The organism is Microbacterium sp. NPDC006705 (assembly GCF_044903545.1).
GTDB classification, from domain to species: domain Bacteria; phylum Actinomycetota; class Actinomycetes; order Actinomycetales; family Microbacteriaceae; genus Microbacterium; species Microbacterium plantarum.
In genome coordinates, this window is the sequence record NZ_JBJDQQ010000001.1 from 168,793 (window position 1) to 284,135 (window position 115,343).

Consider the following 115,343-nt stretch of genomic DNA (forward strand, 5'->3'; position numbering starts at 1 on the left):
CGACCGTGACCGGCTCACCTTCGAAGATCTGACCCGATCCGGCGTGGTGTCCGATGCACGTCTGGGCTCCGTGGGCGACGATCATGCCCGCGTCTTCGCAGCCGTTGCGGAGGAAGACCGACCGGATGCGGTCCTTGAGGTCCTCGCAGGTCAGCGGCGTGCCGTCGAGCAGAAGGCCGCCGTCGGCGTCGACGGTGGCGCGGTGCATGGCATCGGCGACGAGCGAGACGCCCGCCTCAGCGGCGACCTGCGCGCGGCGGATGCCGGCGAGCTCGTGCGGAGTCTTCACGCGACGGCGCTGCACGAACAGGTCGCGGTCCACGCGGACCTCCACCCCGTTGGCGCGCAGGTGGTCGGCCACCTCGAGGGGGAAGGTGGGCGGCACTGCGGCGTGTGTCACGCCGAGCTTGCGGCAGGCGGCGACGAGAGTGGAGAGCTCCGCGAGGTCGGGGTCCTGGCCTGCGGCGCGGAAGTCGTCGAAGCCGAGCTCGTCGAGGGGGAACACGGTCATACCCGGCACATCGCGCATGCGCGCCGCCTCGAGCGACTTGATGGCCACGTGCGGCGCGCCGTCGACCTCGATGTAGAGGAACGGGTCGTGCACGTCGTGGGGGATGACGTGGCGCATGTCGGCGGCCAGCGTGCTCGCGTAGATGAGGATGGCGTCGTCCACCACAGCGGCTCTCCTTCGGTCGTGAGTTCCGGCGGGATCCGGGACGACTCGACCTTACATCAGAGAGGTGGTCGCGCCCGTTCACCTTCATATCCAAAGCTTACGTGGGCGCTCGCGAGTGAAGTGGAAGGTTCCCGCGGGTGGTCGCGATCGGGTGGCTGGCAGCCCGGTTGACGCACCGCCCAGAGGGCGAGGCTCACCCGGTGCACGATGACAACCCCACGGGCGCGATTGTTGCCGACATGTAACGGTTTGGGCCTGGATGCGGTCACAGGGCGGGAGCGCGCTTATCGTCGGGGGTATATCCCGTGCTCCGGACACCGGTGTGTCTTCGCCGCCGTCGACCGTGAGCGCGTACCCGTCACCCAGGAGGAAACATGTCGAGACGACGTTGGGGAGTCGGCGCGATCGCGCTGGTGTCCGCCGTCACGCTCACGCTGGCCGGTTGCTCGGCCGGCGGCGACAGCAACACGGGCGGGGGCTCCAACGCCTCCGCGATCATCACCACGAACGGCACCGAGCCGCAGAACCCGCTGCTGACCTTCGGCACCACCGAGACCGGCGGCGGCCGCATCCTCACCTCGATGTACGCGGGCCTGGTCAGCTACAAGGCCGACGGCACGATCGAGAACGAGGTCGCTTCCTCGATCGAGAGCGACGACAACGTCGTCTGGACGATCACCGTCGCCGACGGCTGGAAGTTCACCAACGGTGAGGAGATCACCGCTCAGACGTTCGTCGACACCTGGACCGCGGGCGCGCAGGATGAGAACGGCGCGTACTGGTTCTACACGATCGAAGGCGCGTCCGACGACGGCAGCACCGCCCCGAGCGGCCTCGCTGTCGTCGACGACATGACCTTCACGGTCACGCTCAAGGCTCCCGACGCGGACTTCCCGCTGCGCCTCGGCTACACGGCTTACATGCCGCTGCCGTCCGTCGCGTTCGAGGACCTCGAGGCGTTCGGTGAGAACCCCGTGGGCAACGGCCCGTACATGCTCGACGGCGAGGGCGCATGGCGCCACAACGAGGGCATCAACCTCGTTCCGAACCCCGACTACAAGGGTGTGCGCGAGGTCAAGAACGACGGTCTGAACATCGTCTTCTACACCTCCCTCGAGTCGGCCTACGCCGACGCGCAGGGCGGCAACCTCGACGTGCTCGACACCGTTCCCGACACGGCTTTCGCGACCTACGAGACGGACTTCCCGGAGCGTTCGGTCAACCAGCCCGCGGCGATCTTCCAGGGCTTCAACATCCCCTTCTACCTGCCGAACTTCGGCAACGACGAAGAGGGTCAGCTGCGTCGCGCGGCGATCTCGATGGCGATCAACCGCGAGGAGATCACGGACACGATCTTCCAGGGCACCCGCACGCCGGCCACCGACTTCACGTCGCCGGTCGTCGAGGGCTGGAGCGACGACCTGCCCGGCTCCGAGGTCCTCGAGTACAACCCCGAAGAGGCGAAGGCGAAGTGGGCCGAGGCCGAGGCGATCAGCCCGTACGCCGGACCGTTCACCATCACGTACAACTCCGACGGTGGCCACCAGGCCTGGGTGGATGCTGTCGCGAACAGCATCGCCAACACGCTCGGCATCGAGGCGGTCGGCTCACCGCAGCCGACGTTCGCCGCTGCGCTCGACCTGCGCACGACCGGCACCCTGACCGGCGCCACCCGCGCCGGATGGCAGGCGGACTACCCGTCGCAGGGTAACTTCCTGTCGGCGCAGTACAGCACCGGCGCAAGCTCGAACTACGAGGGCTACACCAACCCGGAGTTCGACCAGCTGCTGACGCAGGCCGCATCGGCTCCGTCCATCGAGGACGCTGCCGGCCTGTACGAGCAGGCTCAGGAGATCCTGATGCGCGATCTGCCTAGCGTTCCGCTGTGGTACCAGAACGCCGTCGGTGTCTGGGGCGAGGGCGTCGACAACGTCGTCTTCGGCTGGGACTCGGTGCCGCTCTACAACCAGGTCACCAAGGGCTGAGTTCGGCTCCAGGCGATCATCGAGTACGGTGTCCGGGGCGCATTCGCGTCCCGGACACCGTGCTGACCGGGGCCCTCTCGCCCTCACTACCCGAACCCATTTAGGAACTATTCGTCGATGCTCTGGTTCATCGGTCGACGGCTGCTGCAGCTGATCCCCGTCTTCTTCGGGGCGACCCTTCTCATCTACGCCCTCGTCTTCCTCTTGCCGGGAGACCCGATCGCCGCCCTGTACGGCGAGCGTCAGCCGTCTCCCGCCGTCATCGAGGCGGTGAGGGCGCAGTACAACCTCGACAAGCCGTTCATCGTGCAGTACTTCCTGTACATCGGGGCGCTGCTGCAGGGTGACTGGGGCACGACGTTCTCGGGCCGCCCCGTCATCGACGTCATGGCTCAGGCGTTCCCCATCACGCTGCGACTGGCGGTCCTCGCCCTCGCGATCGAAGCGTTCTTCGGCATCGTCGTCGGTCTCATCGCGGGCCTGCGCAAGGGCAAGCTCTTCGACGCCACCGCTCTGGTCGTCAGCCTGCTCCTCATCTCCGTGCCGACCTTCGTCATCGGTTTCGTTCTGCAGTACATCCTCGGCATCCAGCTCGGCTGGTTCCGCACCACCGTCAGTGCGGGTGCGCCCTGGAACGAGCTCCTCCTGCCGGCGATCGTGCTCGCGACGGTCTCGTTCGCGTACATCGTCCGGCTCACCCGCTCTTCCGTCGCGGAGAACCTCTCCGCTGACTTCGTCCGCACGGCGACGGCCAAGGGCCTCAGCCGCCGTCGCGTCGTCACGGTGCACGTCCTGCGCAACTCGCTCGTCCCCGTGGTGACCTACCTGGGCGTGGATCTCGGATCGCTGATGGTCGGCGCGATCGTGACCGAGAGCATCTTCAACATCAACGGCGTCGGCGGCACGATCTATCGCGCCATCACGATCGGTGAGGGACCCACGGTCGTGTCCTTCGTCGCCATCATGGTGATCATCATCATGCTGGCGAACCTGCTCGTCGATCTCCTGTACGCCTGGCTCGACCCGAGGATCCGCTATGCCAAGTAATCTCCGCCGGAATCAGGAACACTTCGTCGCTCCCGAGGAGGAGACGCCGCTCCAGGCGATCGACGCCGTCTCGACCGACGACAAGCCGCGCACCGTCTGGAGCGACGCGTGGCAGTCGATGCGCCGCCGGCCCATGTTCTGGGTCTCCGCCGTGCTCATCGTGCTGATCCTCGTCGTCGCGATGTTCCCCGGGCTCTTCTCGCCCGTGTCGCCGACCGCGAACTGTCAGCTGGCCGACAGCAACGCCGGTCCGCGTGCCGGACACATCTTCGGATTCACCCGCCAGGGCTGCGACGTCTACGCCCGCGTGATCTACGGCACGCAGTCGTCGGTCATGGTCGGCTTCATCGCGACGCTCATGGTGACGATCTTCGGCTCGATCGTCGGCGCCCTCGCCGGATACTACGGCGGCATCCTCGACGCGATCCTGTCGCGCGTGGCGGACATCTTCTTCGCCATCCCGACCGTGCTCGGCGCCATCGTCTTCATGTCGGTCGTGCCCGACCGGACGCCGCTCGTCGTCGCCCTCGTGATCGCGGTCTTCGCGTGGCCGCAGATCGCTCGCATCATGCGCGGCGCGGTCCTGACGGCGAAGCAGGCCGACTACGTCGTGGCGTCCATCGCGCTCGGCGTCTCGCGCTGGCGCGTGCTGCTGCGTCACGTGCTGCCCAACGCGATCGCACCCGTCATCGCCGTGGCCACGGTGTCGCTCGGAACCTTCATCGTCGCCGAGGCGACCCTGTCGTTCCTCGGCATCGGCCTGCCCGGGACGGTGATGAGCTGGGGCAACGACATCAACTCCGCGCGCCAGTCGCTCACCACGAGCCCCATGGTGCTGATCTACCCCGCCGCCGCCCTGTCGGTGACGGTCCTGTCCTTCCTCATGCTGGGTGACGTCGTGCGCGATGCCCTCGACCCGAAGGAGCGTGCGCGCCGATGAGCGACACCACGTCCTCGGATGCCACGCCGCTGCTGGACATCCGCAACCTCCACGTCGGGTTCCAGACGAAGGCCGGACTCGTCCCGGCCGTCCGCGGCGTCGACCTGACGATCTACCCGCGCCAGTCGGTCGCGATCGTCGGCGAGTCCGGTTCCGGTAAGTCCACGACGGCTCAGGCGATCATCCGGCTGCTCCCGGGCACCGGGCGGATCACGGACGGCCAGATCATGTTCGAGGGCCGCGACCTCGCGGCGCTGTCGAACCGCGAGCTGCAGGCCGTGCGCGGGGCGCAGATCGGCTACGTCCCGCAGGATCCCATGTCGAACCTCAACCCGGTGCTGACCGTCGGGTTCCAGGTGCGCGAGGCTGTCCGCTCGAACCGCAGCGCGACCGGTCGCGCCGCGGTCCGCGATCGTGCCGTCGAGGTCCTCACCGAGGCAGGGCTGCCCGACGCTGCCGACCGGATGCGGCAGTACCCGCACCAGTTCTCCGGTGGTATGCGTCAGCGTGCGCTCATCGGGATCGGTCTGTCGGCGCGTCCGAAGCTCCTCATCGCCGATGAGCCGACGTCGGCTCTGGACGTCACCGTGCAGCGCCAGATCCTCGACCACCTCGGCACGCTCACGACGGACTTCGGCACGTCGGTGCTGTTCATCACCCACGACCTCGGCCTGGCGGCCGAGCGCGCCGAGCACCTCGTCGTGATGTACCGCGGTCGCGTGGTCGAGTCGGGCCCGTCGCAGGAGATCCTCGCCGATCCGAAGCATCCCTACACGAAGCGACTCGTGTCCGCGGCCCCGAGCCTCGCCTCACGTCGCATCCAGGCGGTGCGCCACCACGAGGACGTCGACGTCTTCGGCGCGGGGGAGCAGTTCCTCGCACGCGCCGAGGAACGCGAGGCCGAGGCAGAGGCGGTCGCTGCGCGCAGTGACTTCATCGACATCCGCAACGCGCGGCGTGTCTACAAGGTGCGCACCGGCGGCCTCTCGTCGAAGCAGATCGTCGCCGTCGACGACGTCAGCATCCAGGTGGCGAAGGGAACGACGACCGCGATCGTCGGCGAGTCGGGGTCGGGCAAGTCCACGCTCGCCAAGCTCTTCCTGCAGCTGGAGCAGCTGACGTCGGGTGAGATCCGCTTCGACGGCAAGAAGCTCGGCGGGCTCAGCCGCGCCGAGGAGCTCGCTTTCCGCCGCCGGGTCCAGCCGGTCTTCCAGGACCCGTACGGCACCCTCGACCCGCAGTACAGCGTCGGCGACACGATCGCCGAGCCCATGCGGGTGCACAAGTTCGGCACCCAGAAGGAGCGGTCGGCGCGGGTACGCGAGCTGCTCGACCAGGTGTCGCTGCCGGCAGCGGCGAAGGATCGCTATCCGAGCGAGCTCTCGGGCGGGCAGCGTCAGCGCGTCGCGATCGCCCGTGCCCTCGCGCTCAAGCCCGACGTGCTCGTCCTCGACGAGGCCGTCTCGGCGCTCGATGTGCTCGTGCAGGGTCAGATCCTGAACCTGCTGACGGAGTTGCAGACGGAGCTCGACCTGACCTATCTGTTCATCACCCACGACCTCGCGGTCGTGCGTCTCGTGGCCGACAACGTCTCGGTCATGCGACGGGGTCGCCTGGTGGAGTCGGCGACGACCGACGAGGTCTTCGACCACTCGACCGAGGAATACACGCGCGAACTGCTCGCGGCCATTCCCGGCGCCGGATTCCAGTTCGGCGTCTGAGCCTCCGCAGTATGCGCAAGACCTACCGGCCGGCGTCGGCGACCATCGCGGTCGCCGGCGCCGGTCTGCTCGGTGCGTTCCTCCTCGGTGACGCCTTCGTCCGGGGCGGCGTCGTGCAGGGTCTGCTGCTGGCCCCCTGGGTCCTCCTGGCGGTCTGGATCATCTACACGCTGCTCTACGCGCCGTTCATCGCGACCGACGAGAACGCGATCGTCATAGCGAACCCGCTCCGGGTGACGCGTGTGCCCTGGCCGTCCGTCACCGACATCCGATTGCGCTGGCAGGTCACCGTCGACACGGCCGACGGCCGCTCCATCGCCGCCTTCGGCGGTCCGTCGCCGAGCCGGCCGTCCCGGGTCGGCCGTGGTGCGTGGTCCAGCGTCCGCCAAGAGGCGGAGCGGATGCCGGCCGCCGTCCGCGAGCTCGAGGAGATCCGCTCGGCGTGGGAAGAGCACGTCCCCGAAGCGCCGGATGAGGCGGTCTCCGTCACGTGGAACCGCGCGGTTCTGTTCCCCCTCGCCGTCATCGTGCTCTGGGCGGCTCTCGCCCTCGCTTTCGGCGGCTGAGGTCGACCGGGGGCCGCTCCTGGCTATGTGCTCAGCCGCCGCGCGCCGCGATGAGCAAGGCGTGCGCCGACGGCGGCATGCGTAGGACACATTTTGCTAACGAACTCGTTTCGCGCAACACGTTGGAAACGAACGCACGCAAGGGTAGTGGTCATCTGAACTCGGCGGCGGTGTCGCCGAGCGGGGAGCGGAAAGGTCTTCCGTCGCCCGGATCATCAAGAGAACAGGAGTGGGAATGCGTTTCACGCGTATCTCCATGGCGGGCGCGAGCGCCGCTGCCCTGGCGCTCGTCGTCGCCGGCTGTGCGCCGGCGGACGGCGGCGAACAGGAGACGACGACGGCGAGCCAGTCCATCGCCGTTTCGGTCGGTCCGAACGACTTCATCAGCTACAACGGCTTCACGCCCGAGACGTACTCGACGTACAACTCGGCGATCGTGGACCGGCTCCTCGCGGGCTTCAGCTACTTCGACGAGGTCGGCGCCATCCAGCCGAACACCGATCTGGGCTCGTACGAGCTGATCTCGGAAGACCCGATGGTCATCGAGTACACCATCGCCGATGACGCCAAGTGGTCCGATGGCACGCCTATCACGGTCGCCGACGCCGTTCTCGCCTGGGGCGTGCAGAACCCCAACCTCGCCGGAGCCGAAGGCCCGCTGTTCAACTCGGTCTCGCAGGACCTCGGCGACACCGTTCCCGCCGGCCCGCAGGGCGACGCCGACGCCAAGTCGTTCACGGTCGAGTTCGCGGCGCCGGACCCCGACTGGCAGATCCAGACCTGGATGATCAGCCCGGCGCACGTCGTGGCCGAGCAGGGCGGCCTGTCCACGGAGGAGCTCGTCGAGGCGATCCGCGGTGGCGACGCCGCTGCCCTCGCCGACGCGGCCGACTTCTGGAACACCGGATGGAACACCGCCCCCGGCACGCTGCCCGACGAGGCGCTCATCCCCAGCTCCGGCCCGTACGTCCTCTCGTCGTGGGAGGCCGGCCAGTCGGTGACCCTCAAGCGCAACGAGAACTACTACGGCACGCCGGCAGCCAATGACGAGCTCGTCATCCGCTTCGTCGCACAGGACGCGATGGTCCAGGCGCTGCAAAACGGTGACCTCGACGTCATCGCCCCCCAGCCCACGGTCGACACCGTCTCGCAGATCGAGGAGCTCGGCGACGCCGCTCAGCTGCTCACCGGCCAGACCCTCACCTGGGAGCACCTCGACTTCAACTTCAAGGGCAACGCGTCGCTCGCGAACAGCCTCGAGCTGCGTCAGGCGTTCGCGATGTGCGTGCCGCGCCAGCAGATCGTCGACAACCTCATCAAGCCCGTCAGCTCCGACGCCGAGGTCATGAACGCCCGCGAGGTGTTCCCCTTCCAGGAGAACTACGACGAGGTCGTCTCGGCCGCGTACGACGGCCGCTACGACGAGCCCAACCTCGAAGAGGCCAAGGCCCTCGTCGACGCCGCCGGCGCTGCCGGCACCGTCGTTCGCGTCGGCTACTCGGCTCCGAACCCGCGCCGTGCCGACGAGGTCGCCCTCATCAAGTCGTCCTGCGACCAGGCCGGCTTCGAGATCCAGGACGTCGGCAACGCCGACTTCTTCCAGCCCGGTGGCACGCAGGAGCGCGGCGACTACGACGTGGCGCTGTTCGCCTGGGCGGGTTCCGGCCAGATCACCTCGGGCCAGAACATCTACGCCACCGACAAGCCGCAGAACTACGGCGGCTACTCGAGCCCGGTCGTCGACCAGGCATGGGAGACGCTCGCGACGAGCCTCGACGAGTCGGTTCACCTCGAGCAGACGAAGATCATCGAGAAGCAGCTGTGGGACGACCTGTTCGGCATCCCGCTGTTCGCTCACCCCGGTGTCGACGCCGCTGCTGCCGACATCGAGAACGCTCAGCACTCGGTGGGCCAGAGCGGCATCATGTGGAACGCCGAGAAGTGGTCGCGCGCAGAATAAACGTATTCTGTCTCTGACACGACCAGAGTGTGGGCCGTCGCTGCGGTGACGGCCCACACTCCCGTGAGGGGCACATGTGTGCCCCGCGTACGACCAAGGGACCTCGACTTCCGTGCTGAAATTCATCATCCGCCGTCTGGCGGCAGCGGTGGGCATCATGCTCGCCGCATCCCTCTTGATGTACGTCCTGACGATCAACTCCGGCGACCCGCTCGCCGATCTGCGAGAGAGCAACGCGGACAACCGCGAGCAGTTGATCGCTCGGCGTATCGAATACATGAACCTCGATCAGCCCTGGTTCCAGCGCTACCTCAGCTGGCTCCTGGGCGCGAGCAAGTGCCTGATCGGCCAGTGCGATCTCGGACTCACCCGGCAGGGCGTCGAGGTCACCACGCTCGTGGGACAGGCGGCGGCCTCGACGCTGAGGCTCGTCCTGCTCGCCACGATCCTGGCGCTGATCATCGGTATCGCGATCGGCATCATCACCGCCATCCGGCAGTACTCGGGCCTGGACTACGCCGTCACGTTCCTCACGTTCCTCTTCTTCTCGCTGCCGGTCTTCTGGGCCGCGGTGCTCTTCAAGGAGTACCTCGCGATCGGGTATAACGACTGGATCCGTGATCCTGAGCTGACGCCGATACAGATCATCGTCATCGCCGTCGTCATCGGGTTCGTCGTGCAGGTGCTCGGCGGTGGCTCGATGAAGCGACGGGCCATCACCTTCGCCGTCACCGCCGCGGTCCTGGGGGCAGCGCTGCCCCTCATGCTCGCGACCAACGCGTTCCGCGAGCCGCGACTCACCATCATCGGTGTGGCCGTGCTCACGGTCCTCCTCGCGCTCAGCGCGACAGTGGCGTCCGTGGGGCTGCACAACCGGCGGGTGCTCGTCGTCGGTCTGGCCAGTGCGGGACTCGTGATCGTCATGCACCTGGCGCTGACGAACGTGTTCATCTACTACATGAACTGGGGCGTGCTCGCCGGCGGTGCGCTGCTGGCGATGATCGTGCCGTTCCTCATCGGACGGTTCTTCGGTGGGCGCTTCCGGGGCCCGGCGACGGTCGTCGCGTTCGTCACGATCTTCGGCGGTGCCCTCTTGACGGTCGTGGACTCGCTCTTCCGCGTGTGGCCGTCGTTCCTGCAGCGCAAGCCGCGTCCCATCTCCACGATCGGCGCGCAGACGCCGAACTTCGACGGGACGTTCTGGCAGACCTTCCTCGACATCGGCACGCAGATGCTGCTGCCGACGCTGCTGCTGACCGTGATCTCGTTGGCGTCGTACAGCCGCTACACGCGGACGTCGATGCTCGAGGTGGGCAACCAGGACTTCATCCGCACGGCGCGGGCGAAGGGCGTGCCGGAGCGGCTGGTCATCTTCCGCCACGCGTTCCGCAACGCCCTCATCCCCATCGCGACGATCGCAGCGTTCGACTTCGCCGGACTCATCGGCGGCGCCGTGGTCACCGAGCAGGTGTTCGGGTGGAAGGGCATGGGCGACCTGTTCGCGACCGGACTGCGCGAGGTCGACCCGAATCCCGTGATGGCCTTCTTCCTCGTGACCGGCCTCGCCGCGATCGTCTTCAACATGCTGGCGGACATCTTCTACGCCGTCATCGACCCGAGGATCCGAGTATGACGAACCCGAACGACAACGTGCCGACCACGACGTCGGTCCTCTCGGTCGCGGAGGCCGAGGACGCTGCGCTCGCGAAGAGCACGGCCGCGCCCCGCTCACAGGCCCGTATCGTCTGGGGACGCTTCCTGCGGCACCGCGCGGCGACGATCTCCGCGGTGATCCTGATCTTCCTGACGCTGCTGAGCTTCACCTCCGTCGGCTTCTTCGGCATTCCGGGATGGTGGCCGCACGACTACCGCGCCGCGGGCGATGTGGTCAACGGGGGCGCCCCGACGCTGAGCCTGATTCCCGAGTGGCTCGGTGGCGACGGCATTCGGATCGGCGACCACCCGTTCGGGCAGGAGAACACCGGCAAGGACTTCTTCGCGCTGACGATGATGGGGACGCAGCGCTCGATCCTGCTCGGCCTCGTGCTCGGAATCTCATCGACTGTCATCGGAAGCATCATCGGCGCCGTCGCCGGCTACTACCGTGGCTGGGTCGACTCGGTGCTGATGCGCATCACGGATCTGTTCATCGTCATCCCGCTGCTCGCCCTCGCTGCCGTCGTGGGTCAGATCGCCGGGAACATCGGCAAGAATCCGATCGTGCTGGCGTTCATGCTGTCGCTCCTGACGTGGACCGGTCTCGCGCGTCTCGTGCGTGGTGAGGTGCTCTCGCTCCGCGAGCGCGACTTCGTTCTCGCCGCCCGCGCATCGGGCGCCGGGGGAGCGCGCATCATCTTCCGTCATCTCATGCCGAACGTCGTGGGCGTCATCGCCGTCAACGCCACGTTCGCGATCGCCGGCGCCATCCTGCTCGAGAGCTCGCTGTCGTACCTCGGATTCGGCGTCGTCCCCCCGGAGACGTCGCTGGGCCTGCTGATCAGTCAGTATCAGGGCAGCTTCACCAGCAGGCCGTGGCTGTTCTGGTGGCCGGGCATGATGATCCTCGCGATCGCCCTGTCCATCAACTTCCTGGGCGACGGCATCCGCGACGCGTACGACCCGCGCCAGTCGCGCAGCGTGCGTCGGGAGATCAAGAGGAGGAACCGCGCATGAGCGTCACAGCCACGCGTACCGCACTGAAGTTCACCGACCTTTCGGTCACGTTCCTCACCGGCTCGGGCGACGTCAACGCCGTCAAGGGCATCTCGCTCGAGGTGCGCCCGGGCGAGGTCGTCGCGGTGGTCGGCGAGTCGGGCTCCGGCAAGTCGGTGACCTCTCTCGCCGCGATGGGCCTCCTCGCCGAGAACGCAATCACCCGCGGATCCATCACAGTCGGCGAGACCGAGGTGATCGGGCTTCCGAACGAGCGCATGCGCAAGCTCCGCGCCAGCGAGATCGCGATGATCTTCCAGGAGCCGATGACGGCGCTCAACCCGGTGCTCACGATCGAGCGTCAGCTCACCGAGATCTTCGAGCTTCACGACGTCGCCTACGGCGAAGACGCGCGGGACCGGTCGATCGGCCTGTTGCGTGACGTCGGCATCCCCGAGCCGGAGCGGCGCATCAAGCAGTACCCGCACCAGTTCTCGGGTGGTCAGCGTCAGCGCATCGTCATCGCGATGGCGATCGCGCTGGATCCGAAGGTCATCATCGCGGACGAGCCGACCACCGCCCTCGACGTCACGGTTCAGGCGGAGATCCTCGATCTGCTGCGGCGGCTCAAGGACCACCGCGATGCGGGCATCCTGCTGATCACGCACAACATGGGCGTCGTCGCCGACATCGCCGATCGCGTCGCTGTGATGTACCGCGGTGACCTGGTCGAGGTCGGCGACGTGGAGGACGTCCTCACCCGGCCCCAGCATCCCTATACGAAGAAGCTGCTCGCCGCCGTTCCCCGCCTCGACCCCGAGCTCACCTCGCGAGCTGCAGGCGGCGCCACGCGCGACGTGGTGCTGGAGGCGAAGGGACTCGTCCTCGAGTACGCCGGGCGCGGCAAGACGTTCCGCGCCGTCGAGGACGTCTCGTTCGACCTCGCCGCCGGCGAGGTGCTCGGCATCGTCGGCGAGTCCGGTTCGGGCAAGTCGACGATCGCGCGCGCAGTGCTCGGGCTGATGCCGGTCGCGGACGGGACGCTGAGCCTCGGCGGACGGGATCTCGCGAAGCTGCGCGGGCGCAAGGCGAAGAATGTACGGCGCGAGATCGGCGTCGTCTTCCAGGACCCCGCGGCATCCCTCGACCCGCGGTTCCCGATCGGCGACTGCATCATCGAGCCGATGGCCATCCACCGTGTCGGCACCAAGGCGGAGCGGCTCGACCGGGCCCGCGAGCTGCTCGACGCCGTGCGGCTGCCGCGCGACGTGCTCGAGCGCTACCCGCACGAGCTGTCGGGCGGTCAGCGTCAGCGCGTCTCGATCGCGCGGGCTCTCACGCTGCGGCCGAAGCTCTTCGTCGCCGACGAGCCGACGTCGGCGCTCGACGTGTCGGTCCAGGCCGCGGTGCTCGACATGCTGAAGGAACTGCAGGAGACGTACTCGTTCGCCTGCATCCTCGTCAGCCACGACCTCGCCGTGGTCGACCAGCTGTCGGACCAGATCCTCGTGCTCAAGTCGGGGCGAACGGTCGAGCAGGGGCCGACGTCGCGGGTGCTGCTGCAGCCTCGCGAGTCGTATACCCGCGAACTGCTGGCCGCCTCGCCGGTGCCGGATCCGATCGAGCAGCGCCGGCGCCGCGAGGAACGCCGGGCCGCTCTCGACGCGTCCTGAGGGTCGGACTCCGACCTTCTCGCAGGCGCCCCGCGAACTCGCAGGGCGCCTGCGTTAAACTGTCCCGTCGGCATCCCGGCGTTTTCCCTTCATCCTGAGGACCCCCTTCATGGCGCATGCCCTTCGTCCTGACCTCCGCAACGTCGCGATCGTCGCGCACGTCGACCACGGCAAGACGACGCTCGTCGATGCCATGCTCCGCCAGACCGGCTCGTTCGGCGACCACGCGCACGTCGAGGAACGTGCCATGGACTCGAACGATCTCGAGCGTGAGAAGGGCATCACGATCCTCGCCAAGAACACGGCGATCACCTACAACGGCGTCCACACCGACGTGCCCGTGACGATCAACGTCATCGACACCCCGGGTCACGCCGACTTCGGCGGAGAGGTCGAGCGCGGCCTGTCGATGGTCGATGGTGTCGTGCTGCTCGTCGACGCGTCGGAGGGTCCGCTGCCGCAGACCCGTTTCGTGCTGCGCAAGGCGCTCGAGGCCAAGCTCCCCGTCATCCTGCTCGTCAACAAGACCGACCGCCCCGACGCCCGCATCGCGGAGGTCGAGGAGGAGGCCCACGACCTGCTGCTGGGCCTCGCCGGCGACCTCGTCGATGATGTGCCCGACCTCGACGTCGACGCGCTGCTCGACGTGCCGGTCGTGTACGCCTCGGGCCGCGCAGGCGCGGCGTCGCGCAACCGTCCCGACAACGGCGAGCTCCCCGACAACGAAGACCTCGAGCCGCTCTTCGAGGCGATCCTCGAGCACGTGCCGGCGCCGTCCTACGACGACGAGGCGCCGCTGCAGGCCTGGGTGACCAACCTCGACTCGAGCCCGTTCCTCGGACGCCTCGCCCTGCTCCGCGTCTTCAACGGCACCCTCAAGAAGGGCCAGACCGTCGCGTGGGTCCGCCACGACGGTTCCCACTCGAACGCGCGTATCACCGAGCTCCTCAAGACGAAGGCCCTGGATCGTTTCCCGGCCGAGTCCGCCGGCCCGGGCGACATCGTCGCGATCGCGGGTATCGAGGACATCACGATCGGTGAGACCATCGCCGATCCCGAGGACGTCCGGCCGCTCCCGGCGATCACCGTCGACGACCCGGCCATCTCGATGACGATCGGCACGAACACCTCGCCGCTGATGGGCAAGGTCAAGGGTCACAAGCTCACCGCGCGCATGGTCAAGGACCGGCTCGACCGCGAGCTCATCGGCAACGTCTCGCTCAAGGTCGTCGACATCGGACGCCCCGACGCATGGGAGGTGCAGGGTCGAGGCGAGCTCGCGCTGGCGATCCTCGTCGAGAACATGCGCCGCGAAGGCTTCGAGCTGACCGTCGGCAAGCCGCAGGTCGTGACGCGCCGCGACGAGAACGGCAAGCTCACCGAGCCGTTCGAGCACCTGACCATCGACGCCCCCGAGGAGCACCTCGGCGCGATCACGCAGCTGATGGCAGCTCGCAAGGGTCGGATGGACACGATGACGAACCACGGCACCGGCTGGGTCCGCATGGAGTTCGTCGTTCCGTCGCGTGGCCTGATCGGGTTCCGCAGCGAGTTCCTCACGATCACGCGCGGCACCGGTATCGCGAATGCCATCTCGCACGGCTATGACGAGTGGGCGGGCGCGATCTCGACCCGTCAGAACGGCTCGATCGTCGCCGACCGCTCCGGCGTTGTCACTCCCTTCGCGATGATCGCCCTCCAGGAGCGCATGAGCTTCTTCGTCCAGCCCACCGAAGAGGTCTACGAGGGCATGGTCATCGGCGAGAACTCGCGCGCCGACGACATGGACGTCAACATCACGAAGGAGAAGAAGCTCACGAACATGCGTTCGTCGACCTCGGACTCCTTCGAGTCGATGACGCCCCCGCGCGTGCTGACTCTGGAGGAGTCGCTCGAGTTCGCGCGCGACGACGAATGCGTCGAGGTCACCCCCGAGAAGGTGCGCATCCGCAAGGTCGTGCTGGATGCGACCGAGCGCGGCCGCGCCGCGTCGCGCGCGAAGCGCCAGGACGCCAACGCCTGATCCGGCTCCCCGAAGCCCGCCACGACCCCGGAGCGCCGATCCTCGGGCTCCGGGGTCGTGGCATTCGCGGCGGCCTCCGGTTCGGCGGGTCGATAGCATCGGAGCGATGGAGCAGGATGCCGCGACGCGGCGCGCGTGGCGCGATGGAATCGGCGTATCCGTCGCGACGAGCGCCTACGGCGTGTCGTTCGGCGCGCTCGGCGTCGCCGCAGGGCTCGATGTCTGGCAGACCTGCGTGCTCAGTCTCCTCATGTTCACGGGCGGCTCGCAGTTCGCCTTCGTCGGCGTCGTCGCGACGGGTGGCTGGGCGGCGCTGCCCGCGGCCATCGCGTCCGCGGCGCTCCTGGGCGTTCGCAACGTCGCCTACGGTCTTCGCATGGCACCGGTGGTCGGCGGAGGCATCGCCCGGCGGCTGAGCGCATTCCCGTTCACGATCGACGAGTCGACGGCGGTCGCCCTCGCGCAGTCGGGGCCCCGCGCGCGCCGCATCGGCTTCTGGGTGACCGGGGTGGGCATCTATATCGGATGGAACCTCTTCACACTCCTCGGCGCGCTGCTCGGCGACGTCCTCGGCGACCCCCGGGCTTATGGACTCGACGCGGCCGCCGCGGCAGCCTTCCTCGCGCTGCTGTGGCCGCGGCTCCGCCGGCTGGACGCGGTCGTCGTCGGAGTGGCCGCCGGAGTCGTCGCCGGTGTCGCGACGCCCCTCACGATGCCCGGGATCCCCGTCCTCATCGCCGGCGTCGTGGCCATCGTGGTCGCCGCGGCCATGCCGGGCCGGCGTTCGTCGCGGGGCGATGACGCGAAGACGACGGGGGAGGCCCGATGAGCCCGTGGACCGGCATCCTCGTCGCCTCGATCATCTGCGTGGCGCTGAAGGCGCTGGGATACCTCCTTCCGCCGCGATGGTTCGACGGGGAACGCGCGCAGCGCATCATCGACCAGCTGACGATCGCTTTGCTCTCCGCGCTGGTCGTCGTGCAGACGCTCGGCGCGGGCGCCGCGATCGTGGTGGACGCGCGCCTGCCTGCCGTGGCGGTGGCCGCCGTCCTGCTCGCCGCGCGCGCCCCCTTCCTCGTGGTCGTGGCGGGGGCGGCGCTGGTGGCGGCGGTGCTTCGGGCGTGCGGATGGGCCGCTTAGACTGGCTCGGTGAATCAGACCTGGACCCGCTTCGCCGGGTGGCTCGTCGCCGCGATCGCGGGAGCCGTCTACGGTGTCGCGGGGACGATCACCCAGGCGTACTCCTGGGGTGTGCTGCCGGTGGGGCTCATCGTCGCTGTCGCCGGCGTGACCGCCCTCGTCGCGGGGCTGCGGCTGCTCACCGACGACCGGTGGACGGCGCTGGCCTGCGGGCTGGGCGCTCTCGTCGCAACCGTCGTCTTCTCCGGACGCGGGCCCGGCGGCTCGGTCGTCGTGCCTGCCCCGCCGGACGGGCAGCTGAGCACCGGGCTGATCTGGACGTTCGCTGTGCCGGTCATGGTGGCCGTCGTGGTCGGTTGGCCCTCGTTCGCGGGAGCACGCCGGGCGGCCGCGTCCGATCGCACGAACTAGACTCGTCATGTGACTTATGTGATCGCCCTCCCGTGCGTGGACGTGAAGGACCGCGCCTGCATCGACGAATGCCCCGTGGACTGCATCTACGAGGGTGAGCGCTCGCTCTACATCCACCCGGATGAATGCGTCGACTGCGGCGCATGCGAGCCGGTGTGCCCGGTCGAGGCGATCTACTACGAAGACGACCTGCCGGACGAGTGGCAGGACTACTACACCGCGAACGTCGAGTTCTTCGACGACCTGGGATCTCCCGGAGGTGCCGCGAAGGTCGGCGTCATCGCGAAGGACCACCCCCTCGTGGCCGCGCTGCCGCCGCAGGGGGAGGGGCATTGAGCGTCCGCGACCTCGCCGACTACCCCTGGGACGCCGTAGCGCCCTACGCCGAGAAGGCCCGCCGCCACCCGGGCGGCATCGTCGACCTGTCCATCGGGTCGCCGGTCGACCCGACGCCTGAGGTCGTCGCCCGCGCCCTGCGCGAAGCGACCGACGCGCATGCGTACCCGCAGACCGTCGGCACCCCCGCGCTTCGGGAGGCCATCGTGCGGTGGTACGAGCGTCGCCGCGGTGTCACCGGTCTGGCCCCCGACAGTGTGCTGCCGACGATCGGGTCGAAGGAGCTCGTCGCGCTCCTCCCGCTGCTGCTCGGCCTCGGTGCCGGCGATGTCGTCGTGCATCCCCGCGCCGCCTACCCGACGTACGAGGTCGGCGCCCGCCTGGTCGGTGCGACGCCGGCAGCCGCAGACGACCCGGCCGACTACCCGGAGGGCACCCGACTCGTCTGGGTCAACTCGCCCGGAAACCCCGACGGACGCGTGCTGGACGTCGCGGAGCTGCGGCGGATCGTCGCCCGCGCACGCGAGCTCGGCGCCGTCGTCGTCTCGGACGAATGCTACGCCGAGCTCGGCTGGGACGGGCCCTGGGCGAGCGAGACGGTGCCGAGCGTGCTCGACCCGCGGGTGAGCGAAAGCGACGTCAGCGGTCTGCTGTCGGTGTACTCGCTCAGCAAGCAGTCGAACCTCGCAGGTTATCGGGCGGCGTTCCTGGCCGGCGACCCGACGATCGTGGCCCGGCTTCTCACCGCGCGGAAGCACCTGGGACTGATGCAGCCCCTGCCCGTGCAGCAGGCGATGGTCGCAGCCCTGGGCGACGACGGTCACGTCGCCCGACAGAAGGACCTGTACCGCCGCCGTCGCGATGTGCTCCGACCGGCGCTCGAGCGCGCGGGCTTCCGTATCGATCACAGCGAAGCGGGACTCTATCTGTGGGCGACGGCGCAAGAGGACGCGTGGAAGACGCTCGGCCGGCTCGCCGAACTCGGCATCCTCGCGGGCCCCGGCCACTTCTACGGAACGCAGTTCCCGCAGCACGTTCGCTTCTCGCTGACCGCGTCGCAGGAGCGGATCGACGCCGCTGCCGCACGCCTGACGGGTTCGTAGGTTCTCTCCTACCGATCCGCTGATCCTTTGGCGCCGTACGGAGTAGGCCCGTGCGCCCGATAGGCTGTAATGACCGCACCGGACGATCGCAAGGAGGCTTCGTGAACGACACGGGCACCCCGCAGAAGGCCACCGTCACCATCGGTGACCGCACCGCCGAATTGCCGGTGCTGCACGGAACCGACGGAGTTCCGAGCGTCGATTTCTCGACGTTCACCAAGCAGACGGGCCACACGAGCCTCGACTACGGCTTCGTCAACACCGCGGCCACGCGGTCCGCCATCACCTACATCGATGGTGACCAGGGCATCCTGCGTTACCGCGGCTACCCGATCGAGCAGATCGCCAAGCACTCGACCTACCTCGAAGTGGCCTGGCTCCTGCTCTACGGCGACCTGCCCACGGCTGACGAGCTGGCGGACTTCGACGACCGCATCCGTCGTCACACGCTGCTGCACGAAGACCTCAAGCGCTTCTTCTCGTCCCTACCGCACACCGCGCACCCGATGTCGGTGCTGTCCGCCGCCACCGCCGCCCTGTCGACGTATTACGAGGACCAGTCCGACCCGAACAACCCCGAGCACGTCGAGCTCAACACGATCCGGCTCCTCGCGAAGCTGCCCGTGATCGCCGCGTACGCGCACAAGAAGAGCGTCGGGCAGGCCTTCCTCTACCCCGACAACTCGCTGAGCTTCGTCGACAACTTCCTGCGCCTGAACTTCGGCGTCCTCGCCGAGAACTACGAGGTCAACCCGGTCGTCTCGCGCGCGCTCGAGCGTCTGCTCATCCTGCACGAGGACCACGAGCAGAATGCCTCGACCTCGACCGTGCGCCTGGTCGGGTCGACCGGTGCGAATCAGTTCTCCTCGATCTCGGCCGGTATCAACGCGCTCTACGGGCCGTTGCACGGCGGCGCGAACGAGGCCGTCCTCGACATGCTGGCCCGCATCCGCGACTCCGGCGAGAGCGTCGAGCGCTTCGTCGCCCGCGTGAAGAACAAGGAAGACGGCGTGAAGCTCATGGGCTTCGGGCACCGGGTCTACAAGAACTACGACCCGCGCGCGAAGCTCGTCAAGGAGTCCGCGGACGAGGTCCTCAACGAGCTCGGCGTCGTCGACCCGTTGCTCGATCTTGCGAAGGAGCTCGAGGAGATCGCCCTGAGTGACGACTACTTCCGCGAGCGTCGCCTGTACCCGAACGTCGACTTCTACACGGGCGTCATCTACAAGGCGATGGGCTTCCCCACGCGCATGTTCACGCCGCTGTTCGCGATCGGTCGGCTGCCCGGCTGGCTCGCGCACTGGCGCGAGATGCAGAACGACCCGCAGACGAAGATCGGGCGTCCGCAGCAGCTGTACGTCGGCTCGGCGGAGCGGGACTACCCCACCTCCTGAACAGCGCTCGACGATCACGAGAGGCCGGCACATCACAGCGATGTGCCGGCCTCTCCCATGCGGTCGCGGATCGCGCCACGTTACCTCGACGTCCGCGGGGTGCCGCTGGACCGGGGCACCCCGTGTGTCACTTGTCGATCAGTGTCGCCGCGTAGTCGGGGACGTATCCGTCGAGCTGCTGCGGCGGGCGGTCGTAACCCCCGGATGGCGGGCGCGGTGGGATCTCGATCTCAGGCCGCTCGACCACTTCGTAGGGGATCTGTCCGAGCAGATGGTGGATCATGTTGATCCGGCCTCGGCGCTTGTCCTCGTTGTCGACCTCGTGCCAGCGCGCCTCCGGGATGTCGGTGTGCACGAACATCGTGTCCTTCGCGCGCGAGTAGTCCTCCCACTTGGTGATCGAGAGCACGTCGTTGGGGGAGAGCTTCCACCGCCGCATCGGATCCTCGTTGCGCGACCGGAATCTCTTCTCCTGCTCGACATCCGACACACTGAACCAGTACTTCAGCAGCAGGATGCCGTCCTCGACGAGCATCCGCTCGAAGATCGGCGCCTGATGCAGGAACCGGTGGTACTCCTCGTTGGTGCAGTAGCCCATGACCCGCTCGACCCCGGCGCGGTTGTACCAGGACCGGTCCATGAGGACGATCTCGCCGGCGGCCGGCAGATGCGCGACGTATCGCTGGAAGTACCACTGCGAGCGTTCGCGCTCGGTCGGCGCGGGAAGCGCGACGATGCGCGCGACCCGAGGATTGAGATACTCGGCGACGCGCTTGATCGTGGATCCCTTGCCCGCGGCGTCGCGCCCCTCGAAGATCACCACGATGCGGGCGCCGGTGGCCTGCACCCAGGCCTGCATGTCGACGAGCTGCGCCTGCAGCCGCCGCAACTCGGCTTCGTACACCTTCTTCGGCAAGCGATCGGCCATCGAGCCACCTCCTGACGCGAGCATACGCCCCCCCCTCGCGCGGGTGTGCGGCCCGGTCTAGGGTGGGCCGCACGCACGAGCAGGGGAGCGAAGCATGTGGATGCAGACGACCGATCCGCTCGGCTCGCTGGCGCTGTCGGCACTCGTCGCCGCCATTCCGATCATCGTCTTCCTCGTCGCGCTCGTCGGACTTCGCCTCAGCGGCATCCTCGCCGGTCTCATCGCGCTCGTCGCGCAGCTGCTGGTGGCCGCACTCGGATTCGGGATGCCGCTCACGGCAGTCGGGGGTGCGGGCCTGCTGGGCCTGCTCACGGCGGTCTGGCCGATCGCCTACATCATCGTGATGGCGGTGTGGCTCTACAAGCTCGCTGTCGCGAGCGGTCGCTTCGACGTCATTCGTTCATCGATCGGGGGCATCTCGAAAGATCAGCGGATCCAGGTGCTGCTCATCAGCTTCTCCTTCGGTGCCTTCCTGGAGGGCGCCGCCGGGTTCGGCGTGCCCATCGCCATCTGCGCCGCGCTCTTGGTGCAGCTCGGGTTCCGCCCGCTGCGGGCGGCCATGATCTCGCTCGTCGCCAACGCGGCGGCGGGAGCATACGGCGCCATCGGCATCCCCGTGATCGTGGGTGCGCAGGTCAGCGGCCTCGAGGTGCAGGAGCTGTCGCGTGCAATGGTGCTGGTGCTGCAGCCCCTGACGCTGCTCATCCCGTTCTTGCTCGTGGTCATCCTGGACGGTTTCCGCGGGCTGCGTGAGACGTGGCCGGCCACGCTGCTGGTCACCATCGTCTTCAGCGGCGTGCAGGCGGGCGTGCTGTGGTTCCTCGGCCCCGAGCTCGCCGACCTCGGTGCAGGCCTGGCTGCGATGGTCGCGCTCTTCCTCCTCGGCCGGGTCTGGCAGCCTCGGCGGGTCCATCGTGAAGTCGGCGCGCCCGAGCCGGAGCCGCACAGCGCCAAAGTACGTGAGGTGATCGCGGCATGGAGCCCGTTCTACATCCTGACGGCGGTCATCCTGGTCTGGAGCCTGCCGGTGTTCAAGAACCTGTTCGCCGCGGGCGGGCCCTTGGCCGCGCTGGTGTTCGCGGTTCCGATGCCCGGGCTCACCGGCAGCGTGCAGACCCCCGGCGGTGATGTCGTCACGGCGACGTGGGGCTTCACTCCCATCAACGCGACGGGCACGGCGATCCTGCTGGCGGTGATCGTGTCGTTCTGGACGACGCCGCGCCTGCGCGCGGCCGACCTGGTGTGGACACTGGTGGAGACGGTGCGCGGCCTCTGGCGCGCGTTGCTGCTCATCGCGATCATTCTCGTCCTGGCCAACGTCGCGAACTACTCGGGCGGCTCGGCCTCGATGGGCACGGCTCTGGCGGCGGTCGGGCCGCTCTTCCCGTTGCTCGCACCGATCATCGGCTGGATCGGCGTCTTCCTGACGGGGTCGGTCGTCAACAACAACACGCTGTTCGCGCCCCTCCAGGTCGCCACCGCCGAGCAGATCTCCGTCGACCCCGGGTTACTCGTCGCTGCGAACACGGCAGGCGGCACAGCCGCCAAGGTCATCTCGCCTCAGTCGATCGCGATCGCGGCCGGTGCGGTCGGACTCGCCGGACGCGAGTCGGAGATCCTCCGGGCGTCGCTCTGGTACAGCCTCGGCATGCTCGCCGTGGTGTGCCTGTGGGGCGGTCTGCTCTCGGCGCTCCTGCTCTGAGCGCCGCCCGGATCACGCGACGCGATCAGGCGTGCAGAGCCTCGTTGAGCGTGACTCCGACGCCCGCGCGGCGAACAGCCTCGATCGCGCCGGTCAGCGAATTCCGGCGGAACAGGATGCCGTCGCGCCCGGACAGCTCTGCGCCCTTGACGCTCGGACGCGCACCCGAGGCCGTGGCGGGCTCGTCGGCGAGGACGATCTTCGACCCTGCCGTGACGTAGAGCCCGGCCTCGACCACGCAGTCGTCGCCGAGCGAGATGCCGATGCCGGCGTTGGCGCCGAGCAGCGTGCGACGGCCGATCGACACCCGGTGGCTGCCGCCGCCGGACAGCGTGCCCATGATCGAGGCGCCGCCCCCGATGTCGCTCCCGTCACCGACCACGACGCCCTGCGAGATGCGACCCTCCACCATGGAGGCGCCGAGCGTGCCGGCGTTGAAGTTCACGAAGCCCTCGTGCATCACGGTGGTGCCCGGTGCGAGGTGCGCGCCCAGGCGGACGCGGGAGGCGTCGGCGATGCGCACTCCGGGGGGAGTGACGTAGTCGAGCAGACGGGGGAACTTGTCGAGGCTGTGCACCTGGATGCCGTCGCGCTGGAGCAACGGCCGACGGCGCGTCGCGTCATCCGGGTGCATCGGGCCCGCGGTCGTCCAGGCGACGATCGGGAGGTGCCCGAAGATCCCGTCGAGATTGACGGTGTTCGGTGCGGCGAGGCGGTGTGAGAGCACGTGCAGGCGGAGGTACGCATCCGGGGTCGACGCCGGCGCGGCATCGAGGTCGATCGAGATGGTGGCGGCCTCGACCGTCACGCTCCGGCGCTCGTCGTCCGCTGCGAGCGGCGCCCAGGTCACCATCGCGGCGGCGGACTCGGCGGCCGCCGGTGTCCCGAGCGCGGGCTCCGGGAACCAGGTGTCGAGTGTCGTGCCATCGCTGCTCGAGGTCGCGAGTCCCACGCCCCATGCCCACCGTTCGCTCATGGCTCCAGGTTATCGGTGCGGTCGCCGCCGATAGAATCGCCGCATGCCCGAGCTCGATCTGACCGTGTCCAGCGCCGATCTGACTCGGGCGGTGTGCGACATCCCCAGCGTGTCGGACGACGAGACGGCCCTCGCCGACGCCATCTTCGCCGCCGTATCGCCGTTGGCGCACCTCGAGGTCATCCGCGACGGCGACACGATCGTCGCGCGCACGCAGCTCGGTCGCGCGCAGCGCGTCGTCATCGCCGGTCACATCGACACCGTTCCCATCAACGCGAACCTGCCCGTTCGCTCGATGGTCGAGGACGGCCAGGAGTTCCTGTGGGGGAGAGGGACCGTCGACATGAAGGCGGGCGTCGCGGTGCAGCTGAAGCTCGCGGCGGAGCTCGTCGACCCGCGCGTCGACATCACGTGGATGTGGTACGACCACGAGGAGGTCGCCGCCGAGCTCAACGGCCTGACGCGGCTCGCGGCGAACCGTCCCGACCTGTTCGCGGGCGACTTCGCGATCCTCGGCGAGCCCTCCAACGGTCAGGTCGAGGGCGGCTGCAACGGCAATCTGCGCGCGATCGTGCGGACGCACGGGGTGCGTTCCCACAGCGCCCGCGCGTGGATCGGCGACAACGCCATCCACCACGCGGCCCCGATCCTCCACCGACTGTCGGAGCACACGCCCGCGGACGTCGAGGTGGAAGGACTCGTCTATCGCGAGGGGCTCAACGCCGTCCGCATCTCGGGCGGGATCGCCGGGAACGTCATCCCCGACCTCTGCGAGGTCGAGGTCAACTACCGCTTCGCGCCGAGCCGTTCGCCCGAAGAGGCCGTCGCGATCGTCCGCGAGTTCTTCGACGGCTTCGAGGTGGAGGTGGTCGACCTCGCCGGAGGTGCACGACCGGGCCTGGATGCGCCGCTCGCCCAGGAGTTCGTCGCCGCGGTGGGAGCCGAGCCTCGCCCCAAGTACGGCTGGACGGATGTCGCCCGGTTCTCGGCGTTGGGAGTGCCCGCCGTCAACTACGGCCCGGGCGACCCCTCGCTCGCGCACCACGACCAGGAGCGGGTGCCGGTCGAGCAGATCGACGCCGTCGAGCGCGGCCTGCGCACCTGGCTCTCGAACCGGTGACCCGGCGCGCATGAGGTCGCTGCGTCGCGCCGCGATCGCGCTGCCGCCCGCGGTTGCGATCGCGCTGATGTACCTGCTCTCGCGCGCTGTCACGACGGGCTTCCTGCTCGGAGCGGCCGAGCTGAGCGGACCCCGGTCCCGCTTCGGCGTCGACGCGACTCTGGGCACTCTGACGATGGGGTGGGACGCGCAGTGGTACTGGCTCATCGCGTTCAGCGGATATCCCGCCGAGCTGCCGCTCGACGCGGCGGGCCACGTCGCCCAGAACGCGTGGGCGTTCATGCCGGTCTACCCCGTCATCACAGGCGCCGTGGGGTGGGTCGTCGGCGGATTCCCGGTCGCTGCGCCCCTGGTGTCGGCAACGGCCGGCTATCTCGCGTGTCTCGTCCTCTTCGCTCTGCTGCGCCGCCGCATCGGCCGCGCGGCAGCGATGTGGGCGGTCGCCTTCTTCAGCTTCGCGGGCCCGATGGCCGCGCTGTTCCAGCTCGGCTACGCGGAATCGCTTTTCCAGCTCTGGCTGCTCCTCGCGCTCCTCGCCGTGGAGCGCCGCCGGTGGTGGTGGCTGTACCTGTGGATCCCGCTCATGGCTTTCACGCGGCCCGGTGTCCTCGCCTTCTCGCTGATGCTCGCGCTGTACGGGATCTGGCGGTGGTTGCGGCGTCAGCGCGACGACCTGCAACCGCGGGAGATCGCCCACGTCGTCGCGAGCGGGCTGCTGGCGGCCGCCTGCGGATTCGCTTGGCCCGTCATCACCGGCATCGTGACGGGTGATCCCGGGGCCTACCTGCAGACGGAACTCGCGTGGCGACGATCCTGGATCGGGGATCACGGGGGGTTCGTGCCCTTCGACGGCACAATGCAGGCCGCCGTGCTGTGGTCTGGAATCTGGGGGATTCCGGCGTGGGTGTGTCTCGCGGGGCTTGCGGCGATCGTGGTTCTCGCCACGCTCCTGCTCGTCGCTGATCGCCGCGTGCGTCGCCTCGGTGTTCCGATACGTCTGTGGTCGGCCGCGTACGTCCTCTACCTGCTGGCGGTCTTCTTCCCCCAGTCGAGCACGTTCCGACTGCTAGTCCTGCTGTCACCGCTCTGGGGCGCCGTCGCGCTGCCCCGCGCGCTCTGGTGGCGCATCAGCGTGCTGGTGCTCGGTATAGCCGCGCAGTGGTGGTGGATCCACACGATGTATGCGCTCGGAAGCACCTTCGCTCAGATTCCCTGAGGGACGTGTCCGCGCTGTGCCTGCGCTGCACGATAAACTCTTCAGGTAGTCCTCATGACGAAAGGGAGCCGCGATGGCAGCCATGAAGCCGCGAACCGGAGACGGACCGATGGAGGCCGTGAAGGAGGGGCGCCTGATCATCGTGCGTGTCCCCCTCGAAGGCGGAGGGCGTCTGGTCGTCTCGGTCAATGATGAAGAGGCCAAGGAACTCCACAGCGTGCTGAGCGGAGTCGTCGGCGCAGCCTGACGATGCTGCACGGAAACGGCCGGTCCCTCCGGGGCCGGCCGTTTCCGTCTCTGCCGCTGAGCCGCCGTCAGGCGGTGGCTGCCGTCGTGAGTTGCAACAGTCCCTCTCCGACGATCGACAGCGCACCGAGCACCGCCGGCGACGACTGCGTCTCGTGGATGAGCGAGCGGTAGGCGCGGGTGATGTCGTCGCGGCGGACGGGGTCGGCGACGGCCCCACCTGCCAGCACACGGGGCACGAGGACCATCCCGCCCGGGCGTACGAGCCGAAGCCCATGCTCGACGTACTCGATGACACCGTCGGGGTCGGCGTCCACCAGCACGATGTCGTACGAGGCCTCATTCATGCGGGGGAGCACATCAGCCGCGCGGCCCGTGATGAAGCGGGCACGAGCCGGAGGGATCCTCGCTTCGGTGAAGGACTGCCGGGCGACGGCCAGATGCTCGGGCTCGATGTCGATCGTGGTCAGCGTGGCGCGTGGCGCCCCATGGAGCAGCCAGAGCGCGGAGACGCCGCCGCCGGTACCGATCTCGACGATGTTGAGTGCGCCCGTCGCGGCGGCGAGCACAGCGCATTGCGCGCCCACCGGCGCACTGATCGGCGCGGCTCCGATCTCGAGGGCGTGTGCACGCGCGCGAGAGATGTGCTCCGATTCCACCGTCGCCTCCATCGCGAACCTGCGGATCGCTTCCTGATCACCCATGCATTCCTCCTTGTTCCAGCGTAGGCGCGCGGATGGCTCCGGCCGCTGAGGCGCACGGGTAATCTGGGGTCATGTTCTTCGGCCTAGACGGGGACAAGCTCATCCTCATCGGGGTCGCCGCTGTCCTGCTCCTCGGACCCGAGCGCCTTCCGCAGCTCGCCGAGATGCTCGCGCGTTTCACCGTCCGGGCACGTGATTGGGTCAACGGCGCGAAGGACCGCGTCAAGGACGAGATGGGAGAGGACTTCTCCGACGTCGAATGGCGCAAGCTCGACCCTCGGCAGTACGACCCGCGTCGCATCATCCGCGACGCTCTCCTCGAGGACGCCCCCGTACCGACGGTGCGCGCGGCCGCCGCGGGTGCGGCGATCAGCACGGCGACCGCCGTCGGGATGGATGCTGCGGGCGAGGCGGCGAAGCGATTCGAGCGCGGTGCCGACGTTCCGTTCGACGACGAAGCGACCTGATCAGCCCACACGCAGAGGCAGCGGGCGGCCGCGGAGATCGCGTCCGGTGCCTGCGATGGTGTCGGCGATGCGCGCGATCGCCTCGGCGGCGGCGTCGTCGGGATGCGCGACGACGACCGGGACTCCGCTGTCGGCGTCGCTGCGCAGAGCCGGGCTGAGCGGCACGGAGCCGAGCATCGGCACCGGCTGGTCGGTCGACAGGGCCTCGGCGACCCGCATCCCGCCGCCGCTGCCGAACAGGCCGAGCGATGTCCCGTCGGGAAGCGTCATCGCCGACATGTTCTCGATGACCCCGATCACGCGCTGGCCGGTCTGCCGGGCGACGAGGCCGCTGCGCACCGCGACGTCGGCGGCGGCCGTCTGCGGAGTCGTAACGACCACGACGTCGGCGTGCGGGAGCAGCTGACCCACGCTGATGGCCACGTCGCCGGTGCCGGGGGGCATGTCGATCAGGAGGACGTCGATGTCGCCGAAGAACACGTCGGTCAGGAACTGCGAGACCGTGCGATGCAGCATCGGCCCGCGCCAGGCGACTGCGCCGGAGCTCTTCTGATCGCGCGGCAGGAACATGCCGATCGAGATCGTCCGGACCTCGTGCGCGATGGGCGGGATCATGAGCCCGTCGATACGCGTCGGCTGCGGTGGCAGGCCGTCGGCATCGACGAGACCGAGCAGCGCGGGAATCGAGAAACCGTGCACATCGGCGTCGATCAGCCCGACGGCGAGGCCGCGCTGCGCGAGGGCGACAGCGAGGTTCGCGGTGAGGGTCGACTTGCCGACGCCCCCCTTGCCGCTCGTGATGGCGATGACGCGTGTGAGCGAGTCCGGACCGAACGGGTTCTCGCGGGCGGCCTTCCCACCGCGTAGCCGCTCGGTGAGTGCGGCGCGCTCCGCCGGGGTCATCACCCCGACCTCGACCGAGACCGTCTCGATGCCCGGGGCGGACAGCGCGGCATCCCGGACGTCGCGCTCGATCCGATCGGCTGCAGGGCAGCCGACGATGGTCAGCGCGATGCCGACACGAGCGTGGGCGCCATCCACGGCGATGTCGCGCACCATGTCGAGCTCGCCCAGGGGCTTGCGCAACTCGGGATCGCGCACCGCCGCGACGGCCGCGCGGACGGCGTCCGTGCTCATCGCGTGTCCGGGCGCTCGTCGGAGTCGAGGCGGTCGAGCGCGGTACGCAGCTCGGCGCGCAGCGTCTCTTTGGTGACGAGTCCGTCGGTCAGGTCGGAGATCGCCATGCGCAGGGCGACGACCTCGCGTGCCAGGTACTCCGTGTCGGCCAGGTTCCGCTCGGCACGCTGACGGTCCTGCTCGATCTGCACGCGGTCGCGGTCGTCCTGCCGGTTCTGCGCGAGCAGGATCAGGGGCGCGGCGTACGACGCCTGCAGCGAGAGCATGAGCGTCAACGCCGTGAAGCCGTTGGCCGCGGAGTCGAACCGGAGCTCGACGGGCATGAGCGTGTTCCAGGCGAGCCACGCCGCACAGAACAGCGAGAGCGCGACGAGGAAGCCGGGCGTGCCCATCGCCCGGGCGATCCACTCGGTGAACCGACCGAACCGGTCGCGGGACGGCTGCGACGTCCGCTGACCGAGCACACCGCTGACACCGCTGCGCCGTCCACGGGGCGCCTCGAGCGAGGGGGTCTTCGACGAGCGGGCCATCAGCGGCGCCCCCGCATCGCAGCGGCATCCTGGGGCTCGACGTCTTGCGACCGCCAGTCGTCCGGAAGCAGATGATCGAGCACATCGTCGACGCTCACGACGCCGACGAGCCGGCGGGCCTGGTCGACGACGGGAACCGAGACCAGGTTGTAGCTGGCCAGCATGCGTGCGACCTCGGCCGCGGACGACGACGCCGCGACCGGGTCGACGGTGTCGTCGATGATCGCGCCGAGTCGCTCGTGAGGCGGGTAGCGCAGCATCCGCTGGAAGTGCACGGTGCCCAGAAGTCGCCCCGTCGGCGTCTCGTACGGGGGGAGCGTCACGAAGACGGATGCGGCGAGGGCCGGATGCAGCTCGTGTCGGCGGATGAGCGCGAGCGCCTCAGCCACCGTCGCCTCCGCCGACAGCACGATCGGGTCGCTCGTCATGAGGCCGCCCGCGGTGTCGGGACCGTACTCGAGGAGGGCGCGGACGTCCTCGGCCTCCTCCGGCTCCATGAGGTCGAGCAGCTGCTCGATGCGGCCTTCGGGGAGCTGACCGAGCAGGTCCGCCGCGTCGTCGGGCTCCATGGCGTCGAGGATGTCGGCGGCGCGCTCGTCGCCGAGCCGCTCGAGGATGTGGACCTGCTCATCCTCGGGCATCTCCTCGAGCGCGTCGGCGAGGCGCTCGTCGGGGAGTTCCTCGGCGACTTCGAGCAGGCGCTCCTCCGGAAGGTCGAGCAGCGTGTTGGCGAGGTCTGCGGGCTTGAGCTCCGAATAGGTCGCGACCAGCTGCTCGGCGGACTGGGCGGCGCCCGAGGACTGGTCCTCGCGCACGTCTTTCCAGGCCGCGAAGGTCGTCGGCCCCTTGGCGAACGGCGACGCACTCGTCTTGGGACGGCGGAGGAAGAGCTGGCCGATGTCCCATTCGCCGAGCCGGTTGCGCTCGATCGCGACATCCTCGATCACTGCGCCGCCCGACCCGTCGCGCAGGTAGACCTTCCGACCTAGGAGCTCGGCCATGACCCGCACCTCACCGCCGCGTTGCTGGAAGCGCCGCACGTTGATGAGACCGGTGGTGATCACCTGGCCGGTCGCGATCGAGGTGACACGGCCGATGGAGAGGAAGACGTTGCGTCTGCCCGGGATCTCGACGACGAGGCCGATGACTCGCGGAGGGTCCGATTTACGGAAGATCACGACCACGTCGCGGACCTTGCCGAGACGGTCGCCTGCGGGATCGAACACGACGCACCCGACCAGGCGCGCGACGAAAACCCTCTGCGTACTCACCGCTCCAGCGTAGTCGGCGACCGCGAAGGTGGCCGTGACACAATGACGGAATGAGCATGATGGGCGGGACGCCCGCGGTCACGGGTGAGAAGGTCGCCGAGTACGCAACGTACGAGGCCGCGCAGAAGGCGGTGTCGACTCTCATCTCGGCCGACATCCCGGCCCGTGAGATCGCCATCGTCGGCTACGGACTGCGGTCGGTCGAGACGGTCACCGGCCGGCTCGGATATGCGACGGCGGCGCGGACGGGTGCGATCAACGGCATCCTCCTGGGGCTGATCTTCTCGCTGATCTTCGTCTTCGGCACTCCTGACGCCGCCATTCAGCTTTTCCTCGGCGTGATGCTGGTCGGCGTCGCGATCGGCATGATGATGAGCCTCGTCATGTTCGCTCTCGTGCGCCGTCGTCGCGACTTCGCATCGGTGACGCAGGTCGTCGCCGACCACTACGAGGTGACCGTGCAGGCGAGCAGCATCCATCGCGCCCGTGGCGCGCTGAACGTCGCGCCGGCCCGGCCCGCGGCGCCGGCCACGCCGGTGCCGGACGGGCCGCCCCGGTACGGCGAGCGCATCGACCCCGTGCCCGCTCCGTCGGGCGATCGGCCCGCCCCCGGTCCGGCGGCACCCGCGGGCAACCCGATCGCGCCGCCGTCGGGATCGCCCGCCCCCGGCCCCGCCGACGCCCCGCTGCCGCCGGCCGTGGGCCCGGTGCCCGGCGGCGAGGCCCCCGGCCCGCAGACTCCGGGTACGCTCGAGCCCCCGGCGACCGATCCGCAGCGATGATTGACGCGGTGCCGGTCGACATCGCGGCCGGGACCGTCGACCTGCCGCTGACGTACGACCGCGCTGAGCGTGCGGACGCTGTGATGATCCTCGCTCATGGCGCGGGCGCCGGACCCGAGCATCCGTTCCTCGGCGGTTTCGCGCATGCCGGCGCGGCGGCCGGGATCGATGTCGTGCGCTTTCCGTTCCCCTATGTGGTGGCGGGCCGCCGACTGCCCGGCGCCGCCGGTGACGCCATCGCGTCGTGGGCGGCAGTCTTCCGCGCCATCGCCGACGCGCACGCCGGGGTGCCCATCGTCGCGGCGGGGAAGTCGTACGGCGGCCGGATGGCATCGATGGCGGCCGCTTCCGGAGCGATCGACCCGGCTCTGCTCGTCTACCTCGGGTACCCGCTGCATGCGCCCGGTCGGCCCGACCGTCCGCGTGCGGCTCATCTGCCGGAGGTCACGTCGCCTCAGCTGTTCGTGTCCGGGACCCGCGATCCGTTCGTCGACCCGGTGACCGACCTCGAGAGCGTCGTCGCCGGATGCGCCGACGCGGAGTTGCTCCGGGTCGAGGGCGGCCGCCACTCCTTCGAGGTCGCGGGACGCAAACGGGATGCCGAGGAGGTCGGCGGCGCCGTGGCCGAGCTGGTCGCGCCGTGGTGCCACCGCCGGTTGTCGCAATGAGGGCGGGCGCTCCGCTTCAGCGACCGGCCGCGTAGCCCTGCATCCCGCGCGGGTTCGACGCCGCCCAGAGCAGTCCCCGCGAGCGGTCGATGCCGACGGCCGAGAGACGTCCGAGGCTCCACGGCCCGACCACGGTGACGTCGTGCCCCCGCGCGCGCAGGCCCGAGGCGACCTCGTCGCCGAGCCGGTCTTCCATCACCACTCCTGCGGGCGTCCAGGTGCGCGGCCAGAACGAGTCGATCATCGCGGTCGTGTGAAGCGTCGGCGCATCGATCGCCGATTGCGCGTCCCAGCCCCCGACCAGCATGCGCAGCAGCATCGGCAGCTGCCACTGGTCCTGCTGGTCGCCTCCGGGCGTCCCCATCGCGATGTCGGCCCGGTCGCCGGTCATGACGAGGGTCGGGGAGAGGGTCGTGCGCGGGCGGGCGCCCGGGCGGAGTGCGGCGGGCGACGTCTCGTCGAGCCAGGTCATCTGCAGGCGCGTGCCTAGCGCGAAACCGAGTTCCGGGATCGCGGGGGACGACTGCAGCCAGCCGCCGGACGGCGTCACCGAGATGATGTTGCCCCACCCGTCGACGACGTCGATGTGACAGGTGTCGCCGCGCGTCTCGCCCGCTCGCCCGACCGTCGGTTCGCCTGTGCCGGCGACGCTCGTCCCGTCGGGACGCACGAGCGGCGGACGATGCGGTGCGCGCCCCGCCACGGTACCCGGGCGCCATTCGTGCGAGGCATCCGGGAGCAGCTGCGCACGACGCGCGGCGAGGAAGGCGGGGTCGAGGAGCTCGCTGACCACGCTGTCGTGGCCGAAGTGCGCGTCGCGGTCCGCGAGGGCCAGCTTGAAGGCCTCGACGATCGTGTGCGCGCCCTCCGGAGTCGCGGGGTCGAGGCGCTCATCGGGCAGCGGATCGAGCAGGGCGAGCGCCTCGAGCAGTGCGGGACCCTGCGTCCACGCGCCGGCCTTGACCACGGTCCGTCCGCGGAAGGTCGTCGTGAGAGGCTCCTCGTACCCTGCGGAGAAGTCGGCGAAATCGGCCTCCGTGATCACCCCGGCGTGGTGGCCTCCGGTCGAGTGTCGATGGGGTCGGGCCGCGAACGCGGCCGTCGCGTGCGCGACCGTGCCCGTCCGCCACTCGGTGCGAGCAGCCTCGATGCGCGCGGCCCGGTCTGCGGCGTCTCGTCCCGCCGCCACGAGACCCTCGAACACCGCGGCGAGCGCGGGGTTCCGGAACACATCGCCGGCCCGCGGCACGGTGCCCCCGGGCAGCCACAGATCGGCCGAGGACGGCCATTCGTCGCGGAAGAGCTGCGCGACGCGTGCAATGGTCGCTGACGCGGACGCGAGCAGAGGGTGCCCGTCGCGGGCGTAGCCGATCGCGAAAGCGAGGACGTCGGCGAGCTCCCACGTGCCGTAGTCGCGCAGCAGGACGAGCCAGGCGTCGACTGCTCCCGGCACCGCGGCCGCGAGGGCGCCGGCGCCCGGCACGGTCTCGAGCCCCTCCGCGCGGTAGTGCTCGATCGTCGCGCCGCGAGGCGCCGGCCCCTGGCCCATGAGCACGCGGGGCCGCGGATCCTCGGCCGCCTGGAAGAGGCCGACGAGATCGCCCCCGGGCCCGTTGAGGTGGGGTTCGACGACCTGCAGGACGAAGCCGCCCGCTGCGGCGGCGTCGAAGGCGTTGCCCCCGCGTTCGAGCACAGCCTGGGCCGTGGCGGTGGCGAGCCAATGGGTCGCCGCAGCCATCCCGAACGTGCCGGTCAGCAGCGGGCGCGTCGTCTGATCGGGCGGCGGCGAGAACCGATCGGTCACGAGGTCGCGCGTGCGATCCAGGCTTCGACCTCGTCAGCTGTGCGCGGGATGTCCGCAGAAAGGTTGACGGGTCCGCTCTCGGTCATGAGGATGTCGTCCTCGATCCGGACCCCGATACCGCGGTACTCCTCGGGCACGGTGAGATCGTCGATCTGGAAGTACAGACCGGGCTCGATCGTGAACACCATGCCGGGCTCGAGGATGCCGTCGTAGTACATCTCGCGGCGCGCCTGCGCGCAGTCGTGCACGTCGATCCCGAGGTGGTGGCTCGTGCCGTGGACCATGTAGCGCCGGTGCTGGCCGCCCCGGTCGGCGTCGAGCGCCTCGTCCGCCGTGACGGGGAGCAGACCCCACTCCGCGACGCGGGCGGCGATGACCGTCATGGCGGCCTCGTGGATCGAGCGGAACGTCACACCGGGCCGGGCAGCGGCGAACGCGGTGTCGGCCGCCTCGCGAACGGTCTCGTAGATGCGGCGCTGGATCTCGGTGAAGCGTCCCGACACGGGCAGCGTGCGCGTGATGTCGGCGGTGTAGAGGCTGTCGACCTCGACGCCGGCATCGACGAGGATGAGGTCGCCGGGCACCACGGGCCCGTCGTTGCGCGTCCAGTGCAGGTAGCAGGCGTGAGGTCCGGAGGCGGCGATCGTGTCGTAGCCCTCGCCGTTGCCGTCCGTGCGCGCGCGCAGGTGGAACACGCCCTCGACGACGCGCTCGCCCCGGGGGGTGGCGATGATGCGGGGGAGGTCGGCCACGATGTCGTCGAAACCACGTGCGGTCGCCGCGACAGCGAGACGCATCTGCTCGATCTCGTACTCGTCCTTCGTCAGCCGCAGCTCGGACACGGCCCGCGTCAGGTCGGGATCTGCTGCGACGACCAGGTCATCGGCGCGTAGCTCGATATCCGCGAGATGCGCGGTCGCAACACCGAGATCGGCGGCGACGTCGGCGAGCGCCGGGCGCGGTCCGATCCAGAACTCGCCGACCGAGGCGTCGGCGTAGAACTCGGCCGTGGTGCGATCGGCTCGGTCGCGGAGGTACAGGGTGACATCGTGTCCCTCGGCGGTGGGCTCGAAGACGAGCACCGAGTCGGGTACGGCGTCGCTGCCCCAGCCCGTCAGATGCGAGAACGCTGAGTGCGCGCGGAAGGGGTAGTCGGTGTCGTTCGAGCGCTGCTTGAGAGAGCCCGCGGGGATGACGAGGCGCCGACCGCGGAACTCGCGTGAGAGCCGTTCGCGGCGAGCGGCGGCGAAGCGCGCCGCGTCGCGGGGCGGCGTCGTCGTCTCGGGCCGCGATCCCCAGCCCTCGGAGATCGTGTCGAGGAAGCCCTGCGGGAACGGCTGACGCCGGTTGGTGTTCTCGGCGGACGCTTCGGTCTCGGCGGTCGCGGTTCCGATCGTGTCGGTTGCGGTCGGCTCGGTCTCGCTCGTGGTCATGCCTCCAGTCTCGCACCCGGAGGCGGCCGCCGCGACGGTTCAGCGCCGCGTGTACTGCACGACGAGCGGGCGATGGTCGCTGCCGGAATGATCGAGCGACGAGATGACGACCGAGCCTTCGGGCTTCCAGGACGCGGTTGCCATGACGTGGTCGATCGGCGCTCCGAGCGGAGCCGGCAGGTCGGTCGGCCAGGTCCCGATACCGCCGTTGCCGGTGGACCGGGCGGCGTCGTGGCAGCGACCCAGATCGGCGTCGTCGACTCCGAGACGCGCCATGTGGTCGAGCGTCGCGTTGAAGTCACCGGCCATGATGACATCGTCCGTGGCGCACTGGTCGGCCAGCCACTGGAGGTCGCTGCGCCAGCTCGCCATCTCCTCCGGCCGCGGGGCGACCGCGTGCACCGCCACCACCACGGGGCCGTCGCCGTCGACGGGCATGGCGACGGCGCTCGGGACGATGGTGGTGTTGGACGTACCGGCTGCCTCGGACTCGATGACCGCGTAGTCGCCGAGCTCGGGTGAGATCAGCAGGGCCGTCGAGTTCGCGTCCCAGCTGTCCGGCCCCTCGTAGCTGTCCACGTGCGCCCACATCGGGCGCCCGCGCTCGCGCATCGCCACCGCGACCGCGCGTCCGGTGTCCATCGTCGTCTCGGGCAGCGCCACGACGTCGGCCTGCATCGCTACGGCGGTCTCGGCGATGGTCTGCGCATCGGTCGCGGGACCGGCGGTGTTCCAGGTCATGACGCGGATGCTGTCCTCCGTCTTCGGCGGCAGCGTCTCCGCGCCGAGCCCCCTCACCGCCAGGGTTCCCGCGCCGCCGATGGCGACGACCACGGAGACGAGCACGACCCACAGGCAGAAGGCACGGATGCGGCGGCCGAGCGAGAGGACGAGGAAGATCAGGGCGATCGCGACAAAGGCGCCGATCAGGAACGGACGCAGCGCGACCGCCTGCGCGAACGGGAACTCGCGTTCGAGGCGGAGAAGCTCCGGCCAGGTGGCCACGATGGCCCCCGCTGCGAACAGGGCCACCACGAGGGCTCCGAACACGCGCTTCACGCCTCGACTCTAAGAGAGCGAGCCTGGACGATCGCCGGGCACGGCTACGCTGTGGAGGATGGGTACGGCAGAGCGCGCGCACGGCTTCCACGGCCCCAGCGATCTGCATCTGCACTCGGTCCGCTCCGACGGGACGGAGCCTCCTGCCGGAGTCGTGCAAGCCGCCCACCGTTCGGGTGTGCGAACGATGGCGCTCACCGACCACGACACGACGGCCGGCTGGGCCGAAGCGGCCGAGGCCACGGCGTCGCTCGACATGACCTTCCTCCCGGGGATGGAACTCAGCGCCCGCCACGAGTGGCGAACCGTGCACCTGCTCGCGTACCTCTTCGATCCCGACCATCCGCGGTTGCGCGCGGAGATGGAACGCATCCGCGAGGACCGCATCGGCCGGGCCGAACGGATCGTCCGCAGCATCGCCCGTTCGCACGACCTGACGTGGGACGACGTGCTCGCGCAGACCGGTGCCGGCGCCACGGTGGGACGGCCCCACATCGCCGACGCTCTCGTCGCGCGCGGCCTCGCCGTCGATCGCGCGGCGGCGTTCGCCGGCATCCTGCACCCCAGTCAGGGGCATTTCACGCCGCACTACGCTCCCGACCCCGTCACCGCGGTGAAGCTCGTCGTCGCCGCCGGGGGAGTGCCGATCCTCGCGCATCCGTCGCCGAGCGGACGTGAGCGGATGATGCCGCCCGCGGTGCTCCGCGAGCTCGTCGCCCACGGCCTCGCGGGCTTCGAGGTCGGGCACCGCGAGAACACAGCGGACGGCAAGCGCGTCCTGCGTGCTCTCGCCGCAGAGCTCGACCTCATCGTGACGGGATCGAGCGACTACCACGGTCTCGGCAAGCCGAATCAGCCCGGTGAGAACACGACCGACGATGACATGGTCGCGCGCATCATCGCCCGGGCAAGCGGAACGGCGCCCGTCTACGCGTAGTCGGGCGCCGCTGCGCGTGAGATGGCCGTATCAGCCTGCGGCGGGAGCGGTCGAGCCCGCCGCGCCGGATCCCGATCCGCCACGACGACGGCGACGCCGGCGGGGGGAGGTCTTGCCATCGCGGTGCTCGGATCCGCCACCATCGTGCGTGCCCGTCCCGGCATCCGTCGACGCGGCCGCCGAGCCCTCAGCGGCCGCCGCACCGTCGCCCGAGCCGCGCGAGCGGCGGCGACGGGGACGCTTCGCATCGCCCTCGGACGATTCCGTCGAGACCGTCTTGACGCTCTGCGTCGTGGGCAGCTTGCGGAGGCGTCCCTTGGTTCCCGCGGGGATGTTCAGGTCCTCGAAGAGGTGCGGGCTCGACGAGTAGGTCTCGACGGGCTCGGGCTGACCGAATTCGAGCGCTCGGTTGATGAGGGCCCACTTGTGCAGGTCTTCCCAATCGACGAAGGTGACCGCGATGCCGGTGCGGCCGGCGCGACCGGTGCGGCCCGCGCGGTGCAGGTATGTCTTCTCGTCGTCGGGGATGGTGTGGTTGATGACGTGGGTGACGTCGTCGACGTCGATGCCGCGCGCGGCGACGTCGGTCGCGATCAGGACGTCCTTCTTGCCGGCCTTGAACCCGGCCATCGAGCGCTCCCGCGCTTCCTGGCTCATGTCGCCGTGGACCGCGCCGGCGTTGAAGCCGCGGTCGTTCAGCTCGTCGACGAGCTTCTGGGCCGCGCGCTTGGTGCGCGTGAAGATGACGGTCTTGCCGCGGCCTTCGGCCTGGAGGATGCGGGCGATGACCTCGTCCTTGTCGAGCGAGTGCGCGCGGTAGACGAGGTGCTTGATGTTCGCCTGGGTCAGGCCCTCGTCGGGGTCGGTCGCGCGGATGTGGATCGGGTTCGACATGAACCGGCGCGCCAGCGCGAGGATCGGTCCCGGCATCGTCGCCGAGTAGAGCATCGTGTGACGGACGGGAGCGACCTTCTGGAAGATCTTCTCGATGTCGGGGAGGAAGCCGAGGTCGAGCATCTTGTCGGCCTCGTCCAGCACGACCTCCGTCGCGTTGGACAGGTCGAGCAGACGCTGGCCCGCGAGGTCGATCAGGCGGCCCGGGGTGCCGACGACGATCTGCGCTCCGGCCTTCAGCTGGTCGATCTGGCCCTCGTAGGCCTTTCCGCCGTAAATGGCCACGACACTCGTGGACCGGTTGCGGGTGAGCATGTCCATGTCCTCGAACACCTGGACGGCGAGCTCGCGGGTGGGGACGACGATGAGGGCCTTCACGCCGGGCGCGGGGTCGAGACCCAGGCGCTGCACGACGGGGACGCCGAAACCGAAGGTCTTGCCGGTGCCGGTCTTGGCCTGGCCGATGATGTCCTGGCCGGGCAGGCCCAGCGGGATCGTCTGCTCCTGGATGGGGAAGGCGTCGACGATGCCCTTGTCGGCGAGGGCGTCGACGATGTCCTGGTCGACGCCGAGGTCAGCGAATGTGGTCATGGGTGACGTGCCTGTCTGGCGGTGAGAAGCCGCCGGTGATGTGGGTCCACGCCCTTCACTCAGCCACAGGCGCGGGGCCCCGGTCCGATGCCGGGGCGCATCCAGCCTACCGCGACCCTAGGCTGGACCCGTGGTGAGCTGGTTCTTCAAGCGCAAGCGTCCTGTCGGTCGCACCCTGCGGCTGCGATCCCGAGGCGACTACGGGGATGTCCGTCGCGTCGATTTCGAGGAGCTCGCTCCCGATGTCGACACCTTCCTCGGTCAGGCCGCGTATCTGCAGCTCGGCTACTTCGAGACGCTGAGCGACCTGATCGCCTCGACCCCCGAGCTGTCGCAGAAGGAGTCGCTGTCGTTGGCGGCGGGCACAGCCCTGCTCAAGCACCGCGAGCTCGTCGGCGTGATCCGCGATCGCGGCGCCGATCCGCTCGAGCTGATGCTGCCCTTCCGTGAGCCGCTCGATGCCTTCCGCCGCGCGACGCACGGCGCACGGCCACTCGAGACGATGCTCTCGGTGCACCTGACGGCCGGCATGCTCGACGACTTCTACCTCGCGCTGTCGGCGAGCTACGGCGACACCGGACGGCAGGTCGCCGTCATCCTGCGGGCGCACGACGACCGCAGTGCTCTGGTGCGCATCATCACCGATGCCATCGCCGCGGACGAGCAGTGGCGGGGACTGCTGTCGCTCTGGGGCCGCCGCCTCGTCGGGGACACCCTGCTGATCGCCCGGGCGGCGCTGCGGTCGACATCGCTGCAGCCTGCGGACGAGAAGAGGGTCGAGCCCACCTACGCCGACGTGATGGCCGCGCATTCGCGCCGCATGGCCGCGATGGGCCTCGAGGCCTGACGCCTCGGGCGGTCAGCCGATCCGGAGGCGACGACGCTCAGCGGCATCCGTCCGGGCCCGCGAGCGCGTCAGCAGCAGGAGGACAGCGGGCACCAGCACAGCCGGAGTCACGATGGCGACGACCCAGATGACGGGGTTGTCGACCGCGAGACCGGCCCAGGTCATCACTGCCCACGCGACGCCGCCGATGACGGCGCCGAGAACAGGCGCGAGCGCGGCACCACGGGCCTCGCGCCCGCGAATCGCGAACTCGGCGGCGAGGCCGATCGCGGCGCCCATGATCAGCGCCAGGACGATCTGCACGGTCAGGCCACGAAGCCCACGCGGCGGGTCTGGTCGGTGCCGACCTCGACGAATGCGATGCCCGCGGTCGGCACGATGTAGGAGCTGCCCTTCGCGTCGCTGAGCTCGACGAAGGGAGCGCCGGAGGTGAGAGCCTCGGAAACGGTCGCCCGAACGGCGTCCGCCGACTCGTTGGATTCGAGGCTGAGCTCGCGGCCGGTGTTCGCGATGCCGATACGGATCTCCACGGATACATCCTCCTCCGCGCCCGTGCGTCGGGCGCTCTTCGACTCTACGACACCGGTCGGACCGGGATGCCGGCCGGGTCACGCCCTGGGCGAACGCCGACGGCGAACCGGTGTCGGCGGTGCCGGTTAGCGTGGAAGACATGGGTCAGGTCTCCGTCGGCGTCGTGCCCGACGCCGCGCAGTCGCGCGCGCTCGAGCTCCCGGCCGAGGCGAGCGCCGTCGTCGTCGGCGCGCCGGGCACAGGTAAGACGCGGACCATCGTCGAACGGGTGCGACGGCTGGTCGTCGACGGACTCGACCCCGACGCGCTCGTCGTCCTGACGGCCACGCGCCAGGCGGCCACGGACCTGCGCGACGACCTCGGCGTCGCCGTCGGCGTGGCGACGGCCGGCCCCCTGGCCCGGTCGGTTCCGGCCTTCGCCTTCCAGATCGTGCGTGCCGAAGCCGTCAGACGCGGCGTCGAACCGCCGCGTCTGCTGACGGGCGGCGACGAGGACGCGATCATCCGCGACCTTCTCGACGGCGACGCGGAGGACGAGCGCGACGGGCGGGCGCTGTGGCCGGACGAGCTTCCCGCGCACGTGCGCGACTCGCGCGGCTTCCGCGCCGAACTGCGCGCTTTCATCGCGGAGTGCACGGCCTCGGGCATCGACCCGAGCACTCTCGCCGCCCGCGCCGTTCGCGAGGGGCGACCGGCCTGGCGGGCCGCGGCGTCCTTCATGTCCGAGTACTTCGCGGTCCGCGACGCCATGCGCGGCGCCCACCGTGACGCGGCCGGGCTGATCCGTGAGGCGGTCGAGATCGTCTCCCATCGGGGGATCCCGCAGCTGCGGGTCGTGCTCGTCGACGACGCGCAGGAGCTGACCGCCGGCGGTGTCGACCTCCTCCAGGCTTGTCGCGCTCGCGACATCGCCGTCGTCGCGTTCGGTGACCCCGATGTGGGCTCCGGTGCGTTCCGAGGCGCGACGCCCGAGAACTTCGCCCGTCTCGCCGCGGGCCGTGACGTCGTCGTGCTCGACACGGTCCACCGGGCCGAGGCCCGCCACGCCCCGCTCGTCTCCGCCATCACCGCCCGCATCGGCGCGGTCGGGCTGGTGGCGCATCGACGGGCTCCAGAACCGGATGCTCCCATGGTCGGTGTCCGGGCGCTGGCGCTGCGATCGCGCTCGGAGGAATTCGACGCCGTGGCGCGGCTGCTTCGCGAGCGGCACGTGCACCACGGAGTGCCGTGGGAGGAGTGCGCGGTCATCGCCCACGACAGTCGTCAGGTCACCGCGCTCGAGGCCGAACTGGCTGCGCGCGACGTCCCGACGGCGACCTCCGGCACCGGTACCTCGCTCGGGGAATCGCCCGTCGTCCGCGACCTGCTGCGGCTCGTCGATCTGGCGGCACGTCCGGGTGAGACCTGGGAGCGCGACGAGGTCATCGCCGCACTCTCCGGCGCCGGGCTCGACGCCGTCGACCAGCGCCGGCTCCGGTCTGCGCTCCGTCAGGCGTTCCCGCCGCGCGAGGGCGAGCCGGTGTCGGCGTGGGAGCTGCTGCGCTCAGCGATGCTCCACCCCGCCGAGCTCGCACTGCTCGATCTGCGTGAGGCGCGTCGGGCGGCGCGTGTTGCGGACACTCTGAGGACCGTCGCCGACCTCATCGCCGACGGTGCGACGGCACACGAGCTGCTCTGGGCGTCGTGGGAGGGGTCAGGCCGGGAACGAGCCCTGCGCGAAGCCGCTCGCGGCCACGGGCCGCTGGCCGCGCAGGCGGATCGAGATCTCGACGCGGTCGTCGCCCTGTTCCAAGCCGCCAAACGCCACGGCGAGCGCGAGGACGGCACGACCCCCGTCGTCTTCCTGCGGGGCATCCTCGACGCAGACGTCGGCGACGACCGATTCGTTCCGCCGCCGGTGAGCGGAGCGGTGCGGGTGCTGACACCGGCCGCGGCTCTGGGCACCGAGTTCGACACCGTCGTGGTGGCCGGAGTTCAGGAGGGCATCTGGCCGAACCTTCGCGTGCGCGGCGGACTGCTCGACACCTGGCGGCTGCCCTTCGTCGACCCCGCGGTCGCGGACGCGCTCGATCGCCGTCGCGGTGTCCTGCACGACGAGCTGCGGCTTTTCGCGCGTGCGGTCTCGCGAGCACGCGAGCTCGTCGTGGTCACCGCCGTCGATGACGACGACACGGGACCGAGTCCGTTCTTCGAGTTGCTGCCCGAGGCGGAAGGGGCCCCGCCGGAGGCGGCGCACCCGCTGACCCTGCGCGGTCTCGTCGCACGGCACCGACGTGCCCTCACGGATCCGCGCACCGCGGAGAACGACCGCCGACGCGCGGCCGGGCAGCTCGCGCTCCTGGCCGATGCGGGTGTCGCGGGCGCCGATCCCGACGAGTGGTTCGGCATCCGTCCGCCGACCACGACGGCGCCGCTGCGCGACCGCGAGGTCGAGACGATCCGCGTCTCGCCCTCACGCCTCGAGACCCTCGAGGAGTGTCAGCTGAACTGGGTGATCGCCGACCTCGGCGGTGACGCGTCGAGCGCCACAGCCGGTATCGGCACGATCGTGCACAGCGCCCTCGAGATCGCGTCTCCCGACGAGGAGTCGCTCTGGCGGGCCGTGTCGGCGCGGTGGAGCGAGCTCGAGTTCGAGTCCGCCTGGCGCGAGCGCGCGGAACGGATGCGCGCCCGTGATCTCGTGCGACGGCTCGCCCGCTATCTCCGGGATTTCGAACGCGACGGCGGCCGTCTGCTGGGGGCCGAGCCGCGTTTCGAGGTGGAGCTCGCCCATGACGACGCCGACGGGCGCATCGTCCTCAGCGGCGCGGTTGATCGCGTGGAGCTGCGTGCCGACGGCAGCGTCGTCATCGTCGATCTCAAGACCGGGAAGCGCGAGCCGCAGACCGACCGTGCCGTGACCCATCACGCGCAGCTCGCGGCGTACCAGCTCGCACACGAGCACGGTGCGATCCCCGCAGCCGCGGGCCTGCCCCCCGGGGGTGCGATGCTGCTCGTGCTGCGACCGACGGCCGCGACGAAGGACTACGCCGCGCCTCGCCAGCCGCCCTTCGGCGACGACGAGCGCGTCGCCTTTCTCGGCCGCGTGCGCGGCGCCGCACGCGTCATGGCCGGGAGCAGCTTCGAGGCTCCGTTCGAGGAGCATTGCCGGGACGATCATTCGTTCGGGCTCTGCCGCATCCACACGATCGCGGCGGTGAGTGCGACATGATCGTCTCGCCTGCAGCCCTGGCGTCCGCCCTCGGTCAGTTCCCACCGACCCCGGAGCAGAGCGCGGTGATCGCCGCGCCGCTCGCGCCGGCGCTCGTCGTCGCCGGCGCCGGCAGCGGCAAGACCGAGACGATGGCGGGCCGCGTCGTGTGGCTCGTCGCGAACGGACACGTCCCGCGCTCCGGCATCCTCGGCCTCACCTTCACCCGTAAGGCGGCAGGCGAGCTGAGCGAACGCATCCGGCGGCGACTCGATCGCCTCGCGGAGTTCGAGGACGCGGGCCTGCTGCCGCATCTCGACGCGCTGCACCGACGAGGAGCACTGGACGTCTTCGGCGAACTCGAGCGAGCGGGCGACCCGGGCGGCGCGCGACGTCACGCCGCGCAGCGCCGCCTCGTCGACGACACCGGTGCGCGCACGCTCGGACCCGCGACGGACTCGCTGCTCGAGCGCCCGACGGTGTCGACCTACAACAGCTTCGCCGACGGCATCGTGCGCGAGAACGCGGTACGTATCGGGCGCGACCCCGAGGCGGCTGTGCTCAGTGAATCCGCCGCGTGGCTGCTGATGCGGCGCGTCGTGCTCGAGTCGGATGACGAGCGTCTCGAGACGCGGGAGAACGCGCTTCGCAGCATCATCGACGGGGCTCTCCGCATCGCGCGCGACGGCGTCGACAACCTCGTCGACTTCGACGAGCTCGCGCGTTTCGGGGCGGCGTTCCAGGATGTCCTGGAACGCCCGTCGACCCGCAGCGGCACGACCGTCTACGCCGATGTCGCGCGGGCGGCGGAGCAGGTGTCGGGTCTGCCGCTGCTCGCCGACCTCGCGGTGGAGTACCAGCGTCGCAAGCTCCGCTCGGGTGTCATCGACTTCTCCGACCAGGTGGCCGGGGCGCTGACGATCGTCCGCGCCCACGCAACGGTCTCCGCCGACCTCCGCGCGCGGTATCCCGTCGTCCTCCTCGACGAGTATCAGGACACTTCCGTCGTCCAGACCGAGCTGTTGAGCGCCGTGTTCGCCGGTACGTCGGTGATGGCGGTCGGCGACCCGCACCAGTCGATCTACGGCTGGCGCGGCGCGAGCGCCGGCAACCTGGGCGACTTCGCGGCCGCCTTCGCGCCCGGCGGCGGCTCGGGCAGGTACTCGCTCGCGACGAGCTGGCGGAACAGCGAGCGCATCCTGGATGCCGCCAACGCCGTGCTCGCCCCCCTCGCCCAGCGATCGCCGGTGCCGGTCGACCGGCTGCGGCCGCGGCCGAATGCCCCCGCAGGCGGGGTCGACATCGTCTTCGAGACCGATCTCGACGCCGAGACCGAGCGCGTCGCGGCATGGTTCGAGGAAGTGAGAGCGGACCGGCAGCGGCGCGGTCTTCCCACGAGCGCGGCGATCCTGCTGCGCAGCAAGAAGCACATGGTGCGCTTCGCCGACGCCCTCGCGCGGCGCGGCATCCCGCACCGCATCCTCGGACTGGGCGGGCTGCTGAGCACCCCCGAGGTCGTCGACGTCGTCTCGGCCCTGCGTGTCATCAGCGATCCGACGGCAGGGTCGGCATTGCTCCGACTGCTCGGCGGGCCGCGCTGGTCGATCGGTCTTCGCGACCTGCGTTCGCTCGCTGAGCTCGGGCGCCGACTCGCGCGTTCCGACGTCGGGTTGCAGCCGCTGGCTGCTGAGCACGCGACGGAAGAGAACGCGTCGCTGATCGACGCGCTCGACTTCTTCGTGCGCGTCGGCCCCGATCACGGTTGGCTGGCTGACTTCAGCGCACCCGGCCGTGAGCGTCTCCGCGAGGCGGCGGCCACGTTCGCCGGGCTGCGGCGCGCGTCGTCGATGCCCATCCCGGAACTCGTGCGACTGATCGAGGCGGAACTGCGCCTCGACGTCGAACTCGCCGCGAACGAGAGCCGGGGCCCCGCTCGGGTCGCCTCCGATCAGCTGCGTGCCTTCGTCGACGAGCTGCAGGGTTTCCTCGCGACCGATGAGTCAGGATCGCTGCCGAGCCTGCTCGCCTGGCTCGACCACGCCGAGCGGCAGGACGAGTTCGCCCCGCGCACCGAGCCCCCCGAGGATGACGTCGTGCAGATCCTCACGATCCACGGATCGAAGGGACTGGAGTGGGATGCTGTCGCCGTCGGCCGGGTCGTCGCCGACGAACTCCCCGCTCGGCCGCGCGACAAGCAAGGGTGGCTCGGATTCGGAGTCTTGCCGTACGCCTTCCGGGGTGATGCGCGCTGGCTGCCCGACCTCGGGTGGGAGGCGCACGTGGCGCCGAGCCAGCAGGACCTCAAGGCAGCGCTCGCGAGATTCGCCGAAGACAACGCCGATCGACAGCGCGAAGAGGAGCGTCGTCTGGCATATGTCGCCGTGACCCGCGCTCGCGACGCGCTTCTGCTCAGTGGGTCACCGTGGTCGGGCACTCGCAACCCCCGCGGTCCGAGCCCGTTCCTGCGCGAGATCGCGACCGCGCTCGAACACGACCTCGCCGATGCCGAACCGGGGGAGAACCCCTACCTCGATCGTCGTCAGACGATGCAGTGGCCGCTGGATCCCCTGGGCGCGCGGCGCGCGCGGGTCGAGGCGGCTGCGCAGCGTGTGCGCGACGCCTGCGACGCGGGCGGGCGGGATCAGCCCGAGCGCGACCTCGCCCTCTTGCTGGCGGAACGTGAGGAGAGGGCCGGAGGCGTCCGACGGGTCGCCCCCATCCGCATCCCCGCGTCGCGCTTCAAAGACTTCGCCGCCGATTACGACTCCGCCGTGGAGGCGACTCTGCGGCCGATGCCGGAGCGTCCATACCGTGAGACGCGGCTGGGTACGCGCTTCCACGCCTGGGTCGAGCAGCGGTCCGGTCTCACCGCACGGGGGCCGCAACCCGATGCGCCGCTGTGGGAGGTCGATGACCCCGCCGATGACTCGGGCGGTGGCGCGGACGACGATCTGAGCCGTCTGCAGGAGAACTTCCTGCGCTCTGAATGGGCCGAGCTGCAGCCGATCGAGGTCGAGACCGAGATCGACTTCGCCGACGACCGGATGCTGGGCGACGGCCGCCCGCACGTCATCATCTGCAAGCTCGACGCGGTCTACCGCCGTGCCGACCGAGATGGGCGCATCGAGATCGTCGACTGGAAGACGGGGCGACCGCCGCGAACACCGGCGGAGCGGTCCGAGCGGATGCTTCAGCTCGAGCTCTATCGCCGGGCGTACTCGATCCGCCACGGCATCCCCGAATCCGAGATCGACGTCGCGCTGTTCTACGTGGCCGACGACCTCGTCCTGCGGGGCTGAGCGCGACTCGTCAGTCGGCGGTGGACCAGCGCCGCAACGCGTTGCGCGCGGCTTCCGCGTGCTCGGGGTCGTCGCCGTCCTCCTGCTGTCCCGTCGCAGAGGTCGGCGTGACGGTCGGTGCGGCGCCGGTGTCCCCGCGCCGGTCGCTCGAGGCGCCGTCGGGCGTCCAGTCGGACAGGTCGATCGGAACCGTTTCGATGTCGGCCTGCTCAGCGGTGTCCTGGTCGGCAAGGTACGCCGCCAGAAGTGCCGGGTCGTAGGTGTCGGTCTGCATGGAGGTGTCGCCCGCAGCCACCGCAGCCGGCGTGCGGCCGAGCAGCTCGAGCGCGTCGTCGACGGTGCTGTAGTCCTCCGGCAGGAGAGGCTCGTCGCGCACGCCCTCGTCGAGCGCGTTCAGCAGCGCGACGGCATCCTCCACGACCCGGGCAGCACCGGTCTCGTGGCCGTGTGCGAGCCACCGCGCGAACTCGAGCTCCGCATACAGACGCGAGCGCGCAGCGAGAGCGGCGTCGGGCGTGTGGTGCGCGGCCTCGGCGTAGGCGGCGAGCACGTCGTCGCGGGCATCCGGAGCCGAGGCGAGCCAGCGGAGGTCCTCGGCAGGGTCGCCGACGCCGAGACCGTGCCAGGCGAGAAGACCCGTGACAGTGGGGCCGGCGGCGGTGTCGCTCAGGACGAAGCGGCCCGGGTCGACCCCGCCCAGCGTGACCGTCGCCTCGAAGCGCCAGAGACGGTCCTCGCCGAGTGCCGTGCTCCAGCGTCGGAGGAGACCGAAAGGCAGCGAGCCGGTGGCCTCGGCGCGGTCGAGCAGACGTTCGGCGTCTTGGCGCACGTCGGCGCTCGTGCGGATACGCAGGCCGGCGTCGCGCGCGACCGCGTGGGGGAGGGCGTGGACGCGCGCTATGGCCGAGCCGAGCGACCAGGCCGCGCCGCGGCCCGGCGGAATGTGGCCCGCTTCAACACGGTAGCCGGGGACGTAATCCTGCACGACCGCGGTGAAACCGCCCATCCGGGCTGTGCCGAGAACCGCGGGGGCCTCGAAGGGAAGCAGGCCGCGCACACCCGGCGTCAGGGCGCGCAGCGCGCGGGTGTCGGCGACGAGTTCGAGGTCGGCGTCGACGTCGACCGGCACGCGCACGACGACTCTCCGGCCGTCCTCGAGGGTCACCAGGGCACTGTCGTATCTGCCCTCGGCGCGCTCGGTGAGCTCCGCGGCATTCACGACGGCAGCCCCGGGGAGAGCCGAACTGACGGACGCGGCTAGAGTGAAGGGAGAGCGAGCCATGCCATCAGGGTAGGTCGGGCGGCCGCGCAGGCCGACGCGCCACGCCCGCGAGAGAGGTCCCCGAGATGCGAATGCAGCCGCCGGCGCTGGCCCGGTCCGTCTTCGAACCGTCACCGGAAGAGCGCTCCGATGAGACGCTCATCGATCGTCTTCGTGCCGACCCGGCGACCCGCGTCGTGCAGATACACGGTGACCGTGCCCGTGTTCGCGGGAACCGACTCGTCTGGGACGAGCCCGCGGCTGTCGAAGAGGCCGGGGACGCCACCGAATGGGGCTTCCTCGGACGTGCCGTCGACGGTTCGGCGCGGCTCGTCGCGGCTGTCGCGTCGCCGGTCGACGGCGATGACGCGGGCGCGTGGGCGTCGCTGCGGATGTCGGGGGGCGACCTCGTCGACGAGGACGCGGGTGCCTTCGTGACTGCTGTGGCCCTCGGACGCTGGTTCTCGGATTTCCGGTTCTGCCCGCGCTGCGGTTCCCCCGCACGGCTGCGGTCGGCGGGGTGGTCCCGCGCGTGCAGCGGGTGCGGTCGTGAACAGTTCCCACGGACGGATCCCGCGGTGATCGTCGCGGTTCGCGACGTCCGCGACGAGCGACTGCTGCTCGGGCAGAACGCGGCCTGGGCCGTGGACAACCGGTTCTCCACCTTCGCGGGGTTCGTCGAAGCGGGTGAGTCACTCGAGACGGCCATCCGCCGCGAGGTGGCCGAAGAAGCGGGCGTGGTCGTCGACGACCTCGTCTATCGAGGCTCGCAGGCGTGGCCTTACCCGCGCTCGCTGATGCTCGGGTTCCACGCCGTAGCCGCAGATGCGCCGGCGGCCCGGCCGGACGGCGAGGAGATCGTCGCCGTGCGATGGTTCGACCGCGAGGAGATCCGCAGTTCGCTCGCCGGCGCCGGGCCGGTGAATCTTCCCGGCACCGCCTCGATCGCGCGTCGGCTCATCGCGGACTGGTGCGGGGACGCGGCGTGAGCGACTCGCTCGCCGGCCTCGATGAACAGCAGCGCGAGGCCGCCTCGGCGTTGCGTGGCCCCGTCTGCGTCCTCGCGGGCGCCGGGTCGGGCAAGACCCGGGTCATCACGCACCGGATAGCCCATGGCGTCGAGACCGGGGCGTACTCGCCGAGCCGGGTGATGGCGGTGACCTTCACCGCCAAGGCCGCGGGCGAGATGCGGGGCCGCCTCCGGGCGCTGGGCGTCGGGGGCGTGGCCGCTCGAACCTTCCACGCCGCCGCCCTCGCGCAGCTGAACTACTTCTGGCCGCAGCTCGCCGGTGACGCGGCCCCCACGATCCTCGGCAGCAAGGTGCGGCTGCTCGCTCAGGCTGCCGACACCATCGGCGTCGATCCCGACCCGGCGGTGCTTCGCGATGTCGCGACACGCATCGAGTGGCGGAAGATCACGATGCGCTCTATCGAACGCTATGCGCTCGATCGTCCCGAGCCGGTGGGGTCTCTCTCGCTGGACGCCGTCGTCGCGCTGCAGCGCGCTTACGAGCAGCTCAAGGACGAGCGCCGGCAGCTCGACTTCGAAGACGTCCTCCTCGCCTGCGCGGGAATGCTCGAAGCCGAGCCGCGTGTCGCCGCCGAGGTTCGCGAACAGTACCGGCATTTCACGGTCGACGAGTTCCAGGACGTCTCACCCGTCCAGCACCGGCTGCTCGAGCTCTGGCTCGGTGAGCGCCGCGATCTCTGCGTCGTGGGCGACGCGAGCCAGACGATCTACTCCTTCGCCGGTGCCGACCCGTCGTATCTGCTGGACTTCGGGGTGCGCCATCCCGATGCGCGCGTGCTGCGACTCGAGCGGAACTATCGATCAGAGGCCGGCGTCGTCGCCGTGGCGAACTCGCTCATGCGGGGTCGTCCCGGCGCGCTCGAGCTCACCGCGAATCGGGCGACACCCGACCATCCCCGCCCGACGATCCGTGCGTTCGCCGACGACAGCGCGGAAGCCGACGGCGTGGCGGAAGCAGTCGCCGACCAGATCGCTCGGGGCATCGATCCGCGCGACGTCGCCGTCCTGTACCGCGTCAACGCGCAATCCGCACCACTCCTGGCGGCCCTGGCTCGGCGCGGCATCGCCGCGGCGGTGCTCGGAGGGAAGCGCTTCTTCGACATCCCCGAGGTGCGTCAGGCCGTCATGGCGCTGCGGGGTGCGTCGGTCGCCCCGTCGTCGGGCGACCTCGTCGCAGACGTCCGCTCGATCCTGCGTTCGCTCGGACTGACAGACGAGCCGCCGCCGGCGGGCGGGCCGCTCCGTGATGCCTGGGAGGCGCGCGCGGCGCTGCTCCGTCTCGCCGAAGAAGCGCCGGCGGGCACCACGATGCGGGCCTTCACCGACGAGCTCCAGGTGCGCGCGAAGGACCAGCACGAGATCCCGACCCGCACGGTGACGCTGTCGACGCTGCACGCCGCGAAGGGGCTGGAGTGGGACCACGTTCACCTCGTCGGCCTCGCGGAGGGACTGCTGCCCATCGCTTACGCCACGACCTTCGAGCAGATCGACGAGGAACGGCGCCTGACCTACGTGGGGGTCACGCGGGCAGCGCGCACGCTGACGATGTCGTGGGCCCGGGCGTCGGGACGGTATGAACGTCAGGTGTCGCGCTTCGTCCGGGAGATCGGCACCAGCACGCTGGATGAGGTTCGTGGTCGCGCCACGCCGCCTCGGCGGTCGACGCCAGCACGGTCAGCGAGCGGGTCCGCTCCGTCACCGGCGCGCTGATCAGACGCATCGCCGTGGCGCATGCCGCGGCGATGGCGGCGGGCTCGGTGGGAGAACAGGGCCGGGCGAGCAGTTGCGCGGCAAGCACCGGCCACGCGGCATCCTGAGCGCGACGGTGTTCGTGAAGGCACGCCAGACATCCGGTGCGACCGGGAACGACGAGCGGCCCCACGGTGACCTGGTCGCCGGCGAGCTCGAGGGCGAGATGCGGGATGTCGCGGGCCACGAGGGATGCGGCCCGGCGTGGCTCGACCAGCCGGGAGGCGACGAGGATGACGACGCCGGTGGAGTCCGGGTTCGCTGACGCCCGCAGCCGTGCACCGGCCGCCGCGAACGCATGGTCCACCGCGGCCCGATCTGCGGCCGCGACCTCGTCGCCGAAGGACACGGTGACGGACACGGGGGGCCGGGGCCGAACCAGCACGGGACGCAGCGACTCGCGCAGGAGCTCGATCTGAGCCGGGTTCGCGCCGCCTTCTCGAGCGATCGTGTCGAAGAGCTCGTCGGGGATGCCGGCCACCAGCGCGTGCAGCAGCCGTTCATGCCACGATTCGACCGGCTCCAGCACGATGCTTCCCGGCTCGTGGCCGAGCTGCACGGCGGTGGGGGAGCGCCACAGCGGCGCAGCGGAGGACGCGAGACGGATCATGCCTCGATTCTCGGCTCGGGCTGTGGTCCCGGGGGCGGTCTCCACAGGAAGCGTCGCGTCGGACTGACGAAGAAGCAGTGGGGAGGAGACGCGGCCGCTCAGACGGGCGAAGGCCCGCCGGGTCCGTCGTCGTCCCGCCGCATCCGATCCTCTCCCGGGGCTTCGTGCGTCGAATCGTCGCCCTCGGCCGCGGAGGCCAGCAGCGCGTCCAGCGCGTCGTCCATCTCGTCGCGTTCGGGTGCCTCGCCACGTGCCCGCGCCTGCAGACGCGCGATGAGAGCCGACGGATCGTCGACATCGGCGGGCGCCGGCATGAGGTCCGGGTAGTCCCACAGGCTGTCGCGGGCGTCGCGCCCGACGGCATCCGTGATCGCGCGCCACATCGCGGCTGCCTCGCGCAGACGACGCGGCCGCAGCTCGAGGCCGACCAGCGACGCCATCGCCTGTTCGGCGGGTCCGCCGACGGCACGGCGACGACGCACAGCCTCAGCGATGCGGTCCGCGGCGGGAAGACGCGTCGTCGCCTCCGCGGACACGACGTCCACCCAGCCCTCGATCGTGGCGAGCAGGTGCTCGAGGCGCGTGAGCGCGGCGGACTGGGCCTCGGATCGCTGGGGGAGCAGCACGCCGCTCTCGAGCGCCTGGCGGAGCTCCTCGGGCTGAGAGGGATCGAAGCGCGAGGCCAACTCCTCGAGGGCGTCGGTGTCGACGTGGATGCCGCGTGCGAAGTCCGTCACCTGCGAGATCACGTGCAGGCGCAGCCAGCGGGCGTGTCGGAAGAGCCGAGCGTGGGCGAGCTCGCGGGTGGCGAGGGAGAGAGCGAGCTGCTCGTCGTCGATGCCCAGGTCGCGACCGAAGTCGGCGAAGTTCTGGGGCAGGATCGCGGCTTCGCCGTCCGGCATGACGGGGATGCCGACGTCGCCGCCGGAGACGACTTCGAGTGACAGCTTTCCGACCACCGCGCCCAGCTGCGCGGCGAACAGGGAGCCGCCGACCGTCCGCATCAGGCGACCAGCGCCGGCGATCATGCCCTGCATGTCTTCCGGAGCCTGCGATTCCAGGGCCGCGGTCAGCGCGTCGGCGACCGAGGTTGCGACCGGCTCGGCGAGCTCCTGCCAGACCGGGAGGGTCGCTTCGACCCAGGCCCCGCGGGTGAGGGCTCGCGGCGGCGTGGCCAGATCCGAGATCGTGGTCGCCTCGCTCAGCCACAGCGTGGCCAGCGCGAACGCCTCGGAGAAGTCCTGCTTGTCGCCTGCGCTGATGCCGTGACCGTCCTTATTGGCCAGGTGCAGCGCCTGCGTCCGCGTCGCGCTCCAGTCGACGCCGCCGTCGCCGCCCGCGGCGAAAGCGCCCTGGAGATGCTGCACCATCTGCTGCAGCATCGCGGGGTCGACGCCCATTGCCGACAGGCGTTCGAGCTGCTCGGGCCCGAGCGTGCCGCCCTGGCCCAGCAGGCTGCGGAGCAGCTCCTGGAACTCGTCCTCGGGAGAGCGGTCGTCATCAGCCATGTCAGGCGCCTTTCAGCAGGGCGGTCAGCTCGCGTTCTACGCTAGCCGCACGACCTCGTCGCACGGCGCGAACGGACCTCGTTCGCTTTCGCCGGTCGCGAACGACCGGGACCAGAAAGCAGCACGTGTCACTTTTCGACGAGAACGCACCCGCCCCCGCGCCCCGGCGCCGCCGCATGAGCCGCGCCTCACTCGCGGGTCTGTGGGCGGTGTCCTTCTCCCTCATCGCGCTGCTCATCCTCACCGTCGTGCCGACGTCCTTCGTGATCCAGCGCCCCGGGCCGGTCTACGACACGCTCGGTTCCGTGGCCGCCGGCGACGGCGAGCAGCGCCCTCTCATCAGCGTGTCGGGTGCGGAGACGTTCCCGACGTCGGGCTCGCTCGACCTGCTCACGGTCGAGGTTCTGGGAAACCGCGAGCGTACGCCCTCGTGGCTGGAGCTGGCGGCCGCCTGGTTCGATCCGGCCCGCGCGGTCGTGCCCATCGACGAGATCTTCCCCGCGGGCGTGACGACCGAGCAGCGCAACGACGAGAACGCCGCGCTGATGGTGGACTCCCAGAAGGAGGCCACCGCCGCCGCCCTCTCCGAACTCGGGTACGACGTCACGTCGCTCGTCCGTGTCTTCCAGCTCGCCGACGACTCGCCGGCGGCCGGTCTCCTCGAGCCCGACGACGTCATCCGCTCGGTCGACGGGGAGTCCGTCGCGACCACGGCGGCTCTGCGAGACGCCGTGAACGCCGCGGGCGGACGTCCCCTCACGCTCGAGGTCGATCGCGCGGGAGAGCGGCTGTCGGTCGAGGTCACCCCGAAGCAGATGACGGTCGACGGCGAGACCCGGTGGGTCATCGGCGTCACGATCGCGCAGGACTTCGACTTCCCGATCGACGTGACGCTTCAGCTCGACAACGTCGGCGGCCCGAGTGCGGGCATGATGTTCGCCCTCGGCATCATCGACACGCTCACCCCCGGAGAGCTGACCGGCGGGGAGCGTTTCGCCGGGACCGGCACGATCGATGCGACGGGCACCGTGGGCCCGATCGGCGGTATCCGGCAGAAGCTGTACGGCGCCAAGGATGCCGGAGCCGAGTGGTTCCTCGCCCCGGAGCGCAACTGCAACGAGGTCGTGGGTCACATCCCTGATGGCCTCCGCGTGTTCTCCGTCGCGGACCTCGACGACGCCCTTTCGGTGGTCGAGACCGTCAGCACGGGCGGCGATCTCGACGCTCTTCCGAGCTGCACCGCGGGCTGAGGCTCGGCGTCCCCCCCAGCGGGCGGCGCCTAGGATGGAGGGGTGACCACGACCTCAGCGCCGACCCCGGCCACACCCAGCAGATCCCGCCGCGCCGTCGGCATCACCCTCGCCGTCATCGCGGCCGTGGTGGTGGCCTTCTTCATCTTCGCTAGCCTCTACGCCGATTGGCTGTGGTTCCGTCAGCTCGGCTTCGACGGTGTCCTGGTGACTCAGTGGACCGCCCGCGCGATCATGTTCGTCGTCGGCTTCGTCGCGATGGCGGTGCCCGTCTGGCTCTCGATCCAGCTCGCCTACCGGTTGCGGCCCGTCTATGCCCGCCTGAGCTCGCAGCTCGACCGCTATCAGGAGGTCGTCGAGCCGCTGCGTCGTCTGGGCATGTGGGGCATCCCGACCTTCTTCGGCTTCTTCGCCGGCTTCGCCGCTTCGGCGCAGTGGGAGACGGTGGCCCTCTGGCTCAACGGCGGCACCACCGGCACCGCCGATCCGCAGTTCGGGCTCGACACCGGCTTCTACCTCTTCACGCTGCCGTTCCTCTCGGCGGCCGTGGGCTTCGTCTCGGCGATCGTCATCGTGTGCCTCCTGGTCACCGCCCTCGTGTCGTACCTCTACGGCTCGGTCCGGGTCGGCCAGCGCGAGCTGCGGATCTCGAAGTCGGCGCGCATCCAGCTCGCCGTCATAGCCGGCATCTACCTTCTGGTGCAGGGCGTGAGCATCTGGATCGACCGTTATCGCACGCTGGTCACCCCGAATGACCGCATCACCGGGGCCGGGTACGTGGACGTCAACGCCGTCATCCCGGGGCAGACGATCCTCGCGATCGCCGCCGCGATCGTGGCGGTGCTGTTCTTCGTCACCGCGATCATCGGCCGCTGGCGCTTCCCGCTCATCGGCACCGGCCTCCTGGTCGTCACCTCGCTCGTCGTCGGCGTCGCCTACCCGTGGTTCGTCAACAACGTGCAGGTGCGGCCGAACCAGCTGACCCTCGAGTCGCAGTACTACGAGCGCAACATCGAGGGCACGAAGGCGGCCTACGGCATCTCCGGCCTCGAGAAGACCGACTTCCAGGCCGTGACGGACGTCGAGCCGGGTCAGCTGCGGGCCGATGCCGACACGACCGCTTCGATCCGCATCATGGACCCCGCGATCATCGGACCGACGGTGCGGCAGATCGAGCAGTACCGCTCGTACTACCAGTTCGCCGAGCCGCTCGACGTCGACCGCTACGAGATCGACGGGCAGTCGCAGGACACCGTGGTCTCGGTCCGCGAGCTCAACGTGAATCAGCTCGGCGACGCGGCGTCCTGGTACAACACGACGCTCGTCTACACCCACGGTTACGGCATGGTCGCGGCGAAGGGCAACGAGCGCACGGCCGACGGCAACCCGGTCTTCGTGGAGCGCGGCATCCCGGCATCCGGTGAGCTGACGAACGGCCAGGAGTACGAGCCGCGCGTGTACTTCGGCGAGTTCTCGCCCACGTACTCGATCGTCGGGGCGCCCGAGGGGTCGTCTCCCATCGAGCTCGACTATCCACGCGGGCAGGAGGGGGAGAGCCAGACGAAGACGACGTTCGAGGGAGACGGTGGTCCATCCATCGGCGACGTCTTCCACCGCCTGATCTACTCGCTGAAGTTCCAGTCCACCGACATCCTGTTCTCGGACGCCATCAACGAGGACTCGCAGATCCTCTACGACCGCGACCCGGCGACGCGCGTGCAGAAGGTGGCGCCCTACCTCGAGCTCGACAACGACCCGTACCCGTCCGTCGTCGACGGACGCATCGTCTGGATCGTCGACGGCTACACGCTGAGTGCGAACTACCCGTACTCGTCGATCGTCAGCCTCAGCGACGCGATCTCCGACTCGTCGAACCCGCAGCCCCGTGTCGCGCTCGACAACATCAACTACATCCGCAACTCGGTCAAGGCGACAGTTGACGCGTATTCGGGCGAGGTGACGCTGTACGCGTGGGACGAGACCGACCCGCTGCTGCAGGCCTGGCAGAAGGTCTACCCCAACACGCTCAAGCCGATCAGCGACATGAGCGGCGACCTGATGAGCCACGTGCGGTACCCGACCGACCTGTTCAAGGTGCAGCGCGCCATGCTCGGCACCTACCACGTCGACACGGCGCAGTCGTTCTACTCGCGCGACAACGCCTGGAAGACGCCGAACGACCCGCAGCAGGACACGCAGCTGCAGCCGCCGTACTACCTGACGATGAAGATGCCCGGCCAGGACGCCCCGTCGTACTCGATGTTCTCATCGTTCATCCCCGGCGGTCAGGACACTCGTAACGTCCTGATGGGCTACCTGTCCGTCGACTCCGACGCCGGTTCCGAAGCTGGTGTCATCAGCGGTGAGTACGGCAAGCTCCGGATGCTCGAGGTCAATGCCGAGACGCCGGTTCCGGGTCCCGGCCAGGTGCAGAACACGTTCAACGCCGATCCCGTCGTGTCGTCGTTCTCGAACATCCTGCGTCAGGGTCAGTCGGAGGTCATCAACGGCAACCTGCTGACACTGCCCGTGGGTGGCGGTCTGCTCTACGTCCAGCCCGTCTTCGTGCAGTCGTCCGGAGCTACCAAGCTGCCGACGCTCCAGAAGGTGCTCGTCGGCTTCGGCGACCAGGTCGCCTTCGAGGACACCCTGCAGGAGGCGCTCGACAAGCTGTTCGGCGGCGACTCGGGTGCGAGCACCGGAGACACGGATGTCGTTCCCGAGCCCAGCCCCGGCGACGAGGCGACGCCGGGCACCGGCGACGGCGGAACGGCGCCGACGACTCCGGCCGCGGACTACCAGGCGGCGCTCGACCAGGCGCGCGATGCTCTCGCCGAGCGCAACACGGCGATGCAGAACGCCGACTGGGCGGCGTACGGTGCCGCAGATGCCAAGCTCACGGAGGCGATCTCGCGTCTGCTCGAGCTCGGTGAGCAGGGCCAGAACTGACCCCACCTGCAACGAAGAGAGGGCCCCGACCTCGGTCGGGGCCCTCTCTTCGTCGTGTCCGGCTTCCTCTCACCGCCGAGAATGCACGAACGCACGGTGCCCAGGGGCTGGGACCGTGCGTTCGTGCGCTCTCGCGAAGCGCGGGGCGTCAGTCGCGGGTGTAGCGGCGGGCGCGCCCTGCGAGGCCGGCGAAGTGGAACGGGCCGGGGGAGGCGGCCGCGATCTCGACGTCGACGGTGCTGTCGCGGTGCGTCGCGTCGTGGAGGTCACGGTAGGTGGGGACATCGACCGCGGTCCGTGCGGCGAGGATGGCCTCGGTCTCCGCGCCGCGGGTCGCCTCGCGGTAGCCGGGCTGGACGACGAGGGTGAAGAACTCGCTGACCGACCCCGAGCCGTAGCTGAAGAGCCCGATGCGCGAACCAGTGAGGTCGTTCTCGCCGTCCAGGAGCGCTGCGAGAGCGATGTAGAGCGACGCCGTGTAGGAGTTTCCGATCCGGCGGTTGTAGCCGGTGGTCGCGGTCACGAGCTCGGGGTCGAGTTCGACGCCGACATGCTGACCGAGCGCGCGATGCGCCTTCACGGCCATCTTGGTGAACGGCTGGTGGTGGCAGAACCAGTCGATCTGATCGATGTCGACGCCGCCGCGCGACCGGTAGTCGTCCCAAGCGCCTGCGACACCGTCGAGGTAAGCGCTGACGGAGAGCTTGCCGTCGACGACCGCGGTGACGCTGTCGTTGGGACGCCAGAAGTCGTCGACCTCCGCAGTGTAGACGCCGGCGGCGGTCTCGAGGACGGCGAGCGCCGGCTCAGCCGACACGAGGAAGGCGACCGCCCCTGCACCCTGCGTCGGCTCAGCCGCGGTGTCGAGCTCGTACCGGGCGACATCACTGGCGATGACCAGGACGCGCTCGTCGGGGTTGCGCGCGATGAGACCGGCCGCAGCCTGAAGGGCGGCCGTCGCGGAGTAGCAGGCCTGCTTCAGCTCGACGACACGGACCGAGCGGGGGAGGCCGAGCAGCTCGTGGACGTGCACCCCGGCAGCGCGCGACTGGTCGATGCCGGTCTCGGTGGCGAAGAACAGGGTCCGGATGCCGTCGACACCGTGCCGGTCGATGATGCGCTGCGCGGCAGCGGCGCCCATCGTGACGATGTCCTCGTCGAGGCCGGGGATGCTCATCTGCTCCTGGCCGAGCCCGATGCGGAACTTCGCGGGGTCGATGTCCGCGCGTGCGGCGAGGTCGTCGAGCTCGACGACGTGCGAGGCCGTGGCGACAGCGAGGTCGTGGATGCCGATGGTGGTCACTTCGTGGAATCCTTCCGGCGCTCGAGGAGCAGGTGCGACTGCATGAGCTCCCCGGGATTGGTCTGGGCGGCGAGCAGCGAGAGCTCGCCGCAGAGGACGGTGGCGGCGATCAGCCCGGCGAGGCGTCGGGCGTTCTCGCCGGAGGGACGCTCCTCACGGCAACCCAGGCGCGCGAGGGCGTCGTCGACGGCCGGCAGGTCCTTGCCGTTGCCGACGGTGCCGACGATGAGGTGAGGCAGCGTGCACGAGAAGTACAGGTCGCCGTCGCCGCGGACCTCGGCCCAGGTGAAGCCCTGCGAGCCCTCGACGATGTTCGCGGCGTCCTGACCCGTAGCGAGGTAGAAGGCCAGCAGCATGTTGGCGTAGTGCGCGTTGGCGGAGCGCAGCGCTCCGGCGATCGTCGAGCCGACCAGGTTCTTCTGGACGTTCAGATCGACGATCCGCTGCGCGGTCGACCGCAGCTGCTTCTCGACGAGGTCTGCGGGGATCACGATCTCGGCGATGACGTTGCGCCCGCGGCCGAGGATGCCGTTGACGGCGGTGGCCTTCTTATCGGTGCAGTAGTTGCCGGAGATCGAGCCGTACGAGAGCTCGGGGTGCCACGAGAGCACGCGTTCCATGAGCGTCTCCGCGGCGAAGGTCACCATGTTGTGGCCCGAGGCGTCGCCGGTCGTCAGCGCGAAGCGGAGGTAGAGCAGGTTGCCGACGACCTCGGTGTCGAGGTCGATGAGCTTGGCGTGGCGGCTGCGCTCAGAGACGGCGGCAGCGAGCTCGTCGAAACGGGCGACGATGGCGCGCGACGCAGCGACGGCGGCCGCCGCCGACTGGGCGACGAACAGTGACGAGCGCGTCATCCGTTCGTCGACGACCGTCACGCGGATGCCGTCTTCGACGAGCCGCGAGATGCGCGCGCCGCGGCCGACCGAGGGCCACAGCGGCGACTCGTAGGTCGCGAGCGGGACTTCCTGCTCGGTCTCGACGTCTCCGGTGAGCCGAAGCGGTCCCACCCACCGCAGGGGGATCGGGGTGAACTCGGCGCTCATCGCGCGTCCTTCCCGCCGGCGCGACGCGCCAGGCTGTCGATATCGATACCGCGGGCTCGCGCGAACTCCGCCGCGCGTCCGTGGATGATCAGGTCGGTACGGCGGAGATCGTCCGGACGGGTCGCCCCCACCAGGGAGTGCAACGCCGTGAGGTGGTCAGACCATTCCCGGATACGGGAGATCAGCGCCTCCGCGCCGCCGTCGAGCACGACCGAGAGGAACGAACCGGAGGCGCCGACCGCACGCGCGCCGAGCGCGAGGCCGCGCGCGACGTCGAGGGGCGTGCGGACGCCGCCGGACGCCAACAGCACGGGCGCGTCGGCCGGGGCCTCGAGCAAGCACTCCACCGCGGACTGTCCCCACCCGGCCAGGTACGCGTAGTCGCGGCCTGATCGCCGGTCGTTCTCGATGCGCATGAAGTCGGTGCCGCCGACGCCGGACACATCGGCGAAGCGCACACCCAGGTTCCCCAGACGGGACAGCGTGGCGGCGCTCAGACCGAACCCCACCTCCTTCACCACGACGGGCACCTCGACGGCGGCGACGATGGCCTCGAGCGAGGCCGGCCAGCTCGAGAACGAGCGGCTGCCCTCGGGCATCACGGTCTCCTGCATGGCGTTCACGTGCACCTGGAGAGCGTTCGCCTCGAGCGCGTCGACGGCGCGCCGGGCGTCTTCGGGAGACCGTTCGATCCCGACATTGGCCATGACGAAGCCATTCGGATTCTCGTCGCGGATGACGCGGAACGTCCCCATGAGGTCGGGGTTGTCCAGCGCGATGCTCAACGAGCCCGATGCGATCGCGACGCCGGTCTCACGCGCGGCGATGGCGAGGTCGCGGTTGATCGCACCGGTCGAAGCGCTGCCGCCGGTCATGGCGTTGACGTAGAACGGCAGTGCCCAGCGGGCACCGGCGACCTCGACGCCGAGATCGACGCGCTCGGCGTCGACACCGGCGAGGGCATGGTGGACGAAGCGGACGTCGTCCCAGCCGTTCGGCCGCGGCGGCTCCTTCTGCTGTGCGGCGGCGAGACGGACGTGGTCGTCCTTGCGCTCGGAAGCCAGTTCAGCCGGCATGATGCTCTCCTTCCGGCGGGTGCACGCCGATCGTGAGGTGTCGGATGTCGTTGGTCTCCCAGACCCGGAGCATGCCGGCGACGTCAGCGCCCGCGGGCGCGAGCACGATGCCGCAGTCGCCACCGCCCGCGCCGGACGGCTTGGCCGCCGCGCCGATCGCCTCGGCCGCGTCGCAGAGGATCCTCAGGCGGTCGGTCTCGATCGTCACACCCGTCCGTGCTCCGAGCGCCTGCAGCAGGCGACGGTTGCGCCGGATCGCGTCGAGCGCGAGCGCGTCGTCGGAGGCAGCGCGGGGCGGTGTCGTTCCGGGCGGCGAAGCCGCGAGCGCGCGCCACAGATCCTCCACGCAGGCGCGAGAGGCATCCAGGAAGCCCGTATGCGCGCCGTCCGCGACGTCGGTGCCGCGCGAGACACCGCTGACCAGGCGCTCCGTCGACGCGGGGTGCCCCGTCCAGCCGACGAGCAGGTCGAGTCCCGCGGGAGGCGCGAGACGTGTGATCTCCGTTCCTCGCCACGCGTCCGAACCCAGGACACGGGCGACGCCGTTCTCCGCGCGCGCCGCGCGCAGGCGGTCGCGGTCGGGGGAGCGGTAACCGATCCAACCGCCGTAGGTGCTCGCGGCGACGTCACCGCCGGAAGCATGGGGGGCGACGGCGATCGTGGCGAGCATGGCGAGCTCGTAGCGGCCGCGTGTGCCCAGGTCGAATCCGTAGAACCGGTCGATCGCGGCGATCGTCGCGACGGTGACGGCAGCCGACGAACCGAGGCCGAACTTGCGTCCGCTGGGGTCGTCGAGCCCGCTCTCGATGAAGAGGTCGAAGAAGCGGGGACGCAAGCCCCGCTCGGCGCGCAGACGCTCGGAGACCTCGATCGCGGCGATGACGTAGTCGTACGGGTGGTGCTCGCGATCGAGCGTCAGCCCGTCCTGCCCCCGGGTCCAGCGCACCGGCATCCGGCTGTACTCCGGCGAGTGGATGCTGCCGGCATCGACGCTCTCGGACAGCGACACCGTCAGGTAGCGGTCGACGGCGATGAGCACGGATGGCTCAGCCGGTGAGACCACCGCATACTCACCGGCCACGAACAGCTTGCCGGGCGCACGCGCGACGATCGCGCGGGTCGAGTCGACGGTGGTCATTCGCCCGCTCGCGAGACGAGAGCTGCGGCGGGTCCGGGGTGGGCGACAGCGAGCTCGGCGAGACCGTCGAGCGCGGCAGTGACCGCATCGACGGACGCGGGCCGCGTCAGGATCACGACGTTCGGTCCGGCATCGGCGGTCGCCCAGGCTTCGACGCCGGACTCGCGCAGGGCCGAGATGCGGTCGAAGATCTCGACGCTCACGGGGCTCAGATAGCGGATGGGCGGGTCGCACGACTGGATCAGGGCGTGCATCCGCAGGGCGTTGACCTCCGTGATGCGGCCGAGGCGCTCGACATCGCCGTCTCGGCATGCTTCCGCGGCTGCTTCGAGGCTCTCGGCCGTCGACGAGACCCAGGCGGGGTAGAAGGGCGAGGTGAGCACCGTGCGGCGCATCGCCTCACGGCTGGACACCGGCTTCTCGCGCTTCTCCACCATCGCCACGACCATGGCGAGATCGGGTGCGGCCACGGGCTCGGCGAAAGAGGTCTCATCGCTGTCGCCGGCGTGCCAGATGGCGAATCCGGGAATGACCGAGCGCGAGGCCGATCCCGAGCCGCGGCGGGCGAGTCGGCTGAGGGAGCGCGTATCGAGATCCAGCCCGTATGCCGCGGAGGCGGCGACGGCCAGCGCGGCGAAGCCCGAAGCGGACGACGCGAGACCGGCTGCCGACGGCACGGTGTTGACTGTCTCGACGCGAGCGGAGAGGGTGCTGCCCGCCATCTCGCGCACGATGTCGAGGAATCGCGTGACCCGCTCGGCGGGCCCATCGACGCGCTGCTCGCCGTTGAAGACGAGGACGTCGCCGGACGCTCCCTCGTCGAGGCTGACGGTCGTCGTGGTGGGGAAGATGTCCAGCGTCATCGACAGGCTGCCCGTTGCGGGGAGGTTCAGTGCGCTGTCGCGCTTGCCCCAGTACTTCACGAGCGCGATGTTCGGGTGCGCGATGGCTGTCGCGGTGCTCATGCCGCTCCTTCGACGGTGGTGGTCCAGACCGCGGCGGCGCCGGCGCGGGTGAGTCGGTCGCCGAGCTCGGCGGCGGATGCCGCGTCTCGAGCCAGCGCGAGGACGCAGCCGCCCCGGCCGCCGCCGGTCAGCTTGGCGCCCAGGGCGCCGCCGGCGGTCGCGGCCTGCACGAGGTGGTCCAGCGCCGGATCGCCGACGCCCAGGCCCGTCAAGAGGACGTGGGCGCGGCTCATCGCGCTTCCGATCGCCTCGCGGTCACCCGTCGAGACGTCGCTGCGGAGGGCGGTCGCCAGCGCGCCCAGCTCGTCCAAGGCGGCTTCGACCGCGCGCGGATCGCTCTCCCGCCGCTGCGCGACGGCGGCGACGGCTTCACGGGTGCGCCCCCGGACTCCGGTGTCCGCGATGACGAACACGAGATCGCCCCCGACGGAGACGGGCTCGATGCGGCCCTGGTCGAACCACACGGCCGCCCGAGCGCGCACGGTGCGCGCGTCCAGTCCGCTCGGTGCGCCGTGGGCGGCGCGCTCGGCCGTCTGGATGAGCTCGTGCATCGTCTCGTCGTCGGCCGCGAAGCCGCACGCACCCAGCACTGCCTCGATGACCGCCGCGGACACGGCGGCGCTCGACCCGAGCCCGCGTTCGGCCGGGATGCTGCTGTCGATCGAGATGTCGAGCTCGGCGCCCGGCCTGCCTGCCGCCGCCAGTGCGGCGCGCATGGCTGTCAGCGTGACGTGCAGCCGCTCGGGCGCTCGGGCGATGGGGCCGTGGAAGAGCGTGCTGGCGAGGTGACCGCGGCCTTCGGCCGGCTGCGCGTGCGCCTCGACTCCGAGAGCGTTGACCGGGATCGCGATCGCCGGGCGGCCGTACACGACGGCGTGCTCGCCGAGGAGGATAGCCTTCGCACCGGCGCGGCCCGTCGCTCCGGGCTCCGCGGCCGAGCCGTGCGTTGCCACGTGCAGACGGGCGTCCGGTGCGATGGGGACGTCGGTCGGTGCAGTCATGGAATTTCGTCGAGCGTAACAGTCCGCCCCCGGGCGAGGCCTGAGTGGCCATGGATGTGCTCCGGAGGCCTCCGAGCGCTATCATGGGCGCCGCACCCAGCAACCTTTAACCCCGTCCTGTGAGGCGGAGAAGGGAGCGGCGGATGAGCACGCGCACCGTGCTGCATGAAGCCGACATCGCGCGGGCCCTGACGAGGATCTCCCACGAGATCCTCGAGTCGAACAGGGGACCCGCCGACCTCGTCATCCTCGGCATCCCGCGGCGGGGCGTTCCCCTCGCTGCACGCATCGGCTCTCTCCTCGCGGAGATCTCCGGGACGGTCGTCCCGGTCGGAGCACTCGATGTGACGATGTACCGCGACGATCTGCACCGCAACCCGACGAGGGCACCGCAGCCGACCGAGATTCCGGAGGGCGGCATCGACGGCAAGGTCGTCGTCCTCGTCGACGACGTGTTGTTCTCCGGACGATCGATCCGCGCGGCCCTCGACGCGCTGCAGGACATCGGTCGCCCCGCGGCCGTCAGACTCGCGACCCTCGTCGACCGCGGCCACCGCGAACTGCCCATCCGACCCGACTTCGTCGGCAAGAACCTGCCCAGCGCCCGCGACGAGCGGGTCAATGTGCGCCTGCGCGAGGTCGACGGCGTCGAGGAGGTGACGATCGGAGCATGAGGCACCTGCTCGACACCAAGGACCTGGATCGGCGCGACGCCCTGCGCATCCTCGACGTCGCGGAGGACATGGCGGCTACGCAGCAGCGCGAGGTCCGCAAGCTCCCCACGCTCCGAGGCAAGACCGTCGTGAACCTCTTCTTCGAGGACTCCACGCGCACCCGGATCTCGTTCGAGGCCGCCGCCAAGCGCCTCTCGGCCGACGTCATCAACTTCTCGGCCAAGGGGTCGTCGGTCTCCAAGGGCGAGTCGCTCCAGGACACGGCACAGACGCTGCAGGCGATGGGGGCCGACGCCGTCGTGATCCGCCATGGCGCCTCCGGCGCACCGCAGACCCTGGCCGGCAGCGGATGGATCAGCGCCGGTGTGGTCAACGCCGGTGACGGCACGCACGCGCATCCGACGCAGGCCCTGCTCGACGCATTCACCATCCGCAAGCGATTCTTCGGCGAGGCCAGCCGGGGCCGCGACCTCGCCGGTCTCCGGGTGACGATCGTCGGCGACATCCTGCACTCGCGCGTCGCGCGGTCGAACGTCTGGCTGCTGACGACCCTGGGTGCCGAGGTGACCCTCGTCGCACCGCCGACCCTCGTGCCGCAGGATGTGTCGGCCTGGCCGGTCCGCGTGATCTACGACCTCGATGAGGCCATCGCCGCGGGTCCGGATGCGCTCATGATGCTCCGCATCCAGCTCGAGCGCATGAACGCCGCCTATTTCCCGACTGAACGGGAGTATTCGCGGACGTGGGGCCTGGATGCCGCGCGGCTCGGCGCGCTCCCGGCCGATAGCATTGTCCTGCACCCCGGCCCGATGAACCGGGGGATGGAGATCTCCACCGCCGCCGCCGATTCGCCGCGCTCGACCGTGCTCGAGCAGGTGGCGAACGGTGTCTCGGTGCGGATGGCCGTGCTCTACCTGCTGCTCGCGGGCGAGCGCACCGAAGCTGAGGAGGACGGACGATGAGCGAGAGCTTCCTCATCCGCGGAGCGCGCCTGGCCGGCGGCGACGCGACGGACATGCTGGTCATCGACGGGACGATCGCCGAGGTCGGCCCCGGCCTGAGCGCCAGAGGTGCCACCGTCGTCGACGCCGACGGGCTCATCGCCCTGCCGGGGCTCGTCGACCTGCACACCCACTTGCGCGAGCCGGGGTTCGAGGCGTCCGAGACGATCCTCACCGGGTCGCGCGCTGCAGCGGCGGGCGGGTTCACCACCGTTTTCGCGATGCCCAACACCTCGCCCGTCGCCGACACCGCGGGTGTCGTCGAGCAGGAGCTCGCCCTGGGCGAGGCCGCCGGGTACGTGCACGTCCAGCCGATCGGCGCCGTCACGATCGGGCAGAAGGGCGAGCGCCTGGCCGAGCTGGGCGCGATGGCCGCCTCGCGGGCACGCGTCCGCGTGTTCAGCGACGACGGCTTCTGCGTCTTCGATCCGCTCATCATGCGCCGCGCCCTCGAATACGTGAAGTCGTTCGACGGCGTCGTCGCCCAGCATGCTCAGGATCCGCGGCTGACCGAGGGCGCCCAGATGAACGAGGGCACCGTGTCGGCAGAGCTGGGACTGACCGGCTGGCCGGCGGTCGCCGAGGAGTCGATCATCGCGCGCGACGTCCTGCTCGCCGAGCACGTCGGCTCTCGACTGCACGTCTGCCACCTCTCGACGGCGGGCTCGGTCGACATCATCCGGTGGGCGAAGAAGCGCGGCGTGAACGTGACCGCCGAGGTGACCCCGCACCACCTGCTGCTGTCGGAAGAACTCGTCCGCGGCTACGACGCGCGTTTCAAGGTCAACCCGCCGCTTCGCCGTGACGAGGACGTGCGGGCAGTCCGCGAGGGCCTCGCCGACGGCACGATCGACATCGTCGCGACCGACCACGCCCCGCACCCCGCCGAGGCGAAGACGTGCGAATGGGCCGCGGCGGCGAACGGCATGGTCGGTCTCGAGTCCGCGCTGCGGGTCGTGCAGCAAGCGGTCGTCGACACCGGACTGCTCGATTGGGACGACGTCGCCCGCGTGCTCTCGACGGCTCCCGCTCGGATCGGCCGCCTGGCCGATGCCGGCACGCCGCTCGAGGCCGGCCGCCCCGCCTCGTTCACGCTGTACGACCCACGCCCGGTCCGCACCTTCACGGATGCCGACCTGCGGGGTCGCAGCGTGAACTCGCCCTACGTCGATCGCGAACTGCCGGGCGAGGTGCGCTGGACGTTCTTCCGCGGCACGCCGACGGTCGCCGACGGTGACCTGCTCGAACGCCCGGGAGCCCGCGCGTGACCCGCGAAGGAGCTCTGCTCGTCATGGTCGCGGTCGCCCTGGTGCTGCTCGCACTCGGGGTCTGGGCCTGGCGACGACGAACGAGGCGCGACAGCGGCCTCACGGCACCGGTGGGCGAGTTGCCCGCGGGCGCCGTGCAGACGGCGGCGATCTCGGGACTCTACGTCGCGACGACCCGCCACGACGAGCCGCTCGAGCGCCTCGCCATCCGCGGGCTCGGATTCCGCTCCCGCGTCGACGTCATCGTCGCCGCGGGAGGCGCGGGTGACGGCGTGGCCATCGACCTGACCGGTCAGCCGCGCCTGTACATCCCCGCCGGGCGCATCGTCTCCGTCGATCAGGCCACCGTCGCCATCGACCGTGTCGTCGAGAAGCAGGGCCTGACACGCCTGAGCTGGCTGATCGATGACGAGACGATCGTGGACAGCTACTTCCGGCCCCAGACCGCATCGGCCCGTGCGCTGGCCGATGCCATCCAGACCATCGTGACCCCCACCCAGACCCCAGGAGGCGACGCGTGACACTGTTCACCCGTGACCCCGCCGTGCTCGTGCTCGAGGACGGATCCCGCCACATCGGCCGCGCCTACGGCGCGCGCGGCACCACCCTCGGAGAAGTCGTCTTCGCGACCGGCATGACCGGCTACCAGGAGACCCTCACCGACCCGTCCTACGCGGGCCAGATCGTGCTGCAGACCGCACCCCACATCGGAAACACCGGCATGAACGGCGAGGACATCGAGTCGCGCCGCATCTGGGTCGCCGGCTACATCGTGCGCGACCCCTCGCGCGTGGTGTCGAACTGGCGCTCGGAGCACTCGCTCGACGAGTCGCTCGAGCGCGACGGCATCGTCGGCATCAGCGGCATCGACACGCGCGCCGTCACGCGCGTCCTGCGCTCGGCGGGCTCGATGCGCGGCGGCGTCTTCAGCGGCGACGCCGCCGAGATCGATCCCGAGGAGCAGCTGCGCATCGTCCGCGAGGCGCCGGAGATGACCGGTCGCAACCTGTCCGCCGAGGTGTCGGTGCCCGCCGCCGAGGTGACCCCGGCGACGGGGGAGCGGCTCGGAAACCTCGCGGTGCTCGACCTCGGCGTGAAGCAGGCCACGGTGAACAACCTCGCCGCCCGCGGATTCGACGTCCACGTCCTCCCGCAGGACGTCACGTTCGAGCAGCTCCGTGCGATCGACCCGATCGCGGTGTTCTACTCCAACGGCCCGGGCGACCCGGCCGCGAGCGACCACCACGTCGAGCTTCTGCGGGGCGTCCTCGCCGAGAAGCTGCCGTTCTTCGGGATCTGCTTCGGCAACCAGCTCCTCGGCCGCGCCCTCGGCTTCGGCACCTACAAGCTGCCCTTCGGCCACCGCGGCATCAACCAGCCCGTGCTCGACAAGCAGACCGGGCGCGTGGAGATCACCGCGCACAACCACGGCTTCGCCGTCGACGCGCCGATCGAGGGCGTCGTCGACAGCCCGGCCGGCTTCGGCCGCGTCGAGGTGAGCCACGTCGGCCTCAACGACAACGTCGTGGAGGGCCTGCGGGCCCTCGACCTGCCGGCATTCTCGGTGCAGTACCACCCCGAGGCCGCCGCCGGCCCGCACGACGCCAACTACCTCTTCGACCGCTTCCGCGACCTCGTGGTCGCGACCCAGGAGAACAAGAACTGATGCCCAAGCGCGACGATATCCAGAGCGTCCTCGTCATCGGGTCGGGGCCGATCGTCATCGGCCAGGCCTGTGAATTCGACTACTCCGGCACCCAGGCGTGCCGCGTGCTCCGCGAGGAGGGCGTCCGCGTCATCCTCGTCAACTCCAACCCGGCGACGATCATGACCGATCCCGACTTCGCCGACGCCACGTACATCGAGCCCATCACGTGGCAGGTCATCGAGACGATCATCGCCAAGGAGCGCCCCGACGCGATCCTGCCGACCCTGGGCGGTCAGACCGCTCTCAACGCGGCGATCGACCTGCACAAGCACGGCATCCTCGAGAAGTACGACATCGAGCTGATCGGCGCGAACTTCGAGGCGATCAACAAGGGCGAGGATCGGCAGATCTTCAAGCAGCTCGTCATCGACTCGGGAGCGGATGTCGCCGACAGCCGCATCTGCCACACGATGGACGAGGTGCTCGCGGGCGCCGCCGAGCTCGGCTACCCGCTCGTCGTGCGCCCCTCCTTCACGATGGGCGGGCTCGGCTCGGGCTTCGCGTACGACGAGGAGGACCTGCGCCGTATCGCCGGAGCGGGCCTGCGCGACTCGCCCACGACCGAGGTCCTGCTGGAGGAGTCGATCCTCGGGTGGAAGGAGTACGAGCTCGAGCTCATGCGCGACTCGGCCGACAACACCGTGGTCGTCTGCTCGATCGAGAACGTCGACCCGGTCGGCGTCCACACCGGCGACTCCATCACGGTCGCGCCGGCACTGACGCTCACCGACCGCGAGTACCAGAAGATGCGCGACATCGGCATCGACATCATCCGCGCCGTCGGCGTCGACACCGGTGGCTGCAACATCCAGTTCGCGGTCGATCCGCAGACGGGGCGCATCATCGTCATCGAGATGAACCCGCGCGTGTCGCGTTCGTCCGCGCTGGCGTCGAAGGCGACCGGGTTCCCGATCGCGAAGATCGCCGCGAAGCTCGCGATCGGCTACCGCCTCGACGAGATCCCGAACGACATCACGAAGGTCACCCCGGCGAGCTTCGAGCCGACGCTCGACTACGTCGTGGTCAAGGTGCCGCGCTTCAACTTCGAGAAGTTCCCGGCCGCCGACACCACCCTCACGACGACCATGAAGTCGGTGGGCGAGGCGATGGCGATCGGGCGCAACTACGCCACGGCTCTCCAGAAGGCGCTGCGCTCGCTCGAGAAGCGCGGATCGAGCTTCCACTGGGGCGACGAGGAGCGCTCGGTGGACGAGCTGCTCGAGATCGCGAAGACCCCGACCGACGGCCGGATCGTGGTCCTGCAGCAGGCGATGCGCAAGGGCGCGACGGTCGAGCAGGCTTTCGAAGCCACCGCGATCGACCCGTGGTTCCTCGACCAGATCGAGCTGATCAACGAGGTCGCGGCGTTCGTGGCCGACGCGGGCGAGCTCGACGAGCACGTCATTCGGACGGCGAAGGACCACGGGTTCAGCGACGCGCAGATCGCGCAGCTGCGCGGCATCACCGAAGAAGAGGTGCGCGGCGTCCGCCACGGCCTCGGCCTGCGGCCGGTCTTCAAGACGGTCGACACCTGCGCCGGTGAGTTCCCCGCGCTCACGCCGTACCACTACTCGTCGTACGACACCGAGACCGAGGTCACGCCCTCCGAGCGCACGAAGGTCGTCATCATCGGCTCGGGCCCCAACCGCATCGGGCAGGGCGTCGAGTTCGACTACTCGTGCGTCCACGCCAGCTTCGCGCTGGCGGACGCCGGCTACGAGACGATCATGGTCAACTGCAACCCCGAAACGGTATCGACCGACTACGACACGAGCGACCGGCTCTACTTCGAGCCGCTGACGCTCGAGGACGTCCTCGAGGTGCTGCACGCCGAGTCGCAGTCCGGCACGATCCTCGGCGTCATCTGCCAGCTCGGCGGTCAGACGCCGCTCGGGCTCGCAAAGGGCATCGAGGCGGCCGGATACAGCATCCTGGGCACCCAGCCCGCGGCGATCGACCTGGCCGAGGAGCGTGAGCTCTTCTCGCGTCTGCTCGACGACGCCGGTCTCGTCGCCCCGCGCAACGGCACCGCCATCGACGTCGAGGGGGCCGTCGAGGTCGCCGAGTCGATCGGCTACCCCGTCCTGGTCCGCCCGAGCTTCGTCCTCGGCGGCCGCGGCATGGAGATCGTCTACGACACCGAGAGCCTGCGCGACTACTTCGTGCGCGTCGCCGACCAGGCGATCATCGGCCCGGGCCTCCCGCTGCTCGTCGATCGCTTCCTCGATGACGCCGTGGAGCTCGACGTCGACGCGCTGTTCGACGGCGAAGAGCTGTACATCGGCGGCGTGATGGAGCACCTCGAGGAAGCCGGCATCCACTCCGGTGACTCGAGCTGCACGCTGCCGCCGATGTCGCTCGGCCGCACCGAGATCGACCGGGTGCGCGAGGCGACTCTCGCCATCGCCCGCGGTGTCGGCGTGCGGGGTCTGCTGAACGTGCAGTTCGCCGTGTCGGCGGGTGTGCTCTACGTCATCGAGGCGAACCCGCGCGCGAGCCGCACCGTGCCCTTCGTGTCGAAGGCGCTCGGCATCCCGCTGGCCAAGGCCGCGTCGCGGATCATGGCCGGGTCGTCGATCGCCGAGCTGAAGGCCGAGGGGCTGCTGCCCGCCGAGGACGGCTCGCGGGTCCCGCTCGATGCGCCGGTCGCCGTCAAGGAGGCCGTACTCCCCTTCAAGCGCTTCCGCACCGCTGACGGCCGGACGGTCGACTCGGTCCTCGGCCCGGAGATGCGCTCGACCGGTGAGGTCATGGGCATCGACCGCGACTTCCCGACCGCCTTCGCGAAGAGCCAGGCGGCCGCCTACGGCGGCATGCCCACCTCGGGCACCGTATTCCTGTCGGTCGCCGACGACGACAAGCGCGCCGTCATCCTGCCCGCCCACCGGCTGCAGGAGCTCGGCTTCCGCCTGATCGCGACCGAGGGGACCGCCGAGATCCTCGCTCGCAACGGCATCCGCGTGGAGGTCGTCGGCAAGTACTCCGAGACCCAGGGCTCGGGGGAGCGAAACGTCGTCGATCTCATCAACGCCGGCGAGATCGACATGGTCGTGAACACGCCCTCGGGCGGCGTCGCTCGCGCAGACGGCTACGAGATCCGGGCCGCGGCCGTGGCGGGCGACCGTGCCCTGTTCACCACGATGGCCGTCCTCGGTGCCGCCGTGAGCGCGCTGCCCGTGCTCCGGGAAGGGTTCGAGGTCAAGAGCCTGCAGGACTACGCCCTCGAGCGGGCGGGGCGCAGGTGACCGCATTCGGGGAGCGCCTGTCCGGCGCGCTCGACACGTATGGGTCGCTCTGCGTCGGCATCGACCCGCACGCCGCACTGCTCGCGGACTGGGGCCTTCCGGCCTCGGCCGCGGGCGTGCGCGAGTTCGGTCTGCGCGTGGTCGAGGCCGCGCGCGAGCGGGTGGGCATCGTCAAGCCGCAGGTCGCCTTCTTCGAACGCTACGGGTCAGCGGGCTTCGCCGCGCTCGAAGAGGTGCAGCGCGCCGCACGCGACGCGGACCTCATCGTCATCGCGGACGCCAAGCGCGGCGACATCGGCAGCACGATGGACGGCTATGCCGCGGCGTGGCTCGAGCCGGGCGCCCCGCTGGAGGCGGACGCCGTCACCGTGAGCCCGTACCTCGGCCCGGGGTCGCTCCGCGGCACGATCACAGCCGCGGCGCGCGCCGGCAAGGGCGTCTTCGTCCTCGCTGCCACCAGCAACCCCGAGGCGTTCGGACTGCAGTCGGCGGAGGTCACCGTCGTCGAGGCGCAGCGCGGCCAGACGGTCGCGGACTGGGTCGCCGCCGGCGTCGGATGGGCGAACCGTGCGGCGGCGGACGCGGGAGGTCTCGGTCACGTCGGGCTCGTCGTGGGTGCGACCGTCGACCGCGACGAGCTCGGTCTCACGCACGAATCGCTTCGCGGCGCACCGATCCTCGCTCCCGGCTTCGGCGCGCAGGGCGTGGCGCTCGGCGCGGTGCGTTCGGTGTTCGGACCGCTCGCGGGCCAGGTGGTCGCGAGCGCCAGCCGCAGCGTGCTCGCCGCCGGTCCCGACGGAATCATCGACGCCATCGACGCGCATCGGCGGGAGCTCGCCGAGGCAGAGGAGGAAGCCCGTGGCTGATCGTCCCCACCCACCCGAGGTCGACCGCGCCGCGGCGTCACGCCGTGCCGTCGAAGCGCGACGCGAGCGGGCGGCGCTGAAGAAGGATGTCGCGATGCGCGTCATCTCACCTCAGGAGCTCCTGCGGCGCGCTCTCGCCGATCCCGAGTCGGCGGCCGGCGCCATGCGGGTGACCGACTTCCTCACGGCGATCCCGGCGATCGGTGAGAACAAGCGCGACCGGATCCTCGCGGATCTCGACATCTCGCCCGTCAAGCGCCTCGGCGGGCTGGGGTCGCGTCAGCGGCTCGCGCTTCAGCAGTTCCTGGATGCCCGCCTGCCCGAGCCCCAGCCGCGTGCCGGCCGATCGCGGCTGCTTGTGCTGGCCGGGCCCACTGCCGTCGGCAAGGGAACGGTCGCCGCGCACATCCGCGACAACCATCCCGAGATCATGCTGTCGGTGTCGGCGACCACCCGGGCCCCGCGGCCGGGAGAGGTCGACGGCGAGCACTACTACTTCGTCGACGACGCCGAGTTCGACCGTCTCATCGCCGAGGGCGAGCTGCTCGAGTGGGCCACCGTGCACAACCGTCACCGGTACGGCACGCCGAAGGCGCCCATCGAGGCGGCACTCGCGGCGGGGCGCACGGTGCTGTTGGAGATCGACCTGCAGGGAGCCCGTCAGGTGCGCGCGGCCGCGCCGGATGCGACCCTCGTCTTCCTCCTGCCGCCGAGCTGGGACGAACTGGTCGACCGGCTGGTCGGGCGGGGAACCGAGGACGCCGAGGAACGCGCCCGTCGCCTCCGTACGGCGCGTGTCGAGCTCGCCTCGCAGGGCGAGTTCGACTACCGCGTCGTCAATGACACCGTCGCGCGCGCGGCCGACGAGGTCGCCGCGCTGGCCGACTGATCGCGTAGACTGGGGGGATGCCTGCGCCTGCGGCGCGGCAGCAGACTCTCCACCGACATCGATCCCGGAAGGATCCGCCATGGCCGGAAGCAACGAAGGCATCATCGACCCGCCCATCGACGCCCTGCTCGACAAGGTCGACTCGAAGTACCAGCTGGTCATCTACGCGTCCAAGCGTGCGCGTCAGATCAACGACTACTACTCCGACCTCCACGAGGGCAACCTGTTCGACAACGTCGGCCCGCTCGTCGACTCGTCGGTCGAGGACAAGCCGCTGACGATCGCGATGCACGAGATCCACGAGGACAAGCTCCGCCTGCGTTCGCTCGACTGATCCGGCGGTAGACCCGTCACATTTCTGCCCGCGGCAGCCGGATGTCGGCCGCCGCGGGCAGAATCGTCTCCGTCCCGATCCCGCCCCGTTCCGTCCCACAGGGAGCCCCGATGAGCCAGCTGCGCCTGTTCACGTCCGAGTCCGTCACCGAGGGGCACCCCGACAAGATCTGCGACCAGATCTCCGACAGCATCCTCGACGCGCTGCTCACGGTCGACCCCGGCTCCCGTGTCGCTGTCGAGACCCTCGTGACGACGGGTCTGGTGCACGTCGCGGGCGAAGTGCGCACCGACGGTTACGCCGACATCCCCGGCATCGTCCGCGGCGTCGTCAACGGAATCGGGTACACCTCGAGCGAGACGGGCTTCGACGGCGACTCGTGCGGTGTGACGGTGTCGATCGGCGAGCAGTCGTCCGATATCGCCGCCGGCGTCGACAACGCCCTGGAGCACCGCGAGCAGGGTTCGATCGATCCGACCGATGCGCTCGGCGCCGGCGACCAGGGCATCATGTTCGGCTACGCGACCAACGAGACGCCGCAGCTCATGCCGATGGCCATCTGGACTGCCCACCGCATCGCCGAGCGTCTGACATCGGCCCGCCGCACCGGGGCCCTGCCGTTCCTGCGGCCCGACGGCAAGACGCAGGTGACCCTCGGCTACGAGGGCGCGGTGCCCCGCACGGTCGAGACCGTGGTGCTCTCGACACAGCACCAGCCCGACATCTCGCTGCCGGCGCTGCGGGCGGCCGTGCAGGCCGAGGTCATCGAGCCGGTGCTTGCCGAAACCGGTCTCGACATCTCCGACGTCGAGTACGTCATCAACCCCGCGGGGCCGTTCGTCGTCGGCGGCCCGAAGGGGGATGCCGGACTGACCGGCCGCAAGATCATCATCGACACCTACGGGGGCGCCGCACGGCATGGCGGCGGAGCCTTCAGCGGCAAGGACCCGTCGAAGGTCGACCGCTCCGCGGCCTATGCGATGCGGTGGGTCGCGAAGAACGCCGTCGCCGCAGGCCTGGCCGACCGTCTCGAGGTGCAGGTCGCCTATGCGATCGGGCGCGCCGCACCCGTGGGGCTCTACGTCGAGTCGTTCGGTACGGGCCACGTCGCCGACGAGGTCATCTCGGCGGCCATCCGCGACGTGTTCGATCTCCGGCCGCAGGCGATCATCGACCGCCTCGACCTCCTGCGGCCCATCTATGCGAAGACCGCCGCGTACGGTCACTTCGGCCGCGAGCTGCCCGAGTTCACCTGGGAGCGCACCGACCGTGTCGAGGAGTTGCGCGTCGCCGCGGGCCTGTGAGCGACGCGCCTCGGCGGGTCGCCCGAGTATTGATCGATTCGCCCCTGCCGCAGCTCGATCGCCTCTTCGACTACGTCGTTCCCGACGTCCTCCGCGAGGCCGCGTTGCCCGGTGTGCGGGTCAAGGTGCCGCTCCGCACGGTCGGGCGCACCGTCGAGGGCTACCTCGTCGAGCTCGGCGACGAGACCGACGGCGACCGTCCCCTGTCCGAGCTCGAGGATGTCGTTTCGCCCGTCGAGGTGCTGCCGGAGCGGCTCCACGCCCACGCGCGCCGGGTGGCCGATCGGGCCGCGGGGTCGGCGAGCGATGTCCTGCGGCTGGTGATCCCGAAACGGATGGTGCGGGCCGAGAAGGCCTGGGCGGCCTCCGGTCCGCCTGACGTACCGGTCGTGAGCGCGGAGTCCCTCGCCTGGGCCCGCGAGACGACGGCGGCGTACCCCGATCTGGAGGGTGCGGTCGAGAACGGCGAGCGCCTCGCGGTCGACGCCCCGCCCCGCCCCGCCGAGGACGTCCCCGCCTGGTCCGAACTGCTCGCCGCGCTGGCCGTGCTCACGCTCGCGCGGGGCAAGAGCGCGGTCGTCGTCGTGCCCGACCACCGAGACGAGGCGCATGTCCTCTCCGTCCTGGCGCGTCGGGTCGACGAGGGAGCGGTCGTCAGGGACGATGCGCGCCGCTCGGGCCCCGAGCGCTACGCGGGGTACCTTCGGCTGCTGGCCCCGGTGCCGTGCATCGTGGTGGGCAATCGGTCGAGCGTGTACGCCCCTGCCCATGACGTCGGCGCCGTCCTCCTCTGGGACGACGGCGATCCGCTGCTCGCGGAGCCGCTGAGCCCGGGTGTGCACGCGCGAGACGCCGCCCTCGTCCGGCAGGAGCTCCAGGCCTGCGCGCTGGTCTTCGTCGGTCTGACACGGACGACCGACGTCGAGCGTCTCGTAGCACTCGGCTGGGTGCGCGAGATCGCGGCCCGCCGTCGTGAGAGCCCCCGGGTCGTGCTGTCGGCGACGCGCGAGGGCGAGTCGCGGGGCACGCGGGTCCCGTCGGCGGCGTTCGCCGCGGCGCGCGAGGCGCTGACGCACGGACCCGTTCTGGTGCAGGTGGCACGACCCGGGTACGCCCCGGTGCTGGTGTGCGCCGACTGCCGCACGCCGGCGCGCTGCGCGCATTGCGCCGGTCCGCTGCGCGCCCGTCGGCCGGGTGCCGTTCCCGAGTGCGCGTGGTGCGGGCGGGGTGCGCCGGCGTGGGGATGCGCGTCGTGCTCCTCCCAGCGCCTGCGCATGGCGTCGTCGGGGAGCGAGCGCACGGCCGACGAGCTCGGACGCGCCTTCCCGAACACCCGTGTCATCGTCTCCGACGGCGAGCACCAGGTCACCCACGTCGATGCGAGACCCGCCCTCGTGATCGCGACGCGCGGCGCGGAGCCCTTCGCCGCCGGCGGGTACCACGCCGTCATCCTGCTCGACGGCGATCGGATGCTGATGACCGAGCAGCTGCGCATCGCCGAGGCATGTCTGCGGTGGTGGTCGGATGCTGCGGCTCTCGCGGCCCCCGGCGCGCCGGTGCACCTCGTCGGTGTCGCGGGTCCCGCCGCCCGCGCGCTCGCGACATGGACGCAACCGGCGTACGCCCGGGCGGAGCTCGCCGAGAGGGCCCCGCTCCACATGCCGCCGACGGTCCGCGTCGCGGCCGTGGAAGGGACCGCGTCAGCCGTATCGGAGGCGATCGAGCAGCTGCGGGCCGATGTGCCCGCTCTGACCGAGACGTCGATTCTCGGCCCCGTGCCGCGCGAAGACGCCGTCCGTGCGCTCGTGCGGTTCGAGTACGCGCTGGGGCGCGCGGTGGCCGAGTCGCTTCGGGCGTCGGTCGTCGCCGCGGCGCTGCGCGGGCGTCGTCGGCGCGGGGCGCCGCCAGGACCGCGCAATACACTCAGAGTACGTCTCGACGTGCCCGATCTCGATCTGTGAGGAGCGCCATGCGCATCGTCTTCGCCGGGACACCGGAACCCGCCCTGCCCTCGCTCCGGCGACTCGCCGCCTCTCGCCACGAGGTCGTCGGAGTCGTGACGCGCCGCGACGCGCCGCTCGGTCGCAAGCGCGTGCTGACGCCCTCGCCGGTCGGCGCGCTCGCGGCTGAGCTCGGACTGCCGGTGCTGAAGACCGACCGCCTCGATGCGGCGGCGACGGAGACGATCACGTCGTGGGGCGCCGACCTCGGCGTCATCGTCGCGTACGGAGGGCTGGTGCGCGAGCCGCTCCTGTCGGCACCGCGGCACGGGTGGATCAACCTGCATTTCTCGCTGCTGCCGGCCTGGCGCGGGGCGGCGCCGGTGCAGCATTCGCTCATCGCCGGGGACCGGGTGAGCGGCGTAAGCGTGTTCCAGCTCGTTCCTGAGCTCGACGCGGGCGATGTCTTCGCGCAGACGCGCCACCCGGTGGACCGGGGCGCCACCGCGGGGCGACTTCTCGCCGAACTCGCGGATCTGGGTGCGGACACCGTCTCGGATGTCGTCGACGCGATCGCCGACGGCACCGCGACCGCCGTCGCGCAGACGGGCGCGCCGACCCTCGCTCCCAAGCTCACGCTCGCCGACGGGCTCCTCGATTTCGCACTGCCCGGCGACACGGTGCTCGACCGCTTCCGCGGCACGACGCCCGAGCCCGGCGCGCACACCACGGTGGCCGGGCAGCGGCTCAAGGTGCTGTCTGCGAGGCGCGGGCCGGATGCCGCTGCCCTCGCACCGCGCGAGATCCGCCTCGTCGGTAAGGAGGTCCTCGTCGGAACCGCCGACGGCACGATCTCGCTCCTGTCGGTGCAGCCCGCGGGGCGCGGCGCGATGCCGGCTCCCGACTGGTGGCGCGGACTGCGCGCCGACAGCCTCGAGGCGGGATCGTGAACCCCGCACGCCGTGTCGCCTTCGACGTGCTGCGCGCGGTGGCCGACTCCGACGCGTATGCGAACCTCCTTCTGCCGCAGGAGCTCCGGCGGTCGGGACTGAGCCCTGCCGACGCCGGGCTCGCGACCGAGCTGACATACGGCACGCTGCGCCGCCAGGGCACCTACGACGCGATCATCGAGCAGGCGTCAGGGCGTTCCATCGACACGATCGATCCGCCGGTGCGCGACGCGCTGCGCCTCGGTGTCCATCAGCTGCTGTCGACGCGGGTCGCGTCTCATGCCGCGGTGAACGAGAGCGTCGAGCTGGTGCGGCGCGCGGGCGCGCCCAACGCGGCCGGTTTCGCCAACGCGGTCCTGCGACGCATCGCGCGGGACAACCCGGGCGATTGGCTGCAGCGGGTGGATGCCGCAGCACGCTCGGACGACGAGCGGCTCGGGCTGCGCTACTCCCACCCGGTATGGGTCATCCGTGCGTTCCGTCGGGCACTCGCGGCCGAGGGGCGCGCGGACGAACTCGACGAGCTGCTGGCCGCCGACAACGTCTCGCCGAGCGTCACGATGACCGCACTGCCGGGCCTCGCCGACATCCCCGCCGACCGGGCACGGACCCCGTACTCACCGCTCGGTTTCCGCCTCGACGGCGGTGATCCCGAGCCGATGGTGCGTCGCGCGGAAGGCCGCATCCGCGTCCAAGACGAGGGTTCCCAGCTCGCGGCGCTCGCGCTGTCGCGCGCGCTCCCGGTCCGCGCCGGTGAGCGCTGGCTCGATCTGTGCGCCGCGCCGGGCGGCAAGACCGCTGTCCTGGCCGCCGAGGCCCTGGCGGGAGGGGCCGTGGTCGAGGCCAACGAGATCTCGCCTGCGCGCGCACGTCTCGTTCGATCCTCGGTCGCCGGCGTTCCGCTCGAGGTGCCGGTGTCGGAGGAGGACGGGCGCGAGCGTGCCGGCCGAGGTCGTTACGACCGCATCCTCGTCGATGCGCCCTGCACGGGGCTCGGCGCGCTCCGTCGCCGGCCGGAGGCGCGCTGGCGCAAGAGCCCCGCGGATGTCCCCGACCTCAGCGCCCTCCAGCGCGAACTGCTCTCCGCCGCCGTCGATGCGCTCGCCCCGGGCGGGGTCGTCGCGTACGTGACCTGTTCTCCCCACCTCGCCGAGACCGCCGTGGTCGTCGCCGACGTGCGAGCAGCCCACCCCGATCTCCGGGAGCTCGATGCCCGCGAGGTCGTCCGGGCGGTCAGTCGGGGAGAGATCGATCTGCCCGAGCCGCAGGACGGGTCGGGCCGCGCGCAGCTGTGGCCCCACCGCCACGGCACCGACGCCATGTCCATCACCCTGCTGCAGAAGCCGTGAACGGCGATAATGGGGGAGTGAGCGACGCCGACGCCTTGCGCATCAACCCCAGCATCCTGGCCGCGGATTTCGTGAACATGCAGGCCGAGCTCGGCCGCATCCGATCGGCCGACTTCGTCCACGTCGATGTGATGGACAACCACTTCGTCCCGAACCTGACGTTCGGGCCGCAGATGGTCGAGCGGATCCAGGCCACGAGTCCGATTCCGCTCGACGTCCACCTGATGATCTCGGACGTCGATCGCTGGGGTCCCGGCTACGCTGAGCTCGGTGCCGCGAGCGTCACCTTCCATCTCGAGGCCGCCACCGACCCCGTCGCGCTCGCTCGCCGGCTGCGCTCGATCGGCTCACGCGCCGGTGTCGCCGTCAAGCCCGCAACGCCCGTCGAAGGCCTCTTCGACGTGCTGGACGAGTTCGATCAGATCCTCGTCATGACGGTCGAACCGGGCTTCGGCGGCCAGAGCTTCATGGCCGACCAGATGCCCAAGCTCCGCCGGCTCGCCGACGAGGCGCGCCGTCGCGGTTCTTCCGTCTGGCTGCAGGTCGACGGCGGCATCTCCGAGTCGACGATCGCGCAGGCGGCCGAGGCCGGAGCCGACACGTTCGTGGCCGGCTCGGCGGTGTTCGGCGCCGACGATCCGGATGCCGCGATCGCGAGCCTCCGCGATCGGGCGCTGCGGGCGCACCGGCACTGATCCGTCGCCCGCCGCGGTCGGATCGCCCGTCGCGGGCCGGTACCCTGGCTAGGTGAAGACGTTCGACGCGCTGTTCGCAGAGCTCACCTCTATCGCCGAGACCCGGCCCGAGGGCTCGGGCACGGTCGCGCAGCTCGACCGCGGTGTGCACGCCATCGGCAAGAAGATCGTCGAAGAGGCGGCCGAGGTCTGGATGGCGGCCGAGTACCAGTCCGATGCCGAGACGGCCGAGGAGATCTCGCAGCTGCTCTACCACCTGCAGGTGCTCATGATCAGCAAGGGTCTGAGCCCCGAAGACGTCTACCGACATCTCTGAGCGACGCCCCGCCCTCCCGCTCCGAGACAGAAAGACCCCCATGCTGCGCATCGCCGTCCCGAACAAGGGATCGCTCGCCGAGACCGCCGCCGAGATGCTGGCCGAGGCCGGATACACCGGACGCCGCGACTCGAAGGACCTCCACGTCATCGACCCCGTCAACGAGGTCGAGTTCTTCTACCTGCGTCCGAAGGACATCGCCACCTACGTCGGCTCGGGCGCCCTCGACGTCGGCATCACCGGCCGCGACCTGCTGCTCGACGCCCGCATGCCGGGCGCGCGCGAGATCGAACGGCTCGGCTTCGCGGGTTCGACCTTCCGCTTCGCGGCCCCGACCGGCACGTTCACCGACGTGGCCGAGCTCGCCGGCAAGCGCATCGCGACGTCGTACCCCGGGCTCGTCGACGCGTTCCTCGACGAGCGCGGGATCGCCGTCGACCTCGTGCCGCTCGACGGTGCCGTCGAGTCCGCGGTCCGCCTGGGCGTCGCAGATGCCGTCGCCGACGTCGTCGAGACGGGCACGACCCTCCGTCAGGCCGGACTCGAGGTCTTCGGTCCCGAGATCCTGCGTTCGGAGGCCGTGCTGATCGCGGGTCCCCACGATGCGGACGGCACCGAGCGGCTGCTGCGCCGGCTTCGCGGCGTGCTCGTCGCGCGCCGCTACGTGCTGGTGGACTACGACCTGCCGGCCGCGCTGGTGGATGAGGCCGTCGCTATCGCGGGTGGCATCGAGTCGCCGACGATCTCGCCGCTGCGCGACCCCGAGTGGGTGGCGGTCCGCGTGATGGTGCCGCGCGCGAGCGTGAACACGACGATGGACGAGCTGTACGCCATCGGCGCGCGCGCGATCCTCGTCACCGCGATCCACAACGCGAGGCTCTGACATGACGTTGGCACGCCGCGTCATCCCGTGCCTGGACGTCGCCGCCGGTCGCGTCGTCAAGGGCGTCAACTTCGAGAATCTGCGCGACATGGGCGACCCGGTCGAGCTCGCGCGACTTTACTTCGAGCAGGGCGCCGACGAGCTGACCTTCCTCGACGTCACCGCGACCGTCGACGGACGCGCCACGACCTACGACGTCGTCCGTCGCACCGCGGAGCAGGTCTTCATCCCGCTCACCGTGGGAGGCGGCGTCCGCTCGGTCGACGATGTGGCGCGGCTCCTCTCGGTCGGTGCCGACAAGGTCGGCGTCAACTCGGCCGCGATCGCTCGCCCCGAGCTGCTCGGTGAGATCGCCGACCGCTTCGGTGCGCAGGTCCTCGTCCTCTCGCTCGACGTCAAGCGCGCCGAGGGCACCGAATCGGGTTTCGTCGTGACGACGCACGGCGGGCGAACGGCGACCTCGATCGACGCGCTCGCCTGGGCGCGCGAGGCCATCGAACGGGGTGCGGGGGAGTTGCTCGTCAACTCGATCGATGCCGACGGCACCAAGGACGGCTTCGATCTGGAGCTCATCTCGCTGATGCGCGAGATCTCGTCCGTCCCGGTGATCGCCTCGGGCGGCGCGGGTGCGACGGAGCATTTCGTCCCCGCCATCGAGGCAGGAGCGGATGCCGTCCTGGCGGCATCCGTGTTCCACTCGGGCCAGCTCACGATCGGCGACGTGAAGGATGCGCTGACCGCTCAGGGCATCGAGGTGCGGCGATGACCGAGAGCAGCATCGACGAGCGCATCGCCCGGGTCTCGTTCGACGCGAACGGGCTCGTCGCCGCTATCGTCCAGCAGCACGACACGCGCGAGGTGCTCATGCTGGCGTGGATGGATGCCGAGGCGCTGCGCCGAACGCTCACGAGCGGACGCGTGACCTTCTGGTCGCGCTCCCGCCAGGAGTACTGGCGCAAGGGCGACACGTCCGGCCACATCCAGCTCGTCCGCGGGGCGCGGCTCGACTGCGACGGCGACGCCGTGCTCCTGCTCGTCGAGCAGGTTGGTGTTGCGTGCCACACCGGCACCCGCACATGCTTCGACGCGGACGACCTCGACCCCGTCGTCGCGGTGCCATGACCCGCCGGTCCCGCATGCTCGCCGTCCTCGCGGCCGTCGTCGGCGGCGGCCTCGCGGTCATCGGCGCGACCCAGCCCTGGCTCGAGGCGACGCTGCGCGACGGCGCCCAGGCGGTCCTTCCGGTGCCGGGCACCGAAGCGCTCCCGCTCGTCACCCCGCTCGGCCTGGCGGCGCTGGCGCTCGGTCTGGCGCTGTCGATCGTCGGCACGGTGCTCCGCTACGTCTTCGGTGTCATCGGCGTGCTCATCGGCGCGGCTCTCCTCGCCGAGTCGCTGCGGATCGCCCTCACGGCACCGCCGGAGGCCGTGGTCGGCGTCGTCGCCGACACGACGGGCCTCGCGGGGGTCGAGGCGGTCGGGACCCTCGTGTCGGCCATCACCGTCACCGCTTGGCCCTGGATCACGGCGATCGGCGCGCTGGTGGTGTGCGCGGGCGGCGTGCTCACTCTCGTCACGGCGCGCTCGTGGCGCAGCACCGCGCGCCGCTATCGCACCGACCCCGCTGTCGAGGCCCGCCGTCCCGGCGGATCGCGTCCGCATGATTCGCACGATCCGATCGATTCCTGGGACGACCTCAGCCGCGGGTCCGATCCGACCGCCTGAGCCCCGGTAGACTGACCTCAGCCCGAGAAATCCCGCGAAGGAGAACAATGAGCAACATCGGCGACCCCGGCCACGGACACTCCCCGGCGGCGTGGACCGCTGTGGTGATCATGCTTCTGGCGTTCGCGCTCGGCACCCTGTTCTTCTGGCTCGACATGCCGGTGCTGGTCTGGGCGTCCGCGGGTCTCCTGGTCGTCGGCCTGATCGTCGGCTGGGCCATGGCGAAGGCCGGCTACGGCGCATACGGCGACAAGTACACCCCGAAAGCGCACTGACGTGCTGGCCGGTCTCACGGCCGGCGCCGTCGAGGATGCCGAGGCCCGTGCGGCCGAGCGGCCCCTCGCCGTCGTCGAGCGCGACGCGCTCGCTCAGGCCCCGGCCCGGGACGCCCTCGCGGCGCTCGCGCCGGCCGAGCGGGTCAAGATCATCGCCGAGGTCAAGCGCGCGAGCCCCTCGCGGGGCGATCTCGCCGCCATTCCCGACCCGGCGCTGCAGGCCGCGCGGTATCAGGAGGGCGGCGCATCCGTCATCTCCGTGCTGACCGAGGGTCGACGTTTCAAGGGGAGCCTGGCCGACCTCGAGGCCGTTCGCGCCGAGGTATCGATCCCCGTTCTCCGCAAGGACTTCATCGCAGGCGCCTACCAGGTCTTCGAGGCACGGGCAGCGGGCGCCGACCTGGTGCTGCTGATCGTCGCCGCGCTTGAGCAGCCGGTGCTGGCCGAGCTTCACGAGCTCGTGCTCGAACTCGGCATGACGCCGCTCGTCGAGACCCACTCGCTCGACGAGGTGCATCGTGCCGCCGACATCGGAGCGCGTCTGGTCGGCGTCAACGCGCGCAACCTTTCGACGTTCGAGCTCGATCGCGATCTCTTCGGCCGGCTCGTGGAGCACCTTCCGGCTGACGCTGTGAAGATCGCGGAGTCCGCCGTCCTCACCCCCGACGACGTGTCCCACTACCGTCGCGCGGGTGCCGACGCCGTCCTGATCGGCGAGGCGCTCGTGACCAACGACCCCGTGACCACCCTGCACGCATTCCTGGAGGCCGGCGCGTGAGCCTGCGAGAACAGCACGGTCCCTTCTTCGGTGAGTTCGGCGGGCGATTCATGCCCGAATCCCTCGTCGCGGCGATCGACGAGCTGACAGCGGTATACGAGTCGGCCATGGCCGACCCCGAGTTCGCGGCCGAACTGACGCGGACCCTCGCGACCTACGCCGGACGTCCGTCCGCGTTGACGGAGGTGCCGCGTTTCGCCGAGCACGCCGGTGGCGCGCGCGTGTTCCTCAAGCGCGAGGATCTCAACCACACCGGCTCGCACAAGATCAACAACGTGATCGGTCAGGCGATGCTGACCAAGCGTCTCGGCAAGACGCGCGTCATCGCCGAGACCGGAGCCGGTCAGCACGGCGTCGCGACGGCGACGGCCGCAGCCCTGTTCGGCTTCGACTGCACGATCTACATGGGCGAGGTCGACACGGAGCGGCAGGCGCTCAACGTCGCGCGGATGCGCTTGCTCGGCGCCGAGGTCGTGCCGGTCACGACGGGGTCGCGCACCCTCAAGGATGCGATCAACGAGGCGTACCGCGACTGGGTCGCCTCGGTCGAGACCACCAACTACATCTTCGGCACCGCGGCGGGGCCGCATCCGTTCCCCGCCATGGTGCGCGATTTCCAGAAGATCATCTCGGAAGAGGCACGCGAGCAGCTCCTCGCCAAGACCGGGCGGCTTCCGGATGCCGTCGTCGCCTGCGTCGGCGGCGGATCGAATGCGATCGGCATGTTCGACGCCTTCCTCGATGACGAGGGCGTCGCACTGTACGGCGTCGAGGCCGCGGGTGAGGGAGTCGACACCGAGCGTCACGCCGCGTCGATCGGGCGGGGCCGCCCAGGCGTCCTGCACGGGGCGAAGACTTTCGTGCTGCAGGACGAGGACGGTCAGACGGTCGAGTCGCACTCGATCTCCGCGGGACTCGACTATCCGGGCGTCGGCCCCGAGCACGCCTGGTTGGCGTCCATCGGTCGTGCGTCCTACATCCCGGCCACCGACACCGAGGCGATGGAGGCACTGCGGCTGCTGAGTCGCACCGAGGGCATCATTCCCGCTATCGAGTCGGCCCATGCGCTGGCCGGTGCGCTGCGCATCGGACGTCAACTCGGCCCCGACGCCATCATCGCCGTCAACCTGTCGGGGCGCGGCGACAAGGACATGGACACCGCGGCGCGCTGGTTCGAGCTGTACGACGACGGTGCGGAGCCGGTGGTCGAGCCCGAACACGACGAGGCGGCGTCGGGCGAAGGAGTGGAACTGTGACCTCCCGCGTGGCCGCGGCGATCGAGGCCGCACACGCCGAGGGGCGCGGCGCGTTCGTCGGTTACCTTCCGCTCGGCTTCCCCGATCTCGAGACGAGCATCGAGGCCGCCGTCGCGCTGGCAGAGGCCGGCGCCGACGTCCTCGAGCTCGGCCCCCCGTACTCCGACCCCGTGATGGACGGCGTCGTCATCCAGGAGGCGACCCAGGTGGCCCTGGCCGCGGGTTTCCGACTGCGCGACACCTTCACGGCAGTCCGGGCGATCGCAGAGCGCGTCGACATCCCGATCCTCGTCATGACCTACTGGAACCCCGTGCTGCAGTACGGCGTCGACCGTTTCGCCGACGACCTGGTCTCGGCCGGCGGTGCAGGTCTGATCACGCCGGACATCACTCCGGATGCGGCGCCCGAGTGGCTCGCCGCGTCGGAGCGCACGGGGCTCGACCGCGTATTCCTCGCCGCACCGACGTCGACCGAGGAGCGACTGCGGATGATCGTCGAGGCCTCCACGGGCTTCGTGTACACCGTTTCGACCATGGGAATCACGGGGGAGCGGACGGAGCTCGACGCGGCCGCCCGCACTCTCGTCGGCCGTATCCGTGCGCTCGGCGCAGCCCACGCCTGCGTCGGCATCGGCATCTCGACGCCCGAGCAGGTCGCGGGCGTCGTCGACTATGCTGACGGCGCCATCGTCGGGACCGCACTCGTGCGTGCCCTGCGCGACGGGGGAGTGGCCGGTCTCACCGACACCGCGCGTGAACTCGCGGCGGGCACCGCCCGCGAGCGCGTCTAGACTTTTCCGGTCGCACGACCACCGATTTCCGAGGGACGATCCGATGATCCACGCTGCACACACGCTCGTCGCGAGCATCCCGAGCCCGTCGGTGAGCTACATCGACCTGGGCCCGCTGCGCATCCACTTCTACGCGCTGTGCATCATCGCCGGGATCATCGTCGCGACGCTGATGACCAACCACCGCCTCACGAGGCGCGGTGCGGAGCCGTGGGTCGTCATCGACATCGCACTGCTGGCTGTGCCGTTGGCCCTGGTGGGTGCGCGCGCATTCCACGTCCTGACGCACCCGGGGTTCTACTTCGGACCCGACAAGAACCCGTGGGCGGTGCTCTTCATCTGGGAAGGCGGCATCGCGATCTTCGGTGCGCTCATCGGCGGTGCCGTGGGCGCCTACCTCGGCTGCAAGTGGACCGGCATCCGGTTCTGGAGCTTCGCCGACGCGCTGGCTCCGGGAATCCTGCTCGCTCAGGCGATGGGGCGCTTCGGGAACTGGTTCAACCAGGAGCTCTTCGGACTCCCCACCGACCTGCCCTGGGGGCTGGAGATCAATCCCAGCAACCCCGCGTTCCCCGCGGGACTGGCTCCTGACACGCTCTTCCACCCGACGTTCCTCTACGAGGTGATCTGGAACGGTCTCGGCGTGCTCGTGCTGCTGTGGGTCGGTCGCAAGGCCTGGGCGCAGTGGGGCAAGCTCTTCGGTCTCTACCTCGTCTGGTACGGCGCCGGCCGCATCGTGTGGGAGTCGATCCGGATCGATCCGAGTGAGATCATCCTCGGCATCCGCACCAACGTCTGGGCGGCGATCTTCGCCGTCGTGGTCGGAATCGCGATCATCGTGGTGCAGACGCGACGTCACCCGGGCGACGAGCCGTCGCCTTATCAGCCGGGTCGCGAATGGGTCGCTCCGAGCGCGCTACAATCGCAGAGCACCGAAGACTTCGTGGATCTGAGCGCACCCCCGACGCCCGAAGCTCACGCAGACAGCGCCACAAGCGCAGTCACCTCGAAGCAGTAGTTCCCCAGGGCCGACGTCGTCCCGGTTTCAGCACCAATGTGAGGACGGTCAGTATGGCCTCGAGCCCTCGACCCCAAAAGTCCGGATTCGGTTCATTCCCTCCTAAGCAGGGCATGTACAACCCTGCGTTCGAGAAGGACGCGTGTGGTCTGGCGATGGTCGCCACGCTGCGCGGCGAAGCTGGTCACGACATCGTCGAGCTCGCCTTGACGGCTCTGCGCAACCTCGAGCACCGCGGCGCCATCGGCTCCGACGCAGGAACCGGAGACGGAGCCGGGATCCTGACGCAGATGCCCGATGCGTTCCTCCGCGAGGTCGTCGACTTCGACCTGCCGCCCGCCGGCGAGTACGCCGCGGGTATGGCGTTCCTGCCGCGCGACGCCGACGAACGCCACGCTCTGAAGGCCGACATCGAGGCGCTCGCGGCATCCGAGGGTCTGACGGTCCTGGGCTGGCGCGACGTGCCGACCGAGGATGAGAACCTCGGCAAGCTCGCCTTCGCCGCACGCCCCGCTTTCGAGCAGCTCTTCGTGTCGCGTCCTGCCGTTGGTGACGCGCCCGCCCTCGCCGGAATCGAGCTCGACCGCCGGGTCTATCGCCTGCGCAAGCGCGCCCGCCATGAGCACGACGCCTACTTCGTGTCGCTGTCGAGCCGCACGCTCGGCTACAAGGGCATGGTCACGACGCTCCAGCTCGAGCCGTTCTACCCCGACCTGCAGGACGAGCGCTTCGCGTCGGAGCTCGCGGTGGTGCACTCGCGCTACTCGACCAACACCTTCCCGTCGTGGCCGCTCGCGCAGCCACTGCGCATGCTCGCGCATAACGGTGAGATCAACACCGTCAAGGGCAACCGCAACTGGATGCGCGCGCGCCAGTCGCAGCTCGAGTCCGAGCTGCTCGGCGATGTGCAGCCGCTGCTGCCGATCTGCACGGACGGAGCGAGCGACTCGGCCTCGTTCGACGAGGTCCTCGAACTGCTCACGCTCACCGGGCGCAGCCTGCCGCACGCCGTCATGATGATGGTGCCCGAGGCGTACGAGAAGCAGACCGACATCGATCCCGATCTCCGGGCGTTCTACGACTACCACTCCATCCAGATGGAGCCCTGGGACGGCCCGGCTGCCCTCATCTTCACCGACGGCACGCTCGTGGGCGCCACTCTCGACCGGAACGGCCTGCGCCCGGGACGATGGACCGAGACCACCGACGGTCTGGTCGTCATCGGCAGCGAGACCGGCGTGCTCGATTTCGCCCCCGAGCGGATCAAGCGCCGCGGTCGCCTGCAGCCCGGGCGGATGTTCGTCGTCGACACGGCCGCGGGCCGCATCGTCGAGGATGAGGAGATCAAGCGCGAGCTCGCGACGCTCCACCCGTGGCAGGAATGGCTCGACGCCGGTCGCGTGCGGCTCAAGGACCTGCCCGAGCGCGAGCACATCGTGCACCCCATCGCGTCGATCACGCGCCGCCAGCGCACCTTCGGCTACACCGAGGAGGAGGTGCGCATCCTCCTCACCCCCATGGGGCAGGTGGGAGCAGAGCCTCTCGGTGCCATGGGCAGCGACACCCCCGTCGCGGTGCTCAGCGAGCGCCCGCGCCTGCTGTTCGACTACTTCACGCAGCAGTTCGCGCAGGTGACGAACCCGCCGCTGGACTCGATCCGCGAAGAGGTCGTCACCTCCCTGTCCCTCGGGCTCGGTCCCGAGGCGAACCTGCTGGCCTGGGGGCCGCAGCACACCCGCACGGTGACGCTCGACTTCCCCGTGATCGACAACGACGAGCTCGCCAAGATCCAGCACATCGACACCGCCCTCAAGGGCCGCTCGTCGGTGACGATCCGCGGTCTCTACCGCGTCGAGGCCGGTCACAAGGGCATGCAGAAGCGCCTCGCGCAGATGTGCGCCGAGGCCGACCAGGCCATCGAGGACGGCGCGGAGTTCCTCGTGCTCAGCGACCGCGACTCGAACAAGGACCTCGCCCCCATCCCGTCCCTGCTCATGCTCGCCGCGGTGCACCACCACCTCATCCGGCAGCAGACCCGTATGCGGGTCGGTCTCGTGGTCGAGGCCGGCGATGTCCGCGAGGTCCACCACGTCGCGACTCTCCTCGGCTACGGCGCGTCGGCGGTCAACCCGTACCTCGCGATGGAGACCGTCGAGTACCTCGTGCGTGCCGGGTACATCACCGGCGTCACTCCCGAGAAGGCCGTCAAGAACCTGATCTACGCGCTCGGCAAGGGCGTGCTGAAGATCATGTCCAAGATGGGCATCTCGACCGTCTCGTCCTACGCCGGCGCCCAGGTGTTCGAAGCCGTCGGGCTCTCCGACGAGTTCGTGTCGAACTACTTCACCGGCACCGAGACCAAGCTCGGCGGTATCGGCATCGAGGTCATCGCGGCAGAGAACGCCGCGCGGCACGCCTACGCGTATCCGGAAGACGCCGCCGTCCGCGCCCACGAGCGGCTGTGGACCGGTGGTGAGTACCAGTGGCGCCGCGACGGTGCCCCGCACCTGTTCAACCCGGACACGGTCTTCCGCCTCCAGCACGCGACCCGCACCCGTCGTTACGACATCTTCCGCGAGTACACGAAGCTCGTCGACGATCAGGCGGCCGAGCTGAAGACGCTGCGCGGCATGTTCAAGCTGCGCACCGGCGTCCGGCCCCCGGTGCCGATCGACGAGGTCGAGTCGGTCGCGTCGATCGTGAAGCGATTCTCGACGGGCGCGATGAGCTACGGCTCGATCTCGAAGGAGGCGCACGAGACGCTCGCGATCGCGATGAACCGGCTCGGCGCGAAGTCGAACACGGGCGAGGGCGGCGAGGACGTCGAGCGTCTGCTCGACCCCGAGCGCCGCAGCGCGATCAAGCAGGTCGCCTCGGGTCGATTCGGCGTCACGAGCATGTACCTCACGCATGCCGACGACATCCAGATCAAGCTCGCCCAGGGCGCCAAGCCCGGCGAGGGCGGTCAGCTGCCGCCCGGCAAGGTGTATCCGTGGATCGCCCGCACCCGCGGTGGCACCCCGGGCGTCGGCCTCATCTCGCCGCCGCCGCACCACGACATCTACTCGATCGAGGACCTCAAGCAGCTGATCTTCGACGTCAAGCGCGCGAACCCGGCCGCCCGGGTGCACGTCAAGCTCGTGAGCCAGTCGGGCATCGGTGCCGTCGCGGCGGGAACGGCGAAGGCCCTCGCCGACGTCATCCTCGTCTCCGGGCACGACGGCGGAACGGGCGCGAGCCCGCTCAACTCGCTCAAGCACGCCGGTACGCCCTGGGAGCTCGGTCTCGCCGAGACGCAGCAGACGCTCATGCTCAACGACATGCGCGACCGCGTGGTCGTGCAGGCCGACGGCCAGCTGAAGACAGGTCGCGACGTCGTGATCGCCGCGCTGCTCGGTGCCGAGGAGTTCGGTTTCGCCACCACCGCCCTGGTCGTCGAGGGCTGCATCATGATGCGCGTCTGCCACCTCGACACGTGTCCCGTGGGCGTAGCGACGCAGAACCCCGTGCTCCGCGAGCGTTTCACCGGCAAGCCCGAGTTCGTGGTGAACTTCATGGAGTTCGTCGCGCAGGAGGTCCGCGAGTACCTGGCCGAGCTCGGTTTCCGCTCGCTCGACGAGGCGATCGGGCGCAACGACGTCCTCGACGTCGACGGCGCGATCGAGCACTGGAAGGCCAACGGCCTCGACCTCGGACCCATCCTCACCGGACCCGCGTTCGCCGAAGACGCGCCGCGTCGTCACCGGCGCGACCAGGACCACGAGCTCGACGCGCACTTCGATGTGCAGCTCATCGAACGAGCGCAGGATGTCGTCGCGCACGGCGGTCACATCGAGATCGATCTGCCCATCCGCAACACCGAGCGCGCCGTGGGCACGATGCTGGGCAACCGGGTCACGCTCGCGCACGGCGAGAACGGCCTTCCTGCCGACTCGATCGTGGTGAACCTGACGGGTTCGGCCGGACAGTCCTTCGGAGCCTTCCTCCCCGCCGGCATCACGCTGCGTCTCGAGGGGGACTCGAACGACTACGTCGGCAAGGGGCTCTCGGGTGGACAGATCGTCGTGCGCCCGCCGCGCGGAGCGGCCTTCGACGCGTCGGAGAACGTGATCGCGGGCAACGTCATCGGCTACGGTGCGACGCAGGGCACGATGTTCCTGCGCGGCGTCGTGGGGGAGCGGTTCCTCGTGCGCAACTCCGGGGCCACGGCCGTGGTCGAGGGCGTGGGCGACCACGCACTGGAGTACATGACCGGCGGCCTCGCCGTGATCCTCGGCGCCACCGGGCGCAACCTCGGCGCCGGGATGTCGGGTGGCAACGCCTACGTCTACCGCCTCGAGACCGCGAACGTGAACCGCGAGGCCATGGCCAGCGGCGAGCTCGTGCTCGGGGAGATGGGGTCCGGCGACGCCGAGATCCTCCGCGACCTGCTCGAGCGCCACGTCGCCGAGACGGGGTCCGAGCTGGCAGCCCGGCTGCTGGAGGACTTCGAGAACGAGGTCGCCAACTTCGTCCGTGTGGTGCCGCGCGACTACGCCGCGGTGCTCGAAACCCGACAGACGGCGGCCGCCGAGGGGCTCGACCCCGACGGCGACGAGGTCTGGAGCCGCATCCTGGAGGTGACCCGTGGCTGACCCCAAGGGCTTCCTGAAGATCACGGAGCGCGAGCTCCCCAAGCGCCGTCCCGTTCCCGTCCGCATCATGGACTGGCGCGAGGTCTACGAGCCCGGTGACAGCGCCGTGCTCCGCCGTCAGGCGGGGCGCTGCATGGACTGCGGCGTGCCGTTCTGTCATCAGGGGTGCCCGCTGGGCAACCTCATCCCCGAGTGGAACGACCTCATGTGGCGTGGCGAGGGGCGCTCGGCCATCGAGCGTCTGCACGCGACGAACAACTTCCCGGAGTTCACCGGGCGCCTGTGCCCTGCACCGTGCGAGAGCTCGTGCGTTCTCGGCATCAATCAGCCGCCGGTCACGATCAAGCAGATCGAGGTCTCGACTATCGACGAGGCGTTCGCCAACGGATGGGTCGAGGCCGAGCCCCCGGGGCGTCTGACGGGCAAGACGGTTGCCGTCGTCGGCTCCGGCCCCGCCGGACTCGCCGCCGCGCAGCAGCTGACCCGCGCCGGTCACACCGTCGCCGTCTACGAGCGCGACGACCGCATCGGCGGCCTGCTGCGGTACGGCATCCCCGACTTCAAGATGGAGAAGCGCCACATCGAGGCGCGCCTGCGTCAGATGCAGGACGAGGGCACGCGTTTCCGTGCCGGCGTCGAGATCGGCAAGGACATCTCGTGGGACGCGCTGCGCGCCCGCTACGACGCGGTCGTGGTGGCGACCGGCTCGACCCTGCCCCGCGACCTCGCAATCCCGGGCCGCGACCTCGCCGGCGTGCACTTCGCTATGGAGTACCTCGTCGAGTCGAACAAGGCCGTCGCGGGAGACCAGGTCGCGAACCAGATCCACGCGGAGGGCAAGCACGTCGTCGTGATCGGCGGTGGTGACACCGGCGCGGACTGCATCGGCACGGCGCACCGTCAGGGCGCGCTCAGCGTGACGAACCTCGCGATCGGCAAGCAGCCGCCGTCGGACCGCCCCGACACCCAGCCGTGGCCGATGATGCCGACCATCTTCGAGGTCGCCTCCGCGCACGAAGAAGGCGGTGAGCGCAGCTACCTGGCGTCCACGGTCGAGTTCCTCGGCAACGAGGCGGGAGAGGTGCGCGCGCTGCGCGTCGCCGAGACCGAGTTCGTCGACGGTCGCCGCGTGCCCAAGAGCGGGACCGAGCGCGAGATCCCCGCCGACCTCGTCCTGATCGCGATGGGTTTCACCGGTCCCGAGCGCTCCGAGCTCGAGGCGCAGCTGGGTACGTTGTTCACCGATCGCGGCAACGTGGAACGTGCCGACGACTACCAGACCACCACGCCGGGTGTGTTCGTGGCCGGCGACGCCGGGCGCGGACAGTCGCTCATCGTGTGGGCGATCGCGGAGGGCCGCGCCGCGGCATCCGCTGTCGACCGCTACCTGATGGGCGACACCGACCTTCCGGCGCCGGTGCGTCCGACCGACGTCGCGATCGGGCTCCAGCGGGCATAGGCTGGACCCAACCCCCCTCCCGACCCGAAACCACCGGAGTATCAGTGAGACGCGCCAAGATCGTCGCCACCCTGGGACCGGCCACAGCCAGCTACGAGATGGTGCGAGCCATCATCGACGCCGGTGTGGACGTGACCCGATTCAACCTCAGCCACGGAGACTATTCGGAGCACGAGGCCCGCTGGGCCAACGTGCGGAAGGCCGCCGACGACGCAGCTCGCCCCGTCGCGATCCTGGTCGACCTGCAGGGGCCGAAGATCCGTCTCGGCAAGTTCGAGAACGGGCCGCACCAGCTCGCGGTCGGCGACGTCTTCAAGATCACGACCGACGACATCCTCGGCACCAAGGAGATCGTCTCGACGACGTTCAAGGGCCTGCCCGGCGACGTCAAGCCCGGCGACTTCCTGCTCATCGACGACGGCAAGGTCCGCGTCGAGGTCGTGTCGGTCGAGGGCTCGGTCGTCACGACGAAGGTCATCGTCGCCGGCCCCGTCTCGAACAACAAGGGCATCAACCTGCCCGGTGTCGCCGTGAGCGTTCCGGCGCTGTCGGACAAGGACGAGGCCGACCTGCGCTGGGGGCTGCAGCAGGGAGCCGACATCATCGCACTGTCGTTCGTGCGGGATGCCGCCGACGTCACGCGTGTGCACGAGATCATGGCGGAGGAGGGCCGCAAGGTCCCCGTCATCGCGAAGATCGAGAAGCCGCAGGCGGTCGAGAACCTCGAGGAGATCATCGACGCCTTCGACGGCATCATGGTCGCGCGCGGTGACCTCGGCGTGGAGCTTCCGCTCGAGGCCGTGCCGATCGTGCAGAAGAAGGCCGTGGCGCTGTGCCGCCGTATGGCCAAGCCCGTGATCGTCGCGACCCAGATGCTGGAGTCGATGATCGAGAACCCGGTGCCGACGCGCGCCGAGACCAGCGACGTCGCCAACGCCGTCCTCGACGGCGCCGACGCCGTGATGCTCTCGGGCGAGACCAGCGTGGGCAAGTACCCCGTCGTCGTCGTCGAGACCATGGCGCGCATCGTCGACTCGACCGAGACCCACGGTCTCGAGCGCATCGCACCGCTGACGGCGAAGCCGCGCACGCAGGGCGGCGCGATCACGCTCGCCGCCATGGAGGTCGCGCAGTTCATCGAGGCGAAGTTCCTTTGCATGTTCACCGAGTCCGGCGACACCGCGCGCCGCATGTCGCGTCTGCGTCCCGAGATCCCCATGATCGCGTTCACCCCGGACCCGGCGATCCGTCGTCGCATGGCCCTGACGTGGGGCATCCGTTCGAGCCTCGTGGAGGAGGTCGCGCACACCGACCTGATGTTCCACCAGGTCGACGACTACTTCCTTTCGAACGGCCTCGCCGAGGTCGGCGACAAGGTGGTCGTCATCTCCGGGTCTCCTCCCGGAATCCAGGGATCGACCAACGACATCCGCATCCACAAGATCGGCGACGCCGTCAACGGCCGCGCGCCGATCTACCAGGCGATCCAGTAAGCGCCACGTGAATGCCGAAGGGCGGGCACCTCTCCACGAGGTGCCCGCCCTTTCGTCGTGCCGGTGGTGGGAGTCGAACCCACACGTCCGAAGACAACCGAGTTTGAGTCGGTCGCGTCTGCCATTCCGCCACACCGGCGCACGCACATCGACAATACCGCCTCACGCGGTGTCACCCGACGGAACCGTGTCCGGAACGCCCATACCGTAGGATCGAAAGGTGACAGAGCAAGAAGAGGTCCCCACGTCGGCCGCTCCCGCACCGCGCCGAGTCGTCGTGGCCGAAGACGAGTCGCTCATTCGACTCGACATCGTCGAGATCCTGCGCGACAACGGATACGACGTCGTCGGCGAGGCAGGCGACGGCGAGACCGCGGTGCAGCTTGCGACCGAGCTGCGTCCCGATCTCGTGATCATGGACGTCAAGATGCCCGTCCTCGACGGGATCTCGGCCGCCGAACGGCTCGGCAAGGCGCACATCGCGCCCGTCGTCCTGCTGACGGCGTTCAGCCAGAAGGAACTCGTCGAGCGGGCGACCGAGGCCGGTGCTCTCGCCTACGTCGTCAAGCCCTTCACCCCGAACGATCTGCTCCCCGCCATCGAGATCGCGCTCGCCCGCTACGAGCAGATCATCACCCTCGAGGCCGAGGTCGCCGACATGGTCGAGCGCTTCGAGACCCGCAAGCTCGTCGACCGGGCGAAGGGTCTGCTCAACGAGAAGATGGGTCTCAGCGAGCCCGAGGCGTTCCGCTGGATCCAGAAGGCGTCGATGGACCGCCGCCTCACGATGCAGGACGTGGCCAAGGCGATCATCGAGCAGCTCGCCCCCAAGAAGTAGTCCGCGGCGCCGCGGCGACGAGAAAGCCCCCTCCCGGTTCGGGAGGGGGCTTCGTCGTCGCGTCAGGATGCCGCGGGGGCGTCCTTGATGAGGTTCGTGATGCGGATGGTGGAGCACCGGCGCCCCTGCTCGTCGGATACGACGATCTCGTGCACTGTCATCGAGCGCCCGAGATGCAGGGGAGTGCACACGCCCGTCACGACACCGCTCGTCGCGGATCGCGTGTGCGTGGCGTTGATGTCGACGCCGACGGCGAGGCGTCCCGGGCCGGCGTGCATGTTCGCCGCCATGGATCCGAGAGACTCGCCGAGCACGACGTACGCGCCGCCGTGGAGCAGGCCCACGGGCTGGGTGTTGCCCGCGACGGGCATTGTCGCGACGCAGCGCTCGGTGGTGAACTCCGTGAACTCGATGCCCATGCGCTCGGCGAGAGCTCCCTTGCCGCGGCCCTGTGCCCAGGCCAGGCCGGTGTCGGTGTCGGTCTTCTCGGGCATGCTTCACCCCTCGGTCGCAGCGGGTCGTGGTGTCCGCGGTCGTCGTTAGGCTGGACGGGTGACGGACTCCGCAAAGCCTACCCTTCTCGTCGTCGACGGCCACTCGCTGGCTTACCGGGCGTTCTTCGCGTTGCCGGTCGACAACTTCACGACGAAGGACGGCCAGCACACCAACGGCATCTACGGGTTCCTGTCGATGTTCGTGAACCTGATCAAGGCCGAGAAGCCGACCCATCTCGCGGTCGCCTTCGATACGTCGCGACAGTCGTTCCGTACGCGCGAGTACACGGAGTACAAGGCCAATCGCTCCGAGTCGCCGGCCGAGTTCAAGGGCCAGATCCCGCTTCTGCAGGAGTGCCTCGCCGCGATGAACGTGACGGTGCTGACGAAAGAGGACTACGAGGCCGACGACATCCTGGCGACGCTCGCGACCCAGGGCGAAGCGGACGGATTCGAGGTCCTCGTCTGCTCGGGCGACCGCGACACGATCCAGCTCGTGACCGACGACGTGACGTTGCTCTACCCCAGCGTCCAGGGTGTTTCTCAGCTCAAGCGATACACGCCCGAGACCGTCATCGAGAAGTATGGTCTGCCGCCGCAGAATTACCCCGACATCGCCGCCCTCGTCGGCGAGACGAGCGACAACCTGCCTGGAGTGCCCAAAGTCGGCGAGAAGACCGCGGTCAAGTGGCTCACGCAGTGGGGGTCGCTCGACGCCCTGCTCGAGAACGCCGACAAGATCGGGGGAGTGGTCGGCGGGAACCTCCGAGAGCACCTCGACGATGTGCGGCGCAATCGTTCGCTGAACCGGCTGCTCCGCGACGTCGAGCTCGGGGTCACGCCCGCAGACCTCGCGGTGGGCCCGATCGACGCCGAAGCGGTGCGCGACATCTTCGCCCGGCTCGAGTTCCGGACGCTGCTGCCGCGCGTCTTCGAGGCAGCGGGGGCAGATCCCGCGATGGCCGTCGAGACCGCCGCGCCCGCCGTTCCGGCCCCGACGGCCGCGGAGCTCTCCGCCGCCGACCTCGCCGCGTGGGCGGCGGCCCGCGACGGCGAGGTCGGCGTGACCGTCATGGTCGCGGGAGGTTTTCCGCAGCGCATCGGTCTGGCCGACGCCGCCGAAGCGGTCGAGGGCACCTGGGGCGACGACGTCGCCGAGGCCCTGCGCCTGTGGCTCGAGTCCGACGCGCCCAAGGTGATCTCCGACGCCAAGCTCCAGGTCAAGGCGCTGCGGCGCGGCGGTGTCCGCTTGGGCGGGCTCGTCTTCGACCCGATCCTGGCCGGGTGGCTCCTGCGCCCCAGCTTCCCCGACAAGACGCTCGCCGACCTCGTCCACCGCTACCTCGACGAGAAGCTGCCGGAGGCCGATCCGACTCAGCTCGTTCCCGAGACGGAGGGTGCCACGCCGGGACAGCTCTCCTGGTTCGCGTTGCGCACGGCAGCGGCGGTTCGCGCCGAGATGCCCGCGCCCGTCCTCTCCGTGCTCTCCGATATCGAGCTTCCGACGCTCGACACCCTCGCTGACATGGAACTCGCGGGTGTTGCCGTGTCGCACGAGAAGCTCTCGACGTTCTCGGCAGAACTCGCGGCACGAGCGGACGACATCGCACAGCGCGCGTACGCCACGATCGACCGCGAGGTGAATCTCGGTTCGCCCAAGCAGCTGCAGGAGGTATTGTTCGAGCAACTCCAGCTGCCGAAGACCCGCAAGACGAAGACGGGGTACTCCACGGACGCGGCGGTGCTCGCCGATCTGCAGGAGTCGAACCCGCACCCGTTCCTCGAGCTGCTGCTCCAGCACCGTGAAGCCACCAAGCTGCGTCAGATCATCGAGTCGCTCGATACCGCGATCGCCGCCGACGACCGCATCCACACGACCTACGTGCAGACGGGAAGCCAGACCGGCCGGCTCTCGAGCACCGACCCGAACCTCCAGAACATCCCCATCCGCAATGAGGAGAGCCGCCGCATCCGGGCCGCCTTCGAGGTGGGCGAGGGGCACGAGACCCTGTTGACCGCCGACTACTCGCAGATCGAGATGCGCATCATGGCGCACCTCTCCGAAGACCCCGGGCTCATCGAGGCGTTCGTCTCGGGCGAAGACCTGCACCGCTTCGTCGGCGCGCGCGTATTCGGCGTCGATCCGGCCGATGTCACGCCGGCGATGCGCACGAAGGTCAAGGCCATGTCGTACGGACTCGTCTACGGCCTGTCGGCGTTCGGCCTGTCGAAGCAGCTGCGCATCGAGCAGTCGGAGGCCAAGCAGCTCATGCTCGAGTACTTCGCCCGTTTCGGGGCGGTGCGCGACTACCTGCGCTCGAGCGTCGAGCAGGCCCGCATCGACGGCTACACGGAGACGATCTTCGGCCGGCGCCGTCCGTTCCCCGACCTCGCGAGTCCGAACCGAGTGCTCCGCGAGAATGCCGAGCGCGCCGCCCTGAACGCACCCATCCAGGGCAGCGCAGCCGACATCATGAAGATCGCGCTCTTCCGGATCGACCGCGAGTTCCGCGCCGAGGGCCTCCGCTCTCGTGTGCTGCTGCAGATCCACGACGAGCTCGTGGTCGAGGTCGCTGCGGGTGAGTGGGATGCCGCCGAGCGCATCGTGCGCGATCGCATGGGCGACGCCGCTCAGCTCACGGTGCCCCTCGACGTGCAGATCGGGCGCGGCGGCGACTGGGACGTCGCCGGTCACTGACCTCGTCGCGCGGGGGTGCCGCAGTAGGCTCGGAGGATGACCGAAGCACCGCGCACCCCCACGCAGATCGACCGGATCGCCGATGCGTGGGTCGACACCCTGGCCGAGCTCTCTCCCGGGCTCGCGACGTACATCGGCCGTTTCGAGCACAACGCACGACTCGACGACTACTCGCCTGCGGGCACGGCTCGCGCACTCGAGGCCGCACGCAGCACCCTCGCCGCCCTCGAGGCGGCCGAGCCCACGGACGACGTCGATGTCGTCACGAAGGCGGACCTCGCCGGTGACCTGCGGCTGAACATCGAGCTGGCCGAGGCGGGCGCTCACCTGCGCGACGTGAATGTGATCGCGTCACCCGCGCAGGAGATCCGCAACACCTTCGACCTCATGCCCACGGCTACGGTCGACGACTGGAGCGTCATCGCCGACCGTCTCGGTGCGGTTCCGGCCGCGATCGACGGGTACATCGAGACGCTCCGCGAGGGCATCGCCCGCGGCGTCGTCCCGGCGCGCCGTCAGGTCTCCGAGGTCGCCACGCAGATCGGTCGCTACACGGCGGACACGGGTTTCTTCGCGACGTTCGCGGCAGATGCCGCGCCGACCGAGGGCAGCCTCCCCGCATCGTTGGCTCGTGAGCTGGCGGACAACGCGAACGCTGCCCGCGTCGCGTACGACGCTCTCGCCTCCTTCTTCACCGGTGAGCTCCTCCCCGAGGCGGGCGAGACCGACGCGGTCGGGCGCGAGCTGTACGCGCTGCACTCCCGCCGATTCCTGGGCGCCACGATCGACCTCGACGAGACCTACGAGTGGGGCCTCCAGGAACTGGCCCGGATGGTCGCGGAGCAGGAATCGATCGCGAACGAGATCCTCCCCGGCGCCACGGTGGAAGAGGCGGTGGCGCACCTCGAGAAGGACGAGTCCCGGAAGCTCCACGGCACCGAGGCCCTGCAGAAGTGGATGCAGGAGACGAGCGACCGCGCCGTCGACGAGCTGGGTCGCACCCACTTCGACATCCCCGAGCCCATTCGCACGCTCGAGTGCATGATCGCCCCCACCAACGAGGGCGGGATCTATTACACCGGTCCGACCGACGACTTCTCGCGCCCCGGTCGCATGTGGTGGTCGGTGCCGGAGGGGGTCGACTCGTTCGACACCTGGCGTGAGCTGACGACGGTTTATCACGAGGGCGTTCCGGGCCATCACCTGCAGATCGCCCAGGCGGTGTACAACCGGTTCGAGCTGAACTCCTGGCGGCGGCTGCTCGCCGGGTCGAGCGGACACGCCGAGGGCTGGGCACTGTACGCGGAGCGCCTCATGGAGCAGCTGGGCTACCTCGATGACCCGGCGGACCGGCTGGGCATGCTCGACGGACAGCGCATGCGTGCCGCTCGCGTCGTGCTCGACATCGGCGTGCATCTGGGGAAGGAGCGCCCCGACGGAGAGGGCGTGTGGGACGCGGCGTATGCGCTCGAGTTCATGAAGCGCAACGTCAACATGCCCGAGGAGTTCATCCGCTTCGAGGTCAACCGCTATCTCGGCTGGCCGGGCCAGGCGCCGTCGTACAAGGTGGGTCAGCGGATCTGGGAGGAGATCCGCGATGATTACGCCGCGCGCGCGGGCGAGCAGTTCGACGTGAAGGCCTTTCACATGAAGGCGCTGCGCCTGGGCGGTGTCGGACTCGACACGCTCCGCATGGCGCTCGCACAGGGCTGAACACGACGACGGCGGGACGGGAATACTCTTCCCGTCCCGCCGTTGTATGCGGGTGAATGAAAGGTGGCCCCATGACCGCGACATCCGTCCAGTTCGCCCTCGACACGTTCGGCGACGTCACCCGCGGCGCCGACGGCGAGCTGCTGTCCGACGCGCAGACGATCCGCAACGTCGTCGACCAGGCGGTGCTCGCCGATGAGGTCGGACTGAGCTTCTTCGGCGTTGGGGAGCACCACCGTCGCGAGTTCGCCGTGTCGAGCCCCGAGATCGTGCTGGCCGCTGCCGCGGCCCGCACGAAGGACATCCGCCTGGGCACCGCGGTCACCGTCCTCTCCAGCGATGACCCCGTGCGCGTCTACGAGCGCTTCGCAACCCTCGACGCCGTCTCGAACGGCCGGGCCGAGATCATCCTCGGACGCGGCTCGTTCACCGAGTCGTTCCCGCTGTTCGGGTTCGATCTCGCCGATTACGAGATCCTCTTCGAGGAGCGCCTCGACCTGTTCGGCCGGCTGCGGTCCGAGCAGCCGGTCACCTGGCAGGGCCGGACCCGACCGGCGCTGACGGGCGCGGATGTCTTCCCGAAGACCGAGAACGGCCTCCGCGCGTGGGTGGGCGTCGGCGGCTCTCCCGAGTCGGTGCTGCGAACGGCCCACAATGGCTATGGCCTGATGCTGGCGATCATCGGCGGCGGCGCGGCACGGTTCCGCCCGTATGTCGATCTCTTCCACCGCACCCGCGATGCGATGGGTGCCGACCGGTTGCCGGTCGGGGTCCACTCGCCCGGCCATGTCGCCGACACCGACGAACAAGCGTGGGAGGAGCTCTTCCCGGCGATGAAGGTGAACCGCGACGCGATCGGCGCGGAGCGCGGGTGGCCGCCCTACTCGCGCCTGCAGTTCCAGCACGATCTCGGACCGGACGGTGCCGTGTACGCGGGGTCGCCCGAGACCGTCGCGCGCAAGCTCGCGCAGACGATCCGCACCCTGGAGCTCGACCGGTTCGATCTGAAGTTCTCGCACGGGACGCTCGCCCACGAGAGCATGATGCGCTCGATCGAGCTCTACGGCACGAAGGTCGCGCCTCTCGTGCGGGACATGCTCGCCGACGACTGAGTGAGTGGCGTCCGAGGGCGTCGCGGGTCAATAGCATGGTCGAATGACCGATACCGCGACGCCCTCGGTGGCGCGCCGCCTCGACGATCTGCCCTTCGGGCGTCGGCACCTGAGAATCCTCACCGGGTCCGGGCTGGGATGGGCCCTCGACGCTATGGATGTCGGGCTGATCTCTTTCATCATCACGGCGCTCATCGCGCAGTGGTCGCTCGACACCTCGCAGGCGTCGTGGATCGCGTCGGCCGGCTTCGCCGGCATGGCGATCGGTGCGAGCCTCGGCGGGCTGCTGGCAGACCGGTTCGGACGCCGCTCGGTGTTCGCGGTCACACTCCTCGTCTACGGAGTCGCAACCGGCGCGAGCGCTCTGGTCGGCGGACTCGCGATGCTGCTCGTCCTGCGCTTCGTCGTGGGACTCGGTCTCGGCGCCGAGCTGCCGGTCGCGAGCACGTATGTGAGCGAGTTCGCGCCCGCCCGCATTCGCGGCAGGGTCATCGTCATCCTCGAGGCCTTCTGGGCCGTCGGGTGGACCGCAGCCGCTCTGATCGGCTACTTCGTGATCCCACAGGTCGACGAGGGCTGGCGCTGGGCATTCGTCGTCGGCGCGATCCCCGCGGTGTACGCGCTGATCGTGCGCTGGGGGCTGCCCGAGTCGGCCCGATGGCTCGAACGCCGCGGCCGGCACGCCGAGGCCGAGGCGGTCGTCCGGAGCTTCGAGACGAACAGTGCGACCACGTCGCGCGACGTCGGCGCTGCCGTCGGAGCGGAAGCGATCGCGGCGCCGGCCGCCGTGTCGTCGACCGGCCGGCTCCGCGCGCTCTGGTCGCCCGAGTTCCGCGGCCGCACCGCGAGCCTGTGGCTGGTCTGGTTCTGCGTCAACTTCTCGTACTACGGCGCCTTCATCTGGATCCCGACGATCCTGTACACGCAGGGCTACGACCTCGTCCGATCGTTCGGGTTCACCCTGATCATCACTCTCGCTCAGCTGCCGGGCTATGCCGTGTCGGCCTGGCTGATCGAGGTCTGGGGCAGACGCCTGACCCTGTCGGTCTTCCTCATCGGCTCGGCGGCATCCGCCGTGGTGTTCGGGACGGCCGGCACCGAGACGGTCATCATCGCCGCGGGCATGGCGCTGTCGTTCTTCAACCTGGGCGCCTGGGGTGCGTTGTACGCGGTGACGCCGGAGATGTACCCGACGTCGCTGCGCGGCACCGGGGCCGGCTGGGCGGCCGGTGTCGGCCGCATCGCATCGATCCTCGCGCCCCTGTCGGTGCCGCCGCTCCTGTTGTGGGGCGGCGCTCCGGTGCTGTTCGTCGTGTTCGCCGTGTTCTTCGTCCTCGCCGCCGCCGGTGCGTGGGGACTCGTCGACCGCAGAGGAGAGTCGCTCGATGACCGCTGAGACAGAGGTTCGTTACGTCGCGATCGGCGATTCGTTCACCGAGGGCGTGGGGGACGAGCTGCCCGACGGCGCCGTGCGCGGCTGGGCCGACCTCGTCGCCGCCGGCTGGGCCGATGCGACGGGACGACCCGTGCAGTACGCCAACCTCGCAATCCGCGGCAAACTCGTCCGCCCGATCGTCGACGAACAGCTCGAAGCCGCCCTCGCCCTGCGCCCGACCCACCTGTCGTTCAATGGCGGTGGCAACGACATGCTGCGCCCGCGCACGTCGATCGCGCACATCGTCGACGCTTTCGTGCAGGTGCTGCGGCGGTGCGATGAGGAAGGCGTCCGCCTCATCCTGCTGTCGGGTGCGAACCCGTCCGCGCAGCTGCCGCTGGGCGGCCTGATCAACCGGCGGGGCGACGCGCTCTCGGACGCCGTCGTCGAGCGCATCTCAGGTCGCGACGACGTCGTCCGCGCCTTGAACTGGTACGACCGCGCATTGACCCATCCGTCCTACTGGTCGGCCGACCGACTCCACATGAACGCCCGCGGTCACCATCGGGTCGCCGCTCGGGTGCTCGGTTCCCTCGGCCTCGAGGCGCCGGGGGAGTGGTGGTCGCTTCCCGTCGACGACCAGCCGCCGGTGCTCGCCCGAGGCGAGTACTTCCGAGAGCACCTCGCTCCCTGGGTGCGTCGCCGACTCACCGGGCGTTCATCGGGTGATAACCGGCAGCCCAAGGTTGGCTCGTGGGTCGAGGTCGCGCCGCGCGCCTGACACGCCGCGAGAACGCGTGTCAAGCCGGTGCGTGGAACCACGCGCGCGCGCCAGTATCAACGGGTCCGCACACCCGAAGGGAACTGACATGAGCATTGGTGCCGGAATCGCATTGTTCGTCATCGGCGCGATCCTCGCGTTCGCCGTGAACGTCGAGGTCGAGTGGGTGAACCTCGACCTTATCGGCTACATCCTGATGGGTGCGGGAGCCCTCATCTTCCTCATCGGCCTGGTCCTGATGGTGCGCCGCCGTCAGACCGAGACGGTCAGCCGTACCGCCGTCGACCCCGCCAGCGGCCAGCGAGTCACCCGCAACAGCACGAGCACCTCGGGCGACCCCATCCTCTGACGCAGCTGCTGTGAACGGCCGCGGTGGGCTCACGCCCGTCGCGGCCGTTTCGGCATGTCCATCCCGATGTGGATGCGGGTGCGCTTGCGTTCGATCGCGATGAACGCACCGCCGATGAGCCATAGCGGCACCTGGGTGAGGAAGGCGAAGCGGAAGGCTTCGAGCGAGTACGTCGCCGGCGTTCCCGCACCCTGCAGGTCGAGCGCCAAGCCGATGCTGAATACGGCGATCAGGGCGGCGAGGAAGCCGCCGGCGTTCGTCAGTCCCGTCGCCGTGCTGAGGCGATGCGAGGGGTTGTGCGTCCGGGCGTGATCGAACGCGATCATCGACGCGGGACCCCCGGTCGCGAGGGCGACGGCGAGAGCCACGAGGAGCCACCCCGGCGCGGTGCCCGGCCAGAGGATCACCGCTGTCCATGCGATGAGCTGCACGGCGACCGCCGGCAGGACGAGGGCGCGTGAGCGGAGATTGGGGATGCGGCGGGAGAGCTCACCCATGATGGGTCCGAGCGCCATCCCCGCGAAGACGTAGAGCGTCGTGATGAGAGTCGCTTCGGCCTGAGTCCGGCCCTCTCCTGCCGTGAGGAACGGGATGCCCCACAGCAGGATGAACGCCGTGCCGGCGAACGGCGTCGTGAAGTGAGACCAGAACGCCAGCCGGGTGCCGGGGTGCGCCCACGCGGCACGGATGCCGACGCCGGTGTCGACGCTCGAGGTGACCACCCGGATGGCGCCCGTGTCGGTGTTGACGCTGACGTCACGATCGACCTCCGGCGGGTGGTTGCGCACCAGCAGGAAGACGAGGACCGCGAAGAGGACGCCGAGGCCGGCCACGCTGCCGAAGGCGACCGACCAGCTGGTGGCGTGCAGGAGCGCTGAGAGGGGGATGACGGCGACGAGCTGGCCGGCCTGACCGAGGATGCCGGTCATCTGAACCATGAGCGGCCCGCGCTGCGCCGGGAACCAGGTCGCGACGAGTCGGAGGACCGCCGGGAAGATGGCGGCGTCGCCGGCTCCGAGGAGCATGCGCGCGACGATGGCGACGCCGACGCTGGGGGAGAGGGCCATCGTCAGCTGGCCCACCGCCATGAGGATCATGCCGATCGTCATGATGGGCCGGGAGCCGTAACGGTCGAGCAGGACGCCGATGGGTATCTGCATCCCGCCGTACACCGCGAGCTGGACGACAGCGAACATCGACAGCGTCGCGGCGTCCGCCTGGAAGCGTTCGGCTGCGTCCACGCCCACGGCCGCGAGCGACGTCCGATTCGTGATGGACAGGACGTACGCGGCGACGCCGGTTCCCCAGACGAGCCATGCCCGGAGCCCCGGACCGCTCATCCGAGCCGCGACGCTCATCGGGTGACCCGTCCGAGCGGGCAGAGCGTCGGAGAGGTCACCCCTCTACGCTACTCCGCTGTCGGACGCCAGCTGCGCGCGCCTTGGTGTCCGCCGTCTCCGTCCTCTGAGATGATGCGGAGCATGAGTGCTCCGGTGGCCCCGCGATGACCGCGCTGACCGCGCTCGAGACCGATGCGACGATCGTCGTCGAGCACGTCGCGCGTCGCGAACGGCCGGTCGATGGCGAGACGATCGCGCGCCTTCGCGGCGAGTTCCCGCGGTTGCACCGTCTGTTCCGAGCTCTCTACGGCGAGCGTCCCGACGGGCTCGAGTCGCTCCTGCACCTCGTCGACGTGGCGCTGGATGCCCGCGGAGAGCGCACCGCCGAGCTCAAGCAGCTCGACCGCGTGCGCGCCGCGGACCCCGCCTGGTTCGAGTCCGAGAGGATGCTGGGCGGCGTCTGCTACGTCGATCGCTTCGCGGGTGACCTCGACGGCGTCCGTCGGATGATTCCGTACTTCCGCGAGCTCGGACTGACCTACCTGCACCTGATGCCCCTCTTCGACAGGCCCGACGGCGACAACGACGGCGGCTACGCGGTGTCGGACTACCGCACGGTCGATCCGGCCCTCGGGACGATGGCCGATCTGCGTGCGCTCGCGAGCGAGTTGCGTGAGGCGGGCATCTCGCTGGTCCTCGACTTCATCTTCAACCACACCTCGAACGAGCATGAGTGGGCGAAGCGCGCCCTCGCCGGCGACCCGGTGTACGAGGACTTCTACCTGATCTTCCCCGACCGCGAGCTTCCGGATGCGTACGAGCGGACGACGCGCGAGATCTTCCCGGACGACCACCCGGGCTCGTTCGTGCCGCTTCCCGATGGCCGGTGGATCTGGGCCACCTTCTACCGGTTCCAGTGGGATCTCAACTACGCCAACCCGGACGTGTTCACAGCTATGGCGGGAGAGATGCTGTTCCTCGCGAACCAGGGTGTCGAGATCCTGCGGATGGATGCCGTCGCCTTCATCTGGAAACGCCTCGGAACGGCCTGCGAGTCGCTGCCCGAGGCGCACCTGCTGCTCCAGGCGTTCAACGCCGTGCTGCGCATCGCGGCGCCGGCGGTGCTGTTCAAGTCCGAGGCGATCGTGCATCCCGACGAAGTGCAGGACTACATCTCGCCCGATGAGTGCCAGCTCTCCTACAACCCGCTGCAGATGGCCCTGACCTGGGAGGCGCTGGCGACCCGTGACGCGCGCATGCTTCAGCTCGCGCTGGACGAGCGTCACGCGTTGCCGCCCGGGACGGCGTGGGTCAACTACGTCCGCAGTCACGACGACATCGGCTGGACGTTCGCCGACGAGGATGCCGCGCGCTTCGGCATCGACGGCGGTCCGCACCGCCGGTTCCTCAACGACTTCTACATCGGTCGCTTCGACGGCTCGTTCTCGCGCGGCTACCCGTTCCAGGAGAATCCGCGCACCGGTGACGCCCGGATCGCGGGCACCACGGCCTCGCTGGCCGGGATCGCCGCGGGCGATGCCGGGGGTGAAGACCGGGTCGTGCTCGCGCATGCGCTGGCGATGTCGACGGGCGGCATCCCGCTGCTCTATCTCGGTGACGAGGTCGCCCAGCTCAACGACGACACGTTCCAGGACGACCCCGACCGTCGGGGAGACAGCCGGTGGGCGCACCGGCCCCTGCGATCGACCGCGCGATACGCGCAGCGCCTCGACGAGTCGACCGTCGCCGGTCGGGTGTTCACGAGGCTCCGGGGTCTGATCGAGGTGCGCGCAGCGACGCCGGAGTTCGCCGGCAACGAGCTCGTCCCGTTCCACACGCCTCACGACGCGGTCGTGGGGTTCATGCGTCCGGCGACGGATGGCGGCGGGGGAGCGGTCCTCGTCCTCGCCAATGTCGGCGACGCGCCGGCGGCCATTCATCCTGAGACCATGAGCGGGCTCGAGGATTCCGCGACGGATCTCATGCGCGGGGTCTCGGTCGAGCTCGGGCGGGGCCTCGTCCTGCCCGAGCACGGATTCGTCTGGCTGCGCGTGCGCCGACGCTGACGGGTCAAACCATCACAGGACGTCCTCGAGGATGAGGTCGCGCAGCGTGCTGCGGCGCAGATCGTGCGCGGTCACGACGGTGCCGTCACCGAGGTTGCTGCGGCCGCTGAGGTGCTCCGCGACACGGCGCGCCGCGATGCGGCGGTCCTGCTCGTCATCGAGCACGACGCCGATGGCTGTGAGATCACGGCCCAACGAGTTGCTCGAGTGGACGCTCGCACGATCGATGAGCTCGCTCGCGAAGACGCGGCCCTCGCTCAACCGCCCGGCCGCGTGCACCACCGCGACGAGGACGCGGGGCGACACGCGGCTCAACTCGTGCTCGAGCAGCGCGTCGACCTCCGCGATGCACGCCGGGAGCGCGTCGGACGACGCGGGGAGCGACACGCCGATCGTGAGTGCATCGGGCCGGTGATCGGGCGTCGCGACCTGCGTCAGTGCGTCGATGATGTCGGCATCCAAGCCAGCGATGTGCATGGCCGTCTCCCTTCGTCGCGCTCCCTTCGAGCGAGGATGACCGATTACTGTACCAGTTGGACGGTACGAATGCAGGTCGGCGCGACGAGGTTCATCCGGAGGTGGCCAGGATGCGACCTGGGCCTATGGGGACCAGGGGAGCGCGATAGGCGAGGCCGGTGTCCGCGGGATGCAGCACCGCTCGAGCCTCGCCGAACCGCCACAAGCGATTGAAGAGGAAGACGGTGATCTCCACGGCCTCGTCGGCGGGCACGAGCCAGGTGCCGACGCCCCATTGCGCGGGCTGTCCGCGGCCGTCGATCACGATAGTCGGGCGCACGCCGGGAATCAGGTGGAGCACGGGTCGGCGGAGATCCAGCGTGACGCGTCGTCTCGGCATCGCGGCATCGTGGGTCATGCCTGCATCGCTTCGTCGAGACGCGTCGGTGTCTTCATCTCACAACCGTATCGGGACGATGGTGCGGCATTCGAGATGGAAGCGGCGGTTCGCGAGTGCTCGATCTCGAGCCGATGGGGAAGGTGCGCACCGACGAGCTCACCGTCGAACTGACATAATGTGCATTATCGGATCAAACGGCAGAAGCCACTGAGGCCCTGCGGGAACGGGCCGACGGCATCCCGCCACTGACGGCAAGTGCACCGAGAACCGTCGCAATGATCGTGACCACCGTCAAGACAGCCGTGACGAGCGTGCGCCCGGAACCAGACGCGTAGAACGCACTCAGCGCGACGGCCGTGATCGCGCCGCCCATGACCAGGACGGGTGCGAGACCGCGCAGCCGGCGCTGCGGACGGGTCAGGACGGCCGCGGCCTGCCCATGACGGTGACGCGCCGCCGTGACGATCAGCGCGGCAATCGTGTACCAGAACCCCACGACGAGGCTCGCCGTGACGACATCGCTCGGTCGATGCCATCCGGCGGCGATCACACCCATGCCGGCGACGGCGGCCCAGGTGACCAGAACCGGTGCGAGGACGAACTTGATCCGGTTCGGTGCCGCGAACAATGCGGCGCACGCCGCGGCGATCGCGATGGTGGCATGGCCGGACGGCAGTGAGTTGCCATATGCGCCCCAGCCGCTCGCCAGATCCGGGCGTGCGATGACCTCGTGCTTCAGCACCTGTGTCACGACACTCGACCCGACGAAGATCACGGATGCCGCCGCAGCCTCGGCGAAGCGCCGCCGCACGAGGGCGGCGGTGATGCCGACGAGCATCGTCACGGCGGCGACCACGATGATGTAGTTCGCGCTGACGTGCTGAGCCGCGCGAAGGACGGGATTTCCGGACGCTGTCGTGGCGACCATGGCGGCCTGATCCGCGTACTGGCCGGACGCCGTGAACACGCACACCAGGATCGTCACCGCTATCGCCGCCAGCTGAACGCCCGCCAGCTGCAGGTAACGCACGTTGCGCCTCATCCGATCACCTCGCTCTCGCCGTCGTTCCACCGTACGAAGTGGCGGCTGTGAGCCGGGTCAACGCGCCCACTCCCCTAGGCTCGGAGGGTGCAGGTCGTGACCGGATTCGTCGTCGTCGGGGTCGCGATCATCGTCGGATACGTCATCGGCCGCATCGATCTGCTCGGGCCGCACGGCCGCCCGGTGCTCGCGCGACTGATCTTCTTCGTCCTGTCGCCCTTCCTCATGTTCGTCGTGCTCTCGCAGGCCGACGTCTCGACGCTGTTCTCGGCACTGCTGCCCGTCTCCGCCATCGCTGCGGCGTCGATGTTCGTCGTCTACGCGCTGATCGCTCGACTCGCGTGGCGTCGTTCGGTCGGTGAGACGCTCATCGGAATGCTGTCGGCCGGGCAGGTGAACTCCAACAACATCGGGATCCCGCTCTCGCTCTACCTCCTGGGCTCAGCCGCGCTGCCGGCGCCGGTCATCCTGATGCAGCTCATCGTGTTCACCCCGATCACGATGGCGATCCTCGAGGCCGTCACGACGGGACAGCGGCGGCCGCTCCCGATCCTCAAACGGACCGTCGGCAACCCGATCGTCATCGCCTCGGTCGCGGGCGTCATCGTGTCGGTCTCGGGGCTGGAACTGCCCCCTCTCGTGCTCGACCCGCTCCAGCTCATCGCCGACGCATGCGTGCCGGTTCTCCTCATCGCCTATGGGATGTCGCTGCACGGACAGCGCGTGCTGTCCGCTTCCGGCCGTCGGCGAGACATCCTGCTGGCGGCAGGTCTGAAGCTGATCGCCATGCCGCTCGTGGCGTGGGCCGTGGCCGCTCTCGTCTTCGACCTCTCCCCCGCCGACATCCTGGCGGTCACCGTGCTCGCAGCACTTCCGACCGCGCAGAACGTCTTCAACTTTGCGCAGCGCTACGACATCGGCGAGACCATCTCGCGCGACACGGTCTTCTTGACGACCCTCGGGTGCGTCCCCGTCCTGCTGGGTGCCACTCTCATCCTCGGCTGATCAGCCCGGCACCGCGCGGGGCCGCATCCGGGGCTCTGACGCCCGCCCTCCCGGTGCACTAGCGTGTGGCGTGTCGGGGGTGCTCCGCTCCCGCGAAGGAGGTTCCGTCATGGCAACTGCAGAGAACATCGCCGGAAGATTCGTCAGATCGCTGCGGACGTCGTTCATCGTCGGCGGCATCCTGACGCTGATCCTCGGCCTGCTCATTCTCATCTGGCCCGGTCGCACGGCGCAGGTCCTCACCGGCATCATCGCCGCCTACGCGATCATCGCGGGTATCGTCTACGCCGCCCTCGGGATCCTCTCGCGGACGAAGCGCGGCTGGGCGCGCGTCGGGCACGTCGCGCTCGGCCTCTTCTTCGTGATCGTCGGCATCGTGGCATTCGCCAACCTCGCAGCCTTCACCGCGTCGTTCGCCGTGTTCCTCGGCGTGCTGGTGGGCATCATGTGGATCGTCGAGGGCGCCGTCTCGCTGTCGGTCGTGAGCGAGTCGTCGTCGCGAGGGTGGACGATCGCGTTCGCGATCCTCTCGATCATCGCCGGCGTCATGCTGCTGTTCACACCGCTGTGGGGCGTGTTGGTGCTCTGGTGGCTGCTCGGCATCTCGGCCGTGGCCCTCGGCATCGTCAACATCATCCGGGGGCTCTCGTTCCGGCCCTGACCGGGACGGTCGTCACGCCGGGAGGTGGCGTCCCCACCACTCGAGGAGGGCCTCAAACCGTTCCACGCGGTGACGGGGCCGCCCCGAACGGGTGAGCTCGTGGTCCTCGCCGGGGAACACGAGGAGCTCCGCCTCCGTGCCCTGGCGGCGCAATGCCGTGTAGTAGCGGGTGGCCTGTTCCAGGGGGCACCGGAAATCGAGCTCCGAATGGATCACCAGGGTCGGCGTGGTGACGTCCTTCACGACGGCCATCGGGCTCTGCGCTCGGATCGCGGCCGCCTCGGTGCCGACGTACTCGTCACCGAAGAACGAGCCGATGTCACTCGTTCCCTGGAACGTCTCGGGATCGAGGAAGCCGCGCTCGACGACAGCGGCCGCGAACCGGTGGTCGTGCGCGATCGTCCACGCCGTCAGGTAGCCGCCGTACGACCCGCCCAGGATGCCGACGCGGCCGCCGTCGAGTCGCGCATCCGACGCCACGGCTCCGTCGAGGAAGGCGAGGACGTCACTCAGATCGTCGGTTCCCATACGGCCCCGGATGCTGCGGCCGTGGGCGCGCCCGTATCCAGCGCTGCCCCGGGGATTGCAATAGACGACGGCGTAGCCCGCCCCGACCAGGACCTGCGTCTCGTCGAAGAGGTGCACGCCGTAGGACGCGTACGGACCGCCATGAATCTGCAGCAGGACGGGGAAGGGTCCCTCGCCCTGGGGCGTCGCGACCCAACCGTGTACCGGGTAGCCGTCGGGTGCGTTCACCTCGAGCTCGCGCGGGAGGACGAATCCGGCGCGGCTGGCGGCATCTCCGAATGACGTCAGCAACCGCGCCTCGATGCCTTCGCCGTCGAGGAGGAGAAGCTCGCCGGCCGACCGATTGGTGGCTACGGCGCAGACGATGCGCTCGCCTGCGGCATCGGCGGCGTGGCCGACGACCTCCATGCCGCGACGGAGGCGCGTGGCCGCGCCGTCGCGCGAGACCCGCAGCAGGTGCACTTCGCCGCGCGTACGGTTCTGCACCAGGAAGTCATCGCCGATCGGCGTGATGTGCGAGCCCACTTCGCCGAGGTCGATCGTCTCGGGGTCGGTGAGCCGACGGGGCTCGTCACCCTCGAGCACCCAGAGCGCGACGCCGGGCGCGACGAAGTCGGTGCCGTCCGGGCCCGGGTCGGAGGCCAGGAACGCGATGGTGCCGTCGGAGGCGACGGTGACGTCGACGATCGACAGGGTCGCGGGAACGACGACCCGCTCCCCCGTTCCGTCGATATCGATCGCGATCAGCGGCGAGCGAAGGTCCCGACGCTCGTGCTCGATCCCGTCCGTCGTCGTGAGGATCTCCGAGCCGTCGGCGGTGAACACGACCCCGTCGTGCGAGAGCGCACCGGAGGTGAGCTGACGTGCGTGCTCCGGAACCTTCCGCGGGGCGTCCGAGGAGCCGGAATCCGGTGCCGGGGCGGGAGTGTACGTCGGCTCGGAATGGAGGTCTGGTGCGGCGACGACGAAGACCTGAGCGGGGCGGTCCGCGATGTACCCGAGACCGTTCGCATGCCAGCGGATGCCGGTGATCCGCCGGGCGGATTCCGCGTCGGGAGACAGCCCGTCGACGGTGCCGTAACGCCCGCGTTCAGGTATGCGTGCGGTGAAGGCGAGGAGCTCGCCCGTGGGTGACCAGGCGAAGGACCCGACACCGAGGGGTGCGTCCGTCACCTGAATCGCTTCCGAGCCGGATGCCGCGATCACGTGGATCTGCGGCTTGCCGTCGGCGTCTCCGCGGAGGAAGGCGACGTGTCGGCTGTCGGGCGAGAGCCTCGGAGAGGCGTCCGCGACACCGCGCGTGAGTCGGTGCGGCTGGCCCGACGGCAGGTCGACGCGCCAGAGCTGCCCCACGTTCCGATCGGCGGCGATGTCGGGGCGAGATGTCGCGAACACGGCGAAGGAACCGTCGGCAGCGACCGTCGGACGCCCGACAGCGATCAGCGCCTCGATGTCGGTGGGGCGCATGGTCACTCGCCGCCGAAGGACGAGATGTCTCCGACGACGCGCGTGTTGTCAGCGGGAATCGGTTCGACGGCGGCGAGGGCGATCTCGGCGGCGAACTCCGAGACGTTGTAGAGCTTTCCGGCCGACTCGCGGCGCGTCTCGATGGCGCCCGGGTTCGCCCGCTCCAGCAGCGTCGCGGTGATGGTGCCCTCGATCATGTCTCCCGACACGACGACGAATCCGATGCCCCGTTCGGTCAGCTCGCCCACGCGCTCGCGGAGAGCGTCCTCGCCCGCCCGCTTCGACAGGGCGACCGCCTCGTACTCGGGCATCGTCGGCGTCGTGCGGATGAAGTGCGCCTGGTGGCTGGTCACGAACACGACACGCGACCCGTCTTCGAGCAGCGGCAGCGCCGCATCGAGGGTGCCGAGCTGCGCGTCACGGTTCAAGGTGAGGGCGTAGTCCTCGGCCATGCCGCCCTCCATGCCGCCTGATGCATTGAGCACGAGGAGGTCGAGGCGGCCGAAGGTCTCGCGGACGGCGGCGAACATCTCGTCGACGGAGGCGCGGTCGGTCAGATCAGCGCCGACCACGAGGACCTCGACGCCGAGCTCTCGCAGCTCCGCGGCCAGCTTCTCGGCGCGGGGAGCCTTGTTGCGGAAGTTGATGACGACGTTCGCGCCCGCCTGTGCCAGGTAGCGCGCGGTGTCCGCGCCGATTCCGCGCGACGATCCGGTCACCAGTGCCGTGCGACCCGTGAGGGTTCCGGCGGGAAGGGGCTGAGTCATGTGGCGCTCCTGCGGGGAAGAAAGGCTCTCGGCACGGCGGACCGCCGGCACCGCACGAGCCTATCAACCGGCCCGGATCGAACCCCCGACTGATAGGTTCGGATGAGGGACGAAGGAGCGCCGATGTTGCCCGATCTCACGCAATACCTGTGGATAGCGTGGCTCGTGCTGGCCCTGATCTTCGTGATCGTCGAACTGCTCACCCTCGAGTTCACCTTCCTCATGCTCGCGGGCGGTACGCTCGTCGGCGGACTGGGAACGAATCTTCTCGGCGCCCCGTGGTGGCTGCAGGTCGCGGCGGCCGCTGCCGTCTCGGCCCTGCTCCTTTTCACGATCCGACCGCTCCTCCTGCGCGCTCTCCACCGCAGCAGTCAGCACATCCCGACCAATGTCGACGCTCTCGCAGGCCTCGGCGCGCGCGTCCTCGTCCCGTTCGTCGACGGCGCCGGTTCGGTCAAGCTCGACAACGGTGAGACGTGGACCGCTCGTCTCGTGGGCGAGCCGGGCGAGGCCCCCGTCGGTTCCCGTCTCGTCGTCCGCGCCGTGCGGGGCGCCACCGTGGAGGTCGGTTCCCCCTCGCAATCCCCCGACCCGAAGGAGAACACCCATGGTTGATGTCGGCGCTTTCGTCGGTCAGATCTTCGTGATCGTGCTTCTCGTGGTTCTGGCGATCTTCGTGATCGTCGTGCTCTTCCGAGCCATCCGCATCATCCCGCAGGCCTATGCGGGAGTCGTGGAACGGCTGGGCCGATACCAGCGCACCCTCTCCCCCGGGCTCAACCTGCTCGTGCCGTTCATCGACCGGGTGCTGCCGCTCGTCGACATGCGCGAGCAGGTGGTGTCGTTTCCGCCGCAACCCGTGATCACCGAAGACAACCTCGTCGTCTCGATCGACACCGTCGTCTACTTCCAGGTGACCGACGCGCGGGCCGCCACCTACGAGATCAACAACTATCTGGGTGCCGTGGAGCAGCTCACGACCACGACGCTTCGAAACGTCGTCGGCGGTCTCAATCTGGAAGAAGCGCTGACGAGCCGCGACAACATCAACGGTCAGCTGCGCATCGTGCTCGACGAGGCGACCGGCAAGTGGGGCATCCGCGTCTCGCGCGTCGAGCTCAAGGCGATCGACCCGCCCACCTCGATCCAGGACTCGATGGAGAAGCAGATGCGCGCCGAGCGCGATCGTCGTGCCGCCATCCTCACCGCCGAAGGGTCGAAGCAATCGCAGATCCTGGAGGCGGAGGGCCGCCGTCAAGCGGAGATCCTGAAGGCCGAGGGAGACAAGCAGGCACAGATTCTGCGGGCCGAGGGCGAGTCGGCTGCGATCCAGTCGGTGTTCCAGGCTATCCACGACGGCAACCCCGACGACAAGCTGCTGGCCTATCAGTACCTGCAGACCCTTCCGAAGATCAGCGACAGCGCGTCGAGCAAGCTCTGGATCATCCCGAGCGAGTTCACGGAGGCTCTCAAGAGCATGAGCGCCGGATTCGCGGGTCGTCGGGACGACCGCCCGGCGGCACCGGCGGACCGTCCTGCTCCTCCCGCGCCGTGACGCACCCGTACTTCGGCTCGGAGCGTCCTCGGGTTCTCGCGCACCGCGGTTTCGTGCCGGCGGATTCTGAGGGCATCGTCGAGAACACCTTCGCGGCCTTCGCTGCGGCACACGCGCTCGGCGTGCGGTACGTCGAGTCGGACTGCCATCTGAGCGCGGACGGGACGGTGATCCTGTTCCACGACTCCGATCTCTCGCGGGTCGCCGGAGATCCGCGCCCGATCGCGGATGTCGGAGACCGCGAGCTCGAAGATCTCATGGCCGACCGCGGCGGGCTGGTGACGCTCGCACAAGCCCTCGACGCGTTTCCCACGCTGTTCTTCAACCTCGACGTCAAAGCCGAATCGGCTGCAGAGACGGTCGGGCGCCTGGTGGCGCCGCATGCGGATCGGGTGCTGCTCACCAGCTTCTCCGACCGCACACGCGAACGCGCACTCCGCGCCGCCCACGATGCCGGGGGACGCCCCGCGACGTCGGCAGGCACGATCCGGATCGCGGCTCTCGTCGCAGCCGTCGCGTCAGGTGTGCCATGGTTGATAGGTCGTGCGTTGCGCGGCATCGACGCGGTGCAGGTTCCCGAGCGTCGGGGGCCCATCCGCATCGTCTCCCCCCGAATGATCCGCGCGGTCCACCGTGCGGGTGTCGAGATGCACGTCTGGACGGTCAACGACGCGGACGGCATGAGACGCCTGCTCGCGGCCGGCGTCGACGGTATCGTCACGGACCGAGCCGACCGCGCGATGACCATCGTGGCGGAAGAGCGCTGAATACCCCGACACGCTGAACATCGGCTGTGAAACCCCGAAGACCATCCCTTCTTCGGATGATGCACACAGCCGCGCACGTTACAACTGATAGCCGACGAGAGGACCACACAATGGCAGACCGCAGCTTGCGCGGCATCCGACTCGGCGCCTCGAGCCTACAGAGCGAAGAGGGCGTCGTCTTCCACGACCGGGTCAACCACACGTACGTGTGTTCGCGCTGTGCGCACGAGACCGTCA

The 115,343-nt window shown here is 69.9% G+C and carries 100 protein-coding genes and 1 tRNA gene (2 of these 101 only partly in view); 72 read left to right on the forward strand and 29 right to left on the reverse strand.

Annotation, left to right across the window (positions count from 1 at the left end):
- Positions 1-676: the 5' portion of a Xaa-Pro peptidase family protein gene (locus ACI2K6_RS00755; protein WP_274177960.1), read on the reverse strand. It extends 485 nt beyond the left edge of the window; only the first 676 of its 1,161 coding nucleotides appear in the window; the start codon lies at positions 674-676; its stop codon lies off the left edge, out of view.
- A 374-nt stretch (positions 677-1,050) separates the two neighbouring features.
- Between ACI2K6_RS00755 and ACI2K6_RS00760 the strand changes: the two genes are divergently transcribed.
- The 16 genes from ACI2K6_RS00760 to ACI2K6_RS00835 all read left to right on the forward strand — a co-directional run bounded on the left by ACI2K6_RS00760 (position 1,051) and on the right by ACI2K6_RS00835 (position 19,627).
- On the forward strand, positions 1,051-2,661 hold the full coding sequence (locus ACI2K6_RS00760; protein WP_274177959.1) for an ABC transporter substrate-binding protein: 1,611 nt from the start codon (positions 1,051-1,053) through the stop codon (positions 2,659-2,661).
- Between the two features lie 117 nt (positions 2,662-2,778).
- The gene (locus ACI2K6_RS00765) at positions 2,779-3,708 is read left to right on the forward strand and encodes an ABC transporter permease (protein ID WP_023950495.1); all 930 of its coding nucleotides are present in this window, start codon (positions 2,779-2,781) and stop codon (positions 3,706-3,708) included.
- Entirely contained in the window at positions 3,698-4,648 is a 951-nt protein-coding gene (locus ACI2K6_RS00770) for an ABC transporter permease (protein ID WP_023950496.1), read from the forward strand. Before ACI2K6_RS00765 ends, ACI2K6_RS00770 begins: the two co-directional genes overlap by 11 nt.
- The gene (locus tag ACI2K6_RS00775) at positions 4,645-6,369 is read left to right on the forward strand and encodes an ABC transporter ATP-binding protein (protein WP_274177958.1); all 1,725 of its coding nucleotides are present in this window, start codon (positions 4,645-4,647) and stop codon (positions 6,367-6,369) included. Before ACI2K6_RS00770 ends, ACI2K6_RS00775 begins: the two co-directional genes overlap by 4 nt.
- A gap of 11 nt (positions 6,370-6,380) precedes the next feature.
- The gene (locus ACI2K6_RS00780; RefSeq protein ID WP_404567740.1) at positions 6,381-6,935 is read left to right on the forward strand and encodes a PH domain-containing protein; all 555 of its coding nucleotides are present in this window, start codon (positions 6,381-6,383) and stop codon (positions 6,933-6,935) included.
- A 235-nt stretch (positions 6,936-7,170) separates the two neighbouring features.
- Positions 7,171-8,895, forward strand: coding sequence for an ABC transporter substrate-binding protein (locus tag ACI2K6_RS00785; protein ID WP_404567741.1), 1,725 nt, complete (start codon positions 7,171-7,173; stop codon positions 8,893-8,895).
- Positions 8,896-9,007: 112 nt separating this feature from the next.
- Positions 9,008-10,528 carry an ABC transporter permease gene (locus tag ACI2K6_RS00790; protein ID WP_114589542.1) on the forward strand — a complete coding sequence of 507 codons (1,521 nt, stop codon included), beginning with the start codon at positions 9,008-9,010 and terminating at the stop codon, positions 10,526-10,528.
- Entirely contained in the window at positions 10,525-11,568 is a 1,044-nt protein-coding gene (locus tag ACI2K6_RS00795) for an ABC transporter permease (protein WP_114589541.1), read from the forward strand. The genes ACI2K6_RS00790 and ACI2K6_RS00795 overlap by 4 nt, the downstream gene beginning before the upstream one ends.
- A complete protein-coding gene (locus ACI2K6_RS00800) occupies positions 11,565-13,220 on the forward strand; it encodes an ABC transporter ATP-binding protein (RefSeq protein ID WP_274177955.1) in 1,656 nt (551 codons plus the stop codon). The genes ACI2K6_RS00795 and ACI2K6_RS00800 overlap by 4 nt, the downstream gene beginning before the upstream one ends.
- Before the next feature lie 109 nt (positions 13,221-13,329).
- Entirely contained in the window at positions 13,330-15,243 is a 1,914-nt protein-coding gene (typA, locus tag ACI2K6_RS00805; RefSeq protein ID WP_023950506.1) for a translational GTPase TypA, read from the forward strand.
- 106 nt (positions 15,244-15,349) lie between these two features.
- On the forward strand, positions 15,350-16,072 hold the full coding sequence (locus ACI2K6_RS00810; RefSeq protein ID WP_404567743.1) for an AzlC family ABC transporter permease: 723 nt from the start codon (positions 15,350-15,352) through the stop codon (positions 16,070-16,072).
- Positions 16,069-16,383: an AzlD domain-containing protein gene (locus ACI2K6_RS00815; RefSeq protein WP_114589537.1), complete on the forward strand. Its 315-nt coding sequence runs from the start codon at positions 16,069-16,071 to the stop codon at positions 16,381-16,383. The genes ACI2K6_RS00810 and ACI2K6_RS00815 overlap by 4 nt, the downstream gene beginning before the upstream one ends.
- Positions 16,384-16,392: 9 nt before the next feature.
- Positions 16,393-16,794, forward strand: a complete 402-nt coding sequence (locus ACI2K6_RS00820; protein WP_114589536.1) for a histidinol dehydrogenase — start codon at positions 16,393-16,395, stop codon at positions 16,792-16,794.
- Positions 16,795-16,803: 9 nt separating this feature from the next.
- Positions 16,804-17,130, forward strand: a complete 327-nt coding sequence (gene fdxA, locus ACI2K6_RS00825; RefSeq protein WP_023950512.1) for a ferredoxin — start codon at positions 16,804-16,806, stop codon at positions 17,128-17,130.
- On the forward strand, positions 17,127-18,233 hold the full coding sequence (gene dapC / locus ACI2K6_RS00830; protein WP_404567744.1) for a succinyldiaminopimelate transaminase: 1,107 nt from the start codon (positions 17,127-17,129) through the stop codon (positions 18,231-18,233). Before fdxA ends, dapC begins: the two co-directional genes overlap by 4 nt.
- Before the next feature lie 101 nt (positions 18,234-18,334).
- Positions 18,335-19,627, forward strand: coding sequence for a citrate synthase (locus ACI2K6_RS00835; RefSeq protein WP_274177950.1), 1,293 nt, complete (start codon positions 18,335-18,337; stop codon positions 19,625-19,627).
- 127 nt (positions 19,628-19,754) lie between these two features.
- On the opposite strand, the gene ppk2 is transcribed toward ACI2K6_RS00835, so the two are convergent.
- Positions 19,755-20,555 carry a polyphosphate kinase 2 gene (gene ppk2 / locus ACI2K6_RS00840; RefSeq protein WP_274177949.1) on the reverse strand — a complete coding sequence of 267 codons (801 nt, stop codon included), beginning with the start codon at positions 20,553-20,555 and terminating at the stop codon, positions 19,755-19,757.
- A gap of 94 nt (positions 20,556-20,649) precedes the next feature.
- On the opposite strand from ppk2, the gene ACI2K6_RS00845 reads away from it, so the two are divergent.
- A complete protein-coding gene (locus ACI2K6_RS00845; protein ID WP_404567745.1) occupies positions 20,650-22,257 on the forward strand; it encodes an L-lactate permease in 1,608 nt (535 codons plus the stop codon).
- A 25-nt stretch (positions 22,258-22,282) separates the two neighbouring features.
- Here the strand turns inward: ACI2K6_RS00845 and dapD are convergent, their stop codons facing one another.
- The gene (gene dapD / locus ACI2K6_RS00850) at positions 22,283-23,233 is read right to left on the reverse strand and encodes a 2,3,4,5-tetrahydropyridine-2,6-dicarboxylate N-succinyltransferase (protein ID WP_404567747.1); all 951 of its coding nucleotides are present in this window, start codon (positions 23,231-23,233) and stop codon (positions 22,283-22,285) included.
- 43 nt (positions 23,234-23,276) lie between these two features.
- On the opposite strand from dapD, the gene dapE reads away from it, so the two are divergent.
- The 3 genes from dapE to ACI2K6_RS00865 all read left to right on the forward strand — a co-directional run bounded on the left by dapE (position 23,277) and on the right by ACI2K6_RS00865 (position 25,816).
- Positions 23,277-24,353 (forward strand): succinyl-diaminopimelate desuccinylase, encoded by a 1,077-nt coding sequence (gene dapE / locus ACI2K6_RS00855; RefSeq protein WP_404567749.1) that lies wholly within the window; start codon positions 23,277-23,279, stop codon positions 24,351-24,353.
- Positions 24,354-24,363: 10 nt separating this feature from the next.
- Positions 24,364-25,569 (forward strand): hypothetical protein, encoded by a 1,206-nt coding sequence (locus ACI2K6_RS00860; RefSeq protein ID WP_404567751.1) that lies wholly within the window; start codon positions 24,364-24,366, stop codon positions 25,567-25,569.
- 73 nt (positions 25,570-25,642) lie between these two features.
- Positions 25,643-25,816 carry a DUF3117 domain-containing protein gene (locus ACI2K6_RS00865; protein WP_023950528.1) on the forward strand — a complete coding sequence of 58 codons (174 nt, stop codon included), beginning with the start codon at positions 25,643-25,645 and terminating at the stop codon, positions 25,814-25,816.
- Positions 25,817-25,883: 67 nt separating this feature from the next.
- On the opposite strand, the gene ACI2K6_RS00870 is transcribed toward ACI2K6_RS00865, so the two are convergent.
- Positions 25,884-26,519, reverse strand: a complete 636-nt coding sequence (locus tag ACI2K6_RS00870; protein ID WP_404567753.1) for an O-methyltransferase — start codon at positions 26,517-26,519, stop codon at positions 25,884-25,886.
- Between the two features lie 71 nt (positions 26,520-26,590).
- On the opposite strand from ACI2K6_RS00870, the gene ACI2K6_RS00875 reads away from it, so the two are divergent.
- A complete protein-coding gene (locus tag ACI2K6_RS00875) occupies positions 26,591-26,986 on the forward strand; it encodes a Sec-independent protein translocase TatB (RefSeq protein WP_240309858.1) in 396 nt (131 codons plus the stop codon).
- On the opposite strand, the gene ACI2K6_RS00880 is transcribed toward ACI2K6_RS00875, so the two are convergent.
- Genes ACI2K6_RS00880 through ACI2K6_RS00890 form a run of 3 tightly spaced genes read right to left on the reverse strand, consistent with a single transcriptional unit; the run spans position 26,987 to position 29,924 of the window.
- Positions 26,987-28,123: a P-loop NTPase gene (locus ACI2K6_RS00880; protein WP_404567754.1), complete on the reverse strand. Its 1,137-nt coding sequence runs from the start codon at positions 28,121-28,123 to the stop codon at positions 26,987-26,989. It lies immediately after the preceding gene.
- Positions 28,120-28,653, reverse strand: coding sequence for a DUF1003 domain-containing protein (locus ACI2K6_RS00885; RefSeq protein WP_112614922.1), 534 nt, complete (start codon positions 28,651-28,653; stop codon positions 28,120-28,122). The genes ACI2K6_RS00880 and ACI2K6_RS00885 overlap by 4 nt, the downstream gene beginning before the upstream one ends.
- Positions 28,653-29,924 carry a magnesium transporter MgtE N-terminal domain-containing protein gene (locus tag ACI2K6_RS00890; RefSeq protein WP_112614920.1) on the reverse strand — a complete coding sequence of 424 codons (1,272 nt, stop codon included), beginning with the start codon at positions 29,922-29,924 and terminating at the stop codon, positions 28,653-28,655. The genes ACI2K6_RS00885 and ACI2K6_RS00890 overlap by 1 nt, the downstream gene beginning before the upstream one ends.
- A 50-nt stretch (positions 29,925-29,974) precedes the next feature.
- Between ACI2K6_RS00890 and ACI2K6_RS00895 the strand changes: the two genes are divergently transcribed.
- A complete protein-coding gene (locus tag ACI2K6_RS00895) occupies positions 29,975-30,706 on the forward strand; it encodes a general stress protein (RefSeq protein WP_282501006.1) in 732 nt (243 codons plus the stop codon).
- An 8-nt stretch (positions 30,707-30,714) separates the two neighbouring features.
- A complete protein-coding gene (locus ACI2K6_RS00900) occupies positions 30,715-31,374 on the forward strand; it encodes an alpha/beta family hydrolase (RefSeq protein WP_404567756.1) in 660 nt (219 codons plus the stop codon).
- A 16-nt stretch (positions 31,375-31,390) separates the two neighbouring features.
- Here the strand turns inward: ACI2K6_RS00900 and ACI2K6_RS00905 are convergent, their stop codons facing one another.
- From ACI2K6_RS00905 to ACI2K6_RS00915, 3 genes are all read right to left on the reverse strand, one after another.
- Complete coding sequence (locus ACI2K6_RS00905) at positions 31,391-33,112, reverse strand: gamma-glutamyltransferase family protein (RefSeq protein WP_404568561.1); 1,722 nt, start codon at positions 33,110-33,112, stop codon at positions 31,391-31,393.
- A 62-nt stretch (positions 33,113-33,174) separates the two neighbouring features.
- A complete protein-coding gene (locus ACI2K6_RS00910; RefSeq protein ID WP_404567757.1) occupies positions 33,175-34,611 on the reverse strand; it encodes an aminopeptidase P family protein in 1,437 nt (478 codons plus the stop codon).
- A gap of 39 nt (positions 34,612-34,650) precedes the next feature.
- The gene (locus ACI2K6_RS00915) at positions 34,651-35,670 is read right to left on the reverse strand and encodes an endonuclease/exonuclease/phosphatase family protein (protein WP_404567758.1); all 1,020 of its coding nucleotides are present in this window, start codon (positions 35,668-35,670) and stop codon (positions 34,651-34,653) included.
- A gap of 58 nt (positions 35,671-35,728) precedes the next feature.
- Here ACI2K6_RS00915 and ACI2K6_RS00920 point away from each other — a divergent pair, with 58 nt between their 5' ends.
- Positions 35,729-36,607 carry a PHP domain-containing protein gene (locus ACI2K6_RS00920; RefSeq protein ID WP_274177940.1) on the forward strand — a complete coding sequence of 293 codons (879 nt, stop codon included), beginning with the start codon at positions 35,729-35,731 and terminating at the stop codon, positions 36,605-36,607.
- 30 nt (positions 36,608-36,637) lie between these two features.
- Here the strand turns inward: ACI2K6_RS00920 and ACI2K6_RS00925 are convergent, their stop codons facing one another.
- Positions 36,638-38,092, reverse strand: a complete 1,455-nt coding sequence (locus ACI2K6_RS00925) for a DEAD/DEAH box helicase (protein WP_404567759.1) — start codon at positions 38,090-38,092, stop codon at positions 36,638-36,640.
- 130 nt (positions 38,093-38,222) lie between these two features.
- Here ACI2K6_RS00925 and ACI2K6_RS00930 point away from each other — a divergent pair, with 130 nt between their 5' ends.
- Entirely contained in the window at positions 38,223-38,939 is a 717-nt protein-coding gene (locus tag ACI2K6_RS00930; RefSeq protein ID WP_023950553.1) for a ferritin-like fold-containing protein, read from the forward strand.
- A 12-nt stretch (positions 38,940-38,951) separates the two neighbouring features.
- On the opposite strand, the gene ACI2K6_RS00935 is transcribed toward ACI2K6_RS00930, so the two are convergent.
- Together ACI2K6_RS00935 and ACI2K6_RS00940 are read right to left on the reverse strand one after the other, a co-directional pair.
- Positions 38,952-39,242 carry a hypothetical protein gene (locus ACI2K6_RS00935; protein ID WP_114589527.1) on the reverse strand — a complete coding sequence of 97 codons (291 nt, stop codon included), beginning with the start codon at positions 39,240-39,242 and terminating at the stop codon, positions 38,952-38,954.
- 2 nt (positions 39,243-39,244) lie between these two features.
- The gene (locus ACI2K6_RS00940; RefSeq protein ID WP_064956528.1) at positions 39,245-39,469 is read right to left on the reverse strand and encodes a DUF3107 domain-containing protein; all 225 of its coding nucleotides are present in this window, start codon (positions 39,467-39,469) and stop codon (positions 39,245-39,247) included.
- Positions 39,470-39,609: 140 nt separating this feature from the next.
- Here ACI2K6_RS00940 and ACI2K6_RS00945 point away from each other — a divergent pair, with 140 nt between their 5' ends.
- A complete protein-coding gene (locus ACI2K6_RS00945) occupies positions 39,610-42,681 on the forward strand; it encodes an ATP-dependent helicase (protein WP_404567762.1) in 3,072 nt (1,023 codons plus the stop codon).
- Positions 42,678-45,959 carry a UvrD-helicase domain-containing protein gene (locus ACI2K6_RS00950; protein WP_404567764.1) on the forward strand — a complete coding sequence of 1,094 codons (3,282 nt, stop codon included), beginning with the start codon at positions 42,678-42,680 and terminating at the stop codon, positions 45,957-45,959. Before ACI2K6_RS00945 ends, ACI2K6_RS00950 begins: the two co-directional genes overlap by 4 nt.
- A gap of 10 nt (positions 45,960-45,969) precedes the next feature.
- Here the strand turns inward: ACI2K6_RS00950 and ACI2K6_RS00955 are convergent, their stop codons facing one another.
- Entirely contained in the window at positions 45,970-47,241 is a 1,272-nt protein-coding gene (locus ACI2K6_RS00955) for an aminoglycoside phosphotransferase (protein ID WP_274177936.1), read from the reverse strand.
- Positions 47,242-47,306: 65 nt separating this feature from the next.
- Between ACI2K6_RS00955 and nudC the strand changes: the two genes are divergently transcribed.
- Together nudC and ACI2K6_RS00965 are read left to right on the forward strand one after the other, a co-directional pair.
- Positions 47,307-48,209, forward strand: coding sequence for an NAD(+) diphosphatase (nudC, locus tag ACI2K6_RS00960; protein ID WP_274177935.1), 903 nt, complete (start codon positions 47,307-47,309; stop codon positions 48,207-48,209).
- On the forward strand, positions 48,206-49,960 hold the full coding sequence (locus ACI2K6_RS00965) for an ATP-dependent helicase (RefSeq protein WP_269266169.1): 1,755 nt from the start codon (positions 48,206-48,208) through the stop codon (positions 49,958-49,960). The genes nudC and ACI2K6_RS00965 overlap by 4 nt, the downstream gene beginning before the upstream one ends.
- Before the next feature lie 747 nt (positions 49,961-50,707).
- Here the strand turns inward: ACI2K6_RS00965 and ACI2K6_RS00970 are convergent.
- Complete coding sequence (locus ACI2K6_RS00970) at positions 50,708-52,117, reverse strand: zinc-dependent metalloprotease (RefSeq protein WP_404567767.1); 1,410 nt, start codon at positions 52,115-52,117, stop codon at positions 50,708-50,710.
- 125 nt (positions 52,118-52,242) lie between these two features.
- On the opposite strand from ACI2K6_RS00970, the gene ACI2K6_RS00975 reads away from it, so the two are divergent.
- Complete coding sequence (locus tag ACI2K6_RS00975; protein ID WP_404567768.1) at positions 52,243-53,367, forward strand: PDZ domain-containing protein; 1,125 nt, start codon at positions 52,243-52,245, stop codon at positions 53,365-53,367.
- A gap of 42 nt (positions 53,368-53,409) precedes the next feature.
- Entirely contained in the window at positions 53,410-56,316 is a 2,907-nt protein-coding gene (locus ACI2K6_RS00980; RefSeq protein ID WP_404567770.1) for a UPF0182 family protein, read from the forward strand.
- Between the two features lie 148 nt (positions 56,317-56,464).
- On the opposite strand, the gene ACI2K6_RS00985 is transcribed toward ACI2K6_RS00980, so the two are convergent.
- From ACI2K6_RS00985 to mvk, 6 genes are read right to left on the reverse strand one after another with little or no spacing between them, the layout of a single operon-like run.
- A complete protein-coding gene (locus tag ACI2K6_RS00985) occupies positions 56,465-57,619 on the reverse strand; it encodes a hydroxymethylglutaryl-CoA synthase (protein WP_404567772.1) in 1,155 nt (384 codons plus the stop codon).
- Complete coding sequence (locus ACI2K6_RS00990; protein WP_269266171.1) at positions 57,616-58,662, reverse strand: hydroxymethylglutaryl-CoA reductase; 1,047 nt, start codon at positions 58,660-58,662, stop codon at positions 57,616-57,618. The genes ACI2K6_RS00985 and ACI2K6_RS00990 overlap by 4 nt, the downstream gene beginning before the upstream one ends.
- Positions 58,659-59,738, reverse strand: a complete 1,080-nt coding sequence (fni, locus tag ACI2K6_RS00995; protein ID WP_404567774.1) for a type 2 isopentenyl-diphosphate Delta-isomerase — start codon at positions 59,736-59,738, stop codon at positions 58,659-58,661. Before fni ends, ACI2K6_RS00990 begins: the two co-directional genes overlap by 4 nt.
- Positions 59,728-60,876 carry a phosphomevalonate kinase gene (locus tag ACI2K6_RS01000; RefSeq protein ID WP_404567775.1) on the reverse strand — a complete coding sequence of 383 codons (1,149 nt, stop codon included), beginning with the start codon at positions 60,874-60,876 and terminating at the stop codon, positions 59,728-59,730. Before ACI2K6_RS01000 ends, fni begins: the two co-directional genes overlap by 11 nt.
- Positions 60,873-61,841, reverse strand: coding sequence for a diphosphomevalonate decarboxylase (mvaD, locus tag ACI2K6_RS01005; RefSeq protein WP_112614884.1), 969 nt, complete (start codon positions 61,839-61,841; stop codon positions 60,873-60,875). The genes ACI2K6_RS01000 and mvaD overlap by 4 nt, the downstream gene beginning before the upstream one ends.
- The gene (gene mvk, locus ACI2K6_RS01010; protein WP_282500998.1) at positions 61,838-62,842 is read right to left on the reverse strand and encodes a mevalonate kinase; all 1,005 of its coding nucleotides are present in this window, start codon (positions 62,840-62,842) and stop codon (positions 61,838-61,840) included. Before mvk ends, mvaD begins: the two co-directional genes overlap by 4 nt.
- Positions 62,843-62,985: 143 nt before the next feature.
- Here mvk and pyrR point away from each other — a divergent pair, with 143 nt between their 5' ends.
- The 27 genes from pyrR (at position 62,986) to pyk (ending at position 93,692) form a co-directional block, all read left to right on the forward strand.
- A complete protein-coding gene (gene pyrR, locus ACI2K6_RS01015; RefSeq protein ID WP_112614880.1) occupies positions 62,986-63,516 on the forward strand; it encodes a bifunctional pyr operon transcriptional regulator/uracil phosphoribosyltransferase PyrR in 531 nt (176 codons plus the stop codon).
- Positions 63,513-64,478: an aspartate carbamoyltransferase catalytic subunit gene (locus ACI2K6_RS01020; protein ID WP_404567777.1), complete on the forward strand. Its 966-nt coding sequence runs from the start codon at positions 63,513-63,515 to the stop codon at positions 64,476-64,478. Before pyrR ends, ACI2K6_RS01020 begins: the two co-directional genes overlap by 4 nt.
- On the forward strand, positions 64,475-65,785 hold the full coding sequence (locus ACI2K6_RS01025) for a dihydroorotase (protein WP_404567779.1): 1,311 nt from the start codon (positions 64,475-64,477) through the stop codon (positions 65,783-65,785). Before ACI2K6_RS01020 ends, ACI2K6_RS01025 begins: the two co-directional genes overlap by 4 nt.
- A complete protein-coding gene (locus ACI2K6_RS01030; protein ID WP_274177925.1) occupies positions 65,782-66,306 on the forward strand; it encodes a hypothetical protein in 525 nt (174 codons plus the stop codon). The genes ACI2K6_RS01025 and ACI2K6_RS01030 overlap by 4 nt, the downstream gene beginning before the upstream one ends.
- Positions 66,303-67,451: a glutamine-hydrolyzing carbamoyl-phosphate synthase small subunit gene (gene carA / locus ACI2K6_RS01035; protein ID WP_404567780.1), complete on the forward strand. Its 1,149-nt coding sequence runs from the start codon at positions 66,303-66,305 to the stop codon at positions 67,449-67,451. The genes ACI2K6_RS01030 and carA overlap by 4 nt, the downstream gene beginning before the upstream one ends.
- Positions 67,451-70,738, forward strand: a complete 3,288-nt coding sequence (gene carB / locus ACI2K6_RS01040) for a carbamoyl-phosphate synthase large subunit (protein ID WP_274177924.1) — start codon at positions 67,451-67,453, stop codon at positions 70,736-70,738. Before carA ends, carB begins: the two co-directional genes overlap by 1 nt.
- Positions 70,735-71,604 (forward strand): orotidine-5'-phosphate decarboxylase, encoded by an 870-nt coding sequence (gene pyrF, locus ACI2K6_RS01045; protein WP_274177923.1) that lies wholly within the window; start codon positions 70,735-70,737, stop codon positions 71,602-71,604. Before carB ends, pyrF begins: the two co-directional genes overlap by 4 nt.
- Positions 71,597-72,493: a guanylate kinase gene (gene gmk / locus ACI2K6_RS01050; protein ID WP_112614868.1), complete on the forward strand. Its 897-nt coding sequence runs from the start codon at positions 71,597-71,599 to the stop codon at positions 72,491-72,493. Before pyrF ends, gmk begins: the two co-directional genes overlap by 8 nt.
- A 79-nt stretch (positions 72,494-72,572) precedes the next feature.
- The gene (gene rpoZ / locus ACI2K6_RS01055; RefSeq protein WP_023950606.1) at positions 72,573-72,827 is read left to right on the forward strand and encodes a DNA-directed RNA polymerase subunit omega; all 255 of its coding nucleotides are present in this window, start codon (positions 72,573-72,575) and stop codon (positions 72,825-72,827) included.
- A 110-nt stretch (positions 72,828-72,937) separates the two neighbouring features.
- Entirely contained in the window at positions 72,938-74,131 is a 1,194-nt protein-coding gene (metK, locus tag ACI2K6_RS01060; RefSeq protein WP_404567782.1) for a methionine adenosyltransferase, read from the forward strand.
- 29 nt (positions 74,132-74,160) lie between these two features.
- Positions 74,161-76,092, forward strand: coding sequence for a primosomal protein N' (locus tag ACI2K6_RS01065; RefSeq protein ID WP_404567783.1), 1,932 nt, complete (start codon positions 74,161-74,163; stop codon positions 76,090-76,092).
- Positions 76,093-76,100: 8 nt separating this feature from the next.
- Positions 76,101-77,021, forward strand: a complete 921-nt coding sequence (fmt, locus tag ACI2K6_RS01070) for a methionyl-tRNA formyltransferase (protein WP_404567784.1) — start codon at positions 76,101-76,103, stop codon at positions 77,019-77,021.
- Positions 77,018-78,370 (forward strand): RsmB/NOP family class I SAM-dependent RNA methyltransferase, encoded by a 1,353-nt coding sequence (locus ACI2K6_RS01075; protein ID WP_404567785.1) that lies wholly within the window; start codon positions 77,018-77,020, stop codon positions 78,368-78,370. The genes fmt and ACI2K6_RS01075 overlap by 4 nt, the downstream gene beginning before the upstream one ends.
- Before the next feature lie 17 nt (positions 78,371-78,387).
- Positions 78,388-79,065: a ribulose-phosphate 3-epimerase gene (gene rpe, locus ACI2K6_RS01080; RefSeq protein ID WP_205289309.1), complete on the forward strand. Its 678-nt coding sequence runs from the start codon at positions 78,388-78,390 to the stop codon at positions 79,063-79,065.
- A gap of 52 nt (positions 79,066-79,117) precedes the next feature.
- Positions 79,118-79,381 (forward strand): phosphoribosyl-ATP diphosphatase, encoded by a 264-nt coding sequence (locus ACI2K6_RS01085; protein WP_023950618.1) that lies wholly within the window; start codon positions 79,118-79,120, stop codon positions 79,379-79,381.
- Positions 79,382-79,421: 40 nt separating this feature from the next.
- The gene (gene hisG / locus ACI2K6_RS01090; protein WP_094261495.1) at positions 79,422-80,264 is read left to right on the forward strand and encodes an ATP phosphoribosyltransferase; all 843 of its coding nucleotides are present in this window, start codon (positions 79,422-79,424) and stop codon (positions 80,262-80,264) included.
- Position 80,265: 1 nt separating this feature from the next.
- Positions 80,266-81,030 (forward strand): imidazole glycerol phosphate synthase subunit HisF, encoded by a 765-nt coding sequence (hisF, locus tag ACI2K6_RS01095; protein ID WP_112614856.1) that lies wholly within the window; start codon positions 80,266-80,268, stop codon positions 81,028-81,030.
- Positions 81,027-81,386 carry a phosphoribosyl-AMP cyclohydrolase gene (hisI, locus tag ACI2K6_RS01100; protein WP_354450572.1) on the forward strand — a complete coding sequence of 120 codons (360 nt, stop codon included), beginning with the start codon at positions 81,027-81,029 and terminating at the stop codon, positions 81,384-81,386. The genes hisF and hisI overlap by 4 nt, the downstream gene beginning before the upstream one ends.
- Positions 81,383-81,988, forward strand: coding sequence for a Trp biosynthesis-associated membrane protein (locus ACI2K6_RS01105; RefSeq protein WP_354450574.1), 606 nt, complete (start codon positions 81,383-81,385; stop codon positions 81,986-81,988). The genes hisI and ACI2K6_RS01105 overlap by 4 nt, the downstream gene beginning before the upstream one ends.
- 47 nt (positions 81,989-82,035) lie before the next feature.
- Positions 82,036-82,263 (forward strand): DUF6704 family protein, encoded by a 228-nt coding sequence (locus ACI2K6_RS01110; RefSeq protein WP_023950623.1) that lies wholly within the window; start codon positions 82,036-82,038, stop codon positions 82,261-82,263.
- Position 82,264: 1 nt separating this feature from the next.
- Positions 82,265-83,041 (forward strand): indole-3-glycerol phosphate synthase TrpC, encoded by a 777-nt coding sequence (gene trpC, locus ACI2K6_RS01115; protein ID WP_269266187.1) that lies wholly within the window; start codon positions 82,265-82,267, stop codon positions 83,039-83,041.
- Positions 83,038-84,297 (forward strand): tryptophan synthase subunit beta, encoded by a 1,260-nt coding sequence (gene trpB / locus ACI2K6_RS01120; RefSeq protein ID WP_404567788.1) that lies wholly within the window; start codon positions 83,038-83,040, stop codon positions 84,295-84,297. Before trpC ends, trpB begins: the two co-directional genes overlap by 4 nt.
- Positions 84,294-85,088, forward strand: a complete 795-nt coding sequence (gene trpA, locus ACI2K6_RS01125; RefSeq protein WP_112614846.1) for a tryptophan synthase subunit alpha — start codon at positions 84,294-84,296, stop codon at positions 85,086-85,088. The genes trpB and trpA overlap by 4 nt, the downstream gene beginning before the upstream one ends.
- Before the next feature lie 43 nt (positions 85,089-85,131).
- Complete coding sequence (gene lgt / locus ACI2K6_RS01130) at positions 85,132-86,106, forward strand: prolipoprotein diacylglyceryl transferase (RefSeq protein WP_404567790.1); 975 nt, start codon at positions 85,132-85,134, stop codon at positions 86,104-86,106.
- 53 nt (positions 86,107-86,159) lie between these two features.
- The gene (gene gltB / locus ACI2K6_RS01135; RefSeq protein WP_404567792.1) at positions 86,160-90,740 is read left to right on the forward strand and encodes a glutamate synthase large subunit; all 4,581 of its coding nucleotides are present in this window, start codon (positions 86,160-86,162) and stop codon (positions 90,738-90,740) included.
- The gene (locus tag ACI2K6_RS01140) at positions 90,733-92,199 is read left to right on the forward strand and encodes a glutamate synthase subunit beta (RefSeq protein WP_112614840.1); all 1,467 of its coding nucleotides are present in this window, start codon (positions 90,733-90,735) and stop codon (positions 92,197-92,199) included. Before gltB ends, ACI2K6_RS01140 begins: the two co-directional genes overlap by 8 nt.
- A 44-nt stretch (positions 92,200-92,243) precedes the next feature.
- The gene (gene pyk, locus ACI2K6_RS01145) at positions 92,244-93,692 is read left to right on the forward strand and encodes a pyruvate kinase (RefSeq protein ID WP_404567793.1); all 1,449 of its coding nucleotides are present in this window, start codon (positions 92,244-92,246) and stop codon (positions 93,690-93,692) included.
- A 58-nt stretch (positions 93,693-93,750) separates the two neighbouring features.
- On the opposite strand, the gene ACI2K6_RS01150 is transcribed toward pyk, so the two are convergent.
- Positions 93,751-93,831 (reverse strand) — tRNA-Leu (locus ACI2K6_RS01150).
- Between the two features lie 81 nt (positions 93,832-93,912).
- On the opposite strand from ACI2K6_RS01150, the gene ACI2K6_RS01155 reads away from it, so the two are divergent.
- Positions 93,913-94,530, forward strand: a complete 618-nt coding sequence (locus ACI2K6_RS01155) for an ANTAR domain-containing response regulator (RefSeq protein ID WP_112614836.1) — start codon at positions 93,913-93,915, stop codon at positions 94,528-94,530.
- A gap of 62 nt (positions 94,531-94,592) precedes the next feature.
- Here ACI2K6_RS01155 and ACI2K6_RS01160 read toward each other — a convergent pair whose 3' ends face one another.
- On the reverse strand, positions 94,593-95,024 hold the full coding sequence (locus ACI2K6_RS01160) for a hotdog fold thioesterase (RefSeq protein ID WP_282500991.1): 432 nt from the start codon (positions 95,022-95,024) through the stop codon (positions 94,593-94,595).
- Between the two features lie 58 nt (positions 95,025-95,082).
- On the opposite strand from ACI2K6_RS01160, the gene polA reads away from it, so the two are divergent.
- From polA to ACI2K6_RS01190, 6 genes are all read left to right on the forward strand, one after another.
- Positions 95,083-97,722: a DNA polymerase I gene (gene polA, locus ACI2K6_RS01165; RefSeq protein ID WP_282500990.1), complete on the forward strand. Its 2,640-nt coding sequence runs from the start codon at positions 95,083-95,085 to the stop codon at positions 97,720-97,722.
- A 36-nt stretch (positions 97,723-97,758) separates the two neighbouring features.
- Positions 97,759-99,435, forward strand: coding sequence for a DUF885 domain-containing protein (locus tag ACI2K6_RS01170; protein WP_404567796.1), 1,677 nt, complete (start codon positions 97,759-97,761; stop codon positions 99,433-99,435).
- Positions 99,436-99,506: 71 nt separating this feature from the next.
- Entirely contained in the window at positions 99,507-100,547 is a 1,041-nt protein-coding gene (locus ACI2K6_RS01175; protein ID WP_282500988.1) for an LLM class flavin-dependent oxidoreductase, read from the forward strand.
- A gap of 43 nt (positions 100,548-100,590) precedes the next feature.
- Positions 100,591-101,943, forward strand: coding sequence for an MFS transporter (locus ACI2K6_RS01180; protein WP_274177908.1), 1,353 nt, complete (start codon positions 100,591-100,593; stop codon positions 101,941-101,943).
- Positions 101,933-102,703 carry an SGNH/GDSL hydrolase family protein gene (locus tag ACI2K6_RS01185; protein WP_404567798.1) on the forward strand — a complete coding sequence of 257 codons (771 nt, stop codon included), beginning with the start codon at positions 101,933-101,935 and terminating at the stop codon, positions 102,701-102,703. The genes ACI2K6_RS01180 and ACI2K6_RS01185 overlap by 11 nt, the downstream gene beginning before the upstream one ends.
- A gap of 88 nt (positions 102,704-102,791) precedes the next feature.
- Positions 102,792-103,052, forward strand: a complete 261-nt coding sequence (locus ACI2K6_RS01190) for a DUF6458 family protein (protein WP_112614822.1) — start codon at positions 102,792-102,794, stop codon at positions 103,050-103,052.
- Positions 103,053-103,081: 29 nt separating this feature from the next.
- Here the strand turns inward: ACI2K6_RS01190 and ACI2K6_RS01195 are convergent, their stop codons facing one another.
- Positions 103,082-104,410, reverse strand: a complete 1,329-nt coding sequence (locus tag ACI2K6_RS01195; protein ID WP_282500986.1) for a nitrate/nitrite transporter — start codon at positions 104,408-104,410, stop codon at positions 103,082-103,084.
- A gap of 146 nt (positions 104,411-104,556) precedes the next feature.
- On the opposite strand from ACI2K6_RS01195, the gene ACI2K6_RS01200 reads away from it, so the two are divergent.
- On the forward strand, positions 104,557-106,458 hold the full coding sequence (locus ACI2K6_RS01200) for an alpha-amylase family protein (protein WP_282500985.1): 1,902 nt from the start codon (positions 104,557-104,559) through the stop codon (positions 106,456-106,458).
- Between the two features lie 12 nt (positions 106,459-106,470).
- Here ACI2K6_RS01200 and ACI2K6_RS01205 read toward each other — a convergent pair whose 3' ends face one another.
- From ACI2K6_RS01205 to ACI2K6_RS01215, 3 genes are all read right to left on the reverse strand, one after another.
- Positions 106,471-106,935 (reverse strand): hypothetical protein, encoded by a 465-nt coding sequence (locus ACI2K6_RS01205; protein ID WP_282500984.1) that lies wholly within the window; start codon positions 106,933-106,935, stop codon positions 106,471-106,473.
- A gap of 91 nt (positions 106,936-107,026) precedes the next feature.
- Positions 107,027-107,314 carry a hypothetical protein gene (locus ACI2K6_RS01210; protein WP_282500983.1) on the reverse strand — a complete coding sequence of 96 codons (288 nt, stop codon included), beginning with the start codon at positions 107,312-107,314 and terminating at the stop codon, positions 107,027-107,029.
- A 190-nt stretch (positions 107,315-107,504) separates the two neighbouring features.
- Positions 107,505-108,356, reverse strand: a complete 852-nt coding sequence (locus tag ACI2K6_RS01215) for a phosphatase PAP2 family protein (RefSeq protein ID WP_404567801.1) — start codon at positions 108,354-108,356, stop codon at positions 107,505-107,507.
- A gap of 87 nt (positions 108,357-108,443) precedes the next feature.
- On the opposite strand from ACI2K6_RS01215, the gene ACI2K6_RS01220 reads away from it, so the two are divergent.
- Positions 108,444-109,361 (forward strand): AEC family transporter, encoded by a 918-nt coding sequence (locus tag ACI2K6_RS01220; RefSeq protein ID WP_282500981.1) that lies wholly within the window; start codon positions 108,444-108,446, stop codon positions 109,359-109,361.
- Between the two features lie 109 nt (positions 109,362-109,470).
- A complete protein-coding gene (locus tag ACI2K6_RS01225; RefSeq protein ID WP_323987692.1) occupies positions 109,471-110,022 on the forward strand; it encodes a DUF308 domain-containing protein in 552 nt (183 codons plus the stop codon).
- 12 nt (positions 110,023-110,034) lie between these two features.
- Here ACI2K6_RS01225 and ACI2K6_RS01230 read toward each other — a convergent pair whose 3' ends face one another.
- Together ACI2K6_RS01230 and ACI2K6_RS01235 are read right to left on the reverse strand one after the other, a co-directional pair.
- Positions 110,035-112,017: a S9 family peptidase gene (locus ACI2K6_RS01230; RefSeq protein ID WP_274177898.1), complete on the reverse strand. Its 1,983-nt coding sequence runs from the start codon at positions 112,015-112,017 to the stop codon at positions 110,035-110,037.
- Positions 112,018-112,019: 2 nt separating this feature from the next.
- Positions 112,020-112,784, reverse strand: coding sequence for an SDR family oxidoreductase (locus ACI2K6_RS01235; RefSeq protein ID WP_274177897.1), 765 nt, complete (start codon positions 112,782-112,784; stop codon positions 112,020-112,022).
- Between the two features lie 123 nt (positions 112,785-112,907).
- On the opposite strand from ACI2K6_RS01235, the gene ACI2K6_RS01240 reads away from it, so the two are divergent.
- The 4 genes from ACI2K6_RS01240 to ACI2K6_RS01255 all read left to right on the forward strand — a co-directional run.
- Complete coding sequence (locus ACI2K6_RS01240; protein WP_269266204.1) at positions 112,908-113,399, forward strand: NfeD family protein; 492 nt, start codon at positions 112,908-112,910, stop codon at positions 113,397-113,399.
- Positions 113,392-114,339 (forward strand): SPFH domain-containing protein, encoded by a 948-nt coding sequence (locus ACI2K6_RS01245; protein WP_114589502.1) that lies wholly within the window; start codon positions 113,392-113,394, stop codon positions 114,337-114,339. Before ACI2K6_RS01240 ends, ACI2K6_RS01245 begins: the two co-directional genes overlap by 8 nt.
- A complete protein-coding gene (locus tag ACI2K6_RS01250; RefSeq protein WP_404567805.1) occupies positions 114,336-115,106 on the forward strand; it encodes a glycerophosphodiester phosphodiesterase family protein in 771 nt (256 codons plus the stop codon). Before ACI2K6_RS01245 ends, ACI2K6_RS01250 begins: the two co-directional genes overlap by 4 nt.
- A 110-nt stretch (positions 115,107-115,216) precedes the next feature.
- On the forward strand, positions 115,217-115,343 hold the beginning of the coding sequence (locus ACI2K6_RS01255; RefSeq protein ID WP_112614794.1) for an RNA polymerase-binding protein RbpA. Its footprint extends 236 nt past the window's final position; the window shows 127 of its 363 coding nt (coding positions 1-127); its start codon is at positions 115,217-115,219; its stop codon lies off the right edge, out of view.

Bases quoted from the DNA above. Each gene is read 5' to 3' on its own strand.
- ACI2K6_RS00760 (WP_274177959.1), top strand. From the start codon at position 1,051: ATGTCGAGACGACGTTGGGGAGTCGGCGCGATCGCGCTGGTGTCCGCC.
- ACI2K6_RS00765 (WP_023950495.1), top strand. From the start codon at position 2,779: ATGCTCTGGTTCATCGGTCGACGGCTGCTGCAGCTGATCCCCGTCTTC.
- ACI2K6_RS00770 (WP_023950496.1), top strand. From the start codon at position 3,698: ATGCCAAGTAATCTCCGCCGGAATCAGGAACACTTCGTCGCTCCCGAG.
- ACI2K6_RS00775 (WP_274177958.1), top strand. From the start codon at position 4,645: ATGAGCGACACCACGTCCTCGGATGCCACGCCGCTGCTGGACATCCGC.
- ACI2K6_RS00780 (WP_404567740.1), top strand. From the start codon at position 6,381: ATGCGCAAGACCTACCGGCCGGCGTCGGCGACCATCGCGGTCGCCGGC.
- ACI2K6_RS00785 (WP_404567741.1), top strand. From the start codon at position 7,171: ATGCGTTTCACGCGTATCTCCATGGCGGGCGCGAGCGCCGCTGCCCTG.
- ACI2K6_RS00795 (WP_114589541.1), top strand. From the start codon at position 10,525: ATGACGAACCCGAACGACAACGTGCCGACCACGACGTCGGTCCTCTCG.
- ACI2K6_RS00800 (WP_274177955.1), top strand. From the start codon at position 11,565: ATGAGCGTCACAGCCACGCGTACCGCACTGAAGTTCACCGACCTTTCG.
- typA (WP_023950506.1), top strand. From the start codon at position 13,330: ATGGCGCATGCCCTTCGTCCTGACCTCCGCAACGTCGCGATCGTCGCG.
- ACI2K6_RS00810 (WP_404567743.1), top strand. From the start codon at position 15,350: ATGGAGCAGGATGCCGCGACGCGGCGCGCGTGGCGCGATGGAATCGGC.
- ACI2K6_RS00815 (WP_114589537.1), top strand. From the start codon at position 16,069: ATGAGCCCGTGGACCGGCATCCTCGTCGCCTCGATCATCTGCGTGGCG.
- ppk2 (WP_274177949.1), bottom strand. From the start codon at position 20,555: ATGGCCGATCGCTTGCCGAAGAAGGTGTACGAAGCCGAGTTGCGGCGG.
- ACI2K6_RS00845 (WP_404567745.1), top strand. From the start codon at position 20,650: ATGTGGATGCAGACGACCGATCCGCTCGGCTCGCTGGCGCTGTCGGCA.
- dapD (WP_404567747.1), bottom strand. From the start codon at position 23,233: ATGAGCGAACGGTGGGCATGGGGCGTGGGACTCGCGACCTCGAGCAGC.
- dapE (WP_404567749.1), top strand. From the start codon at position 23,277: ATGCCCGAGCTCGATCTGACCGTGTCCAGCGCCGATCTGACTCGGGCG.
- ACI2K6_RS00860 (WP_404567751.1), top strand. From the start codon at position 24,364: ATGAGGTCGCTGCGTCGCGCCGCGATCGCGCTGCCGCCCGCGGTTGCG.
- ACI2K6_RS00865 (WP_023950528.1), top strand. From the start codon at position 25,643: ATGGCAGCCATGAAGCCGCGAACCGGAGACGGACCGATGGAGGCCGTG.
- ACI2K6_RS00870 (WP_404567753.1), bottom strand. From the start codon at position 26,519: ATGGGTGATCAGGAAGCGATCCGCAGGTTCGCGATGGAGGCGACGGTG.
- ACI2K6_RS00875 (WP_240309858.1), top strand. From the start codon at position 26,591: ATGTTCTTCGGCCTAGACGGGGACAAGCTCATCCTCATCGGGGTCGCC.
- ACI2K6_RS00880 (WP_404567754.1), bottom strand. From the start codon at position 28,123: ATGAGCACGGACGCCGTCCGCGCGGCCGTCGCGGCGGTGCGCGATCCC.
- ACI2K6_RS00885 (WP_112614922.1), bottom strand. From the start codon at position 28,653: ATGGCCCGCTCGTCGAAGACCCCCTCGCTCGAGGCGCCCCGTGGACGG.
- ACI2K6_RS00895 (WP_282501006.1), top strand. From the start codon at position 29,975: ATGAGCATGATGGGCGGGACGCCCGCGGTCACGGGTGAGAAGGTCGCC.
- ACI2K6_RS00905 (WP_404568561.1), bottom strand. From the start codon at position 33,112: ATGGCTGCGGCGACCCATTGGCTCGCCACCGCCACGGCCCAGGCTGTG.
- ACI2K6_RS00910 (WP_404567757.1), bottom strand. From the start codon at position 34,611: ATGACCACGAGCGAGACCGAGCCGACCGCAACCGACACGATCGGAACC.
- ACI2K6_RS00920 (WP_274177940.1), top strand. From the start codon at position 35,729: ATGGGTACGGCAGAGCGCGCGCACGGCTTCCACGGCCCCAGCGATCTG.
- ACI2K6_RS00925 (WP_404567759.1), bottom strand. From the start codon at position 38,092: ATGACCACATTCGCTGACCTCGGCGTCGACCAGGACATCGTCGACGCC.
- ACI2K6_RS00945 (WP_404567762.1), top strand. From the start codon at position 39,610: ATGGGTCAGGTCTCCGTCGGCGTCGTGCCCGACGCCGCGCAGTCGCGC.
- ACI2K6_RS00950 (WP_404567764.1), top strand. From the start codon at position 42,678: ATGATCGTCTCGCCTGCAGCCCTGGCGTCCGCCCTCGGTCAGTTCCCA.
- ACI2K6_RS00955 (WP_274177936.1), bottom strand. From the start codon at position 47,241: ATGGCTCGCTCTCCCTTCACTCTAGCCGCGTCCGTCAGTTCGGCTCTC.
- nudC (WP_274177935.1), top strand. From the start codon at position 47,307: ATGCGAATGCAGCCGCCGGCGCTGGCCCGGTCCGTCTTCGAACCGTCA.
- ACI2K6_RS00970 (WP_404567767.1), bottom strand. From the start codon at position 52,117: ATGGCTGATGACGACCGCTCTCCCGAGGACGAGTTCCAGGAGCTGCTC.
- ACI2K6_RS00990 (WP_269266171.1), bottom strand. From the start codon at position 58,662: ATGAGCGCCGAGTTCACCCCGATCCCCCTGCGGTGGGTGGGACCGCTT.
- fni (WP_404567774.1), bottom strand. From the start codon at position 59,738: ATGCCGGCTGAACTGGCTTCCGAGCGCAAGGACGACCACGTCCGTCTC.
- ACI2K6_RS01000 (WP_404567775.1), bottom strand. From the start codon at position 60,876: ATGACCACCGTCGACTCGACCCGCGCGATCGTCGCGCGTGCGCCCGGC.
- mvaD (WP_112614884.1), bottom strand. From the start codon at position 61,841: ATGAGCACCGCGACAGCCATCGCGCACCCGAACATCGCGCTCGTGAAG.
- mvk (WP_282500998.1), bottom strand. From the start codon at position 62,842: ATGACTGCACCGACCGACGTCCCCATCGCACCGGACGCCCGTCTGCAC.
- pyrR (WP_112614880.1), top strand. From the start codon at position 62,986: ATGAGCACGCGCACCGTGCTGCATGAAGCCGACATCGCGCGGGCCCTG.
- ACI2K6_RS01020 (WP_404567777.1), top strand. From the start codon at position 63,513: ATGAGGCACCTGCTCGACACCAAGGACCTGGATCGGCGCGACGCCCTG.
- ACI2K6_RS01025 (WP_404567779.1), top strand. From the start codon at position 64,475: ATGAGCGAGAGCTTCCTCATCCGCGGAGCGCGCCTGGCCGGCGGCGAC.
- carB (WP_274177924.1), top strand. From the start codon at position 67,451: ATGCCCAAGCGCGACGATATCCAGAGCGTCCTCGTCATCGGGTCGGGG.
- rpoZ (WP_023950606.1), top strand. From the start codon at position 72,573: ATGGCCGGAAGCAACGAAGGCATCATCGACCCGCCCATCGACGCCCTG.
- metK (WP_404567782.1), top strand. From the start codon at position 72,938: ATGAGCCAGCTGCGCCTGTTCACGTCCGAGTCCGTCACCGAGGGGCAC.
- fmt (WP_404567784.1), top strand. From the start codon at position 76,101: ATGCGCATCGTCTTCGCCGGGACACCGGAACCCGCCCTGCCCTCGCTC.
- hisG (WP_094261495.1), top strand. From the start codon at position 79,422: ATGCTGCGCATCGCCGTCCCGAACAAGGGATCGCTCGCCGAGACCGCC.
- hisF (WP_112614856.1), top strand. From the start codon at position 80,266: ATGACGTTGGCACGCCGCGTCATCCCGTGCCTGGACGTCGCCGCCGGT.
- hisI (WP_354450572.1), top strand. From the start codon at position 81,027: ATGACCGAGAGCAGCATCGACGAGCGCATCGCCCGGGTCTCGTTCGAC.
- ACI2K6_RS01105 (WP_354450574.1), top strand. From the start codon at position 81,383: ATGACCCGCCGGTCCCGCATGCTCGCCGTCCTCGCGGCCGTCGTCGGC.
- ACI2K6_RS01110 (WP_023950623.1), top strand. From the start codon at position 82,036: ATGAGCAACATCGGCGACCCCGGCCACGGACACTCCCCGGCGGCGTGG.
- lgt (WP_404567790.1), top strand. From the start codon at position 85,132: ATGATCCACGCTGCACACACGCTCGTCGCGAGCATCCCGAGCCCGTCG.
- gltB (WP_404567792.1), top strand. From the start codon at position 86,160: ATGGCCTCGAGCCCTCGACCCCAAAAGTCCGGATTCGGTTCATTCCCT.
- ACI2K6_RS01160 (WP_282500991.1), bottom strand. From the start codon at position 95,024: ATGCCCGAGAAGACCGACACCGACACCGGCCTGGCCTGGGCACAGGGC.
- ACI2K6_RS01170 (WP_404567796.1), top strand. From the start codon at position 97,759: ATGACCGAAGCACCGCGCACCCCCACGCAGATCGACCGGATCGCCGAT.
- ACI2K6_RS01175 (WP_282500988.1), top strand. From the start codon at position 99,507: ATGACCGCGACATCCGTCCAGTTCGCCCTCGACACGTTCGGCGACGTC.
- ACI2K6_RS01180 (WP_274177908.1), top strand. From the start codon at position 100,591: ATGACCGATACCGCGACGCCCTCGGTGGCGCGCCGCCTCGACGATCTG.
- ACI2K6_RS01185 (WP_404567798.1), top strand. From the start codon at position 101,933: ATGACCGCTGAGACAGAGGTTCGTTACGTCGCGATCGGCGATTCGTTC.
- ACI2K6_RS01190 (WP_112614822.1), top strand. From the start codon at position 102,792: ATGAGCATTGGTGCCGGAATCGCATTGTTCGTCATCGGCGCGATCCTC.
- ACI2K6_RS01195 (WP_282500986.1), bottom strand. From the start codon at position 104,410: ATGAGCGTCGCGGCTCGGATGAGCGGTCCGGGGCTCCGGGCATGGCTC.
- ACI2K6_RS01200 (WP_282500985.1), top strand. From the start codon at position 104,557: ATGACCGCGCTGACCGCGCTCGAGACCGATGCGACGATCGTCGTCGAG.
- ACI2K6_RS01205 (WP_282500984.1), bottom strand. From the start codon at position 106,935: ATGCACATCGCTGGCTTGGATGCCGACATCATCGACGCACTGACGCAG.
- ACI2K6_RS01210 (WP_282500983.1), bottom strand. From the start codon at position 107,314: ATGCCGAGACGACGCGTCACGCTGGATCTCCGCCGACCCGTGCTCCAC.
- ACI2K6_RS01215 (WP_404567801.1), bottom strand. From the start codon at position 108,356: ATGAGGCGCAACGTGCGTTACCTGCAGCTGGCGGGCGTTCAGCTGGCG.
- ACI2K6_RS01225 (WP_323987692.1), top strand. From the start codon at position 109,471: ATGGCAACTGCAGAGAACATCGCCGGAAGATTCGTCAGATCGCTGCGG.
- ACI2K6_RS01230 (WP_274177898.1), bottom strand. From the start codon at position 112,017: ATGCGCCCCACCGACATCGAGGCGCTGATCGCTGTCGGGCGTCCGACG.
- ACI2K6_RS01235 (WP_274177897.1), bottom strand. From the start codon at position 112,784: ATGACTCAGCCCCTTCCCGCCGGAACCCTCACGGGTCGCACGGCACTG.
- ACI2K6_RS01240 (WP_269266204.1), top strand. From the start codon at position 112,908: ATGTTGCCCGATCTCACGCAATACCTGTGGATAGCGTGGCTCGTGCTG.
- ACI2K6_RS01245 (WP_114589502.1), top strand. From the start codon at position 113,392: ATGGTTGATGTCGGCGCTTTCGTCGGTCAGATCTTCGTGATCGTGCTT.